We start from the raw sequence: 112,375 nt of genomic DNA, 5'->3' as shown, positions 1-112,375 counted from the left end.
AAGCCGGCGTGATCGGCCTGAAACTGCACGAGGACTGGGGCACCACGCCGTCGGCCATCAGCAACTGCCTGGACGTGGCCGACGCCACCGACACGCAGGTGGCCATCCACTCCGACACGCTGAACGAATCGGGCTTCGTCGAGAACACCATCGCCGCCGTGGGCGGGCGCGCCATCTGCGCCTTCCACACCGAAGGCGCGGGTGGCGGCCATGCGCCGGACATCCTGCGCGTGGTGGGCGAGGCCAACTTCCTGCCCTCGTCCACCAACCCGACGATGCCCTACACCGTCAACACGCTGGACGAGCACGTGGACATGCTCATGGTGTGCCACCACCTTGACGCGGCCATTGCCGAGGACCTGGCCTTTGCCGAAAGCCGCATCCGCAAGGAGACCATCGCGGCGGAGGACATCCTCCACGACCTGGGCGCCATCAGCATGATGAGCAGCGACAGCCAGGCCATGGGCCGGGTGGGCGAAGTGATCATCCGCACCTGGCAGACGGCCCACAAGATGAAGGCGCAGCGCGGCACCCTGCCCGAGGACAGCGATCGCAACGACAACTTCCGCGCCAAGCGCTATGTGGCCAAGTACACGATCAACCCCGCCATCGCGCACGGCATCAGCCACGAGGTGGGCAGCGTGGAAGTGGGCAAGTGGGCCGACCTGGTGGTGTGGAAGCCGGCATTCTTCGGCGTGAAGCCCTTTGCCGTGATCAAGGGCGGTTCGATCGCGCTGGCTGCCATGGGCGATGCGAACGCGTCGATCCCCACGCCGCAGCCGGTGCACTACCGCCCGATGTTCGGCGCCTTCGGTGGCTCGCTCACCCGCAGTTCGCTCACCTTCGTGTCGCAGGCAGGGCTGGACGCCGGCATCGGCGAACGCTACGGGCTGGCCAAGACGCTCTCGGCCGTGCGCAACATCCGCGGCGTGCGCAAGGCGAACATGGTTCACAACGGCCTGACGCCGAAGATGGAGATCGATCCGCAGACCTACGCCGTGCGTGCCGACGGACAGTTGCTGACCTGCGAGCCGGCGACGGTGCTGCCGATGGCGCAGCGGTATTTCCTTTTCTAGCCGCGCTCGCCCGCCACGAGGCCGCGGCCGGGTTGGGCGCGCGGCCTTCTGCTTCAATTCGCTCATGCTCACCGCCAACAAACTCATGCCCCAAGGCCGCGGCCTTGCCTCCGTGCTCGTCAAGCGCGCAGCCACCATCGAACTCGATTGGGACGTTCGGCAGAAAAGCCGCTTCGACGCCACCGATTCGCAAGGCCGCAGCATCGGCGTTTTCCTGCCGCGCGGCACCGCCGTTCGTGGCGGCGACGTGCTGGTGGCCGAGGATGGCTCGCTCATCCGGGTGATCGCGGCGCCGCAGCCGGTCCTGCGCATCACGCACTGCACGTCTCACGGCACACCCTTCGACCTCACACGCGCCGCCTATCACCTGGGCAACCGGCACGTGCCGATCGAACTCAAGCCCGACCACCTCAAGATCGAGCCCGACCATGTGCTGGCCGACATGCTGCGCGCCATGCACCTGATCGTGGTCGAGGCGGAAGAAGCCTTCGAACCCGAAGGCGGCGCCTACGGCTCGCACGGGCACTCGCACGAATCGCACGGGCATGGCCATGGCCATGACCACGGACACGATCACGATCACGACCACGGGCATGGCCACGACCACGATCACGGCCACTCGCACTGATGCCTGAAGCCATCGGCGCATCGAGCCTGCTGCAACTCATCTGGCTCGCATCTCCTGCGTTGCCCGTGGGCGGGTTCTCGTATTCCGAGGGTCTAGAAGCCGCAGTCGAGATGGCAGGCGTCGACAACGAGAACGCGGCCGGCGCCTGGCTTTCCGATCAGCTGCAATTGAGCCTGGCGCGCGGCGACCTGGCCGTGGTGGCGCAGGCCATCGCCGCCTGGCGCGCGGACGATCGCTATCGCATCGGCCGACTCAACGCCTGGATCCTGCAGACTCGCGAGAGCGCCGAGTTCCTGCTGCAGACCGTGCAGATGGGCCACTCCTTCGTCGAATGGCTCAAGCTGCATCACGCGGATGCCGCCGAGATCTTTCGCGACCAGCCCGCCAGCTATCCGGTGGCCTTTGCATTCGCGGCCCAGCGCTGCAATGCTTCGGTCCGCGACGGCTGCCTGGCCTTCGCGTTTGGGTGGGCGGAGAACATGGTGGGCGCAGCGGTGAAGGCGGTGCCGCTCGGGCAGAGCGCCGGCCAGCGCATGCTCGGCCGCCTGTCCGGCGAGATTCCCCATGCCGTCGAGCGGGCCATGGCGCTGACCGATGACGACCGGCAAGCCTTCGCACCCATGCTTGCCGTGCTGTCGGCCCGGCACGAAACCCAGTATTCACGGCTCTTCAGAAGCTGACCACCGATCCAACGACCTTCTTCCTTCGCACCCGTATGAGCACCGCACTGCACCACGTTCCCAACCGCACCAAGAGACTGCCACCCCTGCGCGTGGGCATTGGCGGGCCGGTCGGCTCGGGCAAGACCACCTTGCTGGAGATGCTGTGCAAGCGCATGCGCGATACGTACGACCTGATCGCCATCACCAACGACATCTACACCAAGGAAGATCAGCGCCTGCTCACGGTGGCGGGCGCCCTGCCGGCCGAGCGCATCATGGGCGTGGAAACGGGCGGCTGTCCGCACACCGCGATCCGCGAGGACGCTTCGATCAACCTCGAAGCGATCGACCGCATGCTGGCGAGCTTTCCGAATGCCGACGTGGTGTTCGTCGAAAGCGGCGGCGACAACCTCGCGGCCACCTTCAGCCCCGAACTGTCCGACCTCACCATCTACGTGATCGACGTCGCCGCCGGCGAGAAGATCCCGCGCAAGGGCGGCCCCGGCATCACCAAGAGCGATCTGTTCGTCATCAACAAGACCGACCTGGCGCCACACGTGGGCGCCGACCTGTCGGTCATGGAAAGCGACACGCGGCGCATGCGCAAGACGCGCCCGTTCGTGATGACCAACCTCAAGACGCAGTCCGGACTGGATGAGGTGATCGAGTTCATCGAAGCGCGCGGCATGCTCAAGGCCTGACGCGCCGGCGGCTCGGCTGCCGCCTTACGCCGCGTCCCGCACGGGCCGCACCACCCGGCTCATCGCATTGCGCAGCGCGCCGGTGTGCCGTTCGAACAGCCAGTAGAACAGCACGCCGGCCCCCAGCAGCAACAGCAGCCACAGGCTGAACTGAGTGAGCGACGCGGCATCGAGCTGCATGCTCCGCTTGCCGTAGAACACGGCGCCGATCAGCGCCACGAGCGGAAAGTGCACCAGGTAGAGCGAATAGGAAAACGCCGACAGGCCCTGGCTCGCACGCACCCACAGTGCATCGCCACGCGCTGGCGGCCGCAGTTGGGTCAGCCCGATGCACAGCAAACAGAAGCCCAGGCCGACGGCCAGGTCGGGCGGAAACCCCCAAAGCCCATGCAAGTGGCCGCTCTTGCTGTAGAGCAGCGTCGCGACGAACAGCGCCAGCCCCGACAGGATCAGCAGGGCCTTGAGCAGGATCGGCTTTACCTTGCCAGCCGTGGCGTACACCACCAGGCCCAGCAGCCAGATCGGGAAGGCCGCTGCCATCTGGGGCGGCAGCCAGGCCAGGATGAGCAGGGCCACTGCGCCTGCCGCCAGCCGGTGCCAGGGCCGGGACGCGCCACGGGGAACCACCACTCCCAAGGCCACGACGCACAGCGGAAAAAGCACGTAGTACCAGAACTCGTTGGCCAGGCTCCACAGCGGCCCGTTGGTGCCGAACACGGGGGTTTCGATCGTCTGCAGGAACAGCAGGTTGCCGCCCAGCGTGGCCATCGACGCCGAATACGTGCTGGCCGAGTAGGGGCCCGAGTTCCAGATGGGCCAGTATTCCCCGGTCAGCACCTCGGGCGCGACATGTCGGATGACCGCATCGACGATGGCCGTGAAAGCCAATGCCGGCACCAGGACCACCCACAGTCGCGACAAGCGCGCCAGGGCGTAGTCGCCGGGGCGGAATGCCTTGCTGTTGCGCAGGATCGAGCCGCCCACAAAGAACCCGCTCAGCACGAAGAAGACCATCACCGCTTGGTGGCCCAACCCGGTCAGGGCGTAGAACAGCGTGCTCCAGAACCCCGTGGCACTCGCCTGCGCGTAGTCGACGAACATGGCCGCGCGCAGATGGCTGGCGCACACCGCCACCGCACTGATCCCCCGAACCAGATCGAGCCAGACGAAATTGTGTTGCTGATGGCTGCTCATTGAACCTTGACAAAACCGACGCCGCTGCGGTCGATCGTTGAACGACAAGGCTCATTGTGACAGACGGTTACTACTAAAGCATTCCGCCAGAGGGTCTAGTACGCAGGTGCAAGGGCGCGGAAATGCGGCAGCGTGTCGCACTAGTTTTTCGGCAACATGTGGGGGTTGTAGACCACCTCCCAGAGGTGCCCGTCTGGGTCCATGAAGTAGCCGCCGTAACCACCGTAGAACGTGTCTGCCGGCGCCTTGACCAAGGTTGCGCCCGCCTTGGTCGCTTGCTGCAGCACGGAATCCACCTCGCTCCTTGACAGCACGTTGTGCCCGAGGGTGAATTCGAGGGGGCGGCCTCCCGCCTGCTGCGCGATGCCCGTATCGGCAGCCATGCTTGCACGTGGCCATACGGCGAGCTTGAGGCCATCTTGCAGGTCGAAGAATGCGACCGCGCCGTTCTCAAACTCCTGCCCCACTATGCCGGTGGTGGGCAGCCCGAGGCCGTCGCGATAGAAGGCGACCGCCCGTTCCAGATCCTCCACTCCGAGGGTGATGAGCGTGACTCTTGGTTCCATGGCGTCTACTCCGAAACGTGAGGTTGTGGATGCCAACCTTACTCGGGCGCTTTGCCAACCATGCGAGGAGCCCGCAGGAAGTCGAAGTCCACGCCTTGGTCGGCTTGGGTAACGTGCAGGACGATGATGCCGAACGCCGTGCCGCTCATGCGGCCATCCGAGACGCGCACGATGTCCTTGACCCCTGCGCGAGCAAGCTTGATAGATCGGCTTGTCGATAGGCCGCACAACGTCCTGCGCGAAGCCGGCGCCCGCTCGTTCGATTTCTTCGCCGAGCGTGCGCCCAGTGACAGTCAGGGCGTTCAGGCGCAGCAAGGGCTTGAGCTCACGCAGCAGCGTCGCCATGCCGCCTGCCTTGTGGAAGTCTTCCATGTAGTGTTGCCCCGATGGTTTGAGATCCACCAGAACAGGCGTGCCGCGCTTTACCGCCTCGATGAGCTGAGGCATGTTGCCGTGGCAGGGGTTGTAGCTGCTGCCCGTGTTGGTGATGCCGATGACCGGGCGATCCAGGGCGTCATCGGTATAGCCGGCGCCCTTGATGAACGCCTTGCGCAGAAACAGCGAGAACTCCTGGTCACCGTAGTTCGTGAGGCCTTTCCTCAGGCCCTGAGGTGCATGGGTCATGGCACGCACAGGCATTGTTCTCGCGCCCCCGAGCGGACATCTGAACGCAGACCAGGCCGTCTTCGCCACACCTGCGACCAAACCTCACAAAGGCAGGGCCGTCGTCCGCTTGATGCTCTCGAGCACGAAGCTGGTCTTGCAGTCCTGCACGCTGGGGTGCCTGAGCAAGGTGTCCATGACGAAGCGGGAGTAGTGGGCCATGTCGGCCACGCGCACGCAAAGCAGATAGTCCATCTCGCCGGTCAGCGAACTGCATTCGACCACTTCGGGCCAGCCCTGCACCGACGCGCGGAAAGCATCCATCGGGTTGCGCTTGTGGGTCTCGGCGTACTTTTCCAGCCGCACGTTGATGTAGGCGGTCAACGTCAGGCCGACGTGCTCCGGCTGCACCAACGCAACGTAGCCGGAAATGACGCCGCCCTCTTCCAGCCGCTTGACGCGCCGAAGCGTTGCCGACGGCGACAGCCCGACCTTGTCGGCGATCTGGTCGTAGGTGGCTCGACCGTCGGCCTGCAGCACTTCGAGGACGCGCAGGTCGATCTTGTCGAGTTGAACTGGTGCGCTCATGCAAACGATTTTGCATGAATCGTGCGCGGCACCCGCCCCGCTAAGTTATTTCATCCGTGTCATATAGTGTCAACTGTCAATTGGATGCCGTCACGACACGGCGCCAAAGCAAGCCGAGTTTGCCGGGGTGCTCCAGGCTGAAGACCTTCTTGGCCCTGTCCGGGATGTGCCAGACCGCCCGCGTCCCAGCGTGGAAAGTGGCGGAATGCCCTGGCCGCAGCGTGAACGACTTCCCCAGGTAGTCGACTCGGACCTCGCCCTCGAGCAAATGGACGGTTTCGTCGAGGCTGAATTGCCATTCGAAGGTGGTCGGCCCCTCGCATTGCCACAGACCCACGATGTGGCGCTCATTGGAAGAGCGAGCGATTTCGACCACCTTGAATCTCGGGTTGCCCGAGCGGATCCATTCCGGAGGAATTTCCAGGGCGGTCATGCCCTGGTGGATCGAGATCGCGGAAGGCGGCGCCGAATTGGCGACGAACAGCCAAACGTCCAAGCAGGCCACGCCGATGCCCACCGCCGCCGCCAGTGCGACGGCCTTCAGATATTTAGAACCTTTTTTCAAGGTTTCCTCCCTCGCCCAGTGAAATCCGCTGCGGGTTCGTGTCTCTCTAACGTGGTGCCCGCCCGCGCCGAAGACGCCACAGATCAAATTCTGTCATGAGCATGACGATTAACCGCTTGCCTGACCTTCTTTTTGCAGGAACTGTGCGTCTGGCAGACAAAAAACAACCGCGAATGCAGTAACGATGCGCGCTGAATTCGTAGGATCGACAGGTATCCAACCCCGATCACCCAACACCCCTTGATGGAGACCCGCATGGCCGATCTGTTTGACAACCCCATGGGCCTGCAAGGCTTCGAATTCGTCGAGTTCGCTGCCCCAGTGGCCAACACGCTGGAGCCGTTGTTCGAGAAGCTCGGCTTCACGCTGGTGGCCAAGCACCGCTCCAAGGACGTTGTGCTTTACCGTCAGGGCGACATCAACTTCATCGTCAACCGCGAGCCCAAGAGCCCGGCCTACTACTTCGCCGCCGAGCACGGCCCCGCGGCCTGCGGCCTGGCCTTCCGCGTGAAGGACTCGCACAAGGCCTATGCCCGCGCGCTCGAACTGGGCGCCCAGCCCATGGACATGTCGACCGGCCCCATGGAACTGCGCCTGCCGGCGATCAAGGGCATCGGCGGCGCCCCGCTTTACCTCATCGACCGTCATGAAGACGGCAAGTCCATCTACGACATCGACTTCGAATGGGTCGAAGGCGTCGACCGCCGCCCTGCGGGCCACGGCTTCAGCGTGGTGGACCACCTGACGCACAACGTGTACCGCGGTCGCATGGCGCACTGGGCGGCCTTCTACGAGCGGCTGTTCAACTTCAAGGAAATTCGCTACTTCGACATCCAGGGCGAATACACCGGCTTGACCTCCAAGGCCATGACCGCACCCGATGGCCTGATCCGCATCCCCCTCAACGAAGAAGCCAAGCAGGGCGGCGGCCAGATCGAGGAATTCCTGATGCAGTTCAGCGGCGAAGGCATCCAGCACATCGCCCTGCTCTGCGACGACCTGCCCAGCGCCATCGACAAGCTGCAGATGGCCGGCGTCCCGCTTTTGACAGCGCCCAACGACATCTACTACGAGAACCTCGACAAGCGCCTGCCCGGCCATGGCCAGCCGGTGAGCGAACTGCAGGCGCGCGGCATCCTGCTCGACGGCACCACCGAAGGCGGCCAGCCGCGTCTGCTGCTGCAGATTTTTTCCGAGCCGCTGCTGGGCCCCGTGTTCTTCGAGTTCATCGAGCGCAAGGGCAACTACCGCGAAGGCTTCGGCGAAGGCAACTTCAAGGCGCTGTTCGAATCGCTGGAGCGCGACCAGATCAATCGCGGCGTGCTGACGGCGGCCTGAGCCCCCTCCACACCGACAACCCAGGAGCAACGCCATGATCGAATCCGTCGAACGCGAAGCGAAGGAACTGCATGGCCTGGCCGCGGGCTCCGCGCCCGAGCGAGCCGACTGGACGATCGATCAGGGCTGGGACAACTACAGCCCGGCCGAGCACGCAGTGTGGAAGGTGCTGTTCGAGCGCCAGTCCAAGCTCTTGCCCGGCCGCGCGTGCGATGAGTTCGTCCAGGGCATGAAGAACCTGCCCATCGGCCCAGAGCAGATTCCGGACTTCCGCCGCCTTTCGGAGGTGCTCATGCAGCGCACCGGCTGGCAGGTGGTGGCCGTGCCGGGGCTGGTGCCCGACGAAGTGTTCTTCGAACACCTGGCCAATCGGCGCTTTCCTGCGGGACAGTTCATCCGCAAGCCCCACGAGCTCGACTACCTGGAAGAGCCCGATGTCTTTCATGACGTGTTCGGCCACGTGCCGATGCTCATGAACCCGGTGATCGCCGACTACATCCAGGCCTACGGGCGCGGCGGCCTGCGGGCGCAAAAGCTGGGTGTGCTCGACAAACTGGCGCGCGTCTACTGGTACACGGTGGAGTTCGGGCTGGTGCAGCAGGCCGACGGCGTTCGCATCTATGGCGCTGGCATCGCCTCGTCGTTGACCGAAAGCATCTTCTCGCTGGAAGACCCGTCGCCCAACCGCATCGCCTTCGACCTCGAGCGCGTCATGCGCACCCGCTATCGCATCGACGACTTTCAAGAAAGCTACTTCGTCATCGACGGGCTCGACCAGTTGCTGGAACTGGCGCACATCGATTTTGGGCCGTTCTACGACCGCATCGATGGCCAGGTCGAGCATGAGCCCGGCACCGTGCTGCCCACCGACCGCGTGATCTCGCGCGGCACCGGGCAGTACCATCGCGAGCGCCGCAACACCGCCAAGGCCAGCATCTGACATGAGCAACATCGACCACGACATGCAAGACGCCGTCGTCCTCATCACCGGCGCTGCCGGAAACCTGGGCCGCGCGGTGGCCGAAGTGTTTGGCGAGCACGGCGCTCGCCTCGCGCTGGTCGACCTACATGCCGACCGGCTTGGCGCCGCTTTCGGCGAATCGGACGAGCGGCACCTGTCGATCGCCGCCAACCTGCTCGATGCCGCGGACGCGCAAGCTGCGGCGCAGACCGCCATCGACCGCTTCGGCCGCATCGACGTGCTGTGCAACCTGGCGGGCGGCTTCGGCATGGGCACACCGGTGCACGGCACCGACGCCGCGACCTGGAACCATCTTTACGACCTCAACGTGCGCACCGTGCAACACATGGCTCAGGCCGTGGTGCCGCAGATGCTGCGGCAAGGCAGCGGCAAGGTCGTGAACATCGGGGCTTTCTCGGCGCAGCGCGGGCTGGCGAACATGGGCGCCTACATTGCGGCCAAGAGTGCGGTGATCCGCCTGACCGAGTCGATGGCCGCCGAATTGCGCACGCAGGGCATCAACGTCAACTGCGTCCTGCCCACCATCATCGACACGCCCGAGAACCGCGGCGACATGCCCGACGCCGATCCGGCGAACTGGGTGGCACCGCGCGACCTGGCGCGGGTGATCGCTTTCCTGGCCTCCGACGCCGCGCGCGCAGTGCACGGCGCGGCCTTGCCGGTGACTGGGCTGAGCTGATTCAGCGACGCTGGCCGCCGCGCGGCCCACTGGCCCCGCCCGATCCCGCATTGGGATCGACCCACCCATACTGCACGTAGCGCCGGATCACCATGCATCCGGGCGGTGAGTCGATCAGCGACACCGTAGACGCCGGGAAGCAGTGCAACGATGCTGATCGACAAGAGCGCTTTCATGGGCGTGCCACCACTTCTTCGATGGCCGAGGTGTAGAAGCGCACGTTGTCTTCGTTGGTCGGATCGAGCTGTGCCAGGAATGCCTGGGCACTTGCGCGATACCGGGCAAGCTGCGGGTCGTGCTCGTCGAATGCACGAAGCAATGCGGCGCCAGCTTCCTCGCAGTCGAAGCCTTCGTAGCGGTAACCGCAATCGCCCAGCAGATGCGAGTTGTGCACCAACGGAAACCCACCGTAAAGCGCCTCGTAGTACAGATAGTTCTGCGCGTTCTCCCACTGGTGCGCCACCACCGCATCCACCTGGGCCGGCAGCATCTCGTACACCGGAAAGCGCCCTTCGAAGGTGGCGAGCCCGTGGCGCACCAGGTCCAGGCTCTGCGCAAAGCCGACGAAGGCTGGCTTGTCCTTCATTTCCAGCGTGTTGAAGACCCACAGGTGCTCGATCATGCGCGCGCGTGCTCGATGCGCCACCTCGCAGGCCAGCATGGGCGTGAAGCTCGTCTTGACCATGCAGATGTTCGGCTCGAAGATCCCCACTCGCCACTTGGTGCGCCCGCTCTGATAGGCAAATTCGCCCACGCAGCCCGCCCGCTGACGGGCCTGCTCCAGAACCACAGGGCTCCACAGGTGCGGCACCAGCCGGACCGGCGCGCGGAAGGCCGCGTTGAAATAGGGCACGCACACCTGTTCGTATTCAGCCAGCGTCCAGATCTCGTCGTAGGGCGCTGCGGTGATCACCAGGCCGTGCGGCTTATTGAAGATCATGCGTTCGGCATCGATCGCGTAGTCGTTTCCCACGCGCATGGAGATCACACGCCCGCCGCGTTCGCGGAACTGCACCACCCATTCGCGCGCAAGCTGAGCGCTCATCTCGATCATCACATCCAGCCGTTCCAAGGCTGCGGGCATGTCGATCAGGGGCACCGGCGAATCGGCAAGAAACCTGCGCGCATCCTCCGGCCTGGCGTCGCTCCCGCCGGCCACCAGCACCACCTCTTCGACACACGGCGACTCCAGAAGCAGCAGCACCAGGAACAGGCAGTTCTGGAAGATGCCGTTCTCCCACAGGCTTTGATCGCCCTTGCGAACGTAGATGGACACACCGACCTTCAGCCTGCGGTTCGGGCCGAGCCTGGATGCGCCGCTCACGAGGCTGACTCCGCCTTGCGCGATGCGCTGCCCGTCGACCTGGCGTCGTTGGCGCAGAACGCTTCGTCGCCATCGACCAGCTCCAGCAGCAGACGGGCACAGGCATCGACGTTCGCTGGCGCCAAGGGATCGAGCCCGGCGATGAAGCGACGGGCATTGGCCCGGTAGTCGTCCAGTTGCGCGTCGTGCACCTGCAAGGCATGCAGCAGTTGGGCGCCGGCGGCGGCAATGTCGAAGTCAGGGTAGTAGTACCCCAGTTCGCGCAGCCAGGGGCTGTTGTGCACCAGGGGGTAGCCGCCATGCAAGGCGTCGAGGTAGCTGTAGTTCTGCGCGTTCTGCCACTGGTGCGCAACCACCGCGTCGGCGTGCTGCACCATGAAGCCGGCGAAATCGTGGCGGCCGTGGAACTTCGCCTTGTGCTGGCGAACCAGGTCGAGCGAGTTGGCCAGGTAGAGCAATGTCGGGTGCTCCTTCATGTGCAGTGCATTGAGCACCTGCATCGACTCGATGCCGTCCGGCCGCTGCCGATAGGCGACATCGCAAGCCAGCAGCGGCACCAGACAGTTCTTCACCACCGAAATGTTGGGCTCGAAGATGGCCACGCGCCACTTCCCTCTTGCTGGCTGGTAGCCGAAACGGAATCCGGCGCGCTCGGTCTCCTGCGCGCGTGCATCGAGAAACATCGGCGACCACAGGTACGGCGCGACCGACACGGGCACCCGGTGCAGTGTGCGCATCATGGGCGCAAAGACCTCGTCCTTGGGAAGCACCCAGACGCGGTCGCAACGTTGTGGCTTGAGGAACACGGCCTTGTCGGTGAACAGGATCGGCTCGGCCAGGGCGACATGCGGCTGGCCCACGCAAAGGAATGCCGACTTTCCCCCGCAGGCCCGGAAATGCGCCAGCCATTCGGCAGGCAGCGCGCCCGCAAGTTCGATCACGACGTCGATCGCGTCGATCGCCTCGCCCGGGCGGATCAGCCGAAGCTCCAGCGCCTGGAGATCGACTTGCGGCGGCATCGCGCCCTGGTCTCCGACATCGACCAGAAATACCGCTTCGACGAAAGGCACCTGCTGTAGCGCGCGGGCCAGGAAGACGACGTTCTGGCCCATGCCGTTTTCCCAGATGTTCTGACCCGCATGGGAGATGACCGAGATGCCGACACGCATCGCGTGAGTGTCACCCAGAAAAGCCGCGTTCGTGCCAGGCGGCCGGATAGCGGCCCCGTGTCAATTCCACTTCCAGCCAACGCCCGCGCTCAGGCCCATTGGCTCCCGGTGGTCGATACGCCGGCGCCCCAGCCCATGCCACCATCCTTGGACATCTGCTTGTAGACAAAGGCCATGGCGCCGTAGCCTGGGTATCCGCCCACGCCCACACCCACGCCCGCCACAAGGCGGTGTTCCTGGGACGGCATGCCACACCCGAGTTCCTGGCCGAACGAACGGACATCGTGCTCTCGCATCAGATCGAGAACCCGCTCAATTATTTCTACCTGGATGTGTGCTGGCAGGGATACCCGCTGGTGCACAACGCCAGCCTGTGCGCGGACCTGGGCTACTACTACGAAGCCAATCAGGTCGCCCAAGGGGCAAGCCATGTGCAGGAGATCCTGGATGCGTTCGATGCGCAAAGCACGGCTTACCGTGCGCGCCAGCGTCAGCTGATCGGACGCTATCTGCCCGACGCGTCGCAGCTGGTCGCGGTCTATGCCGGCCTGCTCGACGCGTTGTTCAGGCGCCCTGCCTGCTAGGGGCGGACGCCATCGGAGTCAGTCGCGGCACACGCCGCGATCGACCCCGGAGACTTTAGTAGCTGTTGCGACGGGGACCGCGGCCGAAGCTGTCGCCACGCGGCTCCATCGGACGCGCCACGTTGACGGTCAGTTCCCTGCCGTCGACCTGCTTGCCATTGAGGCCTTGGATGGCAGCTTGCGCTTCGGCGCTGGAGCCCATCTCGACAAAGCCGAAGCCCTTCGAGCGGCCGGAGTCGCGGTCCATCATGACCTTGGCCGACGAGACGTGGCCGAAGTTGGCGAACTGCTGCTGCAGCGTGTCGTCGCGCATGGAGTAGGAAAGGTTGCCGACGTAGAGTTTGTTTTCCATGAGATTCTTTCGAGAAGTTGGATGGGTGTTGATGAAGAGGGTAGTGGGCCGGCTTGTCTAACGCCTGGGCCGAAACGCCGGACGCGGTGCGCCAGGAGCACGAGGCTCGATATGGCGAAACGTGAGCCGGCCTTTGGTGAGGTCGTAGGGCGACAACTCGAGGGAAACTCGGTCGCCAGCCAGGACGCGGATTCGATGCTTTCGCATCTTTCCGCCGGAATAGCAGATCAGACTGTGGCCGTTGTCGAGGGTGACCCGAAAACGCGAGTCGGGCAACACCTCTTCAACGCGCCCTTGCATTTCAATCAGTTCTTCCTTGGCCACAAGTCTCCTCTGTTGGTGGGTCTGATCGGTCTCAGACCAATTGGTTGTTCAATACGAAATGACGGCCTTGCGCCAACGCATAGCGTGCGGCGCCAAGGGCACTGTCGAAATCCGGAATGAGGCGGAACACTCGGTCGTGCATGCCGCGGCGGATGGATACCGACGCGCAATAGCGGCCGGCTTCATTGACTTTCGTCATCGGGGTGACGAGGTACTTGCCCACCTCGTGGGCGTGTGAAAGATGCATATTTGGAATCAAGGCACGCGGCCGCTCGCAAGAGCGCTGCAGTGCAGGCATCCGATGGGATGCCGGGTCAACGATGTTGGGTGAGTGCCGACCGCGTCGCGATGGACTCTAGGTCGAAAATGGAGCTCGTCGAGAGGAGGAAGACATAGGGTCCGGAAGGAGTGATGCTCCGGACATGTCATGCGGCCAAAGGCTGGCGCAAGGTGTCTATCGATGATCGAGGCAACGAGCAAGCCGCGGTCAATTGCGTCGAGTATAGGGCAATTGTTCCGAAAGCGCTTGCGCGTATGCGATGCACGTACAAAATGGCGGGAGTGATACGCTGAATTCCTCACCGGCATTGAAAGGCTCAGATGAGCAAGGCGCTTCTTTCCATACTTCGACGAGATGCGCTTCGCGTCGAGCTTCCCCGCGTGGCGGACCTGCTGCATCGCCGACGCGCCGGCGAGATCGACGATGCCGTGATCGATGACCTCGTCGCACTGTCCTGGCTCGAGTGGCTCGGCGGAACGCTGCAGTTGACGGCCACCGGCTCCAACATCTGCCGCCAGCAGATTCCCAAGTAGCAGGGCAAGCCTGGCGCTCAAGCCACCGGTGGCTCTTGCGACCAGGCGGAGAACTCGAAGTAGTCGTCGTAGCTCGACGGTTCGACCGAGGAGTCCGTATTCACGTGCAGCGGCAGCTGTCGGTTGTGCATCAGGAATGCGCAGAATGCTTCCATGTCGTAGTCGGAGATGAGCGCAGGGATCATGTCACCCGCTCCGACGCCTTCACCGCCGACGACGACCCGAGTCCGGGTGTCATGGCAGATCAGGCTGTACCTTCGCGGGGACCCTTTCCGAGGAGCGCTTTGAGCCAGCTCGAAATAGCGTGAGTTCGATGCTTGTGCGACCCGCGGCGCCTCACTGTTGTTTTTTGCGCTCGACCCCACGTGGGGCGAGGTGAAGGTTTCGTTCGACATGGCCGTCCTCTGACTCGAGGCACAGACGCCGCGATGCGTCATCGTGCGCCCAATCGGCAAGATCACCTAGAAGTATTTCCGTTGCAGGCAAGCCGAAGACGGCCGCAACGCCCGTCGGCGAGTGGCGCTCCTGACCGCCCTTGCAGCGCTTGCATCCAAGCCGCGAGGCGCGTTTAATGGCTCTCCGACCACAAGCAACGCGACCGATGCGCCAACGTTCCTTGTACTCGCCGACGATGTGCCTGGGCTTGGCGGCTCTGGCCGGCGCTGCGCACGCCCAGGGCAGCAGCGTCTCCATCTACGGTGTGGCCGATGCCTACTTCACGGGCATCCAGGGCGGCACGGGCCGCATCACACAGCTTCAGTCGAGCGGCCTGTCGGCCTCGCGCCTCGGGTTCCGCGGGCGGGAGGATCTGGGCGATGGGCTGTATGCGAACTTCGTGCTCGAAACCGGCCTGAACATGGACGACGGCACCTACGGCCAAGGCGCGGTGTTCGGGCGGCAGTCGTTCGTCGGCGTCGGCTCCACATCTTTGGGGGCGATCACGCTGGGTCGCCAGTACACCGGCTTCTGGCACCTGACGGACGAGTTCAGCGAGTTCTCGAACTCTGGCAATGGACCGAGTTCCGCGGTGATCGGCGGTTTCGGCGGCTACGAGCCCGTCCGTGGCTCGTTGGACAGTGGCACCGGCAACGGCGGGCCGGCACGCATCAACAACGCCGTGAAGTACGAATCGCCGGTGTGGAGCGGCTTTCGCTTCGGCGTTCAAGGCGGCTTTGGCGAGGTGGTCGACGATGCCGGCGGCAACCGCGTGCTGGACACCTATGCCCGCTATGCCCAGGGGCCGGTGGACCTTGCCGCCGCGTATGTCGACGACCGGGGCGGCAGCATCACGCCAGACGCCGCCCGGCGCAGTTGGATCGTCGCCGCGGCCTACAGCTTCGGCAGTCTCAAGGTGCGCGGCGCGTACCTGTCTGTCGATGACCGCAGCAGCCTCAATCTGGACGGATCGGGCTGGTGGGTGGGCGCTGACTACAGCCTGGGCTCGAGCCTCGTGAAGATCCAATACGTGGTCAACAAGCCCAGCTACCTGAGCAACAGCAGCACCCAGGGCATCGGCATCGGGTATCAATATTCGCTGTCCAAGCGCACGACGCTCTACACCTCGGTCACGTACTTCAAGAACGATGACAACGCGGGGCTGGGGCGGGCTTCTTTCACCATTCCCAACGGGCTGACCAGCACGACCGACAACGACCTCACGCAGTGGGTCGGCGGCATGCGCTTTTCGTTCTAGGCGCGCCGCGTGGGGATCAGGCCGCCGCCCGGCATGCGGCGCGGATGATGCGCTCCGTCGGATTGGGCTCCATGCCCTTGAATTCCATCGGCGGGGGCTTGGCGCGGTAGTCGCGGCGCGTTTGCACTTCACCTTCCCACAAGGGACGACGATAGAAATCGACTTGAAGGTAGTGCGCCCGATTGGCGCGGCAGTCCACGCGGACCTGCGCCAGGTAGGAGCGATAGGGCTCGCCCTCCCAGTTCTGACGTTCGTTGGCGCGGTTCACACGCAGGTTCAGCGTCTTGGAATCGCCGTCGAGTTGGATAGCCGACAGATCGACCTGCACCGTCTCGGCTTGAGGTTTGAACGCGTCTCCCGCCACGGTGAACCAGGCAGGTGCCGGGGGCGCCTCCTTCGTCTGCGCGCCAACGGGCGCCACAGACGCGGCAATCACCGCCAAACCAAATGGCCACGCTAACGCTGCCCTGCATCTGCTGATGACCAAGATATTCTTCTCCGCACCTCTGGGAAGCATGGATTCTAGGCGTGTAGGACGCACGCCACCACGGGCTGATGGACCGCATGGCAAGAGCGATGCGAACGCGCCACGCCGCGAACGTTCCTAGAATCGTCTGCCCATATCCGCCCTCCGTGAGCCAGCCCCAATGAATGCCCCAGCACCTCATACCGACGACCATGGCGAGCCCCTGCCCGCCGCAGTCTTTGCTCGCCGAGCCGAAGACCTGTGGGATGCCAGCGTGCTGGCACGCGGCCCGTGGGACCCGCGTGCCCAGCACGGCGGAGCGCCCTGTGCCTTGTTCGTGCACATCGCGGAACAGGCCATGGCCGAACCGGGCTGGCAGCTGGGCCGGCTGACGGTCGAGCTGATCCGGCCGGTGCCATTGGGCGAACTGCGGACACGCTGCGCAACCGAGCCTGCGCGCAGCACCGCGCGGGTGGCCATCGATCTGCTGTCAGGCGACAAGTTGGTGGCGCGCGCGCAGGTGCTCATGCTTCGGCAAACGGAAGTGCCCTTGCCCGGCGACGTGCCGCTCTGGTCGCCCGATCGCCTGCTGCCCCCGCCTTCCGAATGCCATGAACCCCTGCTGATCGGCGGCCTGCCGCGCGGCGTATCGTTCTACGGGACGACGATGGACACGCTCAACGCGCAGGGCGATCCGTCGCGCCCCGGCCCGGGCTCGGCGTGGTTCCGAACCGCCATGCCGATGGTCGAGGGCCACCAGAATTCGCCGGCCATGCGCGCCGTGGCCGCAGCCGACTTCGGCAACGGGCTGAGCTGGGTGCTGCCGGCCGAGCGCTACCTGTTCACGAACGCCGACATCAGTGTCCACCTGTTCCGTCCGCCGATGGGCGAATGGGTCGGCCTGCAATCGCAGACGCAGATGGATGCGAGCGGTGCCGGCATCGCCATGTCGCGCCTGTTCGACGAGCGCGGCAGCATCGGGATCGCGGCGCAGACCCTGGTGTTGCGCGAGCGCTGATCGATCGCGCCGCGCGCCTGGCGATCAGGCGCGCTTGGCCACCAGCGTCAGGATGTCGTAGCTGGCTACCACTTCGTCGTCCTGATTCGTCACTTCGACGTCCCAGGCCACCACGCCCTGCCCCTGTCCGTTGGCATCCTTGCGGCGTCGATCGATCTTTCGCTTGCAGGTCAGCCGCGCGCGGATGGTGTCGCCGATGCCCACGGGCTTGACGAAGCGCAGCGTGTCCAGGCCGTAGTTGGCCAGCACCGGACCCGGCGCGGGCGAGACGAACAGGCCGGCCGCCGCCGAGAGCACGAAGTAGCCGTGCGCAATGCGCTTGCCGAACGGCGATGCCTTCGCAGCGATCTCGTCGAAGTGCATGTAGAAGTAGTCGCCCGACAAGCCGCCGAAGGCAACGATGTCGGCCTCGCTTACCGTACGGCGGTGCGTCAGCAGGGAGTCGCCGATGGCCAGGTCCTCGAAGTGCTTGCGGAAGGGATGCAGTTCTTCTTCCTGCCGCTTTGCGCCGCGCATGTATTCGCCGGTGATCGCCGTGATCATGCTGGGCGACCCCTGCACCGCCGTTCGCTGCAGGTAGTGCTTGACGGCGCGGATGCCGCCCAGCTCCTCGCCGCCGCCGGCGCGGCCGGGGCCGCCGTGCTTGAGCATCGGCAGCGGCGATCCGTGACCGGTCGATTCCGCCGCCGCCTCGCGATCGAGCACCAGCCAGCGACCGTGCAGCGCCGCCACCGCCGGCACGATGCGCGCGGCCGTGGCCGGGTCGCGCGTGACGAGCGTGCCCACCAGGCTGCCCTTGCCACGCGCTGCCAGTTGCAGCGCCTCGTCGATGCCGTCGTAGGGCATCAGCGTGCTCACCGGCCCGAAGGCTTCGACATCGTGCGCCGCGTCGTGTTCCAGCGGCTTGCGCGACAGCAGCAGCGTCGGCGCGAAGAAGGCGCCCTCGCCCACATCCTCGCCCACGGGGGCGAAGCCGTCGCGCTCGCCGAACACCAGTTCCGCACCTTGCATCAGTAGGGCCACGCGCTCGGCCACGTCCTGCTGCTGCGACTTGGAAGCCAGCGCGCCCATGCGAACGTCTTCCCGCGCGGGGTCGCCCACCACCGTCTTGGCAAGCCGCGCGCGAAGGCGCTCGGCCACGGCGTCCAGGTGCTGCCGCGGCACGATGGCGCGCCGGATCGCGGTGCACTTCTGGCCGGCCTTGACCGTCATTTCGCGCGCCACCTCCTTGACGAAGAGGTCGAACTCCTCGTCGTCGGGCGTCACGTCCGGGGCGAGGATGGCGCAGTTGAGCGAGTCGGCCTCGGCATTGAACGGGATCGAATGGCGCACGAGGTTGGGATGCACGCGCAGGCGCGCCGCCGTGTCGGCCGAACCGGTAAAGGTGACCACGTCGCTGCCTTCGAGCCGATCGAGCAGATCGCCCGTACCGCCGATCACCAGTTGCAGGCTGCCTTCGGGCAACAGGCCCGAGTCGACCATCAGCCGCACCATGGCCTCGGTCAGATAGCTGGTCGCGGTGGCCGGCTTGCCGATGCACGGCATGCCGGCCAGAAAGGACGGCGCGAACTTTTCAAGCAGCCCCCACACCGGAAAGTTGAAGGCGTTGATGTGCACCGCCACCCCACCGCGCGGCACGAGGATGTGGGTGCCGGCGAATGCGCCCTTCTTGCCCAGCGGCACCGCGGGCCCTTCATGCACGAGGTTGCCCGACGGCAGTTCGTTGCTGCCCATGCCTGCATATGCCACCAGCGTGCCGGCACCGCCTTCGATGTCGATCCAGCTGTCGGCGCGCGTGGCGCCGGTGTGCGCCGATATGGCGTAGAGCTGCTCCTTGTGCTCGTTCAGGTACTTGGCCAATGCCCTGAGCCGTGCGGCGCGCTCCTGAAAGTCCATTGCCAGCAGGGCCGGCAAACCCTTGCGCCGCGCGTGGGACAACGCCTCGGCAAAGTCCAGCGGCTCCGCATGCGTGCTGGCGACGGCGCGGCCGTTGACGGCGCTGTGCAGCGCCTGGGCGGCTTCTTGGCCCACCCATCGGCCGCCCACATAGCTCTGAAGAACGGAAGTCATGTTCAGTCTTTCTCTCGAAGATTCGAAAAGCGGGGATCTCAGACGGCAGTGGCCGCAGCCTTCGCATTGCCCATGCCCAGGTAGGTGTCGATGATCCGGCGGTCGTTGAGCAGTTCTCGGGCGGCGCCAGTCAGCGCCACGGCGCCCATCTCGAGCACGTAGGCACGATCAGCCACCTGCAGTGCGGCCCGCGCGTTCTGTTCGACCAGCAGCACCGACACGCCATGCCGACGCAGCGACGACACCACCTGCAGCACCTCGCGCACGATCAAGGGCGCAAGGCCGAGAGAAGGCTCGTCCAGCATCAGCAGGCGCGGCCGGGCCATGAGCGCGCGGCCTATGGCGAGCATCTGCCGTTCGCCGCCGGACAGCGTGGACGCCATCTGCGCGTGGCGTTCGCGCAAGCGGGGGAAGATGTCGAACACCTCCTCCATGCGCGCCTTCTGGTCGCGCTGGCCACGACGCCAGCGGACGAAGCCGCCCAGCAGCAGGTTGTCGTGCACCGACATCTCGCCGAACAGTTCGCGCCGCTCGGGCACCAGGCCGACGCCGCGCGCCACCATCGCCTCGACGCTGGGACGGACGATGTGCTCGCCCGACAGATGCACCTTCCCGCTCGAAGGCAGCAGGCCCATGGCTGCGCACAGCAACGTGGTCTTGCCCGCACCGTTGGGGCCGATGACGGTGACGATCTCGCCATCGCGCACCTCCAGATCCACCGAATGCAACGCCTGCACTTCGCGGTAGGCCACGCTGAAGTCGTTCAGTTGCAGCAAAGGGGCACTCATGCGCTCAGCTCCTCGGCGCCGCCCAGATAGGCATCGAGCACACGCGGGTTGGCCTGCACTTCGGCCGGCGTGCCTTCGGCGATCACGGTGCCGAACTCCAGCACGGTGATGCGGTCGGCCAGGTTCATCACGAATTCCATGTCGTGTTCCACCACCAGAATGCCCAGGCCTTCGGCCCGCAATTGCGACAGCAACTGGGCCAGGGCCCGCTTTTCCAGATGCCGCAGTCCGGCTGCCGGCTCATCCAGAAGCAGCAGGGCCGGCTGGCCGGCCAGGGCTCGCGCAATCTCGACGATGCGCTGCTGCCCCAGGGCGAGTGACGACGCCGGCGCATCGACATGCTCGGCCAGGCCCACGCGCTCGATCTGGCGCCGCGCCTCGGCCACGATCGCCGCTTCTTCGCCGCGGTCCAGCCGCAGCATGCTGGCCACCCAGCCCCGACGCGCACGCAGGTGCGCGCCCAGCGCCACGTTGTCGAGCACGCTGCGCTGGCCCAGCAGACGCACGTGCTGGAAGGTGCGGCCCAGCCCGAGGGCTGCGAACTCGCGAGCCGGATGCCTTTGCATCGGGCGATCCATCAGACGGACCTCGCCTTCGGTCGGATCGTCGACCCCGGAGATCATGTTGAAGAAGGTGCTCTTGCCCGCACCGTTGGGACCGATGAGCGCATGGATCTCGCCGGCCTTGACGTTCATGCTGACCGCATCGTTGGCCACCAGTCCGCCAAAGCGCTTGGTCACCCGATCGGCGGCGAGCAGCACCGAGCCCGATGCCGGCAGCTTGCGCTGCGCCAATGACTGCACGGTCTTGGGCTGCGGCCTGGCATCGGGCTTGAGCCAGCGACTGCCCAGGCGCTCCAGCGAAGGCCACAGGCCATCGGCAAAGCGCTGGAGCACCAGCAGCATCAGCAGGCCGAAGACGATCACCTCGAAGTTGCCGCTGCTGCCCAACAGGCTCGGCAGCACATCCTGCAGCTTCTCCTTGAGCAAGGTGATGAGCGCTGCGCCCAGCACCGCGCCCCACAGGTGCCCCGCGCCGCCGACCACCGCCATGAACAGATATTCGATGCCGATGTTCAGATTGAACGGCGTCGGGTTCACGAAGCGCTGCATGTGCGCATACAGCCAGCCCGACATCGCCGCCAGCAGTGCCGCCAGAACGAACAGCTTGATGCGCTGGCGCGCGGTGTCCACGCCCATCGACTCGGCCATCAGCCGGCCGCTCTTGAGCGCACGCACGGCCCGCCCTTCGCGCGAATCCAGCAGGTTGTGCAAAAGCCAGATCGCCAGCAGCAGGACCGCCCAGATCAGCACGCCCAGCGCGCGCGGCGAAGCGAGCGAATAGCCGCCGATCACCAGCGCAGGAACGCCGGTGATGCCGGTCTGCCCGCCCAGGAAGGCCATGTTGCCGAACAGGAAGTACAGGCTCAGCCCCCAGGCGATGGTGCACAACGGCAGGTAGTGGCCCGACAGCTTGACCGTGATGGCGCCCAGCCCCCAGGCCAGCGCAAAGGTGATGGCAAGGCCCAACGCAAGACCGAGCCAGGGCACGATCGCGCTGCCTGCCAGCGGCCCCATCCAGGCCGCCGCCGTGGGCGAGGTGCACAGCCATGCCGTCGCATACGCCCCCATCCCGACAAAGGCCGCCTGGCCGAACGACGTCATGCCGCCCACGCCGGTGAGCATGCACAGGCCCACGGCCACCAAGGCATACAGGCCGATGTAGCTGACGACGACCACGGTGAACTCGGGCAGGAAGCCCCACGCGAGCGCCAGCGCCAGCACCGCCGCCAGCGTGAGCATGCGGCGCGAGACGATGCCGTTGCCAGTAGATGCAGCGGTAGAACCCTTCAATGCGGCGCTCACTCTTCATCCTCCACGTGATGGCTGTTCAGCGAGCGCCACCACAAGACCGGAATGATCAGCGTGAACACCAGCACCTCCTTGTACGCACTGGCCCAGAAGGAAGAGAAAGCCTCCAGCTGACCCACGAGCAGGGCACCGAGCAGCGCAATCGGATAGCTGGCCAGCCCGCCGACGATGGCCGCGACGAAACCCTTGAGCCCGATCAGGAAGCCGGTGTCGTAATAGATGGTCGTGAGCGGCGCGATCAGCAGGCCCGACACTGCGCCGATCAGCGCCGCCAGCGCGAAGCTCACGTCGCCCGCGAGTTCGGTGGGCACGCCCATCAGGCGCGCGCCGACGCGATTCATCGCCGTGGCCCGCAAGGCCTTGCCGACCATCGAGCGGCCGAAGAACTGGAACATCAGAATGACCAGCACGAAGGCCACCACGATCACCACCAGCGATTGCCCGGTGATCTGCAATCCGCCAAGCTGGAAGCTGGCCTCGGAGAACGCCGTCGTGCGCGAGCCCTCGGCGCCGAAGAACAGCAGGCCGAGCCCCACCAGCACGCCATGCAACGCCACCGAGACGATGAGCAGCGTCAACACCGTGGCCTGCGCCATCGGACGGAACGCCAGGCGATACAGCAAGGGCCCGAGCGGCGTGATGAGCACCAGCGTGGCCAGCGCCTGCCCGGCCACGCCCGTGGGACGCCACAGCAGGATGAGCAGGCAGGCCAGCGCCGGAAGCGCCACGCACCACAGCAAGGCCGAGCGCCAGTCCACCGTGGCACCGCGCCGATGCCGCCATGCCTCGACCACCAGCGTCGCCGCCGCCATGGCCAACAGCATCCACAGCGTCGCCGGGACCTTGCCGGCCTGCATGAGTGCCATCGACAGCGCGCCGAAAGCGACGAACTCGCCTTGCGGAATGAAGATCACGCGCGTGACCGAGAACACCAGCACCAGGGCCAGCGCCATCAGCGCATAGATCGCGCCGTTTACAAGACCGTCCTGCGCCAGCAGGACAGCAATTTGTCCGTCCATTGAATTTCCAGACGAGAAACCGCAACCAACAAAAGCCAAAGCGGCCGATCCGGGGCCGGCGAATCCGGATGGCCTTGCGAGGCATGCGCGGAACCGGCCATGCCGTCCCGCTGCATGCGCACCTCACCTCAGGGCGTGTATTTCCAGGTGCCGTTCTCGATCTTCACCATCACGCGGGCACGCTGGTCCAACCCCAGGTGATCGGTGGGCGACATGGTGAAGATGCCGTGCGCGCCGGCCAGTTCGTTGGTCTTCTCGAGCGCGTCGCGCAGGGCAGCGCGGAACTCGGGCGTGCCGGGCTGCGCCTTCTTGAGCGCCTCGGGCACGGCATGGGCCATGAGCAGGCCTGCGTCCCATGCATGCGCGCCGAAGGTCGAGACGCTGCCCTTGCCGTAGGCTGCCTCGTAGGCGGCGACGTAGGCAAGCGCGGTCTTGCGCACCGGGTTGTTGGCCGGCAACTGGTCGGCCACGAGCACCGGGCCGGCCGGCAGGAAGGTGCCTTCCACGTCCTTGCCACCCACGCGCAGGAAGTCGGCATTGGCCACACCGTGCGTCTGGTACATCTTGCCGGCGTAGCCGCGTTCCTTGAGCGTCTTCTGCGGCAGCGCGGCGGGCGTGCCCGAGCCAGCCACCAGGATGGCATCGGGGCGCGCGGCCATGAGCTTGAGCGTCTGGCCGGTGACGGAGGTATCGGTGCGGCTGAAGCGTTCGTTGGCGACGATCTTCAGGCCCTTCAGGCCGGCCGCCTTGCTGAACTCCTGGAACCAGCCTTCGCCGTAGGCATCGGAAAAGCCGATGAAGCCCACGGTCTTGACCCCTGTTCTGCCCATGTGTTCGGCGATGGCCAGCGACATCATGATGTCGTTCTGCGGCGTCTTGAACACCCACTTGCGCTTGTCGTCCATCGGCTCGACGATGCGCGCCGAAGCGGCCATCGAGATCATCGGCACCTTGGCCTCGGCCGCCACGTCGATCATGGCGAGCGACGCCGGCGTGATGGTGGAGCCCAGGATCACGTCGACCTTGCTCTCGGCAATCAGCTTGCGCGCGTTGGAAACGGCCGCCGTGGTGTCGGAGGCGTCGTCGAGCACCACGTAGTTCACGGTCTGCCCGCCGATGGACTTGGGCATCAGAGAGATCGTGTTCTTTTCGGGAATGCCGAGCGAGGCCGCCGGGCCGGTGGCCGACAGCGTCACGCCCACGGTGATGTCGGCCTTGGCCAACAGCGACAGGCCCATCAGCGCCGCCAGCAGCAGGGGTTTGTTGATCAACTTCATCTTGTCTCCATGCTTAGAAAAAAACTGAACCGGTAGTGGACCGGGGTGAGGCGCTGCGCAACATCCGGATGTTCCCGCCTAGTGGAATCACTCAGCGCTCGTCGAAGGACAGCACCACGCGCTCGGTCAGCGGATGGGCCTGGCAGGTGAGGACGAAGCCAGCCGCCACTTCCTTCTTGTCGAGCGCGAAGTTGCGCTCCATGCGCACTTCGCCTTCGATGAGCTTTGCCCGGCATGTGCCGCACACGCCCGATGTGCATGAATACGGCACTTCCATGCCGGCTGCGGAGGCAGCGTCGAGGATGCTCGGCTGCTGCTTGGTGAATGCAATCTCGCGCCGCATGCCGTCGCGCACGATGGTGATGCGCGCCGTCTCGGCATCGCCCGGGCGCGCCTCGTGGATGACGGCGCCCACACCGGCCCCCGCCGTGGGCTGCACCGCCACGCCGAAGCGCTCGATGTGGATGCGGTCCTCCGGCACGCCGGCGGCCAGCAACGCGGCTTCGGCCTCGTCGTTCATCTGGAAGGGGCCGCAGATGAAGACATGGTCGATGCCGGCGGCGGGCACCACGCTGCCCAGGAACTCGGCGATCTTCTGCCGGTTCATCAGTCCGTGGTTGAGCGGTGCGTCGGTCGGCTCGTCGGAGAACACATGCTGCAGCACGAGCCGGGTCATGTAGCGGTTCTTCAGGTCCTCGATCTCTTCCTTGAACATCGTGGACTGCAGCAGACGGTTGCCATAGATGAGCGTGAAGCGGCTCTTCGGCTCGCGCGCCAGCACCGTCTTCATGATCGACAGGATGGGTGTGATGCCGCTGCCGCCGGCAATGCCGACGTAGTGCCGCGATGCGGCCGCATCCGTGGGCACGAAGAAGCGGCCCTGCGGCGCCATCACCTGGATGGTGTGGCCGGGCTTGAGGTGCTCGTTGATCCAGTTGGAGAACACACCTCCGCGCACCTTGCGCACGCCCACGCGCAGTTCGCCGTCGTCGACGCCGGCGCAGATGGAATAGGAGCGCCGCAGGTCCTGCCCGTCGATGTCGGTGCGCAGCGTGAGGTATTGGCCCTGCGTGAAGCCGAAGACCTCGCGCAGATCGGGCGGTACGTCGAAGGAAACGATCACGGCCTCTGCCGTGTCGGGCTCGACGGCGCGAACGCGCAAGGGGTGGAACATGACGCTCATATCGGTTTGAAATGCTCGAAGGGTTCGCGGCAGGACAGGCAGCGGTAGAGCGACTTGCAGGCCGTGCTGCCGAAGGCCGACAGGCGTTCCGTGTGCAAGCTCGCGCAGCGCGGGCAGGCGACGGCTTCGCTGCGGCGCCCGATCACGCGCACGGTGGCCTGCTGCGGCAGATCGGCATGCGCGGTGCCGGGCGGCGCGATGCCGTATTCGGACAGCTTGCGCCGGCCTTCGGCGCTGATCCATTCGGTGGTCCAGGCCGGCGCGCGGCGCAGCGTGACCTTGGCCGGGCCCAGGCCAGCGCCGTTGACAGCGGCCAGCACGTCATGCTCGATGACTTCGGTCGCCGGACAGCCGGAATACGTAGGCGTGAGCACCAGTTCCAGCTCGTCGCCATGCTCGATCACGTCGCGCACGATGCCCAGGTCGCACACCGACAGCGCCGGCACCTCGGGATCGAGCACGCCATGCAGCACCGCCCAGGCTTGCTTGACTCGGTCGGACTCGGTGGCGACGGCGGCAGCGCTCACCACACGCCTCCGGGATAGGCGCGCTGCAGGTACTGCATGTCGGCCAGGATGAAGCCCATGTGTTCGCTATGGCGGCCGCGCTTGCCATCGCTGCGGAAGGCGCTGTCGGCCGGGACTTCGAGCGTGGCCTCGCGCAGGATGTCCGTCATCTCGGCACGCCAGGGCGCTTCGAGTTCGGACCAGCGCGGGCCAATGCCCTGCGCGGCGGCGGCTTCGTCGACGGCATCGGTGTCGAACATTTCTGCCGAGAAGCGCCACAGATCGGACAGCGCCTCTTCCATGCGCCGGCGCGACTCCGCCGTGCCGTCGCCCAGCCGCACCACCCAGTCGGCGGAATGCTGCTGGTGGTAGCGGGCCTCCTTCAGCGCCTTGGCGGCGATGGCGCGCACTTCATCGTCCTGCGAATCGGCGGCCAGGCGCTGCCACAGGAGCTTGAGCCAGGTGGCGACCATGGTGTTGCGAAGCACGCTGGCGGCGAAATCGCCGCGCGGCAGCTCGACCAGGGTCAGATTGAAATAGTCGCGCTCGTTGCGCAGGAAGGCCAATTGGTCTTCGTCGTGCCCGGCGCCTTCCAGCGTGCCGGCGTGGGCGAGCAGCGCCCGCGCCTGGCCGATGAAATCGAGCGCGATATTGGCCATCGCGATGTCCTCTTCCAGGATGGGCGCGTGGCCGCACCATTCGCCCAGCCGTTGGCCGAGGATGAGGCAGGTGTCGCCAATCCGCAGCAGGTACTGCGTGGCCGGCGTGAGATTCAGTGCGATGGAAGCGGCAGTCATGTCAGGCATCGTGGGTCGTGACTACATGTGGTCGACTGCCTTGGGCAGCTGATAGAAGGTCGGATGGCGGTACACCTTGTCTTCGGCAGGGTCGAAGTACATGTCCTTGTCGCCGGGGTCGCTGGCGACGATCTGGTCGGACCGCACCACCCACACGCTGGAGCCTTCCTGGCGGCGGGTGTACACGTCGCGCGCCATCTGGATCGCCATCTTCGGATCGGGCGCGTGCAGGCTGCCGCAGTGCTTGTGGTCCAGCCCTGCCTTGCTGCGCACGAAGACTTCCCACAGGGGCCATTCGCTGGCCGTGTTCGATGGCTGGCTCATGCCGCCTCCTTCATCGTCTGATGTTTGCCGGCATGGGCCAGCGCGGCTTCGCGCACCCATGCGCCGTCTTCCCAGGCCTTGACGCGCGCACCCAGGCGCTCGCGGTTGCAAGGGCCGTCGCCGCCGATCACGCGCCAGAACTCGCTCCAGTCGATGGCGCCGAAGTCATGGGCCTGCCGCTCGTCGTTCCACTTGAGTTCGGGATCGGGCAAGGTCACGCCCAGCACCTTGGCCTGCTCGACGGCGGCGTCGACGAACTTCTGCCGAAGCTCGTCGTTCGAAACGCGCTTGATGCCCCAGCGCATCGACTGCGCGCTGTTGGGCGACTGGTCGTCCGGCGGGCCGAACATCATGATCGAGGGCCACCACCAGCGATCGACCGCGTCCTGCACCATCGCCTTCTGCTCGGGCGTGCCGTGCTGCATCATGGTCAGCAGCGACCCGTAGCCCTGGCGCTGGTGAAAGCTCTCTTCGCGGCAGATACGGATCATGGCCCGCGCATAGGGGGCGTAGGAGCAGCGGCAGATCGGCACCTGGTTCATGATGGCCGCGCCGTCCACCAGCCAGCCGATGGTGCCGATATCGGCCCAGGTGAGCGTGGGGTAGTTGAAGATGGAGCTGTACTTGGCCTTGCCCGTATGCAGCGCGTCGAGCATCTGGTCGCGCGAGCTGCCCAGCGTCTCGGCGGCGGCATAGAGGTACAGGCCGTGGCCGCCCTCGTCCTGCACCTTGGCCAGCAGGATGGCCTTGCGCTTGAGCGTGGGCGCGCGCGTGATCCAGTTGCCTTCGGGCAGCATGCCGACGATCTCCGAATGGGCATGCTGGCTGATCTGCCGCAGGAGTGTCTTGCGATAGTGCTCGGGCATCCAGTCCTTGGCCTCGATGAAGTCGCCGGCATCGATGCGCGCGTCGAAGCGCTCCTGCAGACGCATCTCGTCGGCCGAGCGCACGGGCTTCTGGCCATCCGCGGGCTCCTTGCCCATGGTGTCCATGGCTTGGGTGTACATGAATCGAACCTCCTGCTTGGCTATGCCTTCGGGCGCTTGTCGAGCACGCGCCGGGCCTTGCCGGTCTGCGTGCGTTCGATGGAATCGGGATCGAACACCCGCACGGTGGTGGAGATGCCCACCAGCGTCTTCACGCGGCCTTGCAGCCAGCTCGCGATCTCGGCGCGCTGCGCGTCGCCGATGCGCGTGCCCGGCTGCAGTTCGCAATGGACCTCGACCTGGTCGAGCAGACCGTCGCGGCTCACGTGCAGCTGATAGACGCCCGTCAGTGCCTCGTGCGCCAGCACGATCTCCTCGATCTGCGTGGGAAAGACGTTGACGCCGCGGATGATGAGCATGTCGTCGCTGCGCCCGACGATCTTGCCCATGCGGCGAAACGACCGGGACGTGGGCGGCAGCAGGCGCGTCAAGTCGCGCGTGCGATAGCGCACGACGGGCATCGCCTCCTTGCTCAGCGAGGTGAAGACCAGCTCGCCCTCCTCGCCGTCGGCCACCAGTTCGCCGGTGTCGGGGTTGATGATCTCGGGATAGAAGTGGTCTTCCCAGATGACCGGGCCGTCCTTGCTTTCGATGCACTCGCTGGCCACGCCTGGGCCCATCACTTCCGACAGGCCGTAGATGTCGACTGCGTCGAGGCCAGCCTTGTGCTCGATGTCGGCCCGCATCGCCTCGGTCCAGGGCTCGGCGCCGAAGATGCCGACCTTGATCGAGCTGGCCTGCGGGTCGATGCCCTGTCGCTGGAACTCCTCGATGATCACCTGCATGTAGCTGGGCGTGACCATGATGATGTCGGGCTTGAAGTCGCGGATCAGCTGCACCTGCTTTTCGGTCTGGCCGCCCGACATCGGCACCACCGTGCAGCCCAGCCGCTCGGCGCCGTAGTGCGCCCCCAGGCCGCCGGTGAACAGGCCGTAACCGTAGGCCACGTGGATCATGTCGCCCGGCCGCCCGCCGGCCGCGCGGATGGAGCGCGCGACCAGGCTGGCCCAGGTGTCGATGTCCGATTGCGTGTAGCCGACTACCGTGGGCTTGCCGGTGGTGCCGGATGAGGCGTGGATGCGCACCACGCGCTCGCGCGGCACCGCGAACATGCCGAAGGGGTAGTTGTCGCGAAGGTCCGATTTGACGGTGAACGGAAACTTGGACAGGTCCGACAGCTGCCGCAGGTCTTCGGGATGGACGCCCTTGGCGTCGAAGGCCTTGCGGTAGTGCGGCACGTTCTCGTAGGCGTTGTGCAGCGTGGCCTTGAGGCGCTGCAGCTGCAGGGCGCCGATTTCGTCGCGGCTGGCTTTCTCGATCGGCTCGAGCTCACCGGGTTGAGGGTTCTTGACGGGCATGTCGCGTGGCTCCGGATTCCAGGTCAAACAGTGATCAGTGGGCGCCGGGGTCGGCCAGCGCCTTCACGGCCGGTCGGCCCTTGGCCGTGTACGAGCGGCCGCGGAAGACCGCCACGCGCTCGCCTTTCTGGTTGCGCACCTCGCAGTCGTACACGCCGGTTCGCCCCGAGCGGGAGACCTCGTGCGCATGCGCGCTGAGCAGATCGCCCAGCCGGCCCGGCGCGACGAAGTCCACGCTGATGGACGAGGCGACGGTCAGCTCGCCGTAGGAGTTGCAGGCGTAGGCGAAGGCGGTGTCGGCCAGCGTGGTGACCAGGCCGCCGTGGCAGATGTCGTGGCCGTTGAGCATGTCCTGCCGCACGGTCATGGTGACGGTGGCATGGCCCGGCGCGATCTCGCTCACGCACATGCCCAGCGCCTGTGCGGCGCGATCGTTCTCGAACATGCCCAGGCGTACCTGCTCGGCCAACGCTTGCGGAGTGCTTGTGTTCATGCGGCGCGGCTCAGCGGTCGGTGAATCGGGGGGCGCGCTTGTTGCGGAACGCGTCCACGCCTTCGAGGTAGTCGTGCGCGCCGCCCAGTTCGGTCTGCAGGCGGGCCTCGTGGCGCAGGGCCTGTTCCAGGTCCATGCCTTGTGCGGCGGCCAGCGCCTCACGGGTCGCCACCAGGGCGCGAGTGGGCATGGCGGCCAGGCGGCCGGCCAGTGCGGTCACGGCTTCGGGCATCGCGGCATCGTCCACGCATTGCCAGATCAGGCCCATGGCGGCCGCATCGGCGGCCGGCAGCTTGTCGCCCAGCATCGCGAGCCCGGTGGCGCGCGCTTGGCCCACCAGGCGCGGCAGCAGCCATGTGCCGCCGGTGTCCGGCACCAGGCCGATCTTGGCGAAAGCCTGGATGAAGCTGGCAGAACGCGCCGCCAGCACGAAGTCGCAGCACAGCGCCAGGTTGGCCCCGGCGCCCGCGGCCACGCCATTGACCGCCGCGATGACCGGCATCGGCATGCTGCGGATGCGCTGCACCAGCGGCAGGTAGTAGGTGTTGATGAGCGCGCCCAGGTCCTTGCCGGGGGCGGCTTCGGGGTCGCTGAGGTCCTGGCCGGCGCAAAAGCCGCGGCCAGCGCCGGTGATCACCAGGCAGCGCACCTCGGCACTGCCAACCGCCATGTCCAGCGCCGACATCAGTTCGCGATGCATGGCCGTGGTGAAGCTGTTCATCGCGGCCGGGCGGTTCAGCGTCAGGGTGCGCGTGGCGCCTGTATCGCTTTGCAGGATCAAGGCTTCGTTGCTCATCGTGGACGGTCTCCTTCTTGTGCTCCGATGGCGGGTCACTACTATTGACCGACCGTTCGGTAGATTTTAGGATCGCTTTGGGCAGCCCGGCAAGGCCGCCGAGCACCGTGCAAACCCTAGGCGCCTCGCGCCGCCATATCAAGGAGATCAACCCGATGCCCTGCTATTCCATCGAAGGCGTGGTGCCGGTGATCGACCCCACCGCCCATGTGCATCCGACGGCCGTGCTCATCGGCGACGTGATCGTCGGACCCGGCTGCTACGTGGGGCCGTGCGCGGCGCTGCGGGGCGACTTCGGCCGCATCGTGCTCGAGGCCGGCTCGAACGTTCAGGACACCTGCGTGATCCACGGCTTTCCGGACGACGACACGGTGGTCGAGCAGAACGGCCACATCGGCCATGGCGCGGTGCTGCACGGCTGCACCGTGCGTCGCGATGCGCTGGTGGGCATGAACGCCGTCGTGATGGACCAGGCCGAGATCGGCGCAGCGGCCATCGTCGCGGCCTGCGCCTTCGTTCCGGCCGGCATGAAGGTGCCCGCCCGCAGCCTGGCCGCCGGCATGCCGGCCAAGGTGAGGCGCGAACTCACCGATGCCGAGGTCGCCTGGAAGCTCGAAGGCACCCAGGTCTACCAGGACCTGACCCGTCGCTGCCTGGCCAGCCTGCGCGAGGTGCAGCCGCTTTCGGCCATCGAGCAGGATCGGCCCCGCGTGAAGCAGGTGGACGTCAAGTCCCTGATCGAGACGCGCCGCGCCGACGCCGGCACCGGCGGCTGATCGCGCCGCGCTTCAGGCAAGATCGAACGGCTTTCACCACCACACAACAGAAAGGCCGGCAGGCATGGGACGCGGACGATCCGCCAGCTACGAAGACCAGCGCGAGATGATCCTGGCGCAGGCCGCCAACCTGTTTGCCAAGCGCGGCTATCCCGCCACATCGATGAACCAGGTGGCCGAGGCCTGTGGCCTGTCGAAGGCCACGCTCTATCACTACTACCGCGACAAGTACGCGCTGCTGGTCAGCATTGCCGACGACCACGTGTCGCGGCTGGCCGCGCTCGTCGACGAGGAAGAAACGCTGGCCCTGCAAGGCGAGGCGCGCCTGCGCCACCTGATCAAGCGCATCGTCGACGAGTACGCCGACGCCCAGAACGCGCACCGGGTGCTGACCGAGGATGTGAAGTTCCTCGAAGAAGCCGACCGCCAGCGCGTGCTCGACAAGGAGCGCCGCGTGGTCGAAGGCTTTGCGCAGGCGGTCGCAGCCGTGCGAACCGACAAGGCCGACCCCGGGATGGCCAAGCCGCTGACCATGCTGCTGTTCGGCATGATCAACTGGATGTTCACCTGGATGAAGCCCGGCCGCTCGCTCGACTATGCGGCGATGGGGCCCATCGTGGCGGACCTCTTTCTCGGCGGCGTGGACAAGGTCAAGGCGCCCTGAGGACGCCCTCAGCCCTGCGCCCTGCCCGGCGCCGCGCTCAGCCGCGGCTGGGGATCAAAAGGCCACGCTGCACGGCGGGCCGCTGCACGAACGCATCCAGCACGCGCTTGACCTCGGTGAACTCGTCGAACTGCACCAGTTCGCCCGCGCCGTAGAAGCCCACCAGGTTGCGCACCCAGGGGAAGGTGGCGATGTCGGCGATGCCGTAGTCGTCGCCCATCAGCCACTGGCGGCCCTTCAGATGCGCGTCGAGCACGCCGAGAAGGCGGCGCGATTCGTTCACGTAGCGGTCACGCGGGCGCTTGTCCTCGAAGTCCTTGCCGGCAAACTTGTGGAAGAAGCCCAGCTGCCCGAACATGGGCCCGATGCCGCCCATCTGGAACATGACCCACTGCACCGTCTGCCAGCGCACGGCCGGGTCCTGCGAGATGAACTGCCCCGTCTTTTCAGCCAGGTAGAGCAATATGGCACCCGACTCCCACAGCGGCAGCGGCTTTCCGCCAGGGCCGTCGGGATCGATGATGGCGGGGATCTTGTTGTTCGGGTTGAGCGACACGAACTCCGGCGAAGTCTGGTCGTCCTTTCCGAAGTCGACCAGGTGCGCCTCGTAGGGCAGCCCGGTCTCTTCCAGCATGATCGACGCCTTCACACCGTTGGGCGTGTTCAGCGAATACAGCTGCAGCCGCTCGGGGTGCGCGGCCGGCCATTTGCGCGTGATGGGGAAATCGCTCAGTTTCATGGGATTGGATGTCATCATGCCGACCATTCTGGCCAAGACGGCCCGAACCTGCAGGCAGGCCATCGAAAGACTCTGACATGTTCGTTGTGTGCGGCGAAGCCCTGATGGACATCTATCCGTCCAGCGAAGACACGCCCACCGGCCTGTTGCTGGACGCGCGCGTGGGCGGCTCGCCCTTCAACGTGGCGGTGGGCCTGGCCCGCCTGGCGCAGCCGGTGGCGTTCTTCGGCGCCATCTCCACCGACATTCCGGGCGAACGCCTGATGCGCGCCCTGCAAGGCGAAGGCGTGGCGTGCGACGCCGTCGCGCGGCCGGCCGCACCCACGACGCTGGGCTTCGTGGGCCTGGACGACCAGGGCTCGCCGGCCTACACCTTCCACGGCGAAGGCGCTGCAGATCGGCAACTGGGCATGGATGCGCTGGCCACGTTGCCGCCGCGCATGCGGGCGCTTCATGTGGGCTCGTACGCGACGGTGGTCGAGCCGATCGCCAGCACGCTGCGGGCGCTGGTGGCGCGCGAGCATGGCCGCACGCCGATCTGCTTCGACCCCAACATCCGCCCCGCCGTCGAACCCGACATCGACCGCTGGCGCGATCTCGTGCGCTGGATGTTGCCGCGCTGCGACCTGCTCAAGATCAGCGAGGAAGACCTGCAGCTGCTTCGCCCCGGCGTGAACCTCACGCATTTCGCGGGCGCCGCGCTCGCCGCTGGCGTGGGCCTGGTGGTCGTCACCCGTGGCAGTGAAGGCGCCTGCGCCTGGAGCCCGACGGGCGAAGCACAGGTCGAGGCCACGGCGGTCGAAGTGGTCGACTCAGTCGGCGCGGGCGATGCATTCCAGGCCGCCTTGCTCGCGTGGCTGTGCGAGCAGGACAAGCTCAGCCTGGAGACGCTGCGCTCGCTCGGCAGCGAAGACATGGAACGCGCGCTGCGCTTTGCGTCGGACGCGGCGGGCATCGCCTGCGGCCGGCGCGGCGCCGATCTCCCACGGCGCGCAGACCTGCCAGCGGACTGAGCCGCCCGCAGGTGGTGCGACGCCCCTGACTACTTCGCTGGCGTCGCCGTCAAAGCTTCGACGGGCGAAGCCTCGGCCGCCTGTGCAGCCGCCAGTGCGGCCGCTTCCGCAGCGCGCCGCGCGGCCCGTTCGGGCGCGAAGTAAAGCGCCGTCCATCCCGCATCGAGCTTGAAGGGCTGCTCGCTCGAATAGATGCGGAAGGACCCACCGGGCGCGATGCCGCCCAGCAGCAGCCAGTCCTTGCCCAGCTCGCCCATGCGTTCACTGAACTCGTTCCAGCCCCAGGTGTAGGTGAGATTGGAGGTCTGCATGGTCCAGCCTTCCTGCAGGCGCCAGTCCAGCATGTGGAAGCTCGCCTCTTCGTGGAAGGCGAAGTAGCCGCGCACCTGCAGCGGCACCCGGCGCGACGCCTTCTGGGTCAGGTAGTGCACCGCCAGCTGGAAGGTGCGATGGCTTCCCACCCGGCGGCTGTGGCCCTTGCACACGAGCGCGTTGTACGAGTCGTTGTCGGTCGCGCAAAGCAGATAGCTCAGATGCTGGATCTCCATCACGTCCTCGGCATGCTCCGAGAGAAACTCGCCGTAGAAGACGTCGATGCCGAGCATCCGCGCCTCCTTGAGCCGTTCGTAGTCGCGGTCGACCATGAGCACGTCGACCTTCAGGCGATGCAACGCCTGTGCGAAGGCGCAGGTCCAGGGCGATGCGCCGACGATCAGCACGCCCGATTCGCTGGTCGAAGCCAGCCCCAGCTTGCGCGCGATGCGCCCGAGGCTCAGGCCATGCGCCAGCACGGTGACGATCACGATCAGGAAGGTGGCCGGCAGCAGCTTGGCGGCGTCGGGGTGGCCGGCCTCCACCAGCGCCGGCCCGAAGATGCCTGCGGTGGCCACTGCCACGATACCCCGCGGCGCGATCCAGGCCAGCAGCTTCTTGTCTTCCGCGCGCATCGGCGCGCCGAGCGTCGCCAAGCCGATCGACAGCGGCCGCACCACCAGCAGCGTGACCACCACGAAGCCCACGATGCGCCAGTCGATCAGGAACAACTGTTCCGGACGCAACTGCCCGGGAATCACGATGAACAACACCGACAGCAGCACCACCGTCAGGTTCTCCTTGAAGTGCTGCAGCGACTCGCGCTCGACCAGTTCCATGTTGCCGATCACCAGACCCATCAGGGTGACGGTGAGCAGGCCGGCTTCGTGCTGCACCTGGTTGCTGGCCCAGTAGGCGGCCAGCACCAGCACCATCAGCACGGGCGCCTTCAGGTGTTCCGGCGCGCCGCCGCGCTTGTAGATCCAGCCGATCAGCCAGCCGCCCAGCCCGCCGAACAGAAGCGCGGCAAAGATCGCCAGGCCCAGGCCCTTGAGCGTGACGGCGATGCCGCCGCCGATGGTGAAGTACTGGAAGGCCAGCACCGCCAGCAGCACGCCGATGGGGTCGTTGACGATGCCCTCCCACTTGAGCAGCGCGGCGGTTTCCTTGTTGAGCTTGGCCTGGCGCAGCAGCGGCAGGATCACCGTCGGGCCGGTCACCACCAGGATGGCGCCCAGCACGATCGCCACCGGCCAGCTCAGGCCGCCCACATAGTGCGCCGCCAGGCTGCCGAAGAGCCAGGCCAGCGGCGGGCCCAGCAGCGTCAGGCGACCGACGCCCCGGCCGACCCGCTTGAACTCGCCCAGCTTCAGGTCCATGCCGCCTTCGAAAAGGATGATGGCCACGCCCAGGCCGATCAGCTCGCTCATCTCTTCGGGCGCGATGGAGAGATTGACCAGACCGCTGACCGGCCCGAGCAACAGCCCGACGGCGATCAGTACAACGATGGCGGGAAGGCGGATCTGCGCGGCCAGCCATTGGCTGGCGAGTCCGGCGCAGAGGATGACGAGGAGCAATGCGGCTGAATGCACGAATGAATTCTTGGGTTGTGTGTGACGGCGGCGATTGTCGCTTGCGCCCGCGACATTTTGATGGGGCGCACGCAGCCCCGTCCGCTGCGGCGAGAATCCGCCCAAGTCCAATTCCCGAAAGGCGGCCGCGCGTGCCCGAACCCCTGCTTTGCTCGTTCATTGGAAGTTGTCCCGCGCCGTCCTGCGGGACCCGGGTTGCTCCCGGCCAAGTCTCCCGATCCGGGCACCTCCCCAGCCGCTCGCGCATTGCCGTGCTGGCCCTGATGCTCATGCTCGCGCTTCTGGCAATGCTGATGCCCCTGGGCGCGGCCGCGCAGCAGGCGGCAGCAGACACCCAGGCCACTGCAGACGGCAGCGCCCGCGCGCCGGAACCGGCGCGCATCACCCTCCTCAACCGCCGCATCGCAACGCTGCGAGCCAACTTCCTGGGCGTTTCGCCGACCGACCGCGCCCGTCGCGCCGAGGAGGTGATGCGCGAGGAACTGAGCCGGGGCGGCCCCGGAACGGTGGGCACCATCGACGAGCCGCAAGGCACCGTCATCACCATCGACGGCGCCTTCGCATTCCTGCTGACCAAGGCCGATGCAGACGCCGTGGGTGGGCAGACACCGGCCGCTCAAGTGGCCGCCACCCGCTCGGCGCTTGAAAGAGCCATTGCCGAAACGCGCGAGGCGCGCGACAAGACGCGGCTGTTGTCGGGCGCCATTCATTCGCTCATCGCGACCGCGCTGTTCATCGCGCTGGCCTGGGGCGTGCTGTGGCTTCGCCACAGGCTCGTTCGCAAGATGACGCGCCTGCTGTCCGCGAAGGCGTCAGGGGTCAAGCTGGCGGGCCTGCCGATGTTCCACTTCTCGCGCGTCTACGAGTTCTCGCGCGCGCTGGTGCGGTTTCTCGCATGGCTCGCGTTGGCGCTGCTCAGCTACGAGTGGCTGGCCTATGTGTTCACCCGCTTTCCGGTCACACGGCCCTGGGGCGAGCACCTGGGCAGCTTCGTGGTCGGGGTGGCGCACCGCATCGGCGGCGGCATCGTCGATGCGCTGCCCGACTTGTGCGTGGCGCTGGTCATCTTCGCGCTGGCGCGCGGCGTGGTGCTGCTGGTCCGCCCGGTCTTCGAGCGCATCGAACAGGGGCGCCTGCAGGTCGGCTGGCTCGACGCCGACCTGGCCGGCCCGTCGCGCCGCCTCTTCGAGATCGTGGTGTGGCTGTTCGCCATCGCCATGGCCTACCCCTACCTGCCCGGGGCGCAGAGCGATGCCTTCAAGGGCATCTCGGTGCTGGTCGGCCTGATGGTCACGCTGGGCGGTTCCAGCCTGGTCGGCCAGGCGGCCAGCGGGCTGATCCTCATGTATTCGCGCACCGTGCGGGTGGGCGAATACGTGCGCATCCAGGACCAGGAAGGCACCGTGGTCCAGCTGGGCACCTTCACCACCACGATCCGCACCGGGCTGGGCGAGGAGATCACGCTGCCCAACGGCGTCATCATGGGCGCAGTCACCAAGAACTATTCGCGCGCGGTGCAGGGCAAGGGCTACATCCTCGACACCGTGATGACCATCGGCTACGACGCGCCATGGCGGCAGGTGCAGGCGATGATGATCGAAGGCGCACGCCGCACACCGGGCGTGCTGAGCGAGCCGGAGCCGCGCGTGTTCCAGACCGCCTTGTCCGACTTCTACGTCGAATACCGCCTGGTCTGCCAGGCCGTGCCCGAGCGTCCACGGCCGCGCGCCGATGTGCTGGCCGCGCTGCACGCCAACCTGCTGGACGTGTTCAACGAGCACGGCGTTCAGATCATGTCGCCGCACTATCGCGCCGATCCGCCCGACCCCAAGGTGGTCGCGCCGCAGAACTGGTGGATGGCCCCGGCCCAGCCGCCGCAGCAGGACGGCAAGGACAAGCCGGCGTGAGCCTGCACGAGCGCTTCGCCCTCGACATCCTGGCCAACCGGCACAACCGCGAGATCCTGGCGCGCTGGGAGCGCCTGGCCCTGCCCGACGGCTGGCTGGTGGCCGGCTGCCTGTTCCAGACGGTCTGGAACCTGCAGGCCGGCCGACCGCCCGAATCGGACATCAAGGACTACGACCTCTTCTACTTCGACGCCTCCGACCTGAGCGCAAGCGCGGAAGAGCGCGTGCAGGCCCATGTCGAAGAAGTGCTGGGCGACCTCGGCGTCGAGGTGGAGGCGACCAACCAGGCCCGCGTGCACCTCTGGTACGAAGAACACTTCGGCAGGCCCTACGAGCGGCCGCTGCGAAGCAGCCGCGAAGGCATCGAGCGCTTCCTCGTCCCGGCCACCTGCGTGGGTGTTCGCCCCGGCGACCTTTACGCGCCCTATGGTCTCGAGCTGCTGTACGACGGGATTCTGGCCATGAATCCGCTGGTGCCGCATCGGGAACTGTTCGATCGCAAGGCGGCCTCGTACCGGGCGCGCTGGCCTGCGCTGCGCATCGCTGGCGGGGACTGAACTAGCCTTCCCCGCCCACCAGCACCGCGCCCGGAAAGTGGGCGAACAGATCGGCCAGCGCCAGCGTCGCTGCCGCCGAATGGCGGCGCGTCGTGAGCACGTCCTGCCAGCCGTCGGCCCCGGCACCCGGATGCTGGTGCAGGTCGGCGGGCAGCACGACACGGGTGTCGCCCCAGGCCGCGCGGCTCGACCAGACGGGTTGCAGCGGTTTCGCTTCGCCGGCCCCGTCCGTCTGCGCCTGTGTCTGCTCCTGCGCCAGCACCAGTTGCAACCGAGGCATCACCACCACCAGCACCTGTCCCGCGTAGCGCCGCAGATAGGCGATGGCGTGCGCGGCGCGCTCGCCTTCGACCGCCAGCGCTTCGTAGCTGCCGTTCAGGAACACGTCCGGCAGCCGCCGGCGCAAGGCCAGTAGGCGCCAGATCGCCCACAGCTTGGCGCGGCCGTTCGAAGGGCGGGCCGCCATCGCAGCCACGGCGGCCGGCACATCCGCGCCCTCGGCCAATTCGCCCAACGCGCGCAACTCGCCCGAGCGCCGGTCGTAGTCGACGGGCCGGCGGTTGTCCGGATCGACCAGGCTGTGCTCGATCAGCTCGCAGCCCTGGTAGATATCGGGCACGCCGGGCGAAGTGAACTTGAGCAGCGACAGGCTCAATGCACCGACCGCCGCGAACGGGTCCAGCTCCGCGACGAAGCGCGACAGCTCGGCGCCGAAGCCCTGCGTGTCGTCCAGGGCTTCGCGCACGAAGCGCTCCAGTGCCGCCTCGTAGTCCGGATCGGGCTGCGTCCAGCTGGTGGCCGTCTTGGCCTCGCGCGCCGCCTTGAACATGTACTGAACCACGCGGTCGGCAACGGCCGGTCCGGCGGCCGCGCCATCGGCCGGCAGCACGCCCACCAGCGTCTGATAGAGCAGGTACTGGTGCGCGGCTTCGATCCCGCGCGCCAGGGGCGCATGCATCGACTTCCAGCGCAGCACGAGCCGGCGCCACGCATCGGGGCATTCCGAAAGCAGGTTGATGCGCAGGCGCACGTCTTCCGAACGCTTGTTGTCGTGCGTCGACGTGGCGAGCATGGTGTAGGGCCAGCGCCGCTGGCGGTCCAGGCTGGCGACATGAAAGTCCTCGACCGCCATGCCGATGTGGTCTGGCTCGCCGCCCACTTCGTTGACCGACGACAAGGGAAAGTAGCGATAGAAGGCCGTGTCCTCCACGCCCTTGGCGGCCACCGGCGCGCTGTATTGCTGGAAGCGCCGCGCGAAACGGACCACGGCGGGCAGCAGGCGCGGGGCGGCGCCTTCCACCAGGCGACCCAGCAGCGCCTCGCGCAGGAAGCGCCAGAGCGCTTCGTCGTTGTCCGCCATGCGGGCGCGAGCACCGTCCACGGCCGCATCGATCACGCGGATGTCCTGCTCGCTGGCCTCGGAGCCGTTGTAGCTGCGGTAGACCGGCATGGCCGCGGCCACCGCGGCAATGGCTTCGCGCAAGCGATTGCGCGTGTGGTCGCGCGTGCGCCAATCGGACTTGGCGATGTGCGCCAGCGCATTGGCCAGCGTGTCCAGGTCCGCGGCCAACGGCCCGGTCGCCACAGCCAGCCGAGACGCATACACCACCTCTTCGAAGGGCTGCGCGAGGCCGGTGAACTCGCGCCACAGCGCCTCAAGCTCGCTCGCCGCGCGGTGGTCGACCAGCACGCCGTTGGCCACGTTCGCGAAACGGTAGCCGGTGGTGCCGTGGATCGCCCAGGCCAGCGGCACGTCCTCGCCAGCGGCAGCGATCTTCTCGGCCACGACGTACAGCGCACTGGCCTGCTCGCCCCTGGCCGCATGCCTTTTCGCATGGCCGGCCTGCAACCGGTCGAAGTAGCCGGCCGGATCGAGCAGGCCGTCGGGATGGTCGATGCGCAGGCCATCGACGTCGCCCTGCGCCGCCAGGTCGAGCGGCAGTGCGTGCGTGGCCTCGAACACATCCTCGCGCTCGGTGCGCAGCGCCGCCAGCTCGTTCACGTCGAAAAAGCGCCGGTAGTTGATCTCGTCGGCGGCGCATCGCCAGTGCGCCAGCCGCCACGCCTGCGCTTCGAGCAAGGCGTGGAACTCGTCGCGGTTGGCCAGCGTGTTGAAGGCCGCCAAGGCTTCGTCCAAAGCGCCCGACACGGCGCCGCGATCGGCCGCGGCGGCCTGCAGGTGCGCCGGGACACTGGCCGGCGAGACGGGAAAGCGATGGTCGTAGTAACGCACCACCCAGCGTCCCGTGCCCTCGCCCGCCTCGTGGTCGAGTTGCAGTTCGCCGCGCTCCAGCACGCGGCCATAGGCGTCTCCCAGCACAGGCAGCAACACCTTGCCGGCCATGCCGGGCGTGTCGGACGCCCAATCGATGTCGAAGAACTCGGCATAGGCGGAGTTCATGCCGTGTTCCAGCACGTCGTTCCACCAGGCGTTGTCCGAACCGAGCACGCCCATGTGGTTGGGCACCACATCCACCAGCAGGCGCATGCCGTTGGCGCGCAGCACGTCGGCAAATCGGCGGTAGGCACCCATGCCGCCGAGTTCGGGGTTGATCTGGTCGTGCGCGACCACGTCGTAGCCATGCAGGCTACCGCTGCGCGCGCGCTGGATCGGCGAACAGTAGACGTGGCTCACGCCCAGCTGGGCCAGGTACGGAACGACGGCGCCCGCGGCGTCGAAGTCGAAATCCTTGTGCAGTTGCAGGCGATAGGTGGCGCGCGGAATGCGGGCGCGCGGCCGGGCCGATCGCTGCTGGTCCACCGCATCGGCCAGGGCGCGGGCCAAAGGCGAGGTGCCCAGGTACTGCACTTCGAGCGCGTACTTGCGCCGCCAGTTCGGATGCTCGTGCACCGTGCCGGGCAGGTTGGCCTGCTCGCCCTGGCCGAGCAGATCTTCGAGCTGCACCATCATCAGCGACGACGGCGCTCGGGCCAGGAAGGCATGGGCCGCCACCACCGTCTGGGGCGCGAGCGCGACCTCGGACGCCGCCACGGAGGTCGGCAGGCCCAGCGCCTGTGCCAACCGCTCGCGATCGCTGCCGCGTTCGCCCATCGCCTGGCGGATGGTCTCGGGATCGCCGGCCATGCCCAGTTGTTCGCGCAGGTCCAGGTCCGCACCGTTCCACCAGCCGGCGAAGCTGGGCAGGTCGTGCGTGCTGACGGCCACGACCGCGTCGCGCGGATACGCATCCGGCGGCAGGAACTGGCCGGCATCGTCGCGCTGGAAGTACAGCAGCCGATAAGACAGCACGCCGTGGCGCCGCATGGCATCGCGCATGGCATCGGGCACCGTGCCCAGGTCTTCGCCGACGACGAGGCAACGGTGGCGGCGGCTTTCCAGCGCGAGCACGGCGAACAGCTCCTGCCAGGGGTAGCGCACGTAGGCGCCGTCGGCCGCGCCGCCCATGCCGCCGGGAATCCAGAACAGGCGCATGAGCATCATCACGTGGTCGATGCGCAATGCCCCGGCGCTGCGCATGTTGGCGCGCAGGGCCTCGACGAAAGCGGCGAAGCCGGTTTCGCGCAGGCGGTCGGGCCGCAGCGGGGGCAGGCCCCAATCCTGGCCTTGCAGGTTCAGCAGGTCGGGCGGCGCACCGATGCTGGCCCCCAGCGCAAAGGCATCGCGATGGCGCCAGGCGTCGGAGCCGCCGCGGTCCACGGAAACGGCCAGGTCGAGGTACAGCCCGATCGGCATGCCCAGCGCGCGGCAATGCTCCCCGGCCACCTGCAGCTGGCGGGCGGCCTGCCACTGCAGCCACGTGTAGAACTGCACGTCGCGCGCATGCTCGCGGACAAAGGCCTGCACCGCCGCGCCGCGCATGTCCTGCCAATCCTTCGGCCAGGCCGGCCAGCCCCATATGGATGCGTCCTGCCGGTGCCAATGCGCCTGCACGGCCTCGAACAACGCATGCTCGTGAAGCGCCTGGCCACTCTCTTCGCAGAAGGCCTGGAAGGCTCGCACTTGCGCATCGTCTGCCGAGCGTTCGCAGAAGCGCTCGTGGAGCAACGACAGCACTTCATGCTTGGCCGAAGCCACGCCGGGATAGTCCACCAGCGGCGCGGCGCGCAAGGCCGACAGGCGCGCCTGGAACGCATCGGAGCGCACCAGCGCCTGGGCGTCTGCGCAATCCGCGAAGTCGGGCACGGCCTCCACATCGATGTAGAGCACGTTGAGGCGCCCGCGCGACGACGGGCTGTAAGGGCTGGCGTGCACCGGGTTGTGCGGGAACAGCGCATGCAGCGGGTTGAGCCCCAGCAGCGACGCGCCGGCATGCGCTGCCTGCTCGGCGAAAGCGCGCAGGTCGCCGAAGTCGCCGATGCCCCAGTTGCGCGGCGAGCGCAATCCATACAGTTGGAGCGAAACGCCCCACAGCCGCATGCCGCGCGCGAGCGCGTCGGGCTGATGGCAGGTGGCCGGCGCGCAGATCAGGTGGGTGCCGCGCCCATGGTGCTCGTCGCCCTCCAGCGCGATATGGTGATAGCCCAAGGGCAACGCGAACGGAACGCGCAATTGCGAGACGAATTCGTCGACCGTGCTTTCGCCAGTCTGCGTGCGCCCGTCTTCCAGCGTGAGCCGCCAGCGCAGTTGCCGTGCGCCATTGGCAAGCACCACCGGCACGAAGAACTCCGCCTGGCCTTCTGGCACGACTGCGACTGCGGGCAGGATGTCCGGCGTCGACGAAGGCGCGTCGGCCTGCACGCCGGCATCGCGCAGCAGCGCGCGCAGGGACTCGTCGGTCACCGCATGGTGCTGGCCCCAGATGTCGTCGTAGCCCAGGTCGATGCCATGGCGGGCGCAAAGGCGCCGCAGGTCTTCGATGGATGCGCCCGCCTCAGACATCGCTGCCATCCGCGTCGTCCAGGCTGGCGTAGACGCCGCCGCTTTCGAGCATCAGGTCGATGAGCCCCGAGGCGCCCATCTGATGCAGCGCGCGGCCTTTCGTCCGCGTGATGCGGCAAGCATCGGGACCGAAGTTGGCGCGCAGATGCAGGCGCACGGGATGCTCGCCGCCCAGTTCCCAATCGACCCACAGCACGCCGTCGTCGGCGCCATGCGCGATGGTGAGGCTGCCACGCGCCCGGTATGCGTCAAGTTGCTGGCGCACGGCGAGCAAGGCCCGCGTGTGGGCCAGGGCGCTGGCGTGGTCCGGTTGGTCGCGCTGGGACCAATCGAGCTTCGAGGCCATGAAGGTCTGCTCCGCGTTGGGGTCGGGAATGGCGGCGCGGGCGGCTTCGTCGGCAAAGGCATTGAAATGCGCAAACTCGGCACGCCGGCCTTCGCGCACTGCATCGCCCAATGGGCCACCGGCGTAGTCGCAGAAGAAATAGAAGGGCGTGCGTGCCGCCCATTCCTCGCCCATGAAGAGCATGGGGGTGTGCGGCGACAGCAGCACGCAGGCACGTGCCGCCTGCACCAGGCGCGCATCGGCCAATGCGTCGATGCGTTCGCCCATCGCGCGGTTGCCCACCTGATCGTGCGTCTGCAGGTACGAGACGAATGCATCCAGCGCAAGCCCACTGCAGGGTTCGCCGCGCGCCGCACCGCCGCGAAAGGCCGACGGCTCGCCCGCATAGACGAACCCGCGCGACAGCGCCAGTGCGAAGCGCTTCAAGGGCTCGTCCGCGAAGTCGACGTAATAGCCGTCTGCTTCGCCGGTCAGCAGAACGTGGGCGGCATGGTGCAGGTCGTCGTTCCACTGCGCCGTCGCGATGCTGGTGAGGCCGCCCTCGCCGCGCACGAGCCGGTGCGCCTCGTTGGCGTCGTTCTCCAGCACCACGTGCACGTGGCGCTCGTGGCCCGCGCTCTGCCGCACGGCGGCGCAGACCGCCTCGACGATCGGTATCGGCGAATCGTCGCGGATGGCGTGTACCGCATCCATGCGCAGGCCGTCGAAGCGGAACTCCTCGATCCAGTACAGCGCGTTGTGGATGAAGAACTCGCGCACGTTGTGCGAAGCGGGGCCGTCGAAGTTGATCGCCGAACCCCATGGCGTCTGGTGCGCCGGGTTGAAGAACTGCGGGCAGTACGCATGCAGGTAGTTGCCGTCCGGGCCGAAGTGGTTGTAGACCACGTCCGCCAGCACCATCAGGCCCAGGCCGTGCGCCGCGTCCACAAAGCGCTTGAGGTCGTCCGGTGCGCCGTAGCTGGGATGCGGCGCAAAGTGCAGGACGCCGTCATAGCCCCAGCCACGCTGACCGGTGAAGCTGGCCATCGGCATCAGGGCGATCACGGTGATGCCCATGTCGGCCAGCGCCTGCAGGCGCGCCTGCGCCGAGGCCAGCGTGCCTTCGGGGGTGAAGCAGCCCACGTGCAGTTCGTAGATCACCGCCTCGTGCCACGGCCGGCCGCGCCAGTCCTGGCATTGCCATGCATAGGACTTCGGATCGACCACCCGGCTCGGCCCGTGAACGCCCTGCGGGTTGCTGCGCGAAGCGGGGTCGGGCACATGCAGGCCATCGGGCAGGCGAAAGCGGTAGTCGTCGCCGGGGGCGGCCTGGTCGTCCTGCAGGAAGTGCCAGCCATCGGCCTGCGGCTGCATGACGATGCCCAGCCATGCACCCTGCTCGCCGCGACGGCGCTCCAGGACCACTTCGCGCGCCGCGGGCGCCCAAAGCCGAAACCGCACGCCGCCGCCGTCCTGCACGTCGGCGCCGAAAGGCATGGGGTGCATGCTGCTGGGGTGGTTCATGGCGCGCCATTCCCGGTGCGGCTGCGAAACAGCGCGAGCGATCGGCCTTCGAGCACATGCGATGGCTCCGTCACCGGCGTCTCGGGCCCGTCCTGCGCGGTATCGACCACGCGGGTCCAGCCGGCCTTCCGCTGCGGCAGCGTGAAGGAAACGGGCTCGTGGTAGGCATTGACCAGCAGCAGGAAGTCGTCGTCGCTCTGGTGTTCGCCGCGCCCGCCCACATCGATCAGGCCCGTGCCGGAAAACAGCATGCCCAGGCAGCGCACGTGCTCGCCTTCCCAGTCGGCGGGAATCATCTCCGGGCCGTCGGGGCGCAGCCACACCACATCCTTCGCGCCGTCGCCGGTCTCCAAAGTGCCACGGAAGAAGCTGCGCCGGCGGAAGGACGGATGGCGCCGCCTCAGCGCGATCAGCCGCGCGACAAAGTCGTGCAGGGCCTGCGCCGGCTCGTCCAGGTTCCAGTCGATCCACGACAGCTCGTTGTCCTGGCAATAGACATTGTTGTTGCCCTGCTGCGAGTTGCCCAGCTCGTCGCCGGCCAGCAGCATGGGCACGCCTTGGGACAGCAGGAGCGTGGCCAGAAAGTTGCGCTTCTGCCGCTCGCGCAGCGCCAGCACGGTCGGATCGCCGGTGGGGCCTTCGGTGCCGCAGTTCCACGACAGGTTGTTGCTGTTGCCGTCGCGGTTGTCCTCGCCGTTGGCCTCGTTGTGCTTGTCGTTGTAGGAGACCAGGTCCGCCAACGTGAAGCCGTCGTGCGCCGTGACGAAGTTGATGCTGGCGTTCGGCTTCTTGCCGGACCAGCCGTAGATGTCCTGCGAGCCCGCAAGGCGGTTGGCCAGTTCGCCGACGATGCCGGCGTCGCCCTTCCACCAGCCGCGCACGCCGTCGCGGTAGCGGTCGTTCCATTCGGCCCAGCCCGCGGGAAAGTTGCCCACCTGGTAGCCGCCATGCCCCAGGTCCCATGGCTCGGCGATGAGCTTGACGCCGCTGAGCACGGGGTCCTGCTGGATGGCGGCGAAGAAGGTGCCCAGGTTCTCCACCTTGCCCGCCTCGCGCGCCAGGGCCGAGGCCAGGTCGAACCGGAAGCCGTCGACATGCATTTCCTGAACCCAGTAGCGCAGCGAATCCATCACCATCTGCAGCGCCCGCGGATGCTCCAGGTTGACGGTGTTGCCGCAACCGGTGAAGTCGTCGTAGTAGCGCGGCTGCCCGCCGTTGAGGATGTAGTAGGAGGCGTTGTCCACGCCCCGCATGGAAAGCGTCGGCCCGAGATGGTTGCCCTCGCAGGTGTGGTTGTAGACCACGTCGAGGATCACCTCGATGCCTGCGGAGTGCAGACTCTTGACCATGGTCTTGAACTCCTTGACCTTGCCCGATGCGCTGTAGCGCGGCTCGGGCGAAAAGTAGTTCAGCGTGTTGTAGCCCCAGTAGTTCTGCAGCCCCTGCTCGGCGAGGTGACGGTCGTTGAGGAAGGCATGCACCGGCAGCAGCTCGACAGTGGTGACGCCCAGCCCTTGCAGGTAGTCGATGACGGCCTTGGTGCCCAAACCGGCGTAGGTGCCTCGCAATGCCTCGGGCACGCCGGGATGGCGCATGGTGAAGCCGCGCACGTGCAGTTCGTAGATCACCATGTCCTGCCAGGGCACGTTGGGGCGGATGTCCTCGCCCCAGGTGAAGGCTGTCTCGAGCACCCGGCTCTTGGGCATGAAGGCGGCGCTGTCCCGACGATCGAAGGAAAGGTCCTGCCGCTTGCTGCCCACCGAGTAGCCGTACAGCGCGTCGCTCCAGCGCAACTCGCCCACCGTGTCCTTGGCATAGGGATCGAGCAGCAGCTTGTTGTGATTGAAGCGGCTGCCCTCTTCCGGCTTGTAGCGGCCATGCACACGGTATCCGTAGGCCAGCCCCGGGCGCGCCTGCGGCACGTAGCAGTGCCACACGTCGTTGGTGCGCTCGCGCAGGGCGATGCGCTGGCGTTCATGCCGGCCTTTCTCGTCGAACAGGCAAAGCTCGACGCCTTCGGCATGCTTGGAGAACAGTGCGAAGTTGACGCCCTGCCCGTCCCAGGTGGCGCCCAGCGGATACGGATGACCCGGCCAGACGGTGTCCAGCAGCGGCGGTGTGCGGCGCGTCATGCGCGCACCTTCGGCCATCGCACCGCGGTGCGAATCTTCCTGGTGCGCAAGGTCATGGATGCACCCGATCCTGCGGATCGTTGGAACGATGCGGCCAGGCACTCGATGGCCCCGGACGCACGCCCGGCGGGCGCGCCATGCCGGTGGCGCCAGCCGAGGGCGGAACCTCGCTCGGCATGCTTGCAGGCTCGACGCCCTGACCCGGCGTCAAGCCCGGCGGACGTGCTGGCGCCGAGCCACGCCGCACTGCGCCACTGGTGGGCCACCAATGCTCGATGCGCTCGGCCGCCCAGTCCTTGCCGGCCAGTCCGAAGGCCAGTGCCAGTGCGAACACCACGCCACCCAGAACGATCAGGAAGCTCTGCCGCACGATGGCGCCGCCCACCCCCAACTGGTCGAGCGCGATCAGCACCACGAACAGCAGGATCGCGCCCTGGGCCACCTTGCCCAGCAGCAGGCCGTCCTGCATGCCCGCATTTCGGCCGTAGGTGGTGACCGCATCGCCCACGAAGCGGGCGAAGTAGGCGCCGAAGGCCAGGATCAGCAGGGCCACGAACACGTTCGGGACGAACCACATCACGCGGCTGAGCAGGTCGGTGACGTAGCTCAGGTCGAGCGTGTTGAAGGCCACGATGAGCGAGGCCAGGATGATGAGCCAATAGGCCAGCACTCCGAACAGCGCGCTGGTGTCCGCGACCATGCCGCCCTGGCGCAGGAAGCTGTCGATACCGGCGCGCGAGGTGAGCACGTGGAAGTTGATGGCGCGCAGCGCACGGATGGTGGCAAAGCGCACCGCCTTGGCGATCAGCCAGCCCGCCACCACGATCAGTGCGGCCACCAGCACGCGAGGAATGAAGGCGCCGACCTGGAACATGAATGCTCGCAGTGGTTCCAGGTGGATCGACAGTTGGTCCATGATGGCTCTACTCTCTTTGATCAGCGCGAAGCACGGTCGGCCAGCGTCAGGATGCCCTGCAGCGGCACGGTCACCCAGTCGGGTCGATTGTTGATTTCATAGCGCAGTTCGTACAGCGCTTTTTCCATCTCGAAAAGCGACAGGAGCCGCGGATCGACCGCACCCAATTGGGGCGAGAGCGCACCGGTGTAGCCGTCCAGGAAGGCGTCGATCACCTGGCCGTGCCACTGCGCGGCGGCGGCGCCCAAGCGCACCAGTTCGTCGGCATTCTGGGCCGCGCGGCGCAAGGCGCTCCAGCGCGCATAGTCGAACGAGCGCAGCATGCCCGCCACGTCGCGCAGCGGCGAATGCTTGGCGCGCCGCTCTTCCAGGGGCCTGGCGGGTTCGCCCTCGAAGTCGATGATGTAGAAGTCGTTGCGCGACACCAGCACCTGGCCGAGGTGATAGTCCCCGTGGTAGCGCGACCGGTAGCTCACCGGCGCATCGAAATGCATGGCGTCGAGCATGGCCTCGATGCCAGTGGCGCGGCCGAGCAGGCGCTGCACGTCTTCGGCCGAGGCACCGGGCAACTCGCCCACGTTGGCACGCAGCAGCGCCAGGGTCGACTGCAGGTCTTCGCGCACTGCGCGGCCGAGCGCCTGCAGGTCTTCCACTTCCATCGTTTCCGGCTCGAAGGCGGGGTCGCCGCTACGGATCGCCAACGCGTTGTGCATCTGCGCCGTGCGCTGGCCAAGGATGCGGATGAGCGCCAGAAAGGCACCGTGCACCTCGGGCAGCGGCGGGTTGTCGTCCTGCCGCATTTCGCCCAGGAAGCGCTCCAGGTAATCGAGCGTGTAGCTCCAGCCGTCGCCCTGGTTGGGGACATAGGCTTGCAGCAGGCCCAGTGTGCCGAGGCTGCCGTCCGCGCCTTCGTACTCGATGGCGCCGAGCACCGGCACGCTTTGCGTGAAGCCGGCCACCTCGGTCAGGAAGCGGCCCATCTCCAACTCTGGATTGATGCCCGGGCGGATCTGCCGGTAGACCTTCAGGAACAGCGTCTCGTTGAGCATCACCACCGTGTTGCTCGACAGCGCCGTCGGCGGCGCCACTGGCAGCGTCGCCAACTCTTCCGCGGAGATCCTGCTGCCGTGCGTGCTGGCACGGAAGTGGATGTTGCCCGCGGACGTCGGAACGCTGTGGCCCCACAGGATGGCGGCCACGACGGCGCGGCAGAAGGCTTCGTCGAACAGGGCATCGCCCATCAGCCCCACGTTGGCCTGCTGCCGGATCTTGGCGATGGCGGCACGCTCCAGGCTGCGGGTGACCTCCTCGTCGCCCTCTTCCCACGCAATGGCCAGCGGCATGAAGTAGGTGGCGGGCTCTGCCGGGCCTTCGAGATCGAGCAGCGGCAGCATCCACTGCCGGCCGTCGGCCTCGAAGATGGCACTGTCGCGCAGCGCCGCGCGCACGATGGGAGAGCCCTTGGTCGCATACCAGCGCTGCACCTGGATGTGCGGCGGCAGCGTGTCGACCTCGAACTGCTGGCGCAGGCGGTCGGCAAAGCCGATGCGCCAGGGCATGACCTGATCGCGGAACAGACTGGTCCAGCCGTCGAAGAGCACCAGCACCGGCCGGTCGCGCAGGCCCACGCTTTCCTGGTGCCACGTCGGCAAGGGCGCCTCGTCGGCGAGGCGGAACCAGTAGAAGCCGCGCGAGGGCAACGTGAGCAGGTAAGGCAGTTCGCCGATCGGCGGGAAAGAGGTGCGGCCCAGCATCTCGACCGGCACACGCCCCTGCCAGGGCGACAGGTCGAGTTCCACCGGCTGCGCGGCGCGCGAGAGGTTGAACACCGACAGGATGACGTCGCCGTCGTGCTCGCTGATATACGCCAGGATCTTGCGATTGCCCGGCTTGAGGAAATGGCGCCGCCCGCGCCCGAAAGCGCGGCTGGTCTTGCGCGTGGCGAGCATGCGGCGCGTCCAGTGCAGCAGCGAGCTCTTGTCGCGCAGCTGGGCCTCGACGTTGATCGCCTCGTAGCCGTACATGGCGTCCATGATGGGCTGCAGGTACAGCCGCTGCGGGTCGGCACGCGAAAAGCCGGCGTTGCGGTCGGGGCTCCACTGCATCGGCGTGCGCACGCCGTTGCGGTCGCCCACGAACACGTTGTCGCCCATGCCCAGCTCGTCGCCGTAGTAGATGATGGGCGAGCCGGGCATCGACAGCAGCATGCCGTTCATCAGGCGGATGGCGTCCTTGTCGTTCTCCATCAAGGGCGCCAGCCGACGCCGGATGCCCAGGTTGATGCGCGCCTGCAGGTCCGCCGCATAGGTCGTGTACATGTAGTCGCGTTCGCGGTTGGTCACCATCTCCAGCGTCAACTCGTCGTGGTTGCGCAGGAAGATGGCCCACTGGCAGTCATCGGGAATGTCGGGCGTCTGCTGCAGGATCTCGACGATCGGGTCGCGGTCCTCCTGCGCGATGGCCATGTACATGCGCGGCATGAGCGGGAAGTGGTAGGCCATGTGGCATTCGTCGCCATTGCCGAAGTACTCGCGCACGTCTTCGGGCCACATGTTGGCCTCGGCCAGCAGGAACTTGTCCGTGTAGTTCGCGTCGATGGCGGCGCGCAGCTTCTTGATGACGTCGTGCGTCTCGGGCAGGTTCTCGTTCGTGGTGCCGTCGCGCTCCACGAGGTAGGGAATGGCGTCCAGGCGGAAGCCGTCCACGCCCATGTCCAGCCAGAAGCGCATGACGCGGAACACCGCCTCAAGCACCGCGGGGTTGTCGAAGTTCAGATCCGGCTGGTGGCTGAAGAAGCGGTGCCAGAAGAACTGCTTGGCCACCGGGTCCCAGGTCCAGTTGGACTTCTCGGTGTCGGTGAAGATGATCCGCGTGCCCGAGTAGAGCGTGTCGGTGTCGCTCCACACATAGAAGTCGCGCTCCGGCGATCCCGGCGGCGCCTGCCGCGCCGCCTGAAACCACGGATGCTGGTCCGAGGTGTGGTTGATCACCAGCTCGGTGATGACGCGCAGGTCGCGCTTGTGCGCCTCTTCCAGCATCTCGCGAAAGTCGTCGAGCGTGCCGTACTGCGGGTTGATCGCCTCGTAGGCCGAGATGTCGTAGCCGTCGTCCCTCAGCGGCGACGGATAGAAGGGCATCAGCCAGATGGTGTTGACACCCAGGTCGCGCACGTAGTCGAGCTTCTGGGTCACGCCCTTGAAGTCGCCCACGCCATCGCCGTTGGAGTCGTAGAAGGCCTTGACGTTGAGTTGGTAGATGACCGCGTCGCGATACCAGGTCGGATCGCCGGCGGTGTCGATCTCGGTGGTCTCGAGGGCAAGTCGGGGCAGCGGCGCGCTCATGTCTGGCCTTAGAGGTAGTAGTCGAAGTCGCGCTCGTCGCGCACCCGGCGGCGCAGCGCCATCACGTGCGCCGGCAGGTTCGGATCGAGCCGAACGTAGTGATGGCTGCCGCGCCAGATGAAGCGCTGGTCGGTCAGCAGGTCATGCATCTGGAAGGGCTCCTGGGGCTCGATGTCGAGCAGGTGCGGATCGAGCGCCACCCAGCCCCACTGGGCGTTGTGCGGATCGAGGTTGACCACCGTGACGATCGTGTCGCGCCCGTCGGCCGACTGCTTCATGTAAGCGATGAGCTGGTCGTTCTCGACGTCGAGGAAGCGCAGGCTGCGGTTGGCCTGCAGGGCAGGATGCTCGCGCCGGATTTCGTTGATGCGGGTGATGAGCGGACGCAGGCCGGCGTCGGGGCTCCAGTCCCAGTTCCTCAATTGGTACTTCTCGGAATCGAGGTATTCCTCGCTGCTGGGGCCGCGCGGCAGATGTTCGAGCAGTTCATAGGCAGGCCCGTAGATGCCATAAGTGGCGGCCAAGGTCGCAGCCAGCACCAGGCGGCTCTTGAACACGGCCGCATGGCCGCCCTGCAGCGCCTCGTGCAGGATGTCCGGCGTGTTGGGCCAGACGTTGGGGCGAAAGTAGTCGACGCCGGGCGCCTCGGTCAGCTCGGTGAAGTAGCGCGTCAACTCCTGCTTGGTGTTGCGCCAGGTGAAGTAGGTGTATGACTGCGTGTAGCCCAGCTTGGCCAGCCGGTGCATCACCTTGGGGCGGGTGAAAGCCTCGGCCAGGAAGATCACGTCCGGGTGTTCGCGCTTGACCTCGCCCACCACCCATTCCCAGAACGCGAAGGACTTGGTGTGCGGGTTGTCGACGCGGAACACATGCACGCCCTCGGCGATCCAGTGGTCGAGCACGCTCTTGAGTTCGGTCCAGAGGCCCTGCCAGTCGTCGCTCTCGAAGTTGAACGGATAGATGTCCTGATACTTCTTCGGCGGGTTCTCGGCGTATTGCACGGTGCCGTCGGGTCGCCAGCGAAACCACTCGGGATGATCGCGCACGTAGGGATGATCGGGCGCGCACTGGAAGGCAATGTCCATCGCCAGCTCCAACCCATTGGCGGCGGCGCTGGCCACCAGGGCGCGAAAGTCTTCGGCGGTGCCAAGCTCCGGCAGGATGCTCTTGTGCCCGCCCTCCTCGGCGCCGATGGCCCACGGGCTGCCCACGTCACCAGGCTGGGCGCCGAGCGCGTTGTTCCGTCCCTTGCGCTGCACACGGCCGATGGGATGGATGGGCGGCAGGTAGACGATGTCGAAGCCCATCGAGGCAATGAGCGGCAGGCGCGCCGCCACATCGCGCAGCGTTCCGTGCCGGCCCGGCGTGTCGCCGGCGGAGCGCGGAAACAGCTCGTACCACGCCGAGAAGCGCGCACGCTTGCGTTCGACGGTCAGCGGCAGGTCCGCCGAGAAGCTCACTTCCAGGCTGCGGTCCGGATGACGGCGCGCAGCGTCCGACCTTTGTTCGTCCAGCGCCAAGGCCTTGAGCACGTCGGCATCGATCTCGGGATCGGCCGCGCCCTCTTCCAGAGCCTGGGCCCAGGCGGAGAGCATTCGCGCATCCGCACCGTCTCCGGCACGCTTCGCGGCGGCTTCGATCTCGTGCGCGCCCACGCGCGCAGCGATCCGGATGTCCTCGGGGTCGACCCGGCGCTCCAGTTCGTGATGCCACGATTCGAAGGCATCGACCCACGCGACCACGGTATAGGCATAGCGGCCCGGCGCCGGTGCGACGAAGCTGGCCAGCCACTCGTCGTTGTAGCGCAGCTTCATGGGGATTTCCTGGCGCGTGCTGCTGCCCTCCTTCCACCACTGGAGCATGACGCGCGGCACGTCGTGGCCGTCGGTGAAGACGTGTGCCTCGATCTCGATGGGCTCGCCGGCAATGCGCTTGACCGCAAAGCGTCCGCCATCGACGACCGGCAGCACCGCGTCGACCACGGCGCGGGCGCGACCTGGCGTGCCGTCTACCGGCTGGGGACCACGTTTTCTGGTGGCCGAAACGTCGGTGGGTGCGGCTGGGGCGGGCGATCCGCTGATCGCGTCCCGCAAGAAGGTCAGGCCCTTATTCATCGGTGTCTCTCTTCAGGTAGAGCACCGCCAGCGGCGGCAGGGTGAGGCACAGCGCATGCGGCTTGCCATGCGACGGCATGGGTGCGGACCGCACCGCGCCCAGGTTGCCCCAACCAGCGCCGCCGAAACTTTGCGCATCGCTGTTGAGGATCTCGCGCCAGGTCCCGCCCTTCGGCACGCCCAGGAAATGGTTGCGCCGAGGCTGGGGCGTCATGTTGCACACGACCAGCACCGACTCGCCATCGGCCGACTTGCGCAGGAAAGAGACCACGCCCGTCTCGCGATCGTTCGGGTCCACCCATTCGAAGCCCGCGGCATCGAAGTCCAGTTGATGCAGCGCCGGCTCGGCACGAAGAAGCCGATTGAGCTCGCCCACCAGGTGCTGCATGCCTCGGTGCGGCAACTGCTCGGTCACCCACCATTCCAGTTCGCCCTCGTGCGTCCACTCGCGGCGCTGCGCGAATTCGCCGCCCATGAACAGCAGCTTCTTGCCCGGATGCGCCCACATGTAGGCGAGCAGCACGCGCAAGTTGGCAAACTGCTGCCACTCGTCGCCGGGCATCTTGCCGATGAGCGAGCCCTTGCCGTAGACCACTTCGTCGTGCGACAGCGGCAGGACGAAGTTCTCGGAGAACGCATAGACGATCGAAAAGGTGATGCGATCGTGGTGGTAGCGGCGATAGATCGGGTCGTCCCGGAAGTACGACAGGCTGTCGTGCATCCAGCCCATGTTCCATTTCATGCCGAAGCCCAGCCCGCCCATCTCGATGGGCCGCGACACGCGCGGCCAGGCGGTCGATTCTTCCGCCACCGTGAAGGCGTCCGGAAAATGGCGATAGACGGCGCGGTTCAGCTCCTGCAGGAACTCGATCGCCTCCAGGTTCTCGCGACCGCCTTCGCGGTTGGGAATCCATTCGCCCGCGCCACGTGCGTAGTCGAGGTAGAGCATCGAGGCCACCGCATCCACGCGCAGCCCGTCGATGTGGTAGTGCTCCAGCCAGAACAGCGCGGACGAGATGAGAAAGCTGCGGACCTCGTGACGTCCATAGTTGAAGATGGCGGAGTTCCATTCGGGATGGAAGCCCTGGCGCGGATCGGCGTGCTCGTAAAGGTGCGTGCCGTCGAAGCTCGCCAGTCCGTGCGCGTCGGTCGGGAAGTGCGACGGCACCCAGTCGAGCAGCACGCCGATGCCGCGCTGATGCAGGTGGTCCACGAAATACATGAAATCCTGCGGCGTGCCGTAGCGTGCGGTGGGCGCGAAGTAACCGGTGGTCTGGTAGCCCCACGAACCGTAGAACGGGTGCTCGGTGACCGGCATCAGCTCCACATGCGTGAAGCCCATCCCCACGACGTATTCGGCCAATTCATGCGCGAGTTCGCGCCAGCCGAGCGGCTGCCCATCCTTGCGGCGCCACGAGCCGGCGTGCACTTCGTAGATGGACATCGGCGCATCGAGCGCGTTGGCCTTCGCCCGGCCGTCCATCCACGTCTGATCGTTCCATGTGTGCCCCTGCAGCGACCATGCGCGGGATGCCGTGGCGGGCGCGTTTTCGCTGAAGAAAGCGACCGGGTCGGCTTTCTCGAACACGTCGCCCTGGCGGGTGCGAATGCGGTACTTGTAAGCCTGCCCTTGTTGCACGTGCGGAGAATGGACTTGCCAGATGCCGGTGCCGTCACTGGCCTGGACCATCTCGTCGGTCTCGGCGTTCCAGTCGTTCCAGTCGCCGATGACGCTCACCGAGGTGGCATTGGGCGCCCACACGGCAAAGTCTGCCCCCGTGGAGTCGCCATCACGAAGCTGGCAACCCAGGCTGGCAAACAGGCGTGCATGTGTACCCTGACGAAACAGGTAGGCGTCGGTCTCGCCAAATTTCGGTCCAGGATGGGGCTTGAGGAGGTATGGCGTGGACACCCCTCCGTTCTATTCCTGATGTGCGGTGCTTGAAACCTCTCTATGCGCCGTCTGCGTGTCGGACACGCGTCGGCGCGCGTAGGAACAGGACTACACCATCCAGACATTGGCGCGGCATGATCGACTTTTGTGTATGGGCAAAACAGGAGGCTTGACGGCATGAAGGCAGATCAACGCGATGCGCTCATCGGGACACTGAAGCTGCGTTTCGAGCAGAACATGCAACGGCACGAGGGCGCCGACTGGGCGGATGTGGAAGCTCGACTGCGCGCCGCGCCCGACAAGCTCGAGGCGATCCACCAGATGGAGAAGACCGGCGGTGAGCCCGATGTGATCGGCAATGCGGCCAAGGGCAAGGCCCTCGTCTTCTGCGATTGCGCCGCCGAAAGCCCGATGGAGCGCAGGAGCCTGTGCTACGACGACCAAGCCTTGCAGTCACGCAAGCAGAACAAGCCTGCGGGCAGCGCGATGCAGATGGCCAGCGACATGGGCGTCGCGCTGCTGACCGAGGCGCAATACCGCCAGCTCCAGCAGTTCGGCGAATTCGACCTCAAGACCTCCAGCTGGGTGGCCACGCCGCCCGAAGTGCGCAAGCTCGGCGGCGCCCTGTTCTGCGACCGCCGCTACGGTCAAGTGTTCGTGTATCACAACGGAGCCGAGTCCTACTACGCGGCGCGAGGGTTCCGGGGGTGCGTTTCGGTTTGAGCCGCTGCGTGGATCAGCGAAGCACGGCGGTGGCGTCCATCGTCAGCCAGCCCTCATGGTCGGATGCCCAGAGGCGAATGCTCTTGCCGTCGGCCTGCGGCTCGCCGTTGACGTGGAAGGCGTTCAGGTCGAAGGTGGGGCGAACGGCCTTGAACCGAAAGCTCGCCACCTCCGCATCAGGCAACTGGCGGCGCAATAGGTCCATCAGGAGCGTGGCGATCAGCGGTCCGTGCACGACCAGGCCCGGATAGCCCTCGACCTGCGTCACGTACTGGCGGTCGTAGTGGATGCGGTGGCCGTTGAAGGTGAGCGCGGAGTAGCGGAACAGCAGCACGTCGTCGGGCACGATCTGGCGGCGCCAGCTCGCGTCGGCCGGCGCGGCCTGCGGAGGCGGCGCGACGTCGTTCGGGCCTTGCGCCTCCCGGTAGACGATGTCGTGGAACTCGACCAGCGCCGGCTCGGCGGCATCGTTGCAGCGCACTTCATGGCGCACCTTGACGAACACGAGCTTGCCGGTCCGGCCCTCCTTGATCGTGACGTCGTCGATGGTCGAGGTCCGCGCCACGCGGTCGCCGACGCGGATCGGGGAACGGAATTCGAACTGGCTGCCAGCCCACATGCGGCGCGGCAGCGGCACCGGCGGCAGGAAGCCGCCGCGCTTGGCATGGCCGTCCGCGCCAATCTCGCTTTGCCGATGCAGCGGCAGGAAATAGAGCCAATGCCAAAGCGGCGGAAGCACGCTGCCTTCGGCAATCGGCGCCGCCGGATGGTCCAGCGTCGCGGTCAGCGCGGCGACGGGGGTGGGATAGATGGTGTCTTCGACGCGCTCGCTGCGTCCGACCCACGATTGCAACTGCTCTTGCTGTACGTCCATTTCGTCTCCTTGACGGGCTGCAACCATCGGCAGTCCTATGAATGCGTTCTCTGGAACAAACCGCTTGCAAGGCGGGGCGGTCACACCGACAGCGAAACCTCCCGCATCACCAGCCGCGCGCATTCCACGAACCAGGCGGCCGGCGCCTCCAGGCGACTGTCCTTGCGCAGCACCACGCCGAAGGGCACGGTGGGCAGCGGCTCGACGATCGGCAGTTCGCGCGAGATGGCGGCGATCCAGGGCACGGCCAGCATCGCGCGCGGAACCGGGGCAATGGCCCGGCCGTTGGTCGACAGCACCAGCGCCGCCAGCGACGAAGGACATTCGATGACGCGGCTGGGCGGCGACACCTGGTGCTGCGACAGCCATTGGCGCACAGCCTCGCTGATGCCGCCGCGCGAGCCGTCGAGCAACCACGGCGCGGCTTCGGCCGCGTCGGCGAGCCGGTAGGGGCCGTCCTCGAAGCCGCCCGGCCGGCCGGCCAGTGCCACTTCGAGCCGGCCGTTGCTTTCGAAGGTGAGGTCGGAGCCGAGCTCTTCGGTCAGCAACGCCGCGATGGCCACGTCGATGGTGCCGTCGCGCAGCATGGGCAGGGTCTGCGAGATGAACGAATCGCGAATGCTCAGCGCCGCATCCGGATAGCGCGTCCGAAAGCGGGCCACCGTCTCGGGCAGGCACAGCACCGAAAAGGCCGGCGTGACCGCCACGTTCACGCCCGGCGTGCCCTGCCCCAGCATGTGGCGGACCGAGGCGCGGGCCTCGTCGATCTCGGCCAGGATGAGCTTGGCGTGGCGCAGCAATTCGAGCCCCACGGGGGTCAGGCGCACGCCCTGCGGACTTCGCTGCAGCAGCGCGGCCTGCAGGTCGAGTTCGAGCTCTCTGAGCGACTTGGTCAACGCCGTCTGCGACAGCGACAACGAGCGCGCAGCGCCGCGGATGCTGCCGTGGCCGGCCACCGCGACGAGCGCGCGCAATTGATGGTGCTTCATGGCTGGGTTGGCGGTTCGGGGGTGAAAACCAAAGGTGAGCGCGCTGAAATCTTATCGCTACCACCAAACGGCTGCGCTGCCTAACATCCGGCCCCATCGCCGACGCATGGGTGCGATCGGACGCCGACACAGCCAATGGAGACACCATGAACCAGCCCCTCGGAGCGACGCCAGGCGCGTTGCACGCCACCAACCCCGCCCAGGCTGCCGCCGCGCAGGCGGAGGACCAGCTCTACGCCAAGGTCACACGCCGCATCGTCGGCTTCCTGTTCATCGGATTCATCTTTGCCTTTCTGGACCGCATCAACGTGGGCTTCGGCAAGCTGGGCATGCAGGCGGACCTGGGCTTCAGCGAAGCCGTGTTCGGGCTGGGCGCGGGCATCTTCTTCCTGAGCTACTTCCTGCTCGAGGTGCCCAGCAACATGATGCTGGCGCGCTTCGGCGCCCGGCGCTGGATCGCCCGCATCATGATCACGTGGGGCCTGCTGTCGATCGCGACGCTGTTCGTCAAGACGCCCACCCAGTTCTACGTGCTTCGCTTCCTGCTCGGCGCGGCAGAAGCCGGCTTCTTCCCCGGCGTGATGCTGTACCTGACCCAGTGGTATCCGGCGCAGCGCCGCAGCCGGGTCATCACCATGTTCATGTCGGCGATCCCGGTTGCCAGCATCCTGGGCGGCATCGTCTCGGGCTGGATCCTGCGCCACTTCGCCAGCAGCGACGTGATGGCCGCCTGGCAATGGCTCTACCTGGTGGAAGGCATTCCGCCGGTCATCCTCGGCGTGATCGCGCTGTGGTACCTGAATGACTCGATCGACGACGCGCGCTGGTTGCGCCTGCCGGAAAAGCAGTTGCTCAAGTCGCGCCTCGAAAGCGACCACAAGCACGCCATCGCACACCGCATCGGCGATGCCCTGCGCTCGCCGCTCGTCTGGCTGCTGGCCTTCATCAACTTCGCGTTCCTGGCGGGCATCACGCTGGCCTTCTGGATGCCCTCGCTGCTCAAGGGCGCCGGCTTGAAGGACACGGTGCAGATCGGCTGGTTCGTGGCCGCGCCCTATGCCTTGGCCGTCGTGGGCATGCTGCTGCTGGGCCGCAGTTCGGACAAGCTGCGCGAGCGCCGCTGGCACACCGTGCTGCCGGGCCTGGTGAGCGCCCTGGGCATCGCCAGCATGCCCTTCGCCCTGCACGATCCGACCCTGCTGCTGCTGGCCAGCCTGGCCGCACTCGGCGGCAACGTGGTGGCCAACGCCCTTTACTGGAACCTGCCCACCGCCCTGCTGACCGGCGCCGCCGCCACGGTGGGACTGGCTTTCGTCAATGCGCTGGGCCAGGTGGCGGGCTTCCTGAGCCCCACCGTGTTCGGTCAACTCTACGCATCGACCGGCAATGCGCACGCCGGCCTGTTCCTGCTCGCCGGCTGCATCGCCGTCGGCAGCCTGGCGGTGCTGATCATTCCGCGCCGCCTCGTCAATCGCTGAAATAGCGCCGACCAAGGAATCGACGATGAATCAAACCGAATACCTCAAGTACGACGGACTGGCCCTGGCCGCACTGGTGCGCAATAAGGACATGCGCGCCAGCGAACTGCTGGACATGGCCATCGCCCAGATGCAGCGCGTTCAGCCGAGCATCAACGCCGTGTGCTGGGAAGCGCTGGACGACGCCCGCACCCGCGCCGCGGCAATGGACGCCGCGCCGCCGCAAGGCGCATTCGCGGGCGTGCCCATGCTGCTCAAGGACATCGCCGTCAGCGTCAAGGGCATGGTGCTGGCCAACGGATCGCGCTTGTTCAAGGACTGCGTGGGTACCTACGACAGCGAACTGGCCGTGCGCCTTCGCAACGCGGGTTTCAACTTCTTCGGCCGCACCACGTCGCCGGAGTTCGGCGCCAACTGCACGACCGAGGCGCTGGTCTACGGCGGCCCCACGCGCAATCCGTGGAATCTGGCGCTGTCTTCCGGTGGATCGTCCGGCGGCGCCGCTGCCGCGGTGGCGGCGGGCATCATCCCGCTGGCGCATGGCTCCGACGGCGGCGGCTCGATCCGCATTCCTGCATCGAGCTGCGGGCTGTTCGGCCTCAAGCCCACGCGCATGCGCAACCCGATGGGCCCGGTGGCCGGAGAAGGCTGGGGCGGACTGGGCGTGGAACACATGCTGACGCGCTCGGTGCGCGACAGCGCCGCCGCGCTCGACGCCACACATGGCGCCGACCCTGGCGCACCCTACGCGGCGCCGCGCTTCGACGGCAGCTACCTACGCGCGATCGAGACGCCCCCGAAGCGCCTGCGCATCGCGCTCGTCACGCAATCGCCATCCGGAGAACCGGTGCACGAGGACTGCGTGGCGGCCACCGAAAGCGCGGCACGTCTTTGCGAATCGCTGGGCCATCACGTCACGCGAACGACGCTGCCCGACTGCAACTTCGAAGCCTTCGGCGAAGCGATGCGCCTGATCGTCGCCGCCGGCACCGCGCAGGCCGTGCAGGCTGGCAGCGCGATGCGAGGCCGCCGCGCCACGCTCGACGACCTGGAGATCTCCATCTTCACCGCCGTCGACCTCGCCCTGCGCAGCTCGGCCGTGGACTATGCCAATGCCGTCGGCCTGATGCACCGCGTGGGCCGGCAGATGGGCGTGTTCATGCAGGACTACGACGTGATCCTCACGCCCACTCTGACCGCGCCGCCCGCACCGCTGGGGCGCTACGCCGCCGACCGCGACTACGTCACCCACCGATCGGACACGCTGCGCTTTACCGCCTTCCTGCCCTACTTCAACGCCAGCGGCCAGCCCGCGATGTCGGTGCCGCTGCATTGGAACGCGCAAGGCTTGCCCATCGGCGTGCAGTTCGTGGGCGGCTTGGGGCAGGAGGATGTGCTGCTGCAACTGGCGGCGCAACTGGAAACGGCAGCGCCCTGGTTTGACCGGTTGAGTCCGCTGGCTGACGCACCGCTTTCTCAGAACTGACCAAGCAGGGTCGTGCGGACTGCGAGGAAGGGGAAGAACGCCGGTGAGCAGTTCTGGGGCTGTTCGACGTACCCGGCTTGCCGTGGGGTTCGGGCAAGGTGAAGCAGTCGGGGGTTTGGTGGGTATCTGGCGGAGAGTGTGAGATTCGAACTCACGGACGCTTTCACGTCGGCAGTTTTCAAGACTGCTGGTTTAAACCACTCACCCAACTCTCCGGATTCGCGCAGCCGTTGCAGCAGCGCAGCCCGCCATTTTAAGCTGACCGGCAAGCGGTCACGGGCTTGGAAAAACGACCGAGCGCCACATGTCGCTCATCGGCACGTCGATCGAACGTCCGCCCGCGGTGAAAGGGCCTTGGAACCACTTGCGATAGAGCGTCTCGAGTTCGCCTGACGAAGCCATGCCGCGGATGGTTTCGTCTGCCACCTGCTTCAGGCCTGGGCGGCCCTTGCGCATCATGGCGGCCAGCGGTTCCACGTCACTGCCGGGAACCAGCACGCTATGGAAGTCAGGCACAGCCATCGTCCTGATTCCCCGGTGAACGCAGAGCTCTTCCAGGCCATCGTCGCCAAGACGCACGCGGCCAAGTCAAAGCCCCAGCTGACGTTCGTCATCTGCAACGACACGCTAGCGCTGGTCCCCTACCAGCAGGCGGCATTGGTCGATCTTTCCGGCAGCGCGCGTGCTCGCCTGGCGGCCCACTCCGGTTTGGCCGAGATCGACCCCGACTCCCCCTATGCGCTGTGGCTCGCGCAAGTCGCGCTGCACGTGCGCAATCAGATGGCCGACTTGCCCGCCGGCGGGCGCGTGATCGCGATGACGGCCGATTCGTTGCCCGAATCGCTGGCGGCGGCATGGAGCGACTGGCTGCCGGCCCATGTCCTCGCGCTGGGCCTGTCGGGTCCCGATGAACACCCGGGCGCGATCCTGCTGCTGGCTCGCCCCGAGCCCTGGCCCGCGGAGGTAGCTCCCGGCTCGCCCGAACATCTGCTGCTGCAGGTGGCCGGCGTCTATGGGCATGCATGGTGGGCTCTGGGGCGTCGTGCTTCATGGGTGTCGCGGATCGCTTCGCTGCCGATGGGCAAGCTGGCGCGGCGTGCGCTGGACGTCGAGGAATTCGGCGCCTTTCTTCAGCAGCACCGCCTGGTCCGTCAGACCGTGGCGCCTGCCGTCGCACCTTGGCGAGGCTGGCGTTGGCTGCTCGACAACTACCTGTTCATCCGGATCCCCCTGGTCCGGCCCGAGCCATTTCTGCGGCGCCTGCTCCCCTGGGTCGGCTGGCTGTTCTCCAGTGGCTTCCTCGCGCTCACGGCGCTGGCCGGCATCGCTGGAATCCTGCTTGCAGCGCGGCAATGGGATCAGGTACGGGCCAATCTCGCGGGCGCCCTCAGTTGGGAAGGCGTGACCGCATTCGCCTCGGCGCTCATCGTCTCCAAGCTGCTTCACGAACTTGGGCATGCATTGCAATCGACGAGGCACGGCGTGCGGGTGGGCCACATGGGCGTGGCGTTTCTGGTGCTCTGGCCCATGCCCTACACCGACACCGGAGAAAGCTGGAAGCTCGCAGACCCACGTCATCGATTCCGGATCGCCTCGGCCGGCATTGCCAGCGAGCTCGTTCTGGCGGCATGGTGCACGCTGCTGTGGGCGCTGACGCCCGACGGCAATCTGCGCAGCGCGTTCTTCTTTCTTGCCAGCACCGCCTGGATGCTGACGCTGGCGGTCAATGCCAGCCCGTTCATGCGCTTCGACGGCTATTTCATGCTGTCGGACCTGTTGGACTACCCGGGTATGCACGAACGGGCAGGCCGTTGGGCGCGGCGGTTCATCCGCAGCAGCCTGCTCGGTTTGCAGGAACCCGAGCCGGAGGCGCAGACCCCGGGCTTTCGCCGCTTCCTCATTGCATTCGCGCTGGCAACCTGGGCCTACCGGCTCGTGCTGTTCTTCGGAATTGCGTTGCTGGTCTATCACGCCACCTTCAAGGCACTGGGCATCTTCCTGTTCTTCGTGGAGATCGGCGTATTCATCGTCCGGCCGGTGGCCAGGGAAGCGAGCCACTGGTGGTCGCGTCGCCACGAGATCCCGCGCCGCCGCGTGTTGGTGCTGGCAGGCGTTCTGCTGGTGCTGGTCGCCGCGATGGCGGTCCCCTGGTCATCGACCATCAAGGGAAGCGGTGTGCTGCGCGCGGCCGTGGAGCAACCGCTGTATGCGCCCTACCCGGCCCAGTTGCGCGAGCTCCGCTTTGCCAATGGCCAAGCCGCAAAGCGGGGCGACGTGATTGCCATCCTGGACGATCCCGGTCAGGAGAACGAACGCGACAAGGCTCGCGCGCTGGCCCGTGCCTACGAACGCGTCGCGCGTGGCGCGATGGCCCAGACCGACGACGGCGCCGCGCGCCAGATCGTGGCCGAACAGTTGGCGAACCGATGGAACGCCGAGCAATCCGCGCGGGTCGTCGAACTTCAGCGCCTGCACTTGACAGCACAGCAAGACGGCGTCCTGCGCGACCTCGACCCCTCGCTCGCTCAAGGCAGCTGGGTCAACACCACCACGCCGATCGGCTGGCTGGTCGACAAGGACCGCTGGCGGGCCGAAGTCCTCGTCAGCGAGCAGGACGCGCAACGGCTGAGCGCCGGCAGCGAGGCACGTCTGTTCGTTCAAGGGCGTGGCAGCGCACGGTTGCAAGGCCGCATCCTCACGGTGGACAGCAAGCCCGTCCAGAAGCTGCCTCACATGCTGCTTGCACAGAATCACGGCGGCCCCATTGCGCTGAACGCCAGTACGCCGGCAACCGCTCTGCGGCCCAACGAATCGCTGTACCGCGTGCTCATCGAGGGCGAGGGCACGCTGGACATGCCGCAAGCCGTGCGCCTGGTGCATGCGCAGTTCGAAGGATCGAGCACCAGCCTGCTCAAGCAATGGTTCGCTGCGGCGATCTCGGCCATCATCCAGCAGGCCGATTTCTAGGCGGCGCGGCACCGTCCGCGCCGGACGGCTTTCCGCGGGCCTAAAGTTTCTCGATGCAGTGCCGATAAGACAGTACGGCTGGACGCGCCAAGGTGGCGGCGTCGAAGATTGCCAGTTGTCTCATGAAGCACGCTTGTTGCCGGCAACTCATGCTGGGCGCCCTGTTCGCAACGCTCGCTGCCGCACCGGCGGCGGCTGACCTGTATGCCTCCAGCCAGACGGCTTCGAGAGCTTGGTCAGCGCCTTCCGATCCGCAGGCGGAGCGTCTGGCCATCGAACGTGACGAAGCCAGCCGCCTCTCCTGGTTGCGCGCATCGCCGATCGGCTCGCGCGACTTCTGTTCGAGCTACGAGATCCTGGGCGTGGCCAGCAACGCCAGCGCCGACCTGGTCTGCATGCGCGGAACCACCACCGCCCGGGAGCTGCAGGCCAATGGCTGGGAGCTGACCGACGCGCAAGAGACCTTCCATTTCCGGCCGCCCGGCACGACCGTAAAGGTGATGCAGGCCACGTCGATCAAGCGAAAGTGCGTCGCCGAAGACGGCACGCTTCGCGGCCCGCTCCGTGGTCGCTTCGGCTGCGCACCGGAGCATCGGGACGGCGACTGGAAACCGGCGCTCTTGTGGCTGCCCGAAGGCAGCACCACGCAGTAGCGCCGCAGCCCGCGCCTCAGCCTTCGGGCAGGAACATCTCCTGCAGATCGCTCAAGAAGTCGAACCCCTGTTCGGTCGGCCAGGCGCGCCACAGGTCGCGCGCCAGCAGTCCCTTCTTCTCCGCCTTGTCCAACGCCCGCTGGATGGCGGTGATGGCCAGCCCCGTGCGCTCGCCGAACTCGGCGAAGGAAAAGCCTTCCCTCAGGCGCAGCGCGTTGAGCATGTATTCGAAGGGAAGATCGGCCAGGGCCACATCCTCGCTCTGCGCCACGGCATTGCCGGCCAGGGCTTTTTCCATGTACATGCGCGGATCGCGAAAGCGCACCTGCCGCACGATGCGGTGCGCAAAGCTCAGCTTGCCGTGCGCGCCGGCCCCCAGCCCCAGGTAGTCGCCGAACTGCCAATAGTTGAGGTTGTGCCAGCAGCGGTGGTCGGCACGCGCATAGGCCGAGACTTCGTACCGCGACAGTCCCGCCCGGCCCGTGGCGTCGGTGATCTGGTCGAGCATGGCGTAGGCCTCGTCCTCGGGCGGCAGGTTCTGCGGCGGGTACTTGGCGAAGTAAGTGTTGGGCTCCAGCGTCAGGTGATAGACCGACAGATGCGGTGGCGCCAGCGCCAGCGCCTGGTCCAGGTCAGCCTGGAGTTGGACGCGCGTCTGGCCGGGCAAGGCGTACATCAGGTCGATGTTGAAGGTGTCGAACGCGCTGGCAGCCTCTTCCACCGCGGCGATGGCCTGCGCCCGGTCGTGAACGCGGCCCAGCGCCTTCAGGTACTCGTCGTTGAAGCTCTGCACACCCACCGACAGCCGGGTGACACCCGCCCCGCGAAACGCCCTGAAGCGCTCGCGCTCGAACGTGCCCGGGTTGGCTTCGAGCGTGATCTCGCAGTCGGGCACGAGCTTCAGCCGGGCGCGCAATTCGCCGATCAGGCGGTCGATGCCCTCGGGCGAGAACAGGCTGGGCGTTCCGCCGCCGATGAAGATGCTGTGCACGCTTCGTCCCCACACCAGGGGCAGTGCGGCATCGAGGTCGGCCATGACGGCATCGAGGTAGCGCCGCTCCGGGATCGCATCACCCTCGTCGGTCTGGCCGGCGCGTGCCTTCCACTCGTGCGAGTTGAAGTCGCAGTAGGGGCACTTGCGCAGGCACCACGGCAAGTGAACGTAGATGGAGAGCGGCGGCAGCGCGGGCAGTTGCAACGGGCCGGGCCGCATGTGGTGCAGCACGTCGTTGGCCTGCGGCGCGCCGTTGTTCAGCTGCGCGTCGGTCGCGATCGGAATGGTCACGGCAACACGCTCGGCGCCAAGAGCGATGCCCAGCGCTCGCGCATCAGCTCGAGCATGGCGCGCGCCGCCTTGCCACGGTGGCTGTTGGCGTTCTTCACTTCGGGCGGCAGTTGCGCAAAGGTCTTGCCGAACTGCGGCAGGAACATCACCGGGTCGAAGCCGAAGCCCTTGTCGCCGATGGGCTCAGGCGCGATCTCGCCGGCCACGCGGCCGCTGGCGATCAACGGTTCGGGATCGTCATGCCGGCGCACCGCCACCAGCGTGCTGACGAGAGCGGCGCGGCGATCAGCCTGGCCCTGCATCTGCTCGAGCAAGGCGCGCACGTTGTTGGCATCGCCTTTGGCGTAGCCGAACTGCGTGGCATAGAACGCCGTGTCGACGCCGGGCAGGCCGCCGAAGGCTTCAACGCACAAGCCCGCGTCGTCGGCCATGGCCGGCAGGCCGGTGGCGGCGCTGGCGTGGCGCGCCTTGGCCAATGCGTTTTCGACGAAGGTGCGGTGCGGTTCCTCGGCCTCGCCAACGCCCAGGTCCGACTGGCGAACCAGCGCAACGCCCAGCGGTGCAAAGAGCTGCTGCAGTTCGGCCAGCTTGCCGGCGTTGTTGGAGGCCAGGACGAGCTTCATGCTGCCGCCTTTACTTCACCAGCGGCGCCTTGAGCGCCTGCGTCTGCAGCGCCACCAGTTCGCCGATGCCCTTTTCGGCCAGGGCCAGCAACTGGTTCATCTCGTCGCGAGAGAACGCCGCGCCCTCGGCCGTGCCCTGCACCTCGATGTAGTGGCCGGCGCCAGTCATCACCACGTTCATGTCGGTGTCGCAGGCCGAGTCTTCGGTGTATTCCAGGTCGAGCAAGGGGGTGCCCTCCACGATGCCGACCGACACCGCCGCCACATGCTCGCGAATCGGCGTTGCCGTGAGGAGGCCGTCCGACAGCAGCCGGGACACCGCGTCCTGCGCTGCCACGAAGGCGCCGGTGATGGCCGCGGTGCGGGTGCCGCCGTCGGCCTGCAGCACGTCGCAGTCGAGGTGGATGGTGCGCTCGCCGAGCAGCTTGAGGTCGAACACGGCGCGCATGGAGCGTCCGATCAGGCGCTGGATTTCCTGCGTGCGGCCGCTTTGCTTGCCGCGTGCGGCTTCGCGGTCGCTGCGGGTGTGGGTGGACCTGGGCAGCATGCCGTATTCGGCCGTCACCCAGCCCTCGCCGCTGCCGCGCTTGTGCGGCGGCACGCGCTCTTCGACCGAGGCGGTGCACAGCACGCGGGTGTTGCCGAACTCGATGAGCACGGAGCCCTCGGCGTGGATGGTGAAGCCGCGGGTGATGCGCACCTCGCGAAGCTGGTCGGCACTGCGGCCGCCGTTACGAATGAATTGGCTCATGGTTTGAAAAAGCGTATGCGATAGGAAAAGCCAGCAAGTGGCTCGGGGTGACGATCACCCCTTCTTGGCGGCAGACCGGCGAATGGCCTCGTTGATTTCGGCGATGGAGCGCTCGATGGCGTCCTCGTCCATGTCCGCGACCTCGCTGTCGGCGGGCATGCCAGCCTGGATGGTGGAAGCGAACACGCCTTCGTTGATGCTGTCGGTGGAAATGCCGCGGTCGTTGCCGTCGTCGGGCGTTTCCCACTCCAGCGCGATCATGGTCACGTTGTCGCCGTGGGCGCCGCCGCGACGAAGCGCCATTTCCACCAGTTCGGGCGCAGCGTCCGCCACCGGCCTGGTGGCGAGGATGTTGATGAGCTGCATCTCGTCCATCACGCTCCAGAGGCCGTCGGAGCACAGCATGATGCGGTCGCCCTGCTGGAGCGTCAGCGGGTCGGACATGTCGAAGAGCGGCGTCGACGGAGAGCCCAGGCAGGTCAGCAGCAGGTTGCGGTTGGCCGACTCGAAGCCAGGCACTGCGCGCGGGCGCTCGGCATGGGAATGGTCGCGCGTGCGGGTGAGCATCTCGCCATGGCGCACGACGTACAGGCGCGAATCGCCGCAGTGGACCCACTGGGCCGTCGTGCCTTGGAGCACCGCTGCCACCACCGTCGTTCGCGGCGTATCCAGCATGCCCTTGTTGCCGGCATAGCGCATGATCTGCTGGTGCGCCTGCATGATGGCATTGGTCAGGAAGGCCTTGACGTCCTTGAGCACCGGCCGCGCCTCGCGCTGGTAGAGCGCGGCGATGGTCTGCAGGGCCAGTTGCGCGGCCACTTCGCCCTCGGGGTGCCCGCCCATGCCGTCGGCCAGCACGAACAGCCCCGACTCCCGCGTGTAGCAATAGCCCATGCGGTCTTCATTCTTGAGACGCCCGCCCTTGCGGCTGACCTGGAAGACAGAGAACTTCATGGAGTTTGGACGGCGGACGGTTGGGCGGGAGACAGCAGGAGCTCCATGCGATCCGCCAGGGACAAGCGGGATGCCGGTGCTTTTGCCTTCATGCGGGGCGGGTGGTGGGCGCGGCCGCCTTTGGCAGCGGCTTCTTGTCGGAAGAGCGGATGTTGTCGATCGACAGGCGCACCTTCTCGCTCATGGTGAGCTTGGTGTAGCGCCGCTCGCCTTCGCGGCTGAGCTCCTTTTGCAGCGCGAACACCGATTGCGGCCGCGATAGCGGATCGAGCGACATGCACCACTCGACCACCTCGATCAGGTTGTCCGAATACACCCCGCGCAGCCGGGCGAGCGACAGCGACAGGCGGTCTTTCTCGATGCGCTGGGGCGCGTCGCTGGGCGGGTAGCCCTGCATGCAGGCATAGATGCACGCGCCGATGGCGTAGATGTCGGTCCACGGGCCCATCGACGAATCGCGCCGGTACATCTCGGGCGCGGCAAAGCCGGGCGTGTACATGGGACGGATGAAGTTGCCTTCCTTGCTCAGCACCTCGCGTGCGGCGCCGAAGTCGATCATCACGGCCTTGTCGTCGTCGGTGACGAAGATGTTGGCCGGCTTGATGTCCAGGTGCAGCATCTTGTGCTGGTGCACGATGCGTAGGCCGCGCAGGATCTCGTCGAAGAGCGAACGGATGGTCGATTCGCGGAAGATCTTCTGCTTCTTCAAATCGCGCGCGGTCACGATGAAGTCCTGCAGGGTGGCGCCCTCCAGGTAGTTCATCACCATGTAGACCGTCTCGTTTTCCCGAAAGAAGTTGAGCACGCTCACCACCGACGGATGCGCAATCTGCGCCAGCGAACGGCCTTCCTCGAAGAAGCTCTTGAGTCCCAGGCGATAGAGCGACAGCTTTTCGGGCGGCACCACCGGCAGCAGCTCGCCCGCGCCACGGGTCGCCAGCGACGAGGGCAGGTATTCCTTGATGGCCACCTGCTGGCCCGAGCTGTCAACCGCAAGGTAGACCACGCCGAAGCCGCCCGCCGACAGGCGGCGCACGACGCGGTACCCGCCGATCATCGTGTCCGGCAGAAGCGGCGATGGTTTGACCTTTGACATAATCCGGGAGTTTCGCCCGAAGGCGACAGTGCGGCAAGCGAACAGCGTGCCGACGCCCTTCGTGCATGCATAGGAACAACAGAGAGGCGCTATGGCAGTTTACAGCATGACCGGCTACGCAAGTGGCCAAGCCGGCGGCAGCGCCAGCCCCACCGACAATGAATCCCGCCCCGTGTCCACAGGACGCCTGGGCCTCGAAATCCGCTCGGTCAACAGCCGCTTCCTGGACCTGACCTTCAAGTTTCCCGAAGAGCTGCGCCCCCACGAGGCAGCCGTCCGCGAACTGCTGGGCGACAAGCTCAAGCGCGGCAAGGTCGAGGTGCGCGGCACCGTCGAGAGCAGCGCACCGGGCGGCCTGGCCGATCCTTCCAGCCGCCTCCTGCAGCGGCTCAACGCCTTGCAGGACAACGTCCGCGCCTGGCTGCCCGGCGCGCGTGAACTGAGCGTGGCCGACGTCCTGCGCCTGGCCAGCACCGAAAGCGCTTCCGGCAACGACTGGGGCCCCGTTCTCCTCAAGCTGGCCGGACAGGTGGCCGACGACATGGTGGCCGCCCGCGCCCGCGAAGGTGCCCGGCTGGCCGGGATGCTGGCCGAGCGCGTCAAGGCCTTGCGCGGTCTGGCCGAACAGGCGGCGCCGCTGGTGCCGCAATTGGTGGAGCAGCAGCGCAACCGCTTCCTCGATCGTTGGCAGGAAGCCATGGGCCTGGCCGGCGGCGCCACCTTGCCCGAGGCGGCCCAGGATCGCGCCCTCTCCGAAGCCACTGCCTTTGCCATCCGCATCGATGTGGCCGAAGAACTCAACCGCCTGGTCGCGCATCTGGACGAGATCGAGCGCCTCATCCAAAAGGGCGGCGAGATCGGCAAGCGGCTCGACTTCCTCATCCAGGAGCTTCACCGGGAGGCCAACACGCTGGGCTCGAAATCGGCGACGCTCGAGCTGTCCCGCATCGGCGTCGACATGAAGGTGCTGATCGAGCAGATGCGCGAGCAGGTTCAGAACATCGAGTAAAACCAGACATGGACTATCCCGGCAACATCTTCGTGGTGGCGGCGCCCAGCGGCGCGGGCAAGTCGAGCCTGGTCAAGGCCCTGATGGAGCTCGACTCGGCCGTTCATCCTTCGGTCTCGCACACCACCCGCCCGCCGCGCGGGCAGGAAAAGCATGGCCGCGAATACTTCTTCGTCTCGGCCAACGAATTCGATGCCATGGTCGAAGGCGACGGGTTCGTCGAGTGGGCGCATGTCCACGGCCAGCGCTACGGCACGTCCAAGAAGGCGATCGAGGACCGCGTCGCACAGGGCTCCGATATCGTGCTGGAGATCGACTTCCAGGGCGCGCTGCAGATCCGCAAGACATTCGCCAACGCGGTGCTCATCTTCATCCTGCCCCCCAGCTGGGAAGAACTGCGCTCGCGTTTGGAAAGGCGCGGCGAGGACAGCGACGAAGTCATTGCCCTTCGGCTCAAGAATGCCGCCCATGAGATGGCACGGGCCGGAGAATTCGACTACGTTATAATCAATGAGTTATTTGAACGCGCGCTCTTCGATCTCAAGGCGATCGTCCATGCGCAGCGGCTGCGGTATGCCGCTCAAAGGCGCCTGCGGGCCGACACGTTCGCCGCGCTGAACATCCCGTAAACACTCCACTCGAAAGTCCCCCCGATGGCCCGCATCACTGTCGAAGACTGCCTGCAGAACATCCCCAACCGCTTCCAGCTCGTGCTGGCCGCTACCTACCGCGCCCGCATGCTGAGCCAGGGCCATGCGCCCAAGATCGAGAGCAAGAACAAGCCCGCCGTGACCGCCCTGCGCGAGATCGCCGACGGCAAGGTGGGCCTCGAAATGCTCAAGAAGGTCCCGGGCTGATCTGCCTGGCAAGCAAAGCGCCGGTTGACATGGCGCAACAACAAAAGGCACCTTCTCGGGTGCCTTTTTTCGTATGTTGGCGCGTACTTGGGGGCCTCAGGCTAAAGTCGGGGGAATGAGTGCGGTCGTCCAACCCAAGTCAAAGCATTCCGGCGGGGCCAAGTCCCCTTCGCCGGCGGCGCTGAACGCGGCGGCCGCCAGCTTCGCGGCGCTGACCGCCAACCTGGAATACCTCAGCTCGGACGACATCGAGCTGGTGCGCCGCGCCTACCGCTTTGCAGACGAGGCCCACCTGGGCCAGTTGCGCAACAGCGGCGAGCCCTACATCACCCATCCGATTGCAGTGGCAGCCCAATGCGCCGAGTGGAAGCTCGACGCCCAGGCGCTGATGGCCGCTCTGTTGCACGACGCGATCGAAGACTGCGGCGTGACCAAGGCCGAGTTGATCGACCGCTTCGGCGCCCCGGTGGCAGAACTGGTCGACGGCCTGACCAAGCTGGACAAGCTTCAGTTCAATACGCGCGAAGAAAGCCAGGCCGAGTCGTTTCGCAAGATGCTGCTGGCCATGGCGCGCGATGTGCGCGTCATTCTGATCAAGCTGGCCGACCGCAGCCACAACATGCGCACGCTGGATGACGTGCCGCGCGAGAAATGGGCCCGCATCTCCAAGGAAACGCTGGAGATCTACGCCCCGATCGCCCACCGCCTCGGCCTGAACCAGACGTACCGGGAGTTGCAGGAACTGTCGTTCCAGCATTTGAAGCCCTGGCGCTACAAAGTGCTTTCCAAGGCGGTGGCAAAGGCCAGAGGCCGGCGTCGCGACCTGATCCACAAAGTCCAGCGCGAGGTCGAGGCCGCCTTCGAATCGGCGGGCATCGACGTGCGGATCGCCGGTCGCGAGAAGACGCTCTATTCGATCTTCCGCAAGATGCAGGACAAGAACCTGAGCTTCGCCCAGGTGACCGACATCTACGGCTTTCGCCTCATCCTGCCGACGGTCATCAACTGCTACACCGGGCTGGGCATCCTGCACCAGATGTACAAGCCCCTGCCGGGCAAGTTCAAGGACCACATCGCCATCCCCAAGTCCAACGGCTACCAGTCGCTGCACACCACGCTGGTGGGTCCGTCGAGCGTCAGCGTGGAATTCCAGTTGCGCACCGAAGCGATGCATGTCGTGGCCGAATCGGGCGTCGCGGCGCACTGGCTCTACAAGAGCGCCGAGGCCACCACGCCGGGCAGCGAGCGCCTGGGCACCAAGTGGCTGCAGTCATTGCTCGACATCCAGGACGAAACGCGCGACGCGGCCGAGTTCTGGGACCACGTCAAGGTCGATCTGTTCCCGGATGCGGTCTACGTCTTCACGCCGAAGAGCCAGATCCTGGCCTTGCCGCGCGGCGCCACGGTGATCGACTTCGCCTATGCCATCCACTCCAACGTGGGCGACCAGACGTCGGGCGCGCGGATCAATGGCGATCAGGTGCCGCTTCGCACCGAACTCAAGAATGGCGACGTGGTGGAGGTGATCACCTCGCCCAATGCCGCTCCCAATCCGGCCTGGCTCGGCTTCGTTCGCACCGGCCGGGCGCGCTCCAAGATTCGCCACTACCTCAAGACCCTGGCGCAGGCCGAGTCCGAGAAGCTGGGCGAACGGCTGCTCGCGCAGGCGCTGCGCGCCGAAGGCCTACGCAATCCGCCGGCCGACGACGAGGCGCATCAGGCCATGTGGGAAAAGCTGCTGCGCTTTACCGGCAATCGCACCTATCCCGAACTGCTCACCGACATCGGCCTGGGACGTCGCATCGCCACCATCGTGGCCAAGCGATTGATGGCGCTTCTGGCCGAGACGGGCGAAAAGCCCGATGCGCTCATGCTCAGCCGCGAGCGCTTTACCGCGCACGAGACCGTGTCGCAAGGCGCCGTCACGCTCGATGGCAGCGAGAACTCTTCGGTCCGATTCGCCTTGTGTTGTCGCCCTGTTCCAGGCGACGAGATCGTGGGTTATCTCGGCCACGGCGAAGGGCTGGTGGTCCACACGGCCGATTGCGGCGTTGGCCAGCGGCTGCGGCATCGAGACAGCGAACGCTTCTTTGCCGTCGAATGGGCGGATGAACCGGTGCGGACCTTCGAAACCGGCGTTCTGGTTACCGCGCGCAACGACAAGGGTGTGCTGGCGCGCGTGGCCGCGACGCTGTCGGCCGGCGAAGCCGACATCACGCACGTGGAAATGTCTGAAGAAGCGCCTCAGGACTCCACCGACCTGCGCTTCGTCATTGCCGTGCGCGACCGCACCCATCTCGACGCCGTCTTGAGAGCCATGCGCCGCACGCCGTCCGTGCTGAGCGCCAAGCGCATCGTGCCCGCGCCCTGAGCGCGCGCCTGCTTCAGCCTGTTTGCTCGCCCGGCTTCGGGTAGCGCACTTCCAGCACTTCGATTTCCTGGACGCCTGCGGGCGTCATCAGCTTGACCGTGTCGCCTTCTCTGGCCTTGAGCAAGGCTCGGGCGATCGGCGATATCCAGCTCACCTGCCCTCGATGGCTTTCTGCCTCGTCAATGCCGAGGATGGTCACGGTGCGCTCTTCCCCCTTCGCATCGGCGTAGGTCACGGTCGCGCCGAAGAAGACCTGGTCGCTGCCGTGGTGAACCGATGGATCGGTCACCTCCGCAATTTCGAGGCGCTTGGTCAGAAAGCGAATGCGCCGGTCGATCTCGCGAAGGCGCTTCTTGCCGTAGAGGTAGTCGCCGTTCTCTGAGCGATCGCCATTCTTGGCGGCCCAATGCACCGCCTCGACCACCTTGGGCCGCTCGTCGTCCATCAAGCCCAGCAGTTCCGAGCGCAAGCGCGCATAGCCGGAAGGGGTCATGTAGTTGCGCGTGCCCGCGGGAATGGCGGGCGCAGCGGCGGCTTCGTCGTCGTCGTCGTCCGCCGCGTCGGTCTCTCGGGTAAATGCCTTGCTCATCGGGCTGCGTTGCTGGGATCAGCACCAAATCATAGGCACACGAGCCCTTTGCGGGCGATCGAGACGATACGAAAAGCAGAACGATCCAGTGCAATTTGATATTGGACTCGAATTGGCGACGCTGAGACCATCTGCAGAGCAAAGGAGACTCGACATGACCGCCACGTCCGAGAACGCACACCCGGTCCCTGACCGCCACGGCCAGAACCTCTACAGCACCGATGCCGAGCTGCAATCGCTGTTGGCCCTGTATCTGCCAGCCGACCTGCTGCGCCATCTGCAGCCGCACCTCCACCGCCTCGGCGAACTGGCCGGCGGATACCTCGACGAGCTGGCTCACACCGCCGACATCAACCCGCCCGAGCTGGAGCACCGCACTCGAACCGGCATCGATGCGCAGCGCATCGTCAAGCACCCCGCCTATGTCGAAATGGAACGACTGGCCTACAGCGAGTTCGGCCTGGCCGCCATGTCGCATCGCGAAGAGACGCTGGGCTGGAAGGGGTGCATGCCGCCGATCGTCAAATACGCATTGACCTATCTCTTCGTGCAAGCCGAGTTCGGCTTGTGCTGCCCGGTCTCCATGACCGACTCGCTCACGCGAACACTCAAGAAGTTCGGCAGTCCGGAACTGGTGGCTCGTTTTCTGCCGCGCATGCTGTCGGTGGACTTCGACGAGCTGTCGCAAGGCGCAATGTTCATGACGGAGCAGGCCGCCGGCTCCGACATCGCCAACACCCAGACCACCGCATGGCGCGACGAGCAAGGCCAATGGCGCCTGACTGGCGACAAGTGGTTCTGTTCCAACCCCGATGCCGACTTCGCGATGGTCCTGGCTCGCCCGGACGACGCTCCGGCCGGCCTCAAGGGCGTGTCGCTTTTCCTGCTGCCGCGCCGGCTCGACGACGGGAGCGCCAACCACTACCGCATCATCCGTCTCAAGGACAAGCTGGGCACCCGGTCGATGGCCAGCGGCGAAATCCGGCTCGAGGGCGCGGTGGCGGATCTGGTGGGCGAACTCGGCCGGGGCTTCGTGCAGATGGCCGACATGGTCAACAACTCGCGCCTGTCGAACGGCGTCCGGGCCGCCGGCCTGATGCGGCGTGCCGTGGCCGAAGCCGAGTTCATCGCCCGCGAGCGGCGCGCCTTCGGCAAGCGGCTGGTGGACATGCCGCTCATGCAGCGCCAGCTCGACAAGCTGCGCCTGCCAGCCGAGCAGGCACGCACGATGGTGTTCCAGACGGCAGCCGCCCTGGCCCGCTCCGACGCGGGCGAGACCGATGCCTACCCGCTGCTGCGCATCCTCACGCCGCTCATCAAGTTCCGCGCGTGTCGGGACGCCCGCAAGGTCACCGGCGACGCCATGGAGGTTCGCGGAGGCTGCGGCTACATCGAGGAATGGAGTGACCCGCGTTTGGTGCGCGACGCTCACCTGGGCTCGATCTGGGAAGGCACCAGCAACATCGTGGCGCTGGACGTGATCCGCGCCATCCGCCGCGAGAACTCGCTGCCCGCGCTGCACAAGCATTTCGGCGCGCTTCTGGATGAAGCCCAGGTGCGCCCTGTGTTCTCCGGCGCATTGCGCGATGCATTGAACCGCGCCGTGGCATTCGCCGAGCGCACCGCCCAGGACACGAGCGCCGAAGGCGATGCGCTCGCGAGGCAGGCCGCCTCGGCCCTCTACCACTGCTGCAGCGCCATTGCGATGGCGTGGGAAGCCGGCCGCACCGGTTCCGCCGAGCGCCTTCGCTTTGCACAAGGCGTGCTGCTGCACCGAGTGCTGCCGCAAGACCCGCTGGGAGAACGCAGCGTGCCCGCGGACTGGAACTGATCCAACCACACACAACAGGAGACGACCCCAATGAAGTTCATCACCAAACTCGCGCTCGGCTGCGCCATCGCTTTGCCGTTGATGTCGGCCGCTCTGGCCGACGCCTTCCCGGACAAACCCATCTCGCTGGTGGTGCCGTTCCCACCCGGCGGACCCACCGACGCCATGGCCCGAACTCTGGCGGCGGAACTGAAGGACCGTCTGGGTCAACCGGTGATCGTCGAAAACAAGGGCGGCGCCGGCGGCAACATCGGCGCCGAATACGTTGCCCGCGCCACGCCCGATGGGCAGACGTTGCTGTTCGGCACGTCCGGCCCCCTGGCGATCAACGCGAGCCTGTATCGCAAGATCAACTACGACCCGACGACCAGCTTCGCGCCGGTGATCCAGGTTGGCCATCTGCCCAACATCCTGGTGGTGCATCCCTCGCTGCAGGCCAAGAACGTGAAGGAGCTGGTGGCGTATGCCAAGGCCAATCCTGGCAAGCTGAGCTACGCCTCCTCCGGCAACGGCGCTTCCTCGCACCTGGCCGGCGTGATGTTCAACAGCGCCGCCGGCGTCGACATCCTGCACGTACCTTACAAGGGCACCGGCCCCGCCCTCAACGATCTGCTGGGCGGCCAGGTGAGCATGAGCTTCACCGACGTCCTGACCGCCATGCCCTATGTCAAGGCAGGCAAGCTGCGCGCGCTGGGCGTGACCACCGCCAAGCGCTCGCAGGCGCTGCCCGACGTACCCACCGTCGCGGAACAGGGCTATCCCGGCTTCGACGTGAGCGTCTTCTTCGGCATCGTGGCACCGGCCGGAACGCCGGCCGACCGCATCGCCAAGATCAACCACGCCTTCGCCGAAACACTGGCCTCGCCCAAGGTGAAGGAACTGTTCGCCAATCAGGGTCTGGAGCCCGCGCCCTCCACGACGCCTGAACAACTTGGCAAGTTCATCGCGCAGCAGAAGGCCATGTGGGCGGGCGTGGTGAAGCAATCGGGCGCGGCCCTGGATTGAGGCGAATCATGATGCCGGACAACCCCATCGGCGCGCTGAGCGGCGTACGCGTGCTCGATCTTTCACGCGTGCTGGGCGGCCCCTATTGCGGCCAGATCCTGGGCGATCATGGCGCCGATGTGCTCAAGATCGAACCGCCGCAAGGCGACGACACCCGAGCCTGGGGCCCGCCTTTTGCCAAGGACGGCGTGGCTTCCTACTACATGGGCCTGAACCGCAACAAGCGGGTGCAGCATCTCGATCTTTCGAGCGAGGCCGGCCGCGACGCGCTGATGGCACTGCTGCCGCAGGCCGACGTCCTGATCGAGAACTTCAAGACCGGCACGATGGAGCGCTGGGGCATTGGCTACGACACGTTGTCGAAGCGCTTTCCGAGCCTAGTGTGGTGCCGTGTCTCCGGCTTTGGCGCCGACGGGCCACTCGGCGCCCTGCCCGGCTACGACGCCGCGGTGCAAGCCATGACCGGCATCATGAGCATCAATGGCGAAGCCGAAGGCGGCGCACTGCGCGTCGGTCTTCCGGTGGTGGACATGGTCACAGGCCTAAACGCGACCTTGGGCGTGCTGCTGGCACTTCAGGAACGTGCGCGCAGCGGCAAGGGCCAATTGGTGGAAGCGGCGTTGTACGACAGCGGCCTGTCGCTGCTGCACCCGCATGCGGCGAATTGGTTCGTCGACGGCAAGACGCCGCGCCGCACCGGCAACGCGCATCCCAACATCTACCCCTACGACGCGCTGCGCACAGGCACCGATCCGATCTTCCTGGCCGTGGGCAACGACCGTCAGTTTGCCGTCTTCTGCCGTTGCATCGGCGTGCCTGAGATGGCGCAGGACGCGCGCTTTGCAGATGCGCGCTCGCGCTCGGTGAACCGCGCCACACTCAAGGAGGCGCTCGAAGCGGTCCTCCAAGCCTTCGATGGCCGGACGCTTGTCGACACGCTGATGGCCGAAGGCGTGCCCGCCGCGCCGGTCCTGCCGGTGGACGCCGCCCTGCAGCATCCGCACACGCTCCACCGCGAGATGGTGGTCGAAATGGAAGGCGGCTACCGCGGCATCGCGTCGCCCATCAAGCTCAGCCGCACGCCGGCAAGCTACCGACATGCGCCGCTGACGCCAGGCGATCGGTTCGAACACAAGGATTGAAGGGAGCCGCCGGGCCGGGCCGGCGGATCATCGGGCGATCCAGCCGAGGCCACAGTTGCAGCAGTAACGACGGTACCCAGAAACGAGGAAGGGGCAGCATGCTTTCACATGCTGCCCCTTTTCGATTGGCGCGGCTGGCAGGATTCGAACCCACGACCCCTTGGTTCGTAGCCAAGTACTCTATCCAACTGAGCTACAGCCGCCGAGACATCGAGTATAGCACGGAAATTTCAGCGTTCTCAACGCAGCCAAACTTCACGCACTTTTTTTGGCGACGGGCATTTTTCACAGTCGAGGCGAGCAGACACCGAATCTCATCCACGATGAGTACCAAGGGGTCCAAAACGTTACTTAGTTCCTCGGTCGGCGCTGCTTCCCTCATTACATTCGCCTCCACATCAGAAACTTCTTAGGGCGTCTGTCCAGAAAGAGCACACCATGCCGCGACTCATCATCTTGACGAAGGGTGGCCGTATCCGCCAAGTCAGCGTGAGCGGACGCCTGACCACCATTGGCCGCAATGAAGGCAACTCGCTGATCATCGACAGCGAATTGATCAGCCGCCAGCACGCCGTGATCGATTGGGATGGTGACCACTATGCACTGATGGACGCCGGCAGTCGCAACGGGACTTTCGTCAACGGCCTGAGGGTCGATCGGCAAAAGCTGCGCAACGGCGACATGATCACCATGGGCGACTGCGAGATCCGCTTCCTGTTCGACACCCGCGAGCTGAGCGAAGCCGATGCCCTGCGACTGGTGACCATTCCCGGAACGTTGCAGGCCCTGGATGCCGCCAAGCAACCACCGAGCTCGCCGGCCGCCAAGCGCTTTGCCTTCGCCTGATCCGGGCGCGGCGCGCAAGCAACAAGCCGCGCCCTGACGAGACACGAAGCGCGCCGTCCTACTCTGACGCGCGCTTCGACGAACCAAACTGACCCGTCGAGATCATTCGGCGGGCCCTCGGTGTTACAGAACGCTTCCCCACGGGGCGACGGGCACGGAACCTGCACGTCGAAGACGGTCTTGATCTTTGACCTGTCGCGCTCCTTTCACCGACCGAGGGCCCCGCATGAGCCGAACCCTGATCGCCCAGACGACTGGCAACCGTCAACAACATCTTCAGCGCATGTCTGGCAATGCCAGCATGACCTTCGACGCCGAGGAAGAAGCACCCCGGCTCTCCGAGTACTGGGACATTCTGGTCGACCACAAGTGGTTGATCGCCGGCGTGATCGTGCTTGCCGGCTTCATCGGCCTGGCCTACGCCATCTTCGCGCCGCCGGTCTACCGCTCCGGGCTCCTGCTGCAGGTCGAAGATGCCCTGCCCGACAGCAAGAACGCGCTGAACGAAGCCTCCGGCCTTTTCGAGGTCAAGACGCCTGCGACCGGTGAAATCCAGGTGCTGGCCTCGCGCATGGTGCTCGGCGGGGCGGTGGACCAGACGAATCTGCAAGTCAGTGCCGCGCCGCGCTACATCCCGGCGGTGGGCCGCTGGCTGTCGCGGCATGCAACCGGTTTGTCTGACCCCGGCCTGTTCGGTCTTGGCGGATACGTCTCGGGCAAGGAACGCATCCAGGTGGCGCATGCGAGCGTGCCGCCGTCCTTGGAAGACACCAAGCCCTTTGTCGTGACGGCCCAGGGCGACGGCCGCTACACCGTCACGCACGAACTGCTTGACGCGGTGCTCGAAGGGCGTGTCGGGCAGAGGCTGCGGGCTTCGCAACCCGACGGCGACATCGAGATCGAACTGAGCCGGCTCGACGGCAAGCCTGGGGCGCAGTTCACCTTGTCCGTGGCTTCGCGTCTGCGCACCGTCGAACAACTGCAGCAACAGTTGCAACTGGGCGAACAGGGACGGCAGTCCAACGTCATCGGGGTCAGCCTCGAAGACACCGACCCGCAACGGCTGGCCCGCGTGCTCAACGCCATCGGCGACCAGTACGTCAACCAGAACATGGCGCGGCGCTCGGAGGAAGCGGAGAAGACGCTGGCCTTCCTCGATGCGCAACTTCCCATCTTCCTGCGCCGGCTCCAGGCCTCGGAAGACGCATATGCACGCTTTCGCAACAAGAACGGCACGGTCAACTTCGACGAAGAGGCCAAGGTCTGGCTGAAGCGGACTTCCGACCTGCAAGGCAACCTGCTCGAACTGGAGCAGCGCAAGCGGGAGTCCGAGATGACGTTCACCGATCGCAGCCAGCGCATGCAGATCCTGAACAAGCAGATCGGCGCGTTGAAGAAGGACCTCGATTCGCTCAACACCCGCATCGCCGGCATGCCGAATCTCCAGCGAGACGCCCTGCGCCTGGAGCGCGATGTGCGCGTCAACAGCGCCCTGTACCAGTCCATGCAGAACAACGCGCTGCAGATGCGGCTGGTCAAGGAAGGCAAGATCGGCAACGTGCGCCTGCTCGACCGAGCCGTGGTGCCCAAGTTCCCGGTCAAGCCCCAGAAGTCGCTGATCCTGGCCTTCGCGCTCCTGCTCGGTGGTCTGCTCGGTCCCGGTCTGGCCGTGCTGCGCGCCCGCACCAAGTCGGGCGTGCGCAACCCGACGGAGATCGAAGACCTCACCGGGCTGGATGTGTACGCGGTGGTGCCCCACAGCCCGGAACAACTGCAGCTCGATCGGCGCGGCGACCGTGAAGGCGGTACTGCCCTGCTGGCGGATTCGCACCCGCACAGCCGGCCGATCGAGGCCTTGCGCGCACTGCGCGTGGGCCTCAAACCCGCAATGGCCGAGGCGCGGAACAATCGCATCCTGATCACCGGCGCGACGCCCGGCATCGGCAAGAGCTTCATCGCCAGCAACTTCGCCACGCTGATGGCACAGCGCGGCAAGCACGTCCTGCTGATCAATGCCGACCTTCGCAAGGGCGGCGCGCTCGACGGCGTCTTCGGCCTTTCTCGTGAAGGCGGACTTTCCGAAGTGCTGGCCGGCACGCTGAGTGCCGAACGGGCCATTCATGCGGGCGTTCGTCCCAACCTGGATGTGTTGACCACCGGCCGCCTGCCCGATCTTCCCGCCGATGTGCTGGAGTCCGATGCCTTCGTCCAGACGCTGGAGATGCTGTCGCCACGCTACGACCTGGTGGTGATCGACTCCGCGCCGGTGCTGGTGGCCGCCGACGCTGCGGCGGTGGCGCCGGAATGCGGCGTGGTGCTGCTCGTCGCTCGGGCCGAGCAGAGCGAACTGGGCGAGCTCAGCGAAAGCATCCGGCGGCTGACCCAGGCTGGTGCGCAGATCAGCGGCGTGCTGTTCAACGACATGAACGTCCACCACCGCTACAAGGGCAGTCAGAGCTACCGCGTGGGCAGCTACCGGCACGACGAGCAGGATCTGGCGCGCGCAGGTTGAGCCCCGGCGCCCGCCGGGCTACTTTTTCTGCAGGCGACCGCCTTCCAGGCAGATGCCCATGTAGCCTTCTGCCCGCCCCGCTGCCACGTTCAGGTAGTAGAAGACGCGGCGCAGGTTGCCCTTGAGCAGCGACACGCAGGCACCACCGATCGGCCGCACCAGGTACTTGGCAAGGTACGGAAATCCGTAGCTGTGCTTCTTGATGACGTAGCCCATCCCGCGCGCATAGCGCCGGCCCTTCTGGCGCATCGCCCGATCGGGATGCTGCGTGTTGAGCTCCGGATGGTGTGCATAGATCTCGGGGTCGTAGTACACGCCGAACCCCGCCTGGATGGCCCGGATGGTGATCTCGGGGCCTTCGCAGGATTGCCACGGCGTGGATGCGCCGACGCCGATGTCCTCGTCGTAACCCTCCAGCCTTTGCAGCACCTGGCGCTTGAAGAACACCACCCATTCGATCTGCGTGGTGAATACGTTGCGCAGGTCCACATGCTGCGCGCTGGTCTCGAAGCGACCATTGATGGAGCGTCCATCCAGGGCGGCGGCCCGCCCGCAAAGGACGTCGCAGCCGGTCTCCTCGAAGCGCGCCAGGACCTTGCTGACGAGGGTCGGGGGGTACAGGCAATCGTCATCCGGAAAGCAGACGATGTCCCCACTGGCTTGACCGAGCCCCAGGTTGCGCCCGCGGCTGAGACCCTTGATGTCCGGCCTTCGGAGGTAATGCAGCGCAAAGCTCGGGGCCACGTTGGCGCAGGCGTCGTGCAGACGCGTGTCGTCGTTCTGGTCAACGATGATCAGTTCGAAGTCGCGATGTTCCAGCCGCTCCAGCCCGGCGATGAACTGGAGCACCTCGTCCACCCTGCCCAGCGTGGACATCACCAGCGAAACCTTGGTTGCACCCATCCTTGGCACCCGTATCAGAAGCGGAGGATGCGCTCGGGGTCCACACGCCCGCGCACCCAGTCCCACAACGCGATGAAGTTGCCCTCCAGCCGCCCGCGTCGATCGACCCACGGTTCCGGCCGCAGGCTCTTGACCAGATTGGCCATGATGTTGCGCAGGTTGCCGTTCACCGCCTGCCAGGCCGACATGCGGCCTTTGCGCATGATGTAGACCCGATTGGCCACCTGCGAATAGCCCAGCTGTTTGCCAGGGCTGCGACCCGATCGCTTGGTGCCCAGATGCACGCCCCGCAGGGCCGTCCATTTGACGATCAGTCCGTGCGGTGCCAGTTGCCGCGAGAAGTCCACATCCTCCAGCCATGCGTAGAGCGGCAGGTGCTCGTCGAAGCGATAGCCGTGCGCACGAACGGGCGCCATCCTGATGGCCATGTTGCAGCCGTAGGCGTTGAACGTGGGCGTCAGCGCGGCCGGCATGTCGCGTGCGGCGGCGCGCGAGAGCACCTGGACGCCTTCCTCATGCGTGAGCCCAGGACCGAGGATGCCGTCGGCCAACACATCGCCGGTGGCGATCATGACGCCGGCCTGCGTGGTGAACAGATCCTCCGCCTGCTGCAGGAAGTCATCGGCGGGCAGGAAATCATCGTCGAAGAAGACGACCAGGTCCGCATCGGTGGCGTCGATCAATGCATTGCGCTGCGCCGGCAATCCGATGGGGCCGGACACGACACGCGTCGGCCATGGAAAGTCTTCGAGGCAAGCCGCGTCGAGGTCTGCAGGCCTGGCGGGACAGACCAGCAGTTCTTGCGCAGGCCGGCTCTGACGGGCCATCCAGCGGATGGTGTCCGCCAGCACCTCGCGGCGGCCAGCAGTGGCGATGGCAACGGCAATCTTCAGGCTCATGTCGGATCCACCAGTGGGTTGGTCATGAAAGTCGATGTCGGTGGCTTCATGCCACCCAGGTCATGCGAAGGCGTCGACCGGCCAGCAATCGCTTGAGCTTGCCGCGCGCCCACGGGTCGTAGGTACGGGCGAGGTACAGCGACACCGCGCAGATGCCAAGGACGAACGACGGAATCCAGAGCGCAGGGCTGATGTCCAGCTTTCGCGCGAGGAAGGAGATGCTGAACAGCGGCCCGAAGTGCAGCACGTACACCGGGAACGACATGTCCCCCAGCGCGCGCGCCGCCGCCTCGCAGCAGGCCGGAGGATCGAAGCGCATGCCGACCCACACGATGGCCGGAGAGGCCACCAGGATGACGCCAAGATCGAAGAGCGGTCGATACGGCTGCGGCACGTCCGCCGCCAGCAGCGCACACAGCGCCGCCGCCGCGACCAGCGTCCACCACGACTTGCGGGGCGGACTCGCATCGATGGTCTGCGCCATCAGCACACCCAGCAGGAAACCAAACAGGCTGCGCAGCAAGCCGACGTGGAACTCGGACCAGATCCAGCCGCCTTGCGCTGAGCCCGCATCCATCACCGCCAGCGACAGCGCCGCATAGAGAAAGACGACCGCCGCGATCAGAACCCGTCTGGACGCCCGCAGGAGCACCGCCGCCCAGAAAACATTGACCAGCAGCTCGAAGAACAGCGACCACGAAGGAATGTTGATGGGCGCCAAGAACGTCGTCGCCGGCGTGGGCAGCATCAGCAGATTGAACGCCGCGCTGATGCCCAGCTCCGACCAGCTCAGGCTGTTGGGGTGACCGGCGACGATCTGCCCCGTCAGGCGCGTCAGCCCGATCAGCAGCCCCAGCAGGTACAGCGGATACAGCCGGATGACGCGCTCCGCGAAAAAGTCGAATGTCGGCAACCCGTTGTGCAGCCGCTGCCGGTAGGCCCTCGCGATGACCACACCGCTCATGACAAAGAAGAAGTCCACCGCCAGATAGCCGCTCTGCGCGAAGGCGCCGATGAACTCCAGGTGCCAGGCGATCACCGCAATGGCCGCCAGGCCGCGCATGCCATCCAGCGAGAGAAGGCGTGATGTGGATGCGTGCGTCATCGGGCGACGTTCGTTCAAGTCCGCGATGCGAACGCATCTCGCGCCACAGCGGTGCCCTCGCGCGCCTGAGTTTCGCGGTCGGACGGCTCGTACTCCCGGATGACTTGCGGCACCCCCGAAACGGTCGCCAGCAGGCCTTCCACCGCTCGCGCCCAGGTGAAGCGCGCCGCCTGCCCCCGGCCGCGTGCGCGCATTTCGTCGCGCAAGGCCGGGTCGATGCAGCAGCGAAGGATCTGCTCGGCCCATTGGTCCGGCGATCGTGCGTCTGCCCAGAGCACGGCGTCACCGCACACTTCGGGTAAAGCGCCGCACGGCGCCGCGATGGTCGGGCATCCCAGCAGCATCGCCTCCAGCGGAGGCAGGCCGAAGCCCTCGGTGGTGGACGGAAACGCGAGCGCCGTCGCCGCCTTCAGCAGCCCGGCCAGTTGTTCATCGCTGACGAAGCCCAGGAAGCGCACATTGGGCGGCACCACGTGGCCCTGTCGCTCGAAGTCTTCTCGCTTGGCCGGGCCGAACAACGCCAGCGTGACGTTGGCAAGCGCCTGCGATTCAAAGGCTTGGAGCAACATCGCGATGTTCTTGTGCGGCTGGAGATTGGCCAGTGCCAGGACGAACTGGTCGCCATTGAGGCCCAGCGAATGCACCGCATCCGCATCCGGCACGAGGCGCTTGACGTGATCGCAACCGTTGTGGATGACGCGGATCCGCTCCGCCTCGGCCACGCCGAATTGCACGAGCTGCGCCTTCGAGTAGCCCGACACGGTCAGCAGCGACCTGTTGCGCCTGCCCAGCAGAGGCAGAACCAGCCGGTACCAGGATCGAAACGCCAACGAGTAGGACGCAGGCGAGCTGTAGACCTGTGCGTCGTGCACCATGGTGAATGCGTCGCGGCGAGCCACCGGCCCGATGTTGCACAGGCTGATGAGCGTCGCGCCCCGCGAGCGCCAGGGCAGCACCGTCTGTTCCCAAAGAACACCGTAGAAGCGGTCGAAGCGCGAGCCGAGCCGGCGCGCATCCTGGCGACGCTCGACCTGGATGCGCGAGAGCGGAAGGCCCGGATCCTGGTCTCTCGGCAGCATCAGCCGGCAATCGACGCGTGCCGCCAGTGCCGGGTCGTCGGCCAGCATTCGGTCCAAAGCCACCAGCATCTCCCGGGCGACCCGGTAGACGCCCGAGCGGCTCGTGGACGGCTGCAGGAACTTGCCGTTGATGACGAGCCTGATCGCGGCATCTGGATGCCGCGCGGTCGGTTCAATGGGGTTGTTCGACATGCGCCTCCTTCGGATGGCGTGGATGCGGCCGGCTGCGGCCGGAAGTCCGCGCACGGCGGGATAGCGGCTTCTGTACACGCGTTCGGACCACGCCCACGAGGTGTTGCTCCAACCCGCCCGGCCGTCCGGCCAGTTGCCAGGCCACCAGCGTCGCCAGCATGTAGATGAACAGATAGAGCAGCCCCAGCGGTACGGCACGCAACAGCAGATCAATCAGGCCGGGCGCGCCCATCACCCATGGCTTGGTCCACCACAGGAAGCCCGCCGCCGGCACCATGGCGAGCACGGGGCGCAGCAGCGTCATCAACTGCGCCGCGAGGCTGGTGGCGATGAGATGTCGAACGACGAACAGCCCGACCACCATGCCCACCGCCGACGCCACCGCGCTTGCGGCCACGGCCCCCAGAATGCCGTAGTGCACCGCGCCGATCCACACCAGCGGCAGCCTGACCAGGAATTCCACTGTCGTCCGGAATGCGAGCCAGCGCGTGCGATCAAGGGTCATGGCCAAGGGTGCGAGCAGCAGGCCTGGCAGGCCGATCACGGTGATCGCGCTGATCCACAGCAGCCACTGGGCCGCGCCGCTCCAGGCGGGCCCGAGCGCCACGCGCACCAGCGGCTCGGGCCACAGCAGCGGCAGACCCATGACGGGCAACATCACCACCGCGATGGCGTGCGACAGCTTGAGATAGCGCGACTGCCGTGCATCGCCCGCCGAGGCCAGCGTCGGCATCACGGGGCGCACCAGCGGCTGAATCAGCACCTGACTGGGCACCTCCGCCAACTGCCGCCCCATGGTGTACTGGCCGAAGGCGCCAGCGTCGGTCACACGCGGCAGGACCAGCCGATCGATCTGCCAGTTGAGCGCGGAGAACCACTGCGAAACGAAGTTCCAGCCGATCAGGCTCGAGAACTGCGGCCAATGCGTCAGGCGCAGGCGCGGCCGGATCGGCGCAATGACGTACGACAGCACGGTCGATACGAGCGGCGCACAAACCGTGGCCGCGGCAATGGCCCAGAAGCTGCGCGTGGCGGCCGCAATGCTCACCGCGACCACGAAGGCGACGACTTTGCCGGAGAGCTCCAGCAGCGCATCGGGCCTGAAGTTCAAGGCCCGCGCGTACTCGACCATGCGGGGGTTGACCAGACCGCGCATCGCCGGCGCCAGAGCCAGAACGACCATCAGCAGCGCCACCCGTGGTTCGTTGTTGAAGGCCGCCAGCGGCCATGCAACTGCGATCAGCAGCAAGCCCACCACCACGCCCCGCAGCAGGCTGAGTGTGAAGGCGGTGTGGAGCATGTCCGGCTCCAGTTCGGGCAGGCGGATGAGCGCGGCCGCCGTGGGCAGGTCGAACAAGGCTTCGATGATGAACACCGCGGCCATGGCCATGGCCACCAGGCCGAACTCCGCAGGCCCTAGAAAGCGTGCCAGGCACAGCAACATGGCCAGGTCGATCAGCTTGGCCAACAGGCGCGTGCCCACCGTCCAGGCGCCTGCCCCGACCGCGCGGCTTGCTACGCTGGGGCCCTCATGGCTGTGCACGCAGGCTCCGCAGCGCCCGCGGGCGCATGGGTTGAACATAGGCCTGCGGCTGCAGCGATGCCGAAGGGGTCAGGGCCGCACGGGTGCGCGCACGCCTGCAGGTGATCGCCGTCGCGAAGCCGAAGAGAAATGCATTGAACAGCCCGAAGTCCGGCGTGGTGCCGATCATCAGCCCGGTGAAGAAGGCCGGCAGATAGGTCCATCGAATGCCGGAAAGCAATGCGACGCCCTTGGCGTCGCCGCGCGCCGGGTTGCGAAATGCGAGGCACTGGAGCACGAACAGGAAATACAGCGCCGCGCCCAGAACACCGGCATTGCTGGCCAGCGCCACGGCGAAATTGGATGCGCGCGTCCCGCCCAGCCCCACGCCGAGTCCGTGCGTGGCGAACAGGGCGTTCAGCGACACGTGCGTCCACATGCTGCGCTCTTCGAACGAACTGCTGCTGGACTTCTGCAGCACCATCAGGTCGAACATCTCCCTCATCGGTGCCAGCAGGCCAGGCTTGGCCAGCACGATCATCAGCAAGACGCACAGCGTGACCACCGCCAGAGCGAACTCGCCGGCCAGGCCACGGCGCAAATAGGTCTGAGAGACTGGAGCCGCCAAGCGGAAGCACCAGTCGGCCGCTGCCGCGGCGCCGAACAGCCCCAGTCCGAGGTATGCCGCCGACGAGGTGGACAGCCAGATCAACAGCAGCAGCACGCCCATCAGCGCAGGCACCAGGCGGCGGCGCACGAAGCCCGCGGGCATCGCCCGGCGGAAGAAGTACAACGCAGCCAGGAATGTCAGCGCCAGCGCGCCATAGGACGAGGCCTCCGGCGTCAGGCCCACCACTCGCTTGGCGCTCAGGACCTCCACGTCGGTCAGCAACTCATAGCTGGCCGTGCGAAACAACTCCAGGGCGAGCCCGATGGGCACGTATTGCGAGGCGAGGTCCAACGCGCCGGTCAAGGCGGTCAATGCCGCCCCCAGCAGCAGCGCCGCCAGGGCATGGCGCCGCATCTCGTCGGCCTGAAGCAGGCGCGCGAAGGCGAACACGGCCAGCACCGAGATGCTCACGTAGATGAGCTGCGAAAAGTTCTGCGTGGTCGGCACCAGCAGCGTGGTGTCCGACAGGGCGCCCGCACGCACAGGCACCACTTCCACCATGCCGGCGAAGAAGCGCGGCATGAACAGCGTGACCACCCCGGCGACGACCCAGAACGCGAACAGCAGCAAGAGCCCGGACCGCCGAAGCGCCATGTCCAGGGCCTGACCCAGGGCCCGCATCGAACCCAGTTCGCGGGCGATCAGCATGAGCGCCACGATCGGCGTCGGCGTCAGGGTCAGCCCACCGGTGACTTGCGTGGGGATCACGGCAAAGGACCCGAACGGCATCGACGCGAAGAACAGGTACAGCAAGGCCTGCTTGCGCTGCAAGAGGCACCACAGCGCGATGCTCCAGAAGATGGCGATGGGGATGGCTTCCATGCGCGCCCTGCGTTTTCAGTCCACCATCTGTGGCGACGCATTGACCAAGAGGCCGATGAGTTCGGCCATGCGGGCCTTGAAGACGCCGGTGTCGAAGCCGCGCGCATGCGCTTGCAGGACTTCGGGCATCACGGGCTCCCACTCGGCTTCGAAGCGCTCGATCGCCTCCATCAGGCCGCCTACGGATTGATCGTCGAAGAACAGCCCTGTGCGGCCTTCGACGATGGTCTCCAGCGCCCCACCCTGGGCAAATGCGATCACGGGCCGGCCGCTCGCCATGACTTCGAGTGGAACGATGCCGAAGTCCTCAATGCCCGGATACAGAAGCGCCTTGCAATGCGAGAAGTGATGGACCATCGTCGCGTCATCGACGGGCCCGAGGAACTCGACCGTCGGGCCGGCCAGGCGGCGCAGCGCCGGCGTGGCGCCGGAGCCGATCACCACCAGTCGGCGCCCGAGGCGCGTGCATGCTTCCACCGCCAGATCCACCTTCTTGTAGGGCGTGATCTGGCCTGCGCACAGGTAGTAGTCGTCCACCTGAGCCGCCGCCCTGAAGCGCGGAAGGTCCACCGGCGGATGCACCACATGCGCGCTGCGCCGGTAGTAGCGCTCGATGCGTCGGGCCACATAGGCCGAGTTGGCGATGAAGTGGTCGACGCGAGCCGAGGTGGTCACATCCCACTGGCGCAGCGACGGCGCGGTGAGCGACATGACGGCGCGCGCCAGCGGCCCGACCGACGCGCGGTATTGTGGATACAGATCCCAGATGTAGCGCATCGGCGAATTGCAGTAGCAGATGTGCGTGGCTCCGGGGCCGGGAATGATGCCCTTGGCCGGCCCCGCCTCGACCGAGATGATCAGCTCGTAGCCGGTCAGGTCGAATGACTCCAGCGCATAGGGCATCAGCGGCAGCATCTTCTGGTAGTGCCGAACGCCGCCGATCTTCTGCAGGAACGACGTGGTGATGCGATGGCGCCGGATCTTCTCGGAAATGGCGTCGACGTCGCACACCAGCGTGAAGATGTCCGCGTCCGGGTACAGGTCGCACAACGCTTCGAGCACCTTCTCGCCGCCGCGCATGCCAACCAGCCAATAGTGAACCAGTGCGACCTTCATGAAAGGGCCTTCTCCTTGTGGCGAGCCGCAGCGGGCTCAATAGGCGTTCTTGTTGACGAAGCCCTTGAGCAGGGTCAACGCGATGATCTGCAGGTCGAACTTGAGCGACCAGTTTTCGATGTAGTAGATGTCGCACTCGATGCGCCGGTTGAGGTCGGTCGAACCGCGCCAACCGTTCACCTGTGCCCAACCGGTAATGCCCGCCTTGACCATGTGCTTCTTCATGTAGTCGGGAATCTGGTTCTTGAACTGCTCGACGAAGACGGGGCGCTCAGGGCGTGGCCCGACGATCGACATGTCGCCCACCAGAACGTTGAAGAACTGCGGCAGTTCGTCCAGGCTGGTCTTGCGCAGGAAGGCGCCAACCCTGGTGGCGCGCGACTCTCCGGCCTTGGCCCACACGGCGCCAGATCGCTGCTCGGCATCCACCGGCATCGAGCGGAACTTGTACATCCAGAACCTGCGGTTGTTCCAACTCACGCGCTCTTGCCGGTAGAAGACCGGCCCCGGCGAGCTGAGCTTGACCGCGGCGGCGATGGCGAGCATCAGCGGCGAGATGAGCAACAGGATCAGCAGCGCCAGCGCCCGGTCTTCCACCGCCTTGACCACGCGCGCCGCGCCTTGCAGCGGCGTCTGTTGCAACGTGATGACCGGCAGGCCGACCACTTCTTCCACCGAGTGATTGAGCAGATGCAGGCCGAACAGGTCGGGTACGAGCTTGACGTCGGCGGTCGAGTGCTTGAGTTGGCTCAGCGCATACGAGATCTTGGCCTGATCGCGCATCGGCAGCGCCAGCCAGACGAGGTCGATGCCGCGCGACTCGACATAGGCGGCCAGGCCATCGAGGCGGCCGATCATCGGGGCGCCAGTCAGTTCGCAGCGATCCGCATGCGTGGCGAACCAGCCATGTACTTCGATGCCGCACAGATCGTCGCCACGAATCGCATCGACGAGGCGTTGTGCCTCCGGATTGGCGCCCACCACCACGGAGTTGCGGATGTCGACGCGTCGCGCACTCAGCCAACGCGCCCGGACCGCCATGCGCAGGAGAAGCGCCCCGGACATGCTGAGCACCAGCCAGCAAGCCCACCAGATGCGGGAGACATCCTGCCCGTCGCGCACCGCAAGCGCATAGACCGCCATCACGCAGAACAGAAGCGGCCACAGGGCAGCGACCTTGAGCGCCTCGTTGGCCGTCGTGCGGCCGCGCCACCTGCGGTAAAGAGAACCGCCGTTGAAGATGATGACGGCGAACAGAACGCCTCGGCAGATCGCATGGACGTAGTCGTCGCCCATGTCCAGATGCCCGAATCGCAAGGCAAAGGCGAGCATGCCGCTCACCACGAAGAGAACAAGATCCCCGCCCCTCAGGATGAGGTCCAGCAACGGGTTGAGCTTGCCCAGCGCCGGCAGCGAAGCCTCGCGGAAGCCAGTTGCAGAAGTAGACAGCATCAGAACTCCCGAAGGTCTAGATCAAACAAACATGTAACCGACATTCGTCGGGCCGTTGTCTCCTCGTGTTGTGCTCGCTTCCTGAACGTGCAAATTCGATGCCACCGCATCGATGCACTTCAATGGGTCGGCGCGTTGAAGCGCACGAAACAACATGCCGAGCACCGCTGGTGTCCGGGGTCATTCAAGGCGCAAGGTTCGATTTTGATAGCGAAGACGGCCCGCGTGCGCGCGGTTCTTCGGTGTAGGAGGCGGTGAGCCTTGTCCTACGCGCCTTCAACGAGGCCATCGCGCGATGCTTCAGGCCTGTGCATGCGGCGCACCAAGGTGCTTCAAGCAAACCGAGTGCGCGTGATCGGTTTTCGTGCGGCGCGCAAGACGGCACTGCGCGCAACGCCGCGCTGGCGTTACGCGCAGTGAGCAAATGAAACGGAAGCAGCCGTGTCCGGCGGACGACGGCTGCGAGAGGCCATGCTCAGGCTTGGGCGTGCCCCATGACAGCCTTGACTTCGAGGTACTCGCGGAAACCGTGCTCACCCCATTCGCGACCGTTGCCCGATTGCTTGTAGCCGCCGAATGGCGCGCCAAAGTCGGGACCGGCACCGTTGAGGTGGACCATGCCCGTGCGCAGGCGTGCTGCCACTTTCTGGGCGCGCTCAAGGCTTGCCGACTGCACATAGCCCGACAGGCCATAGGCGGACGCGTTGGCCATCCGGATCGCGTCTTCTTCGGTGTCATACGGCAGGATCACGAGAACCGGACCGAAGATTTCCTCGCGCGCGATGGTCATGTCGTTGCGCACATCGGCGAACACGGTGGGTCGCACGAAATAACCCTTGGCGATGCCTTCGGGGCGACCGGGGCCGCCAGCCACCAGCGTTGCGCCCTCTTCCATACCCGCGCGGATCAGCGACTGGATGCGGTCGAACTGAAGCTGGCTGACCACCGGGCCGATGTGCATGCCATCGGCAAGTGCGTCGGCCGTCGGCGTTGCCTCGGCGGCAGCCTTGGCGGCGGCAATCGCTCGGTCCTGCAAGGCGCGCGGCACGAACATTCGCGTAGGCGCGTTGCAGCTCTGGCCGGAATTGACGAAGCACGTCTGCACGCCCTGCGCCACGGCAGCCTCCAGGTCTGCATCGTCGAGCACGATGTTGGCGGACTTGCCACCCAGTTCCTGCGTCACGCGCTTGACCGTATCGGCCGACGCCTTGGCCACCGCGATGCCCGCGCGCGTGGAACCGGTGAAGGTCATCATGTCGATGTCGGGATGCGCGGCCATGGCCTGGCCCACCGAGGGACCGTCGCCGTTGACGAGGTTGAAGACGCCCGGCGGCACGCCGGCCTCGTGGAGCACCTCGGCCACCAGAATGGCATTGATCGGCGCCACCTCCGACGGCTTGAGCACCATCGTGCATCCGGCGGCCAGTGCGGGCGCCACCTTGCACATGATCTGGTTGATCGGCCAGTTCCAGGGCGTGATCATCCCCACCACGCCCACTGCCTCATGCCGGAGCACCGTGGTGCCTTGCGTCTGCTCGAATTCGAAGTTCTTGAGCACCTGGAGCGTCTGCGACAGATGCGCCACGCCCACGGCCGCCTGGGCCGCCTTGGACAGCCACAGCGGCGCGCCCATCTCCTGCGAGATGGCCTGCACGATGTCGCCGAAGCGCTGCTGGTAGACGCCGAGAATCTTCTCCAGCAGATCGGCCCGCTCCTGAACGCTGGTCTGCGAGAAGGTCTCGAACGCACGACGGGCCGCCGCCACGGCCTTGTCGACGTCCGCAGCACTGCCCATGCTGATGCGGGCGAAGGGCTCCTCGTTGGAAGGGTTGATCACGTCGAGCGTGCGCGGCTCGACCGGGTCGACCCATTGGCCGTCGATGTAGAAGCGAGTGTGTTGTTGCATGTTCAGTGTCTCCGCCAGTTCAGGAATGTTGGGCCGCAGGCGTCTGCGTGTTGAAGGTGACGCGCTGGTTCACGCGGTGATGCGGCCAATAGTCGGCGACGGCGTAGTGCTGGGTGCTGCGGTTGTCCCAGATCGCGATGCCACCGGGCTCCCATTGGTGATGCACCATGAACTCGGGCCGCTGCAACCAGCCGAGCAGGAACTGCAGCACGCCGCGCGCTTCGTGCCGGTCGATGCCGACGATGGCGCGCGTGAAGTCGGCGTTCACGAAGATGCACTTGCGGCCCGAATCCGGATTGACGCGCACCACCGGATGCAGCACCGGCTTGGCCGCCTTGATCGCGGCGATCAGCGCTTCCTCGCCCTTCTGGCCCAGGTATTCGCGAAAGCCCGAGTGCTCCCAGGTGTGCATGGCCTGCAGGCCTTCCAGGTACTGCTGCATGCCGGGCGACAGCCAGTCGTAGGCCTTGCTGGTGCTGCTCCAACAGGTGTTGCCTCCCGCGGGCGGGGTGACGGTGATCTGGATGGCCGTTCCCAACGGCGGGTTGAGCTTCCAGCTGATGTCGGTGTGCCAGTTGTCGATCGCCGGCGGGCGCTCGCGGTCCGAGACGATCATCTCCATCTCGGGCACCTCTGCATTGCGGTCGAAGTAGGAGCCGGTCGACAGCGGCCCGAAGACCTGCCCCAGCGCAACGTGCTGCTGCGGCGTGATCGTCTGGGGCTTGAAGAAGATGACCTCGAAATCGAACAGCGCCTGGCGAAGCTCAGCTTTCACGGGCTCGGAAAGCGGCTTCGTCAGGTCGACCCCTTCGATCCACGCCGCGAAGTTGGGCATGCGAGGAACGGGGCGGATGTGCTTGTAGCGGCTGTCGATGTCGATCAGCGTCATCGGGGTGGTGTTGGCCATGATGAGATCTTTCGAGAAAGTGGAACGAGACGTTGGGAGCGGGCGCGCTACTGCCAGTGCAGCAGGCGCTTTTCAAGCCAGGACATGAAGCGCACGATGCTCACGCCCAGCAGCGCAAGCACCAGCAGCAGCGCCATCACGCCGTTGATGTCGAAGGTGGAGCCCAGGTAAGCCAGCGTCTGCCCGAGGCCTTTCTCGCTGGCGATGATCTCGGTGCCCACCACGCCCAGCAGCGCGTAGATCAGCCCGAGCCGGAGCCCGGAGAAGATGACCGGCACCGCACCGGGCAAGGTGACCTCGAGGAAGGTGGTCCATGCGCCGGCGCCGAGCGTGCGGCAAAGCGTCACGTGGTCTTGGCTCACGCCGCGGATCCCGGCCACCGTGGCCGACAGGACGATGAAGAAGGTCAGCGAACATCCCACGGCCACCTTGCTGCCCAGCCCGATGCCGAACCACAGGATGAACAAGGGTGCCAGCGCAATGCGCGGCATGACGTTCAGCGCATTGAAGTACGGGTCGGCGAATCGCTCCGCGTTCGGCCAGCGCACGAATGCAAGGCCGACCGCGAAAGCCGCTGCGCTTCCCAGCAGGAACGACGAGGCGACGCCGGCCAGCGTCCAACCCAGGTCGACCCAGAACTTCGACGTGGCCAGCGCATGCCACAGGTATGCAATGACGCCGCTGGGCTGGCCGAAGAAGGTCGGGTCGAGCCAACGGCGTGTGGCCGCGTACTCGGCCATCCCAAGCAGGACGGCGAGAAAGACAAGGTGCAACGCACCCCACTGAAGCCTACCCTTCATGATGAACCCATCCCGACTCGAGGTGCGACCACAGCGCGCTGTAGAGTTCATGAAAACGCGGTGACTTCTGCAACTCGCGAATCGAACGCGGGCGCGGCAGGTCGATCGGAACATCGGCAATGATCCGCCCGGGCCGGGACGACATGACGACGACACGGTCGGACACCGCGACGGCCTCAGCCAGGTCGTGCGTGACGAACAGCACCGAGCAGCTGTGCTGCTGGCAAAGGCGCAGCAGCAGATCTTGAAGCTGCAGCTTGGTCTGTGCATCGAGCGCGCCGAAGGGCTCGTCCATCAACAGCAGCGATGCATCCAGCGCAAAGGTGCGCGCCAGCGCGGTGCGCTGCCGCATGCCATGCGACAAGGCCTTGGGTAGTGCGCTCTCGTGCTGTGCCAAACCCACCTCGCCCAGCATGCGCCGGGCGCGCTCCAGCGCCTGCTGGCGTGGCGTTCCACGGACCCGCAGACCGAAGGCCGCGTTCTCCAGCGCCGAACACCAGGGCAGCAGGCTGTCTCGTGCCAGCATGTAGCCGATCTCCGGATGGCCGGTGCGGGGTGCGCTGCCCATGACGCCGATGTCGCCCGCGCCGGTGTGCGGCACCAGGCCCGCGCACAGGTTGAGCAAGGTCGTCTTGCCGCAGCCGCTCGGCCCGACGAGCGAGACGAACTCGCCGCGCTCCAGGCGCAGCGACACGTCCGCCAGCACGGGGCTGCGGCCGTCGAAGCTCAGGTGCAGGTTGTCGACCGACACGGCGCGGCTCGCGGCCGCGGCGTGATATGCACTCGCAGAGTTCATTGGGCCGCGAGCAGCTTGGACGTGTCGACCACCTTGCTGATCTGGCCGGTCGATTGCATGTACTGCGCGGCGTTCTGGAACGCCTTGGCATCAGCCTGGTAGTGGAACGAAGGCATCGAGTTGCGAAGCGCCAGCTCGAGGATCTTGTCGCCACCGGGCGCAGTGATCTTGAACGTGTCCTGCGCGACCTTGAGCGCCGCGTCGAAGTTGGCCGGCTTCTGCACGAAGTCCGCGGCCTCGCGCATCGCCTTGTCGTAGCCCGCGATGGTCTTCGCGTTCTTGGCAAGGAAGTCGCCTCGCACCACCTGCAGCATGGCCGCACCGGTGACGCTCAACACATCAGCCGGGCCCTGGCCCTTGCGTGGGTCAACCACCATCCGGCAAGCCTTGCTGACTTCGCAGAAGCCGTCCATCGGCGTGAACAGCATCAGCGCGTCGACCTGCTTCTGGCTAATGGCGGGAAACGCCGTGTTCGGTGCGCCGACGGCCACGATGGTCACGTCGTCCGCGCTCATGCCAGCGCCCTTGAGCAGGCTCACCAGCTGGAACTCGGCTGCGCTGCCACGCGCGGTCACGCCGATCTTCTTGCCTTTGAAGTCTTGCATGACGGCCGGGTAGCCCTTGGCTTCCGACGGCGTTTCCATGCCTGCCCCGGCCATCAGGAAGAAGATGGGCGCGACGGCGCCACTGCCGATGGCGCGGATGTCGGCGCCCTTGTTGGCCGCCTGAACCACCACTTCCGGGGGCGTGAAAGCGACGTCGAGGTCACCCGACAGCAGCGTCTGCATACCCAGCGGTGCCTGCGGAATCGTCTTCAGCTCGCACTTCAAGCCGTGCTTCTCGCAAAGCCCGTTGGCATTGGCGATCCGGACGAGGAAGTTGCCGATACCGGGATAGTCCTGGATGCGCAACGTGACGGGTTCCGCGTGCGCGCTGAGGGAAAGCGCCGCTGAGGCGGCCGCCGCCAGGGCGATCAGATGATTTCGAAGCATGTGTCTCCTTCGTGAGGGTGTTCGCGGCACACATCTTTGGTGTGCAACGCGATTACAGAACTGGAACCCACCGCAAATTGCGCCGCGGGTGACAATTCAGGTGTCAACCCGAAGATCGGTATCCCTATGTCGTCCGCGTCGAATGATCGCTATCGCGTAGACCTGCTGGCCAACCTGCCCGCGGCGTCGAGCCGGCGTCTGATGGCGCTCGGCATCCGGCGCTCCTTCCGGGACGGCCAACTCATCCAGAAGCGAGGCGACTCCGCCCAGCACGCGCTGGTGCTTCTGTCCGGGCGGCTGCGGTCGGTGGGCTACACCGGCGGTGGCGTCGAACAGCTCAGCAGGTGGATGGAGAGCGGCGAGGTCAGCGGGTTCAGCTCCGTGCTGGGCGACGCCCCAGTCCCGGTCGACCTGATCGCCGAGGGGAAAGTGGAACTGCTGATCCTGCCTCGTCAGCCGCTGCTCGAATTCCTGGCCGAAGATGCCCTGGTATCCCTTGCCGTTGCAAGAGCGCTCAGCCTGAGGGTCAACGAACTGTTCGACATGATCTTCATCCGCGCGGAAGAAAGCTTAGGCGCGCGGGTCTGGGCGACCTTGCAACGCCTTGCCGCCGAGAACGGCCAACGCGGCGCCGGCGGGGTGATGCTGCGCATTTCCCAAGGCGACCTGGCCCGCGCCGTCGGAGCGTCGCGCCAGAAGGTGAATCTTCAGTTGCGCCAACTCCAGACTGAAGGGCGCGTGCGCCTAGGCTATCGCTGGATCGAGGTAGTCGATGGGGGGTGATGCTCCGGGCTGAAGACAGCCGCGCAGCATGAAAAGGCAATTCGGTGGTAGGCCGTGCTGGGCTTGAACCAGCGACCAACGGATTATGAGTCCGCTGCTCTAACCAACTGAGCTAACGGCCCGAGTGGCGCCGATTCTACTTTCGATGGCTGAGCGCATTGCTCACCAGGCGCGACGTGATGTCGACGATCTGGATCATGCGTTCGTAGGGCATGCGCGTGGGGCCGATCACGCCCAGCGTGCCGACCACCTGGCCGTCCACCTCGTAGGGTGCGCTCACGACGGACAGCTCATCGTAGGGAACGACCTGGCTTTCGCCGCCGATGTAGATGCGCACGCCCTCGGCACGGCTCGAGACATCCAGAAGGCGCATGAGTTGCGCCTTCTGCTCGAACAGGTCGAATGCACGCCGCAGCTGCCCGAGGTCACCGGAAAAGTCGCTGACCGAAAGCAGGTTGCGTTCGCCAGAAACGATGACCTCGTCTTCTTCGCTCAACACCTCCGAACCGACCTGAACAGCCGCCTTCATCAGCGCCGCGATCTCGCCGCGAAGCGTCTCGACCTCGGACTGCAGCCGCTCTCGCATCTGCTCGATCGACAGGCCCGAATAGTGGGCATTGAGGAAGTTGGACGCCTCCACCAGTTCAGACTGGCTGAAGTCGACCTCCGGGAAGATCACCCGGTTTTGCACATCGCCGTCGGGCGAGACGAGAATCACCAAGAGCCTGCGTTCTGACAGCCTCAGGAACTCGATGTGCCGAAAAGAGGTCGATCGACGTGGTGCCATCACCACACCGACAAACTGGGACAGACTGGACAGCAAGTTCGCCGCGTTGGCGATGACCTTCTGCGGCTGATCGGGCGCCAGCGTGGGCCCCAGGCCGGAAGCCATGGCGTCACGCTGTATCGTCAACATCGTGTCAACGAACAGGCGGTAGCCTCGGGCAGTGGGAATGCGGCCGGCGGAGGTGTGGGGGCTGACGATCAGGCCCATTTCCTCCAGGTCGGACATCACGTTGCGGATCGTGGCCGGCGACAGTTCGAGACCGGGAATCCGGGACAAGGTGCGCGAGCCGACCGGCTGGCCGTCCGCGATGTAACGCTCGACCAGCGACTTGAGTAGAAGGCGTGCGCGATCATCCAGCATCGTTCGATCATTTTAGTGATGTAATTTCTTGTATGACCCGGCGTTTTCGGCATGTTGCGCTCATCGGCAAGTACCAATCCATTGGTGCGGGCTCGCGCTCGTCCGGCAGTGCGCCGCCCGACGAGGTACTGGACGGCATCGGCCGCTTCCTGCGGGAACAGGGTTGCGAAGTCTCCATCCAGAAATGCGCGTTCGAAGGCTCCAACACCGCCAGCTATCGCCAGTTGAGCCTCGAAGAGATCGGACAGCAGTGCGACCTGGGCCTGGTGGTGGGCGGCGACGGCACCATGCTCGGGATCGCCAGGCAACTCGCCACCTACGGCGTGCCGCTCATCGGCATCAACCGCGGCCGACTGGGTTTCATCACGGACATTCCCCTCGATGGTTATCGCGGCGTTCTCGAGCCCATGCTGGCCGGCGAGTTCGAGGAGGAACGACGCAGCCTCATGCTCGGTCAGGTGATGCGAGGCGACGATCTCGTCTTCAAGGCCCTGGCCATGAACGACGTGGTGGTCAACCGCGGCGCCACGTCGGGCATGGTGGAGTTGCGAGTGTCGGTCGGAGGCCATTTCGTTGCCAACCAGCGGGCCGACGGCCTGATCATTGCGTCGTCCACGGGATCGACCGCCTACTCCATGTCGGCGGGCGGTCCCATCATGCATCCCGCCGTCGACGGCTGGGTGATGGTGCCGATTGCGCCGCACACCTTGTCGAACCGGCCGCTGGTGCTGCCGGACGACGAGGTGATTTCCATCGAGCTGGTGGCCGGCCGCGATGCCAGCGCCAATTTCGACATGCAGTCGCTCGCCTCGCTCGCGCATGGCGACCGCATCATCGTGCAGCGCTCGGACCTCGACGTACGCTTCCTGCATCCGAAGGGATGGAGCTACTTCGACACGTTGCGCAAGAAGCTGCATTGGAACGAGGGAGGTTCCTGATTTGGCCCTGCGAAGGATGACGCTGCGCGATTTCGTGATCGTGCGCGCGCTGGACATCGACCTGTCCGAAGGCTTTACCGTACTGACGGGTGAGACGGGCGCAGGCAAGTCGATCCTGATCGACGCGCTCCAGCTCGCGCTGGGCAGCCGTGCCGATCCGGGCGCCGTGCGGGAAGGCGCTCAACGCCTCGACGTCAGCGCCGAGTTCGATCCCGACCCCGCCCTCGCCTCCTGGCTCGAAGAAGGCGGATTCGAGAGTGCCGACGCCGATGCCGATGCGCTGCTGCTGCGCCGCACCGTCGACACCCAGGGGCGCAGCCGAGGCTGGATCAACGGCAGTCCGGCGACGGCCGCGCAACTGCGCGAGTTGGGTGAGCGCCTCGTGGACATCCACGGGCAGCACGCCTGGCAAAGCCTGACACGGCCCGACTCGGTCCGCCAGCTGCTCGACGCCTACGCCGGCGCGCGCCAGGACAAGCTCGATGCGCCCTGGCTGGCTTGGCGCCAAGCCACCGCCGCTCTCGAATCGGCACGCGAACAGCAGGACACGCTCTCACGCGAGCGCGAGCGCTTGCAATGGCAGATCGGTGAACTGGACAAGCTCGCACCCGCGGAGAACGAATGGGAAGAGCTGGCAACCAGCCACAGCCGGATCTCGAACGCGCAGTCTCTGATCGACGCCGCAGAGGGCGCGCGCATGGCGCTGGAAGATGACGAACAAGGCGCGCTGGCGGCGCTCAACCGCGCACTCGGGCTGCTGCAGGCCAGCGAACACATCGAGCCCGAATTCAAGGCGCTGGCCGAAGTGCTCTCGTCCAGCGTGGCGCAGGCGGCGGACGCAGTGCACAGCCTCAGCAGCTATTTACGGCATGCCGAAGTGGACCCCGATCGCCTGGCCGAACTGGACGCCCGCATGGGCCAATGGATGTCGCTGGCGCGGCGCTATCGTCGCCCCCCCGACGAACTGCCTGCGCTCCTGGCCGGCTGGAAAGACGAGTTGAAGGCGCTCGACGCAGCGGCCGACCTGGCTGCACTGGAGCAGACGGAGCAAGCAGCGCGGGCGGCCTACATGAAAGAGGCCCGAGCCCTTTCCAAGATCCGGCAGACCGGCGCGCCCAAGCTGTCAGCCGCCATCACCGAGGCCATGCAGGGCCTGGGCATGAAGGGCGGGCGTTTCGAGGTCAGCCTCGCGCCGCTGGCGCAGCCCGGTCGCTCAGGACTCGAAGAAGTCGGATTCCTGGTCGCCGGGCATGCAGGAAGTACACCGAGGGCCATTGGCAAGGTGGCTTCGGGCGGAGAGTTGTCGCGCATCGCGCTGGCCATTGCGGTCACGACCAGCCGGCTCGGCGAGGCCCGCACGCTGATCTTCGACGAAGTCGATTCAGGCGTGGGGGGTGCCGTTGCCGAGACGGTGGGGCGCCTGATGCAGCAACTCGGCCGTGACCGGCAGGTGCTGGCCGTCACCCACCTGCCGCAGGTGGCCGCCTGCGCCGATCATCATCTCCAGGTTTCCAAGCGCGAGGCCGGGTCGGCCTCTAAATCGGGCGGGGAACCTCGAACCGAAAGCAGCGTCATTGTTTTGAAGGGCGACGCTCGCGACCAGGAAGTCGCCCGGATGCTGGGCGGAGAGCGCGTGTCGGCCACGACGCTGGCCCACGCGCGCGAAATGCTCGGCAAGAAGCCGGCCGAACCCGCGCGCGCCGCCTGACCTCCTCGTCCTGACTGCAAACCACCGACCCTATCGCCAGATGAGCCCGGAAATTCTTCTCATCACCGGCATGTCCGGTTCCGGCAAGTCCGTCGCACTGCATGCGCTTGAAGACGCCGGCTATTACTGCGTCGACAACTTGCCGCCCGAACTGTTGTCAGCCTTCCTGGCGCTGGAGCGTCCAGCGCAGCCGGTGGCCATCGCGATGGACGTGCGCAGCGGCCAGTCATTCCCGCTCATTCCGCAGCAACTTCAGACGATGCGCAAGCAAGGCGTGGTTCTGCGTTCGCTGTTCCTCGATGCGACCACCGATGCGCTGGTGCGCCGCTTTTCGGAAACACGGCGCAAACACCCGTTGTCGCACAGCGAGGCCGAGGTCGAAGGCCCTGAGCGATTTCGCTCGCTGGTGCAGGCCATCGAACTCGAACGCGAGTTGCTGGCCGACCTGCGCGACGGCGCGGACATCATCGACACCAGCCTGATCCGCCCCGCCCAACTGCAGAGCTACATCAAGGACCTCGTGGCGGCGCCGCACAGCACGCTCACGCTGGTCTTCGAATCGTTCGCCTTCAAGCGCGGCGTGCCGCTCGACGCGGACTACGTCTTCGATGTGCGGATGCTGCCCAACCCGCACTACGTCCCCAACCTTCGCCCGCTGACGGGCCGTGACGAGCCGGTGATCGACTGGCTGCGCGAGCATGACGAAGTGCTGAAGATGTTCGAGGACATCGAAGGATTCCTCGCCCGATGGCTCGACGCCATGGCGCGCGACCATCGCAGCTACGTAACCGTGGCGATCGGATGCACGGGCGGACAGCACCGTTCGGTGTTCCTGGTCGAGCAGCTTGCCAGGACCTTCGGCGCACGCTGGGCCACCATCAAGAGGCACCGCGAGATCAGCGCCTGATTTCACGCGGGCGTGGCGCAACGGGTCGTTCGAGCGCCTGTCCGTCGAAGGTACGCACCTAGAATGCTTGTCGCAGCGCGGCGCCATGCCGTGACTGCAAGGGAGTTGGTCTGCGATGCGATGAAGGTCGCAAGCTGGCCATGCACAACATCTAATGAAAGTTCTCGAATGAACAAGCTTTTCGCTGTCCTTCCCCTCGTTGCCGCACTCGCGGCCTGCAACGGCGGGGATTCCACACCACCCGCGGCGGCGCCAGCGCCTGCTGCCGAAGCTCCTGCCACTGCACCTGCGCCAGCGGCCGCAACGGCGGCGGCTGCTCAGAACACCACGCCCGCAGCCGCGCCGGCCGCCACCGCTCAGACTGAGGTCGACCTGCCGCAGGAATGTCAGGACTATCTGGCAAAGGTGTCTGCATGCGTGTCCAAGCAATCCGGCCCCGCCGCCGATGCGATGAAGACCGCCATGGAACAGGCCAAGTCCTCGTGGGCCGCGATGGGCGCCAAGGAACAGATTGGCGCCGCATGCAAGGCCGCTTCGGACGCGTTCGCCGCCCAAGCGTCGGCCATGCAGTGCTGATTCAGCGTTCGCATCCCTGACGTTCAGACGCCAGGGTTGAGAATCGGGCGGCGTTCGTCCTCAGAGCGCCGCCCCGCACTAGTCGCCCGCGGCGCTCAAGGCATTCTGGTCGCGAACTCCGTCAGCAAACGCCTGACCGGCGTCGGCAACCCCAGACCGACCCACATCTTTTCATCGGCCCACGTGCCGCCAATCGAAAGACACGCAGCACGGTCGCCCGGTACGTCGCACAAGACCGGATGAAGGTGCAAGTCCTTGTGTGTGAGCACATGCCGGAACGCAGGCACGTCGTGCATTTCTCCACCAGTGCCGGACTCGGCCATTGCAGCTACTAGCGCCTCTCTCGAATCGAAGGCCGGCAACGCATGCAAGCCTGCCCAGATGCCCTTCGACGGACGCTTTTCCAGCCAGACCCTGCCGTTTCCATCCCGCGCCAACAGCAACCACAACGATTGCGAAGTCCGCTTGAGCTTGCGCGTCTTGACGGGCAGGCGGGCCTGCCAACCGCGCTCGCGCGCCACGCAATCGAGCCGTACGGGACACGCTTCGCACAGCGGTCCGCGTGGCGTGCAAACGGTGGCTCCCAGATCCATCAAGCCCTGGGTGTAGCTGGCGATGTCGGCAGGCCGATCTGCGGGCGGCAACAGGCCGGTGGCGAGGTTCCACAGGGCCTTTTCGTGGGTGCTCGAGGCCAGGTCCTCGTCGAAGCCAAGCCAGCGTGCCAGCACGCGCTTGACGTTGCCGTCGAGGATGGCCACCCGCTCACCGAAGCAGAACGCCGCAATGGCCGCAGCCGTCGAGCGGCCGATGCCCGGCAGCGTTGCCAACTCGACCGCCGTGCGAGGAAAGGCACCATCGAATCGCGCCATGACTTCTCTCGCGCACCGATGCATGTTGCGGGCGCGGCTGTAGTAGCCCAGTCCGCTCCACAAGCCCAGCACCTCGTCTTCATCGGCACGCGCCAACTCGGCCACAGAGGGAAAGCGGGCCAGGAATCGATCGAAGTAGCCGAGCACCGTCGAGACCTGCGTCTGCTGCAGCATGATCTCCGAGAGCCAGACGCGATAGGGGTCGCGCGTGTTCTGCCAGGGCAGCGTGCTGCGCCCGTGGCTGGCCTGCCAGCGCACGACGCGCGATGAAAAATCGCTCACCGAGCCGTCCGCGTCGCGACCCGAATCTTCCGGACGAAGGGGCACCGTGCGTTCAAGCCACCCGCAATGCGGGGCGCGTCCCGTCGGTCATGGCCGCGTCCTGGCTCGTCAACAGCGTCGTCAGTTCATTGAGGCGCTCGCCGAGTTGCTTGAGCGCAGCTTCCTGCGTCGAGATTTCTTCGAGGCGCTCCTCCAGCCCACCCGCCGCGTTCTGGATGCGTTCGACGGCCTCGATGCGCTTGCCGAAATTGCGGCGCCGCTCCTTGAGCTGGGCGTCCAGTTGTGCGCCAGCGCCCTTGCTCCAGCGTTCCACCTCGGTCATGGCCGCTTCGTTGACCACGCGCAGCCGGCTGGCCAACGCCCGCACCAGCTTGTCGCAAAAATCGGGCTGGGCAAGCTTGAGCATGTTGCCCACGCCCAGGTACTTGAGGTGGCTTTCCTCGATCTGGCTCAACTGCTTGACGAACCCGCTCAGGTCCGGCTCGGCGGGCGCGAGCAGAGAAAAGCCATGCTCCGCGTTGAGTTGGCGAAAGGTCGCGTTCAACATGGCCTGGATCTCGGCCGTCGTCGCCTGCACCTCGCGCAGATTCCCGCGCAGCGTGTCGAAGGTCTCGCCGTAGATCTTGCGCAGGTTGAGCTTGATGCCGGGGCGCTTGAGCGAGGCCGCCAGGCGCCCCATGTCCGCCTTCAGCGCCGTGCTGCCAAGGACGGCGTACACCTCGCGCAAAAGCTTGCTTTGCACCGAACGCAGCGCCAGGATGCGCGAATTGCTGTTCTCGAATTCCGACTGCTCACCCTCGATGCGAGTGCGCATGTGTCGGATGACGCTCACGTTCTTGCCACGCAGGCCTTGCAGTTCGAGTGCCTGCTCGGACAAATCGCGCGCGCGAACCGTCAGGATCCGCTGCGCCTCGTTGCGCAGCGCGGTGATGCCGTTGTGCACAGCCTGCCGCAGCACTTCCTCGCGGCGACCGAGCAGGCCCTCGCCCAGCACGGACTCCAGTGCAGGCAGGCGGCTGGCCTGGAGCAGCGGCCCGTCTCGCCGGATCTTGGCCTGCAAGCCCTTTTGCGCCGAGACAGGCAGCACCTGCGAAATGGAAACATCCAGCACCTTGGCCGACGCAGCGCATTGGCGCTCGATCTGGCGTTCCACTTCGGCTGGGCTGTTGAGGATGTCCCACAGCGTGTCGATCTTGTTGAGCACCACGATGCGGGTGTCGTTGCCGTCGCCCTCCGAGATCAGGTGCTCGCGCCACATCGACAGGTCGGAGCGCGTGACGCCGGTATCCGCACCCAGGATGAAGACTACTGCATGGGCCTGTGGAATGAGGCTGACGGTCAACTCGGGCTCGGCGCCGATCGCATTGAGACCAGGCGTATCGAGGATGACCAGCCCCTGCTCCAGCAGCGGATGCGGCATGTTGAGCACGGCATGACGCCAACGTGGAATTTCGACCCGGCCTTGCGCATCGGGCGTCGGGTTGTCCTCGGGAGCTGCGTCGTTCCAGAAGCCCAGCGCCCGAGCACGTTCTAGCGGCACCCAATCGACCTCGGCGACCTTCTGCATGGTCTGCGCCAGAGACTCGGCATTGCGCACGTCGATGGGGAACTGGGTCCAGCGGTCCGGGCTCTCGCGCCAGTAGCTCAGCGCATGCGGTTCGAGCCGTGTCTCGATCGGGAGCAGCCTCAGGCTGGGCTTGACGGTTGCGTCATAGCCCAGCTCGGTCGGGCACATGGTGGTGCGGCCCGCGCTGGCCGGCATGATTCGCCGGCCATAGCTGGCGAAGAAGATCGCGTTGATCAGCTCCGACTTTCCGCGCGAGAACTCGGCGACGAAGGCCACCATGATCTTGCTGGTTCGCATCTGCGATTCCAGCTCGCGCAGACGATCCTCGACCGCCACGTCCAGCAGCTCGTTTTCCTGCAGCCAGCCCGTCAACCACTTGAGTCGATGGGCAAAGTTGCGCCGCCAGGTGCCGTGCTGGTCGAACTGCTGATTGAAGGATGTAGCCAAGGTGGGTCTGACCGATATGTAAATGGCGACTTACAAAATATAGCACTCGGTGTCTGGAGGCGATACCGCAAACCGTCGACAAGGCGGGACTTGCGTTGCTATCGCGCCCTCTTTTCCCTGCTGAGCCAGAAAAGAGACCGCCGGCGATCGGCGCTCTAGGTCTTCTGGCACTTCGGGCAGTAGAAGGTCGATCGCTGTCCTTGACGCATCTGTCGAATCGCAGTGCCGCAGACACGGCAGGGCTGGCCAGCGCGACCGTACACCATCGCTTCGAGTTGAAAGTATCCGCTCGCTCCGTCGACATTGGAAAAGTCACGCAGGGTGCTGCCGCCCCGCTCCACGGCGCGCGCGAGGATGTCGCGCACCGCGTCACGCAGGCGCGCCGCCCGTGGTCGGCTCAACCGCGTCGACGTCAACGTCGGGCGGATGCCGGCCGAAAACAAGGCCTCCGATGCATAGATGTTGCCGACGCCCACCACCACGTCGCCCGCCAGCAGCACCTGCTTGATCGGCGCCCTTCGGCGGCGCAGCCCGGCATGAAAGGCATCCAGCAGGAAATCGTCACCCAGCGGCTCCACGCCCAGACCGCCCAGCAACTTGACCGCCTGCGGGGCGCCTTCGGCATCGGCGTACACGACAGCGCCGAATCGCCGCGGATCGTTCAGGCGCAGGATGCCCTGGCTGGTCACAAGGTCGAAATGGTCGTGCGCGCCGGGCTCCGGCAGGGTGGGGGCGAAGCGAAGGCTGCCCGACATGCCCAGGTGGATCAGCAAGATGCCGGTCGGATCGAGGTCGACGAGCAGGTATTTACCGCGCCTGCGAACGGCCCGAACCCAGCGCCCTTCCAACGCGTCCACCGCGATGCCCAGCGGCCAGCGCAGCGGCTTGCCCAGGCGCACCGCATGCACCTGCGCCCCTGCAATGCGGTCGGAAAAACCCCTGCGCGTGACTTCGACTTCTGGTAACTCGGGCATTGGATGGCAGACAGTTGGGTGCCGATCGCGCGCGCGATTCAGGCGTTTGGCAATACCGCCAACATCGTCGGTAAATAGGCTTGGATTATTATGGTTCGATGACTCTTTCGCCCCGCCGATTCCGCCTTGCGGCGGTCGCGTTGCTCTCGCTGAGCGCGTGTGCCCAGTACGCGCCGCCACCCTCCTCCTCCACCCCGCCCGCGACACCTCCGGCGGCTGCAACGGCTGCCGCCCGCACCGCGAGCGCCGCCGAAAGCGCTGCCGGCAAGCCATCGCCGGTCAAGGACGTCGCCCAGCCTTCGGCCATGACGGCGCAGACTTTCTATGAAGTACTGGTAGGCGAGCTTTCGCTGCGCTCCGGCGATCCGGGCGCGGGCTTCAACATGCTGCTCAGTGCGGCCCGCCGCACGCGTGACCCGAGCCTTTTTCAGCGTGCCGCCGAAGTGGCGTTGCAAGCGCGCTCCGGCGAAGCCGCGCTTGAAGCGGCGCGCATCTGGAAAACAACCCTGCCCGAGTCGCACGATGCCCGACGGCTTGAACTGCAGATCCTGATCGCCCTGGGGCGGCTGAGCGAAACGCCCGATCTGCTGAAGGCCGAGTTGGCCTCCACACCTTTGCCCGAGCGGCCGGCGCTGATGAACATCACGGCCAGCACATTCGCTCGTGCGAGCGACAAGAAATTGGCGGCCGCCATGCTGGAGCAAGGTTTGGCCGACCAGGTCAAAGATCCTGCGACATCCGGTGCCGCCTGGGCCGCGATCGGCCGGGTCCGACTGGCTGCGGGCGACGAAGCCGGCGCGCTCGACGCTGCGCGCAAGGGCTATCAGGCCGATCCAAAGGCAGAAGGGCCGGCGATGCTGGCCCTCGAACTGAGCAGCGAGGGCGATCAGCCGCAAGCCGACGCCCTCCTCCAGCAGTACTTGAGCAGCAAGGATGCCAGCACCAACGTGCGTGGCGCCTATGCCCGCACGCTGGCCCAGGGCGGCCGGTACGACGAAGCCAGCCAGCAGTTGCAGAGCCTGACTCAGGAGCGTCCCGATCAGGCCGAGGCCTGGTTGCTGCTCGGCACGCTCCAGGCGCAAGCCCGGAAGGACCAGGCGTCCGAGGCCTCCGTCAAGCGCTATCTGTCCTTGTCCGAGAAGATGCCCGAGGCGGCCCCCAGGGCCCGTGGCGAAGCCCAAGCCTATTTCGTGCTCGCTCAATTGGCGGAACGCCGCAAGGACTACGCGGCCGCTGCATCGTGGCTCGACAAGGTCGACAGTCCGGATGACGAAACCGCCACGCAACTGCGACGGGCGGCTCTGCTGGCACGCCAGGGCAAGATCGACCAGGCCCGCGCGCTCATCCGGCAATTGCCGGACGACACGGCCGACCAGCGCCGCCAGAAACTACAAGCCGAAGTGCAGTTGCTGCGCGACGCCAAGCGTTACCAGGAAGCCTATGACCTGTTGGCCAAGGCCAGCGCCGCATCGCCGACCGACGGCGACCTGATCTACGACCAGGCCATGATGGCCGAGAAGCTCAATCGCCTCGACGACATGGAGCGCCTGCTGCGCCAACTGATGGTGATCGCGCCCGACAACCAGAATGCCTACAACGCCCTCGGCTACTCGTTGGCCGATCGCGGGGTTCGCCTGGAAGAAGCGCGCACGCTGATCCGCAAGGCAGTCTTGCTGGCCCCGGAAGACCCATTCATTGCCGACAGCCTGGGCTGGGTCGAATTCCGACTTGGCAACCACGCCGAGGCAACGCGCATCCTCGAGGCCGCCTACAAGAAGCGTCCCGATCCCGAGATCGCCGCTCACCTGGGCGAAGTGCTCTGGACCACCGGACAGCGCGATCGCGCCGTGCAGGTGTGGAAGGAAGGCCTGGCGGCCGACAGCGATAACGACACCCTGCAGCAGACTCTCAAGCGGCTGCGCATCAAGCCGTGACGAGCGCCCATCGGCGAAGGCTCGCTCTTGGGGCCCTGGGCGCCCTTGTCGTGCCGGCTGGCGCATTGCTCTCGGGCTGCGCAACACCGGTTTCGTCGGCACGCGCGGGAGCCGGCGGGCATTGGAGCGGCCGCATGGCACTGCGCGTCGACGGGGATTCGCCACAGAATTTTTCCGCGCTGTTCGATCTGCGCGGCACGGCGGACACCGGCGAGTTGCGCCTGACCAGCCCGATCGGCAGCACGTTGGGCCTGGCACGCTGGTCACCCGCCGAAGCCGTCCTCGACAACGGCAGCCGCACTTATCGATTCGATACTGCCGGCGAACTCATACGCGCCGCCACCGGCGCCGACATTCCACTGGATGCCCTGTTCAGCTGGCTGGCCGGCCAGGACAAGTCCGTGCCCGGATGGCGCGCGGACCTGAGCCAGGTCGACGCGGGGCGCATCAACGCCTGGCGCGATTCGCCGCTGCCTCGCGCGGAACTGCGCGTGATCTTCGACACTCCTTGAGCTTCCCGCGCCCATGAAGGCCTTGTACGACTTGCCCGCGCCGGCCAAGCTCAACCTCTTTCTGCACGTGACCGGGCGACGCGCGGACGGCTATCACCTGCTGCAGTCTGTCTTCATGCTGATTGACTGGTGCGACACGCTTCACATCGAAAGGCGCAGCGACGGCATCTTGTCGCGCGAGGACCTCGAAGCACCCCTGCCTGCTGACGACTTGGTGCTGCGCGCCGCGCGTGCGCTGCAGCCTCTGGCGCCGACCGATGCCGGGGCGCACATCGCGATCGCCAAGCGCATCCCGGCTCAGGCCGGAATGGGCGGAGGCTCTTCCGACGCGGCCACCTGCCTGCTGGCGCTCAACCGGCTGTGGGACTTGAACTTGCCCCTGTCCCGCCTGGAAGCCATTGGCCTGACGCTCGGAGCCGACGTGCCCTTCTTCCTGCACGGCCAAAACGCATGGGTGGAAGGAATCGGTGAGAAAATCACGCCCGTTCAATTGCCGCAGACCCAGGTCGTGGTGGTTCGCCCCAATCAAGGCATCGACACAAGATCAATTTTTGTTGCGGACGACCTTGAGAGGAACACAACACGTGCTACAATCTCTGGCTTTGCTGCATGTTGCAAACAAGACGAACATGAACTGTTCGATTTTGGGAGAAACGACTTGCAGCCGGTTGCCCAAAGGCTCTGCCCCGAGGTTTCCCAAGCCATCGATTGGCTGGGCGCCAAAGGTCTCAAGGCCCGGATGACTGGTTCAGGCAGCGCAGTCTTTGCACCCTTGGTGCCAAGCGCGCGGGCAGCAAATCTGCAGGAAGCAGACCTGTCCGATGCGCCGAAAGGCTGGGCAGTCCGCCAGTGCAGGAACATGTCGGTTCATCCCCTGGCCGGGTGGGCAGACAGCGACAATTCATAGGTCGGCGATTTCGCTCTTCGAGCGGTATCGACGTCCCGTGTAGGGGAGTCGCCAAGTTGGTTAAGGCACCGGATTTTGATTCCGGCATTCGAGGGTTCGAGTCCTTCCTCCCCTGCCAGATAAACTAGTCTCGACGCAAGTGCGGCCCCCTGGGGCCACCAGGCCCCATCTTCGCAACGCCGGAACTCGCAATGCAGGCTTCGCATCCTGATTTCATGGTTTTTACCGGCAACGCCAATCCAGGCCTTGCCTCTGACATTGCCCAGAATCTGGGCACCACGGTAGGCGCCGCGCGTGTTGGTCGCTTCTCCGACGGCGAAGTGACCGTCGAGATCAACCAGAACGTGCGAGCGCGCGACGTGTTCGTGGTGCAGTCCACCTGCGCCCCGACCAACGAAAACCTGATGGAACTGCTTATCATGGTCGACGCGCTCAAGCGCGCTTCGGCCGAACGAATCAGCGCTGTCATTCCCTATTTCGGCTATGCCCGCCAAGACCGCCGTCCGCGCAGTTCGCGCGTGCCGATCTCGGCCAAGGTCGTGGCCAACCTGTTGCAGACGGTGGGCGTGAGCCGGGTCCTGACCATGGACCTGCACGCCGATCAGATCCAGGGCTTCTTCGACATTCCGGTCGACAACATCTATGCGTCGCCGGTGCTGCTGGGCGACCTGCGCGCCAAGAACTACGAAGACCTGATCGTCGTTTCGCCCGATGTGGGCGGCGTGGTGCGTGCCCGGGCCCTGGCCAAGCAGCTCAACACCGACCTGGCCATCATCGACAAGCGTCGCCCCAAGGCGAACGTGAGCGAAGTGATGAACGTCATCGGCGAGATCGACGGCCGCAACTGCGTGATCATGGACGACATGATCGACACCGCAGGCACGCTGGTGAAAGCCGCCGAGGTGCTCAAGGAGCGCGGCGCCAAGAAGGTCTATGCGTATTGCACGCACCCCATCTTCTCCGGCCCGGCCATCGAGCGCATCACCCAGTCGGCCCTCGACGAAGTGGTGGTGACGAACACCATTCCGCTGTCCGAAGGCGCCACCGCCTGCGGCAAGATCCGCCAGCTGTCCGTGGCGCCGCTGATCGCCGAGACGATCCAGCGCATCGCCAAGGGTGAGTCGGTCATGAGCCTTTTCTCGGAGCAGGACAACCTCTTCTAAGCAAGAGAGCCAGCTCCAAACCGCGGGCTTGCCGTCGTGCAGGCCCTTTTTGTAGTCGACGTCGCACTGGTCGCGGTCGGCGTCTTTAGGAGTCAGTCATGAAATTCGTCGCTTTTGAGCGCGCCAAGCAGGGTACGGGTGCGAGCCGCCGTCTGCGCACCTCGGGCAAGACGCCCGGCATCGTCTACGGTGGCGAAGGCCAGCCGCAACTGATCGAGATCGATCACAACGCCCTCTGGCACGCCCTGAAGAAGGAAGCGTTCCACTCCTCCATCCTCGAGATGGAAGTGGCCGGCGCCGTCAGCAAGGTTCTGCTGCGTGACGTGCAATACCACCCCTTCAAGCAGATGGTCCAGCACGTGGACTTCCAGCGTGTCGACGCACGCACCCGCATCACGGCCAAGGTGCCGGTGCACTTCAAGGGCGAGGAAGAGTCCGAGGCCGTCAAGCTGCACCACAACCTGGTCAACCACGTGATGACCGAAATCGAACTGAACGTGCTGCCGGCTGACCTGCCCGAGTTCATCGAGGTCGACCTGTCCACGCTGACGAACGGTGCCACCATCCACGTGAACGACCTGAAGCTGCCCAAGGGCGCGAAGTACGTGAGCCACGGCAAGGTCAACCCTGTGGTTGTCTCCGCCGTCGCACCGCGCATCGAGGAAGAAGCCGCTCCGGCCGAAGCCGCCCCCGCTGCCGCTGCCGACGCGAAGCCGGCCAAGGGCAAGAAGTAATTCTCTTCACTGCGCCTGCCTGCAAACGGCCCGCCTCGGCGGGCCGTTTTCATTGGAGCGGGCGAGATAATCCGCAACCATGATCAAGCTGTTCGTCGGACTGGGCAATCCGGGCCCGGAATACGAAGCCACGCGCCACAACGCGGGCTTCTGGTGGATTGACGCGCTGGCGCGCGACTGCAAGACGTCGCTGGTACCGGATCGCAGCTACCACGGCCTGGTGGCGCGTACTCAGATCGGCGGCGAAACCGTCTGGCTGCTGGAGCCCCAGACATTCATGAACCTG

101 protein-coding genes and 4 tRNA genes (2 of these 105 only partly in view) are annotated in these 112,375 nt (G+C 66.2%); 42 read left to right on the top strand and 63 right to left on the bottom strand.

Going from position 1 to position 112,375, the window contains the following annotated elements; translation table 11 throughout:
* The 4 genes from ureC to ureG form a co-directional block, all read left to right on the top strand.
* Positions 1 to 1,076, top strand: partial view of an urease subunit alpha gene (ureC, locus tag QTH91_RS02850; protein WP_286658520.1) — the 3' portion only. It extends 643 nt beyond the left edge of the window; 1,076 of the gene's 1,719 nt are visible here — the last part of the coding sequence; its start codon lies off the left edge, out of view; the stop codon is at positions 1,074 to 1,076.
* A gap of 64 nt (positions 1,077 to 1,140) precedes the next feature.
* Positions 1,141 to 1,704, top strand: coding sequence for an urease accessory protein UreE (ureE, locus tag QTH91_RS02845; RefSeq protein WP_286658519.1), 564 nt, complete (start codon positions 1,141 to 1,143; stop codon positions 1,702 to 1,704).
* Entirely contained in the window at positions 1,704 to 2,384 is a 681-nt protein-coding gene (locus QTH91_RS02840) for an urease accessory protein UreF (RefSeq protein ID WP_286658518.1), read from the top strand. Before ureE ends, QTH91_RS02840 begins: the two co-directional genes overlap by 1 nt.
* Before the next feature lie 35 nt (positions 2,385 to 2,419).
* Complete coding sequence (ureG, locus tag QTH91_RS02835) at positions 2,420 to 3,067, top strand: urease accessory protein UreG (RefSeq protein WP_286658517.1); 648 nt, start codon at positions 2,420 to 2,422, stop codon at positions 3,065 to 3,067.
* A 24-nt stretch (positions 3,068 to 3,091) separates the two neighbouring features.
* Here ureG and QTH91_RS02830 read toward each other — a convergent pair whose 3' ends face one another.
* From QTH91_RS02830 to QTH91_RS02810, 4 genes are all read right to left on the bottom strand, one after another.
* Entirely contained in the window at positions 3,092 to 4,261 is a 1,170-nt protein-coding gene (locus tag QTH91_RS02830) for an acyltransferase family protein (RefSeq protein WP_286658516.1), read from the bottom strand.
* A gap of 140 nt (positions 4,262 to 4,401) precedes the next feature.
* On the bottom strand, positions 4,402 to 5,451 hold the full coding sequence (locus QTH91_RS23140; protein ID WP_438273540.1) for a VOC family protein: 1,050 nt from the start codon (positions 5,449 to 5,451) through the stop codon (positions 4,402 to 4,404).
* A gap of 84 nt (positions 5,452 to 5,535) precedes the next feature.
* Positions 5,536 to 6,018, bottom strand: a complete 483-nt coding sequence (locus tag QTH91_RS02815) for an Lrp/AsnC family transcriptional regulator (protein WP_286658514.1) — start codon at positions 6,016 to 6,018, stop codon at positions 5,536 to 5,538.
* Positions 6,019 to 6,094: 76 nt separating this feature from the next.
* A complete protein-coding gene (locus QTH91_RS02810; RefSeq protein ID WP_286658513.1) occupies positions 6,095 to 6,583 on the bottom strand; it encodes a cupin domain-containing protein in 489 nt (162 codons plus the stop codon).
* 255 nt (positions 6,584 to 6,838) lie between these two features.
* Here QTH91_RS02810 and hppD point away from each other — a divergent pair, with 255 nt between their 5' ends.
* From hppD to QTH91_RS02795, 3 genes are read left to right on the top strand one after another with little or no spacing between them, the layout of a single operon-like run.
* The gene (hppD, locus tag QTH91_RS02805; protein WP_286658512.1) at positions 6,839 to 7,921 is read left to right on the top strand and encodes a 4-hydroxyphenylpyruvate dioxygenase; all 1,083 of its coding nucleotides are present in this window, start codon (positions 6,839 to 6,841) and stop codon (positions 7,919 to 7,921) included.
* Positions 7,922 to 7,955: 34 nt separating this feature from the next.
* A complete protein-coding gene (phhA, locus tag QTH91_RS02800; protein WP_286658511.1) occupies positions 7,956 to 8,861 on the top strand; it encodes a phenylalanine 4-monooxygenase in 906 nt (301 codons plus the stop codon).
* A gap of 1 nt (position 8,862) precedes the next feature.
* Positions 8,863 to 9,582: an SDR family NAD(P)-dependent oxidoreductase gene (locus tag QTH91_RS02795; protein ID WP_286658510.1), complete on the top strand. Its 720-nt coding sequence runs from the start codon at positions 8,863 to 8,865 to the stop codon at positions 9,580 to 9,582.
* Positions 9,583 to 9,754: 172 nt separating this feature from the next.
* Here the strand turns inward: QTH91_RS02795 and QTH91_RS02790 are convergent, their stop codons facing one another.
* The 3 genes from QTH91_RS02790 to QTH91_RS02780 all read right to left on the bottom strand — a co-directional run bounded on the left by QTH91_RS02790 (position 9,755) and on the right by QTH91_RS02780 (position 12,323).
* Positions 9,755 to 10,906: a DUF2827 domain-containing protein gene (locus tag QTH91_RS02790; protein ID WP_286658509.1), complete on the bottom strand. Its 1,152-nt coding sequence runs from the start codon at positions 10,904 to 10,906 to the stop codon at positions 9,755 to 9,757.
* A complete protein-coding gene (locus tag QTH91_RS02785; protein ID WP_286658508.1) occupies positions 10,903 to 12,075 on the bottom strand; it encodes a DUF2827 domain-containing protein in 1,173 nt (390 codons plus the stop codon). Before QTH91_RS02785 ends, QTH91_RS02790 begins: the two co-directional genes overlap by 4 nt.
* Before the next feature lie 89 nt (positions 12,076 to 12,164).
* The gene (locus QTH91_RS02780) at positions 12,165 to 12,323 is read right to left on the bottom strand and encodes a hypothetical protein (RefSeq protein ID WP_286659668.1); all 159 of its coding nucleotides are present in this window, start codon (positions 12,321 to 12,323) and stop codon (positions 12,165 to 12,167) included.
* Between QTH91_RS02780 and QTH91_RS02775 the strand changes: the two genes are divergently transcribed.
* On the top strand, positions 12,306 to 12,659 hold the full coding sequence (locus tag QTH91_RS02775; protein WP_390368533.1) for a DUF2827 family protein: 354 nt from the start codon (positions 12,306 to 12,308) through the stop codon (positions 12,657 to 12,659). The two genes, QTH91_RS02780 and QTH91_RS02775, sit on opposite strands and share 18 nt — an antisense overlap.
* A 55-nt stretch (positions 12,660 to 12,714) precedes the next feature.
* Here QTH91_RS02775 and rbp read toward each other — a convergent pair whose 3' ends face one another.
* Genes rbp through QTH91_RS02760 form a run of 3 tightly spaced genes read right to left on the bottom strand, consistent with a single transcriptional unit; the run spans position 12,715 to position 13,582 of the window.
* Positions 12,715 to 13,011 (bottom strand): RNA-binding regulator, encoded by a 297-nt coding sequence (gene rbp / locus QTH91_RS02770; RefSeq protein ID WP_286658507.1) that lies wholly within the window; start codon positions 13,009 to 13,011, stop codon positions 12,715 to 12,717.
* Positions 13,012 to 13,068: 57 nt separating this feature from the next.
* Positions 13,069 to 13,335 (bottom strand): translation initiation factor IF-1, encoded by a 267-nt coding sequence (gene infA / locus QTH91_RS02765; protein WP_286658506.1) that lies wholly within the window; start codon positions 13,333 to 13,335, stop codon positions 13,069 to 13,071.
* 31 nt (positions 13,336 to 13,366) lie between these two features.
* A complete protein-coding gene (locus QTH91_RS02760; protein WP_286658505.1) occupies positions 13,367 to 13,582 on the bottom strand; it encodes a hypothetical protein in 216 nt (71 codons plus the stop codon).
* A gap of 353 nt (positions 13,583 to 13,935) precedes the next feature.
* Here QTH91_RS02760 and QTH91_RS02755 point away from each other — a divergent pair, with 353 nt between their 5' ends.
* Positions 13,936 to 14,148 carry a hypothetical protein gene (locus QTH91_RS02755; protein ID WP_286658504.1) on the top strand — a complete coding sequence of 71 codons (213 nt, stop codon included), beginning with the start codon at positions 13,936 to 13,938 and terminating at the stop codon, positions 14,146 to 14,148.
* A gap of 17 nt (positions 14,149 to 14,165) precedes the next feature.
* Here the strand turns inward: QTH91_RS02755 and QTH91_RS02750 are convergent, their stop codons facing one another.
* Positions 14,166 to 14,333, bottom strand: coding sequence for a hypothetical protein (locus QTH91_RS02750; protein ID WP_286658503.1), 168 nt, complete (start codon positions 14,331 to 14,333; stop codon positions 14,166 to 14,168).
* A 416-nt stretch (positions 14,334 to 14,749) separates the two neighbouring features.
* On the opposite strand from QTH91_RS02750, the gene QTH91_RS02745 reads away from it, so the two are divergent.
* Positions 14,750 to 15,841 (top strand): porin, encoded by a 1,092-nt coding sequence (locus tag QTH91_RS02745; protein WP_286658502.1) that lies wholly within the window; start codon positions 14,750 to 14,752, stop codon positions 15,839 to 15,841.
* 16 nt (positions 15,842 to 15,857) lie between these two features.
* Here the strand turns inward: QTH91_RS02745 and QTH91_RS02740 are convergent, their stop codons facing one another.
* A complete protein-coding gene (locus tag QTH91_RS02740) occupies positions 15,858 to 16,277 on the bottom strand; it encodes a surface-adhesin E family protein (protein ID WP_286658501.1) in 420 nt (139 codons plus the stop codon).
* A gap of 211 nt (positions 16,278 to 16,488) precedes the next feature.
* On the opposite strand from QTH91_RS02740, the gene QTH91_RS02735 reads away from it, so the two are divergent.
* Complete coding sequence (locus tag QTH91_RS02735) at positions 16,489 to 17,325, top strand: thioesterase family protein (protein WP_286658500.1); 837 nt, start codon at positions 16,489 to 16,491, stop codon at positions 17,323 to 17,325.
* 24 nt (positions 17,326 to 17,349) lie between these two features.
* Here QTH91_RS02735 and paaZ read toward each other — a convergent pair whose 3' ends face one another.
* From paaZ to QTH91_RS02670, 13 genes are all read right to left on the bottom strand, one after another.
* Complete coding sequence (gene paaZ, locus QTH91_RS02730; RefSeq protein ID WP_286658499.1) at positions 17,350 to 19,395, bottom strand: phenylacetic acid degradation bifunctional protein PaaZ; 2,046 nt, start codon at positions 19,393 to 19,395, stop codon at positions 17,350 to 17,352.
* A gap of 38 nt (positions 19,396 to 19,433) precedes the next feature.
* The gene (locus tag QTH91_RS02725; RefSeq protein WP_286658498.1) at positions 19,434 to 20,183 is read right to left on the bottom strand and encodes an ABC transporter ATP-binding protein; all 750 of its coding nucleotides are present in this window, start codon (positions 20,181 to 20,183) and stop codon (positions 19,434 to 19,436) included.
* On the bottom strand, positions 20,180 to 21,985 hold the full coding sequence (locus tag QTH91_RS02720; protein ID WP_286659589.1) for a branched-chain amino acid ABC transporter ATP-binding protein/permease: 1,806 nt from the start codon (positions 21,983 to 21,985) through the stop codon (positions 20,180 to 20,182). The genes QTH91_RS02725 and QTH91_RS02720 overlap by 4 nt, the downstream gene beginning before the upstream one ends.
* 59 nt (positions 21,986 to 22,044) lie before the next feature.
* Positions 22,045 to 23,073 carry a branched-chain amino acid ABC transporter permease gene (locus QTH91_RS02715; protein ID WP_286658497.1) on the bottom strand — a complete coding sequence of 343 codons (1,029 nt, stop codon included), beginning with the start codon at positions 23,071 to 23,073 and terminating at the stop codon, positions 22,045 to 22,047.
* A gap of 128 nt (positions 23,074 to 23,201) precedes the next feature.
* Entirely contained in the window at positions 23,202 to 24,350 is a 1,149-nt protein-coding gene (locus QTH91_RS02710; protein WP_286658496.1) for an ABC transporter substrate-binding protein, read from the bottom strand.
* A gap of 91 nt (positions 24,351 to 24,441) precedes the next feature.
* Positions 24,442 to 25,533 (bottom strand): 1,2-phenylacetyl-CoA epoxidase subunit PaaE, encoded by a 1,092-nt coding sequence (paaE, locus tag QTH91_RS02705; protein ID WP_286658495.1) that lies wholly within the window; start codon positions 25,531 to 25,533, stop codon positions 24,442 to 24,444.
* Positions 25,530 to 26,060, bottom strand: a complete 531-nt coding sequence (gene paaD, locus QTH91_RS02700; RefSeq protein WP_286658494.1) for a 1,2-phenylacetyl-CoA epoxidase subunit PaaD — start codon at positions 26,058 to 26,060, stop codon at positions 25,530 to 25,532. The genes paaE and paaD overlap by 4 nt, the downstream gene beginning before the upstream one ends.
* Entirely contained in the window at positions 26,057 to 26,836 is a 780-nt protein-coding gene (paaC, locus tag QTH91_RS02695; protein ID WP_286658493.1) for a 1,2-phenylacetyl-CoA epoxidase subunit PaaC, read from the bottom strand. Before paaC ends, paaD begins: the two co-directional genes overlap by 4 nt.
* Positions 26,837 to 26,857: 21 nt before the next feature.
* Positions 26,858 to 27,160 carry a 1,2-phenylacetyl-CoA epoxidase subunit PaaB gene (gene paaB, locus QTH91_RS02690; RefSeq protein WP_286658492.1) on the bottom strand — a complete coding sequence of 101 codons (303 nt, stop codon included), beginning with the start codon at positions 27,158 to 27,160 and terminating at the stop codon, positions 26,858 to 26,860.
* A complete protein-coding gene (paaA, locus tag QTH91_RS02685; RefSeq protein WP_286658491.1) occupies positions 27,157 to 28,167 on the bottom strand; it encodes a 1,2-phenylacetyl-CoA epoxidase subunit PaaA in 1,011 nt (336 codons plus the stop codon). The genes paaB and paaA overlap by 4 nt, the downstream gene beginning before the upstream one ends.
* 20 nt (positions 28,168 to 28,187) lie before the next feature.
* Positions 28,188 to 29,504 (bottom strand): phenylacetate--CoA ligase PaaK, encoded by a 1,317-nt coding sequence (paaK, locus tag QTH91_RS02680; protein ID WP_286658490.1) that lies wholly within the window; start codon positions 29,502 to 29,504, stop codon positions 28,188 to 28,190.
* A 34-nt stretch (positions 29,505 to 29,538) separates the two neighbouring features.
* Positions 29,539 to 29,997 carry a hydroxyphenylacetyl-CoA thioesterase PaaI gene (gene paaI / locus QTH91_RS02675; RefSeq protein ID WP_286658489.1) on the bottom strand — a complete coding sequence of 153 codons (459 nt, stop codon included), beginning with the start codon at positions 29,995 to 29,997 and terminating at the stop codon, positions 29,539 to 29,541.
* 10 nt (positions 29,998 to 30,007) lie between these two features.
* On the bottom strand, positions 30,008 to 30,793 hold the full coding sequence (locus QTH91_RS02670; protein WP_286658488.1) for an enoyl-CoA hydratase-related protein: 786 nt from the start codon (positions 30,791 to 30,793) through the stop codon (positions 30,008 to 30,010).
* Between the two features lie 155 nt (positions 30,794 to 30,948).
* On the opposite strand from QTH91_RS02670, the gene QTH91_RS02665 reads away from it, so the two are divergent.
* Together QTH91_RS02665 and QTH91_RS02660 are read left to right on the top strand one after the other, a co-directional pair.
* Positions 30,949 to 31,569, top strand: coding sequence for a phenylacetic acid degradation protein PaaY (locus QTH91_RS02665; protein WP_286658487.1), 621 nt, complete (start codon positions 30,949 to 30,951; stop codon positions 31,567 to 31,569).
* A 64-nt stretch (positions 31,570 to 31,633) separates the two neighbouring features.
* Positions 31,634 to 32,233 carry a TetR/AcrR family transcriptional regulator gene (locus QTH91_RS02660; RefSeq protein WP_286658486.1) on the top strand — a complete coding sequence of 200 codons (600 nt, stop codon included), beginning with the start codon at positions 31,634 to 31,636 and terminating at the stop codon, positions 32,231 to 32,233.
* Positions 32,234 to 32,270: 37 nt separating this feature from the next.
* On the opposite strand, the gene QTH91_RS02655 is transcribed toward QTH91_RS02660, so the two are convergent.
* The gene (locus QTH91_RS02655) at positions 32,271 to 32,972 is read right to left on the bottom strand and encodes a glutathione S-transferase N-terminal domain-containing protein (RefSeq protein WP_286658485.1); all 702 of its coding nucleotides are present in this window, start codon (positions 32,970 to 32,972) and stop codon (positions 32,271 to 32,273) included.
* A gap of 77 nt (positions 32,973 to 33,049) precedes the next feature.
* On the opposite strand from QTH91_RS02655, the gene QTH91_RS02650 reads away from it, so the two are divergent.
* On the top strand, positions 33,050 to 33,985 hold the full coding sequence (locus tag QTH91_RS02650; RefSeq protein WP_286658484.1) for a carbohydrate kinase family protein: 936 nt from the start codon (positions 33,050 to 33,052) through the stop codon (positions 33,983 to 33,985).
* A 29-nt stretch (positions 33,986 to 34,014) separates the two neighbouring features.
* Here QTH91_RS02650 and QTH91_RS02645 read toward each other — a convergent pair whose 3' ends face one another.
* Positions 34,015 to 35,889, bottom strand: coding sequence for a cation:proton antiporter (locus tag QTH91_RS02645; RefSeq protein ID WP_286658483.1), 1,875 nt, complete (start codon positions 35,887 to 35,889; stop codon positions 34,015 to 34,017).
* Between the two features lie 251 nt (positions 35,890 to 36,140).
* On the opposite strand from QTH91_RS02645, the gene QTH91_RS02640 reads away from it, so the two are divergent.
* Both QTH91_RS02640 and QTH91_RS02635 read left to right on the top strand, forming a co-directional pair.
* Positions 36,141 to 37,796 (top strand): mechanosensitive ion channel family protein, encoded by a 1,656-nt coding sequence (locus tag QTH91_RS02640; RefSeq protein WP_286658482.1) that lies wholly within the window; start codon positions 36,141 to 36,143, stop codon positions 37,794 to 37,796.
* Positions 37,793 to 38,353: a nucleotidyltransferase family protein gene (locus QTH91_RS02635; protein WP_286658481.1), complete on the top strand. Its 561-nt coding sequence runs from the start codon at positions 37,793 to 37,795 to the stop codon at positions 38,351 to 38,353. The genes QTH91_RS02640 and QTH91_RS02635 overlap by 4 nt, the downstream gene beginning before the upstream one ends.
* A 1-nt stretch (position 38,354) precedes the next feature.
* Here the strand turns inward: QTH91_RS02635 and treY are convergent, their stop codons facing one another.
* The 7 genes from treY to glgB are packed head-to-tail and all read right to left on the bottom strand — an operon-like array spanning position 38,355 to position 55,457.
* Positions 38,355 to 43,202: a malto-oligosyltrehalose synthase gene (treY, locus tag QTH91_RS02630; RefSeq protein WP_286658480.1), complete on the bottom strand. Its 4,848-nt coding sequence runs from the start codon at positions 43,200 to 43,202 to the stop codon at positions 38,355 to 38,357.
* Entirely contained in the window at positions 43,186 to 45,042 is a 1,857-nt protein-coding gene (treZ, locus tag QTH91_RS02625) for a malto-oligosyltrehalose trehalohydrolase (RefSeq protein ID WP_286658479.1), read from the bottom strand. Before treZ ends, treY begins: the two co-directional genes overlap by 17 nt.
* A complete protein-coding gene (gene glgX, locus QTH91_RS02620; RefSeq protein ID WP_286658478.1) occupies positions 45,039 to 47,174 on the bottom strand; it encodes a glycogen debranching protein GlgX in 2,136 nt (711 codons plus the stop codon). The genes treZ and glgX overlap by 4 nt, the downstream gene beginning before the upstream one ends.
* Before the next feature lie 52 nt (positions 47,175 to 47,226).
* Entirely contained in the window at positions 47,227 to 48,090 is an 864-nt protein-coding gene (locus QTH91_RS02615) for a mechanosensitive ion channel family protein (protein ID WP_286658477.1), read from the bottom strand.
* 20 nt (positions 48,091 to 48,110) lie between these two features.
* Complete coding sequence (gene treS, locus QTH91_RS02610) at positions 48,111 to 51,431, bottom strand: maltose alpha-D-glucosyltransferase (RefSeq protein WP_286658476.1); 3,321 nt, start codon at positions 51,429 to 51,431, stop codon at positions 48,111 to 48,113.
* Positions 51,432 to 51,439: 8 nt separating this feature from the next.
* Entirely contained in the window at positions 51,440 to 53,545 is a 2,106-nt protein-coding gene (locus tag QTH91_RS02605; protein WP_286658475.1) for an alpha-1,4-glucan--maltose-1-phosphate maltosyltransferase, read from the bottom strand.
* The gene (gene glgB, locus QTH91_RS02600) at positions 53,538 to 55,457 is read right to left on the bottom strand and encodes a 1,4-alpha-glucan branching protein GlgB (protein ID WP_286658474.1); all 1,920 of its coding nucleotides are present in this window, start codon (positions 55,455 to 55,457) and stop codon (positions 53,538 to 53,540) included. The genes QTH91_RS02605 and glgB overlap by 8 nt, the downstream gene beginning before the upstream one ends.
* A 159-nt stretch (positions 55,458 to 55,616) precedes the next feature.
* Between glgB and QTH91_RS02595 the strand changes: the two genes are divergently transcribed.
* Complete coding sequence (locus QTH91_RS02595) at positions 55,617 to 56,162, top strand: DUF4256 domain-containing protein (protein WP_286658473.1); 546 nt, start codon at positions 55,617 to 55,619, stop codon at positions 56,160 to 56,162.
* A 13-nt stretch (positions 56,163 to 56,175) separates the two neighbouring features.
* On the opposite strand, the gene QTH91_RS02590 is transcribed toward QTH91_RS02595, so the two are convergent.
* Together QTH91_RS02590 and QTH91_RS02585 are read right to left on the bottom strand one after the other, a co-directional pair.
* Positions 56,176 to 57,036, bottom strand: a complete 861-nt coding sequence (locus QTH91_RS02590) for an HTD2 family dehydratase (protein ID WP_286658472.1) — start codon at positions 57,034 to 57,036, stop codon at positions 56,176 to 56,178.
* A gap of 80 nt (positions 57,037 to 57,116) precedes the next feature.
* Positions 57,117 to 58,025 (bottom strand): LysR family transcriptional regulator, encoded by a 909-nt coding sequence (locus tag QTH91_RS02585; RefSeq protein ID WP_286658471.1) that lies wholly within the window; start codon positions 58,023 to 58,025, stop codon positions 57,117 to 57,119.
* Between the two features lie 146 nt (positions 58,026 to 58,171).
* Between QTH91_RS02585 and QTH91_RS02580 the strand changes: the two genes are divergently transcribed.
* Both QTH91_RS02580 and QTH91_RS02575 read left to right on the top strand, forming a co-directional pair.
* Positions 58,172 to 59,503, top strand: coding sequence for an MFS transporter (locus QTH91_RS02580; RefSeq protein WP_286658470.1), 1,332 nt, complete (start codon positions 58,172 to 58,174; stop codon positions 59,501 to 59,503).
* A gap of 25 nt (positions 59,504 to 59,528) precedes the next feature.
* A complete protein-coding gene (locus tag QTH91_RS02575; RefSeq protein WP_286658469.1) occupies positions 59,529 to 60,989 on the top strand; it encodes an amidase in 1,461 nt (486 codons plus the stop codon).
* A 127-nt stretch (positions 60,990 to 61,116) separates the two neighbouring features.
* Here the strand turns inward: QTH91_RS02575 and QTH91_RS02570 are convergent.
* Together QTH91_RS02570 and QTH91_RS02565 are read right to left on the bottom strand one after the other, a co-directional pair.
* Positions 61,117 to 61,204, bottom strand: a tRNA-Ser gene (locus tag QTH91_RS02570).
* A gap of 58 nt (positions 61,205 to 61,262) precedes the next feature.
* Positions 61,263 to 61,511 carry a transporter substrate-binding domain-containing protein gene (locus tag QTH91_RS02565; protein ID WP_286658468.1) on the bottom strand — a complete coding sequence of 83 codons (249 nt, stop codon included), beginning with the start codon at positions 61,509 to 61,511 and terminating at the stop codon, positions 61,263 to 61,265.
* A gap of 15 nt (positions 61,512 to 61,526) precedes the next feature.
* On the opposite strand from QTH91_RS02565, the gene QTH91_RS23045 reads away from it, so the two are divergent.
* Both QTH91_RS23045 and QTH91_RS02555 read left to right on the top strand, forming a co-directional pair.
* Positions 61,527 to 63,956 carry a site-2 protease family protein gene (locus QTH91_RS23045; RefSeq protein WP_286658467.1) on the top strand — a complete coding sequence of 810 codons (2,430 nt, stop codon included), beginning with the start codon at positions 61,527 to 61,529 and terminating at the stop codon, positions 63,954 to 63,956.
* Between the two features lie 122 nt (positions 63,957 to 64,078).
* Positions 64,079 to 64,609 (top strand): hypothetical protein, encoded by a 531-nt coding sequence (locus tag QTH91_RS02555; RefSeq protein WP_286658466.1) that lies wholly within the window; start codon positions 64,079 to 64,081, stop codon positions 64,607 to 64,609.
* A gap of 16 nt (positions 64,610 to 64,625) precedes the next feature.
* On the opposite strand, the gene hemW is transcribed toward QTH91_RS02555, so the two are convergent.
* From hemW to QTH91_RS02530, 5 genes are all read right to left on the bottom strand, one after another.
* Entirely contained in the window at positions 64,626 to 65,822 is a 1,197-nt protein-coding gene (hemW, locus tag QTH91_RS02550; RefSeq protein WP_286659588.1) for a radical SAM family heme chaperone HemW, read from the bottom strand.
* Positions 65,823 to 65,890: 68 nt separating this feature from the next.
* Positions 65,891 to 66,517 (bottom strand): RdgB/HAM1 family non-canonical purine NTP pyrophosphatase, encoded by a 627-nt coding sequence (gene rdgB, locus QTH91_RS02545; RefSeq protein WP_286658465.1) that lies wholly within the window; start codon positions 66,515 to 66,517, stop codon positions 65,891 to 65,893.
* 10 nt (positions 66,518 to 66,527) lie between these two features.
* Positions 66,528 to 67,268 (bottom strand): ribonuclease PH, encoded by a 741-nt coding sequence (gene rph, locus QTH91_RS02540; protein WP_286658464.1) that lies wholly within the window; start codon positions 67,266 to 67,268, stop codon positions 66,528 to 66,530.
* A 54-nt stretch (positions 67,269 to 67,322) separates the two neighbouring features.
* Positions 67,323 to 68,222 carry a PP2C family protein-serine/threonine phosphatase gene (locus tag QTH91_RS02535; protein WP_286658463.1) on the bottom strand — a complete coding sequence of 300 codons (900 nt, stop codon included), beginning with the start codon at positions 68,220 to 68,222 and terminating at the stop codon, positions 67,323 to 67,325.
* Between the two features lie 88 nt (positions 68,223 to 68,310).
* Positions 68,311 to 69,318 (bottom strand): serine/threonine protein kinase, encoded by a 1,008-nt coding sequence (locus tag QTH91_RS02530; protein WP_286658462.1) that lies wholly within the window; start codon positions 69,316 to 69,318, stop codon positions 68,311 to 68,313.
* Between the two features lie 91 nt (positions 69,319 to 69,409).
* On the opposite strand from QTH91_RS02530, the gene QTH91_RS02525 reads away from it, so the two are divergent.
* From QTH91_RS02525 to QTH91_RS02510, 4 genes are all read left to right on the top strand, one after another.
* Positions 69,410 to 70,327 (top strand): YicC/YloC family endoribonuclease, encoded by a 918-nt coding sequence (locus tag QTH91_RS02525; RefSeq protein ID WP_286658461.1) that lies wholly within the window; start codon positions 69,410 to 69,412, stop codon positions 70,325 to 70,327.
* A gap of 8 nt (positions 70,328 to 70,335) precedes the next feature.
* The gene (gmk, locus tag QTH91_RS02520; protein ID WP_286658460.1) at positions 70,336 to 70,956 is read left to right on the top strand and encodes a guanylate kinase; all 621 of its coding nucleotides are present in this window, start codon (positions 70,336 to 70,338) and stop codon (positions 70,954 to 70,956) included.
* Between the two features lie 24 nt (positions 70,957 to 70,980).
* A complete protein-coding gene (gene rpoZ, locus QTH91_RS02515) occupies positions 70,981 to 71,184 on the top strand; it encodes a DNA-directed RNA polymerase subunit omega (RefSeq protein WP_286658459.1) in 204 nt (67 codons plus the stop codon).
* Between the two features lie 115 nt (positions 71,185 to 71,299).
* Entirely contained in the window at positions 71,300 to 73,555 is a 2,256-nt protein-coding gene (locus QTH91_RS02510; RefSeq protein ID WP_286658458.1) for a RelA/SpoT family protein, read from the top strand.
* Between the two features lie 13 nt (positions 73,556 to 73,568).
* On the opposite strand, the gene greB is transcribed toward QTH91_RS02510, so the two are convergent.
* Positions 73,569 to 74,144, bottom strand: coding sequence for a transcription elongation factor GreB (gene greB, locus QTH91_RS02505; protein WP_286658457.1), 576 nt, complete (start codon positions 74,142 to 74,144; stop codon positions 73,569 to 73,571).
* A 154-nt stretch (positions 74,145 to 74,298) separates the two neighbouring features.
* Here greB and QTH91_RS02500 point away from each other — a divergent pair, with 154 nt between their 5' ends.
* The 3 genes from QTH91_RS02500 to QTH91_RS02490 are packed head-to-tail and all read left to right on the top strand — an operon-like array spanning position 74,299 to position 78,122.
* Positions 74,299 to 75,975: an acyl-CoA dehydrogenase family protein gene (locus tag QTH91_RS02500; RefSeq protein WP_286658456.1), complete on the top strand. Its 1,677-nt coding sequence runs from the start codon at positions 74,299 to 74,301 to the stop codon at positions 75,973 to 75,975.
* A gap of 30 nt (positions 75,976 to 76,005) precedes the next feature.
* A complete protein-coding gene (locus QTH91_RS02495) occupies positions 76,006 to 76,980 on the top strand; it encodes a Bug family tripartite tricarboxylate transporter substrate binding protein (protein ID WP_286658455.1) in 975 nt (324 codons plus the stop codon).
* 11 nt (positions 76,981 to 76,991) lie between these two features.
* The gene (locus tag QTH91_RS02490) at positions 76,992 to 78,122 is read left to right on the top strand and encodes a CaiB/BaiF CoA transferase family protein (RefSeq protein ID WP_286659587.1); all 1,131 of its coding nucleotides are present in this window, start codon (positions 76,992 to 76,994) and stop codon (positions 78,120 to 78,122) included.
* A gap of 126 nt (positions 78,123 to 78,248) precedes the next feature.
* Here the strand turns inward: QTH91_RS02490 and QTH91_RS02485 are convergent.
* Positions 78,249 to 78,325 (bottom strand) — tRNA-Arg (locus QTH91_RS02485).
* A 235-nt stretch (positions 78,326 to 78,560) separates the two neighbouring features.
* Between QTH91_RS02485 and QTH91_RS02480 the strand changes: the two genes are divergently transcribed.
* Both QTH91_RS02480 and QTH91_RS02475 read left to right on the top strand, forming a co-directional pair.
* On the top strand, positions 78,561 to 78,968 hold the full coding sequence (locus QTH91_RS02480; RefSeq protein WP_286658454.1) for an FHA domain-containing protein: 408 nt from the start codon (positions 78,561 to 78,563) through the stop codon (positions 78,966 to 78,968).
* A 226-nt stretch (positions 78,969 to 79,194) separates the two neighbouring features.
* Positions 79,195 to 81,480 carry a polysaccharide biosynthesis tyrosine autokinase gene (locus QTH91_RS02475; RefSeq protein WP_286658453.1) on the top strand — a complete coding sequence of 762 codons (2,286 nt, stop codon included), beginning with the start codon at positions 79,195 to 79,197 and terminating at the stop codon, positions 81,478 to 81,480.
* An 18-nt stretch (positions 81,481 to 81,498) separates the two neighbouring features.
* Here the strand turns inward: QTH91_RS02475 and QTH91_RS02470 are convergent, their stop codons facing one another.
* The 13 genes from QTH91_RS02470 to QTH91_RS02410 form a co-directional block, all read right to left on the bottom strand.
* A complete protein-coding gene (locus QTH91_RS02470) occupies positions 81,499 to 82,383 on the bottom strand; it encodes a glycosyltransferase family 2 protein (protein ID WP_286658452.1) in 885 nt (294 codons plus the stop codon).
* Between the two features lie 14 nt (positions 82,384 to 82,397).
* Positions 82,398 to 83,282, bottom strand: a complete 885-nt coding sequence (locus tag QTH91_RS02465; protein ID WP_286658451.1) for a glycosyltransferase family 2 protein — start codon at positions 83,280 to 83,282, stop codon at positions 82,398 to 82,400.
* 46 nt (positions 83,283 to 83,328) lie between these two features.
* Positions 83,329 to 84,387, bottom strand: a complete 1,059-nt coding sequence (locus QTH91_RS02460) for an acyltransferase family protein (RefSeq protein ID WP_286658450.1) — start codon at positions 84,385 to 84,387, stop codon at positions 83,329 to 83,331.
* 14 nt (positions 84,388 to 84,401) lie between these two features.
* Positions 84,402 to 85,658, bottom strand: coding sequence for a glycosyltransferase family 4 protein (locus QTH91_RS02455; RefSeq protein ID WP_286658449.1), 1,257 nt, complete (start codon positions 85,656 to 85,658; stop codon positions 84,402 to 84,404).
* Positions 85,639 to 87,201, bottom strand: a complete 1,563-nt coding sequence (locus tag QTH91_RS02450; protein ID WP_286658448.1) for an oligosaccharide flippase family protein — start codon at positions 87,199 to 87,201, stop codon at positions 85,639 to 85,641. Before QTH91_RS02450 ends, QTH91_RS02455 begins: the two co-directional genes overlap by 20 nt.
* Positions 87,188 to 88,672: a hypothetical protein gene (locus QTH91_RS02445; RefSeq protein WP_286658447.1), complete on the bottom strand. Its 1,485-nt coding sequence runs from the start codon at positions 88,670 to 88,672 to the stop codon at positions 87,188 to 87,190. Before QTH91_RS02445 ends, QTH91_RS02450 begins: the two co-directional genes overlap by 14 nt.
* A 15-nt stretch (positions 88,673 to 88,687) precedes the next feature.
* Entirely contained in the window at positions 88,688 to 89,788 is a 1,101-nt protein-coding gene (locus QTH91_RS02440; RefSeq protein WP_286658446.1) for a glycosyltransferase, read from the bottom strand.
* A 36-nt stretch (positions 89,789 to 89,824) separates the two neighbouring features.
* A complete protein-coding gene (locus QTH91_RS02435; protein ID WP_286658445.1) occupies positions 89,825 to 91,240 on the bottom strand; it encodes an undecaprenyl-phosphate glucose phosphotransferase in 1,416 nt (471 codons plus the stop codon).
* 475 nt (positions 91,241 to 91,715) lie between these two features.
* Positions 91,716 to 93,146 (bottom strand): aldehyde dehydrogenase family protein, encoded by a 1,431-nt coding sequence (locus QTH91_RS02430; protein ID WP_286658444.1) that lies wholly within the window; start codon positions 93,144 to 93,146, stop codon positions 91,716 to 91,718.
* A 19-nt stretch (positions 93,147 to 93,165) separates the two neighbouring features.
* Positions 93,166 to 94,053: a TauD/TfdA dioxygenase family protein gene (locus QTH91_RS02425; protein WP_286658443.1), complete on the bottom strand. Its 888-nt coding sequence runs from the start codon at positions 94,051 to 94,053 to the stop codon at positions 93,166 to 93,168.
* 47 nt (positions 94,054 to 94,100) lie between these two features.
* On the bottom strand, positions 94,101 to 94,853 hold the full coding sequence (locus QTH91_RS02420) for an ABC transporter permease (protein WP_286658442.1): 753 nt from the start codon (positions 94,851 to 94,853) through the stop codon (positions 94,101 to 94,103).
* Positions 94,843 to 95,649, bottom strand: coding sequence for an ABC transporter ATP-binding protein (locus QTH91_RS02415; RefSeq protein ID WP_286658441.1), 807 nt, complete (start codon positions 95,647 to 95,649; stop codon positions 94,843 to 94,845). The genes QTH91_RS02420 and QTH91_RS02415 overlap by 11 nt, the downstream gene beginning before the upstream one ends.
* Positions 95,646 to 96,641: an ABC transporter substrate-binding protein gene (locus QTH91_RS02410; protein ID WP_286658440.1), complete on the bottom strand. Its 996-nt coding sequence runs from the start codon at positions 96,639 to 96,641 to the stop codon at positions 95,646 to 95,648. Before QTH91_RS02410 ends, QTH91_RS02415 begins: the two co-directional genes overlap by 4 nt.
* A gap of 126 nt (positions 96,642 to 96,767) precedes the next feature.
* Between QTH91_RS02410 and QTH91_RS02405 the strand changes: the two genes are divergently transcribed.
* The gene (locus tag QTH91_RS02405) at positions 96,768 to 97,424 is read left to right on the top strand and encodes a Crp/Fnr family transcriptional regulator (RefSeq protein ID WP_286658439.1); all 657 of its coding nucleotides are present in this window, start codon (positions 96,768 to 96,770) and stop codon (positions 97,422 to 97,424) included.
* A gap of 45 nt (positions 97,425 to 97,469) precedes the next feature.
* Here the strand turns inward: QTH91_RS02405 and QTH91_RS02400 are convergent.
* Together QTH91_RS02400 and hrcA are read right to left on the bottom strand one after the other, a co-directional pair.
* Positions 97,470 to 97,546: transfer RNA gene (locus QTH91_RS02400), tRNA-Ile, on the bottom strand.
* A gap of 14 nt (positions 97,547 to 97,560) precedes the next feature.
* On the bottom strand, positions 97,561 to 98,571 hold the full coding sequence (gene hrcA / locus QTH91_RS02395; RefSeq protein WP_286658438.1) for a heat-inducible transcriptional repressor HrcA: 1,011 nt from the start codon (positions 98,569 to 98,571) through the stop codon (positions 97,561 to 97,563).
* A 32-nt stretch (positions 98,572 to 98,603) separates the two neighbouring features.
* Between hrcA and QTH91_RS02390 the strand changes: the two genes are divergently transcribed.
* The 4 genes from QTH91_RS02390 to QTH91_RS02375 all read left to right on the top strand — a co-directional run bounded on the left by QTH91_RS02390 (position 98,604) and on the right by QTH91_RS02375 (position 102,700).
* Positions 98,604 to 99,509, top strand: coding sequence for an NAD kinase (locus tag QTH91_RS02390; RefSeq protein WP_286658437.1), 906 nt, complete (start codon positions 98,604 to 98,606; stop codon positions 99,507 to 99,509).
* 1 nt (position 99,510) lies between these two features.
* Positions 99,511 to 101,217 (top strand): DNA repair protein RecN, encoded by a 1,707-nt coding sequence (recN, locus tag QTH91_RS02385; protein ID WP_286658436.1) that lies wholly within the window; start codon positions 99,511 to 99,513, stop codon positions 101,215 to 101,217.
* Between the two features lie 40 nt (positions 101,218 to 101,257).
* Complete coding sequence (gene rapZ, locus QTH91_RS02380; protein ID WP_286658435.1) at positions 101,258 to 102,124, top strand: RNase adapter RapZ; 867 nt, start codon at positions 101,258 to 101,260, stop codon at positions 102,122 to 102,124.
* A gap of 168 nt (positions 102,125 to 102,292) precedes the next feature.
* Positions 102,293 to 102,700 (top strand): DUF5339 family protein, encoded by a 408-nt coding sequence (locus QTH91_RS02375; protein ID WP_286658434.1) that lies wholly within the window; start codon positions 102,293 to 102,295, stop codon positions 102,698 to 102,700.
* A gap of 95 nt (positions 102,701 to 102,795) precedes the next feature.
* On the opposite strand, the gene mutY is transcribed toward QTH91_RS02375, so the two are convergent.
* The 3 genes from mutY to mutM all read right to left on the bottom strand — a co-directional run bounded on the left by mutY (position 102,796) and on the right by mutM (position 106,839).
* A complete protein-coding gene (gene mutY / locus QTH91_RS02370) occupies positions 102,796 to 103,851 on the bottom strand; it encodes an A/G-specific adenine glycosylase (protein WP_286658433.1) in 1,056 nt (351 codons plus the stop codon).
* 52 nt (positions 103,852 to 103,903) lie between these two features.
* A complete protein-coding gene (locus tag QTH91_RS02365; protein WP_286658432.1) occupies positions 103,904 to 105,865 on the bottom strand; it encodes a dynamin family protein in 1,962 nt (653 codons plus the stop codon).
* Between the two features lie 155 nt (positions 105,866 to 106,020).
* Positions 106,021 to 106,839, bottom strand: coding sequence for a bifunctional DNA-formamidopyrimidine glycosylase/DNA-(apurinic or apyrimidinic site) lyase (gene mutM, locus QTH91_RS02360; protein ID WP_286658431.1), 819 nt, complete (start codon positions 106,837 to 106,839; stop codon positions 106,021 to 106,023).
* A gap of 98 nt (positions 106,840 to 106,937) precedes the next feature.
* On the opposite strand from mutM, the gene QTH91_RS02355 reads away from it, so the two are divergent.
* From QTH91_RS02355 to pth, 7 genes are all read left to right on the top strand, one after another.
* Complete coding sequence (locus QTH91_RS02355; protein WP_286658430.1) at positions 106,938 to 108,773, top strand: tetratricopeptide repeat protein; 1,836 nt, start codon at positions 106,938 to 106,940, stop codon at positions 108,771 to 108,773.
* A 134-nt stretch (positions 108,774 to 108,907) separates the two neighbouring features.
* The gene (locus tag QTH91_RS02350) at positions 108,908 to 109,285 is read left to right on the top strand and encodes a lipoprotein insertase outer membrane protein LolB (protein WP_286658429.1); all 378 of its coding nucleotides are present in this window, start codon (positions 108,908 to 108,910) and stop codon (positions 109,283 to 109,285) included.
* Between the two features lie 13 nt (positions 109,286 to 109,298).
* Complete coding sequence (gene ispE / locus QTH91_RS02345) at positions 109,299 to 110,192, top strand: 4-(cytidine 5'-diphospho)-2-C-methyl-D-erythritol kinase (RefSeq protein WP_286658428.1); 894 nt, start codon at positions 109,299 to 109,301, stop codon at positions 110,190 to 110,192.
* Between the two features lie 41 nt (positions 110,193 to 110,233).
* Positions 110,234 to 110,310, top strand: a tRNA-Gln gene (locus tag QTH91_RS02340).
* A 73-nt stretch (positions 110,311 to 110,383) separates the two neighbouring features.
* Positions 110,384 to 111,355: a ribose-phosphate pyrophosphokinase gene (locus QTH91_RS02335; RefSeq protein WP_286658427.1), complete on the top strand. Its 972-nt coding sequence runs from the start codon at positions 110,384 to 110,386 to the stop codon at positions 111,353 to 111,355.
* A gap of 98 nt (positions 111,356 to 111,453) precedes the next feature.
* A complete protein-coding gene (locus tag QTH91_RS02330) occupies positions 111,454 to 112,089 on the top strand; it encodes a 50S ribosomal protein L25/general stress protein Ctc (RefSeq protein WP_286658426.1) in 636 nt (211 codons plus the stop codon).
* A gap of 79 nt (positions 112,090 to 112,168) precedes the next feature.
* Positions 112,169 to 112,375: the beginning of an aminoacyl-tRNA hydrolase gene (gene pth / locus QTH91_RS02325; RefSeq protein ID WP_286658425.1), read on the top strand. 426 nt of this gene lie beyond the right edge of the window; only the first 207 of its 633 coding nucleotides appear in the window; the start codon lies at positions 112,169 to 112,171; its stop codon lies off the right edge, out of view.

The organism is Variovorax dokdonensis, from assembly GCF_030316895.1.
GTDB lineage: Bacteria > Pseudomonadota > Gammaproteobacteria > Burkholderiales > Burkholderiaceae_C > Variovorax > Variovorax dokdonensis.
The sequence above is the reverse complement of the archived record's forward strand: the minus strand, read 5'-3'. Positions and strand labels throughout refer to the sequence as shown.

Excerpts from the sequence above, each read along its gene's own strand:
- ureE (WP_286658519.1), top strand. The coding sequence starts at position 1,141 with ATGCTCACCGCCAACAAACTCATGCCCCAAGGCCGCGGCCTTGCCTCC.
- QTH91_RS02840 (WP_286658518.1), top strand. The coding sequence starts at position 1,704 with ATGCCTGAAGCCATCGGCGCATCGAGCCTGCTGCAACTCATCTGGCTC.
- ureG (WP_286658517.1), top strand. The coding sequence starts at position 2,420 with ATGAGCACCGCACTGCACCACGTTCCCAACCGCACCAAGAGACTGCCA.
- QTH91_RS02830 (WP_286658516.1), bottom strand. The coding sequence starts at position 4,261 with ATGAGCAGCCATCAGCAACACAATTTCGTCTGGCTCGATCTGGTTCGG.
- QTH91_RS23140 (WP_438273540.1), bottom strand. The coding sequence starts at position 5,451 with ATGACCCATGCACCTCAGGGCCTGAGGAAAGGCCTCACGAACTACGGT.
- QTH91_RS02815 (WP_286658514.1), bottom strand. The coding sequence starts at position 6,018 with ATGAGCGCACCAGTTCAACTCGACAAGATCGACCTGCGCGTCCTCGAA.
- hppD (WP_286658512.1), top strand. The coding sequence starts at position 6,839 with ATGGCCGATCTGTTTGACAACCCCATGGGCCTGCAAGGCTTCGAATTC.
- phhA (WP_286658511.1), top strand. The coding sequence starts at position 7,956 with ATGATCGAATCCGTCGAACGCGAAGCGAAGGAACTGCATGGCCTGGCC.
- QTH91_RS02795 (WP_286658510.1), top strand. The coding sequence starts at position 8,863 with ATGAGCAACATCGACCACGACATGCAAGACGCCGTCGTCCTCATCACC.
- QTH91_RS02785 (WP_286658508.1), bottom strand. The coding sequence starts at position 12,075 with ATGCGTGTCGGCATCTCGGTCATCTCCCATGCGGGTCAGAACATCTGG.
- QTH91_RS02780 (WP_286659668.1), bottom strand. The coding sequence starts at position 12,323 with ATGCCGTCCCAGGAACACCGCCTTGTGGCGGGCGTGGGTGTGGGCGTG.
- rbp (WP_286658507.1), bottom strand. The coding sequence starts at position 13,011 with ATGGAAAACAAACTCTACGTCGGCAACCTTTCCTACTCCATGCGCGAC.
- QTH91_RS02760 (WP_286658505.1), bottom strand. The coding sequence starts at position 13,582 with ATGCATCTTTCACACGCCCACGAGGTGGGCAAGTACCTCGTCACCCCG.
- QTH91_RS02755 (WP_286658504.1), top strand. The coding sequence starts at position 13,936 with ATGAGCAAGGCGCTTCTTTCCATACTTCGACGAGATGCGCTTCGCGTC.
- QTH91_RS02750 (WP_286658503.1), bottom strand. The coding sequence starts at position 14,333 with ATGATCCCTGCGCTCATCTCCGACTACGACATGGAAGCATTCTGCGCA.
- QTH91_RS02745 (WP_286658502.1), top strand. The coding sequence starts at position 14,750 with ATGCGCCAACGTTCCTTGTACTCGCCGACGATGTGCCTGGGCTTGGCG.
- QTH91_RS02735 (WP_286658500.1), top strand. The coding sequence starts at position 16,489 with ATGAATGCCCCAGCACCTCATACCGACGACCATGGCGAGCCCCTGCCC.
- paaZ (WP_286658499.1), bottom strand. The coding sequence starts at position 19,395 with ATGACTTCCGTTCTTCAGAGCTATGTGGGCGGCCGATGGGTGGGCCAA.
- QTH91_RS02725 (WP_286658498.1), bottom strand. The coding sequence starts at position 20,183 with ATGAGTGCCCCTTTGCTGCAACTGAACGACTTCAGCGTGGCCTACCGC.
- QTH91_RS02720 (WP_286659589.1), bottom strand. The coding sequence starts at position 21,985 with ATGCTCACGCTGGCGGCGGTGCTGGCGCTGGCGCTCGCGTGGGGCTTC.
- QTH91_RS02715 (WP_286658497.1), bottom strand. The coding sequence starts at position 23,073 with ATGGACGGACAAATTGCTGTCCTGCTGGCGCAGGACGGTCTTGTAAAC.
- QTH91_RS02710 (WP_286658496.1), bottom strand. The coding sequence starts at position 24,350 with ATGAAGTTGATCAACAAACCCCTGCTGCTGGCGGCGCTGATGGGCCTG.
- paaE (WP_286658495.1), bottom strand. The coding sequence starts at position 25,533 with ATGAGCGTCATGTTCCACCCCTTGCGCGTTCGCGCCGTCGAGCCCGAC.
- paaC (WP_286658493.1), bottom strand. The coding sequence starts at position 26,836 with ATGACTGCCGCTTCCATCGCACTGAATCTCACGCCGGCCACGCAGTAC.
- paaB (WP_286658492.1), bottom strand. The coding sequence starts at position 27,160 with ATGAGCCAGCCATCGAACACGGCCAGCGAATGGCCCCTGTGGGAAGTC.
- paaA (WP_286658491.1), bottom strand. The coding sequence starts at position 28,167 with ATGTACACCCAAGCCATGGACACCATGGGCAAGGAGCCCGCGGATGGC.
- paaK (WP_286658490.1), bottom strand. The coding sequence starts at position 29,504 with ATGCCCGTCAAGAACCCTCAACCCGGTGAGCTCGAGCCGATCGAGAAA.
- paaI (WP_286658489.1), bottom strand. The coding sequence starts at position 29,997 with ATGAACACAAGCACTCCGCAAGCGTTGGCCGAGCAGGTACGCCTGGGC.
- QTH91_RS02670 (WP_286658488.1), bottom strand. The coding sequence starts at position 30,793 with ATGAGCAACGAAGCCTTGATCCTGCAAAGCGATACAGGCGCCACGCGC.
- QTH91_RS02665 (WP_286658487.1), top strand. The coding sequence starts at position 30,949 with ATGCCCTGCTATTCCATCGAAGGCGTGGTGCCGGTGATCGACCCCACC.
- QTH91_RS02660 (WP_286658486.1), top strand. The coding sequence starts at position 31,634 with ATGGGACGCGGACGATCCGCCAGCTACGAAGACCAGCGCGAGATGATC.
- QTH91_RS02655 (WP_286658485.1), bottom strand. The coding sequence starts at position 32,972 with ATGAAACTGAGCGATTTCCCCATCACGCGCAAATGGCCGGCCGCGCAC.
- QTH91_RS02650 (WP_286658484.1), top strand. The coding sequence starts at position 33,050 with ATGTTCGTTGTGTGCGGCGAAGCCCTGATGGACATCTATCCGTCCAGC.
- treY (WP_286658480.1), bottom strand. The coding sequence starts at position 43,202 with ATGGCAGCGATGTCTGAGGCGGGCGCATCCATCGAAGACCTGCGGCGC.
- treZ (WP_286658479.1), bottom strand. The coding sequence starts at position 45,042 with ATGAACCACCCCAGCAGCATGCACCCCATGCCTTTCGGCGCCGACGTG.
- glgX (WP_286658478.1), bottom strand. The coding sequence starts at position 47,174 with ATGACGCGCCGCACACCGCCGCTGCTGGACACCGTCTGGCCGGGTCAT.
- QTH91_RS02615 (WP_286658477.1), bottom strand. The coding sequence starts at position 48,090 with ATGGACCAACTGTCGATCCACCTGGAACCACTGCGAGCATTCATGTTC.
- treS (WP_286658476.1), bottom strand. The coding sequence starts at position 51,431 with ATGAGCGCGCCGCTGCCCCGACTTGCCCTCGAGACCACCGAGATCGAC.
- QTH91_RS02605 (WP_286658475.1), bottom strand. The coding sequence starts at position 53,545 with ATGAATAAGGGCCTGACCTTCTTGCGGGACGCGATCAGCGGATCGCCC.
- QTH91_RS02595 (WP_286658473.1), top strand. The coding sequence starts at position 55,617 with ATGAAGGCAGATCAACGCGATGCGCTCATCGGGACACTGAAGCTGCGT.
- QTH91_RS02590 (WP_286658472.1), bottom strand. The coding sequence starts at position 57,036 with ATGGACGTACAGCAAGAGCAGTTGCAATCGTGGGTCGGACGCAGCGAG.
- QTH91_RS02585 (WP_286658471.1), bottom strand. The coding sequence starts at position 58,025 with ATGAAGCACCATCAATTGCGCGCGCTCGTCGCGGTGGCCGGCCACGGC.
- QTH91_RS02580 (WP_286658470.1), top strand. The coding sequence starts at position 58,172 with ATGAACCAGCCCCTCGGAGCGACGCCAGGCGCGTTGCACGCCACCAAC.
- QTH91_RS02575 (WP_286658469.1), top strand. The coding sequence starts at position 59,529 with ATGAATCAAACCGAATACCTCAAGTACGACGGACTGGCCCTGGCCGCA.
- QTH91_RS02565 (WP_286658468.1), bottom strand. The coding sequence starts at position 61,511 with ATGGCTGTGCCTGACTTCCATAGCGTGCTGGTTCCCGGCAGTGACGTG.
- QTH91_RS02555 (WP_286658466.1), top strand. The coding sequence starts at position 64,079 with ATGAAGCACGCTTGTTGCCGGCAACTCATGCTGGGCGCCCTGTTCGCA.
- hemW (WP_286659588.1), bottom strand. The coding sequence starts at position 65,822 with ATGCGGCCCGGCCCGTTGCAACTGCCCGCGCTGCCGCCGCTCTCCATC.
- rdgB (WP_286658465.1), bottom strand. The coding sequence starts at position 66,517 with ATGAAGCTCGTCCTGGCCTCCAACAACGCCGGCAAGCTGGCCGAACTG.
- rph (WP_286658464.1), bottom strand. The coding sequence starts at position 67,268 with ATGAGCCAATTCATTCGTAACGGCGGCCGCAGTGCCGACCAGCTTCGC.
- QTH91_RS02535 (WP_286658463.1), bottom strand. The coding sequence starts at position 68,222 with ATGAAGTTCTCTGTCTTCCAGGTCAGCCGCAAGGGCGGGCGTCTCAAG.
- QTH91_RS02530 (WP_286658462.1), bottom strand. The coding sequence starts at position 69,318 with ATGTCAAAGGTCAAACCATCGCCGCTTCTGCCGGACACGATGATCGGC.
- QTH91_RS02525 (WP_286658461.1), top strand. The coding sequence starts at position 69,410 with ATGGCAGTTTACAGCATGACCGGCTACGCAAGTGGCCAAGCCGGCGGC.
- gmk (WP_286658460.1), top strand. The coding sequence starts at position 70,336 with ATGGACTATCCCGGCAACATCTTCGTGGTGGCGGCGCCCAGCGGCGCG.
- rpoZ (WP_286658459.1), top strand. The coding sequence starts at position 70,981 with ATGGCCCGCATCACTGTCGAAGACTGCCTGCAGAACATCCCCAACCGC.
- QTH91_RS02510 (WP_286658458.1), top strand. The coding sequence starts at position 71,300 with ATGAGTGCGGTCGTCCAACCCAAGTCAAAGCATTCCGGCGGGGCCAAG.
- greB (WP_286658457.1), bottom strand. The coding sequence starts at position 74,144 with ATGAGCAAGGCATTTACCCGAGAGACCGACGCGGCGGACGACGACGAC.
- QTH91_RS02500 (WP_286658456.1), top strand. The coding sequence starts at position 74,299 with ATGACCGCCACGTCCGAGAACGCACACCCGGTCCCTGACCGCCACGGC.
- QTH91_RS02495 (WP_286658455.1), top strand. The coding sequence starts at position 76,006 with ATGAAGTTCATCACCAAACTCGCGCTCGGCTGCGCCATCGCTTTGCCG.
- QTH91_RS02490 (WP_286659587.1), top strand. The coding sequence starts at position 76,992 with ATGCCGGACAACCCCATCGGCGCGCTGAGCGGCGTACGCGTGCTCGAT.
- QTH91_RS02480 (WP_286658454.1), top strand. The coding sequence starts at position 78,561 with ATGCCGCGACTCATCATCTTGACGAAGGGTGGCCGTATCCGCCAAGTC.
- QTH91_RS02475 (WP_286658453.1), top strand. The coding sequence starts at position 79,195 with ATGAGCCGAACCCTGATCGCCCAGACGACTGGCAACCGTCAACAACAT.
- QTH91_RS02470 (WP_286658452.1), bottom strand. The coding sequence starts at position 82,383 with ATGGGTGCAACCAAGGTTTCGCTGGTGATGTCCACGCTGGGCAGGGTG.
- QTH91_RS02465 (WP_286658451.1), bottom strand. The coding sequence starts at position 83,282 with ATGAGCCTGAAGATTGCCGTTGCCATCGCCACTGCTGGCCGCCGCGAG.
- QTH91_RS02460 (WP_286658450.1), bottom strand. The coding sequence starts at position 84,387 with ATGACGCACGCATCCACATCACGCCTTCTCTCGCTGGATGGCATGCGC.
- QTH91_RS02455 (WP_286658449.1), bottom strand. The coding sequence starts at position 85,658 with ATGTCGAACAACCCCATTGAACCGACCGCGCGGCATCCAGATGCCGCG.
- QTH91_RS02445 (WP_286658447.1), bottom strand. The coding sequence starts at position 88,672 with ATGGAAGCCATCCCCATCGCCATCTTCTGGAGCATCGCGCTGTGGTGC.
- QTH91_RS02440 (WP_286658446.1), bottom strand. The coding sequence starts at position 89,788 with ATGAAGGTCGCACTGGTTCACTATTGGCTGGTTGGCATGCGCGGCGGC.
- QTH91_RS02435 (WP_286658445.1), bottom strand. The coding sequence starts at position 91,240 with ATGCTGTCTACTTCTGCAACTGGCTTCCGCGAGGCTTCGCTGCCGGCG.
- QTH91_RS02430 (WP_286658444.1), bottom strand. The coding sequence starts at position 93,146 with ATGCAACAACACACTCGCTTCTACATCGACGGCCAATGGGTCGACCCG.
- QTH91_RS02425 (WP_286658443.1), bottom strand. The coding sequence starts at position 94,053 with ATGGCCAACACCACCCCGATGACGCTGATCGACATCGACAGCCGCTAC.
- QTH91_RS02420 (WP_286658442.1), bottom strand. The coding sequence starts at position 94,853 with ATGAAGGGTAGGCTTCAGTGGGGTGCGTTGCACCTTGTCTTTCTCGCC.
- QTH91_RS02415 (WP_286658441.1), bottom strand. The coding sequence starts at position 95,649 with ATGAACTCTGCGAGTGCATATCACGCCGCGGCCGCGAGCCGCGCCGTG.
- QTH91_RS02410 (WP_286658440.1), bottom strand. The coding sequence starts at position 96,641 with ATGCTTCGAAATCATCTGATCGCCCTGGCGGCGGCCGCCTCAGCGGCG.
- QTH91_RS02405 (WP_286658439.1), top strand. The coding sequence starts at position 96,768 with ATGTCGTCCGCGTCGAATGATCGCTATCGCGTAGACCTGCTGGCCAAC.
- hrcA (WP_286658438.1), bottom strand. The coding sequence starts at position 98,571 with ATGCTGGATGATCGCGCACGCCTTCTACTCAAGTCGCTGGTCGAGCGT.
- QTH91_RS02390 (WP_286658437.1), top strand. The coding sequence starts at position 98,604 with ATGACCCGGCGTTTTCGGCATGTTGCGCTCATCGGCAAGTACCAATCC.
- rapZ (WP_286658435.1), top strand. The coding sequence starts at position 101,258 with ATGAGCCCGGAAATTCTTCTCATCACCGGCATGTCCGGTTCCGGCAAG.
- QTH91_RS02375 (WP_286658434.1), top strand. The coding sequence starts at position 102,293 with ATGAACAAGCTTTTCGCTGTCCTTCCCCTCGTTGCCGCACTCGCGGCC.
- mutM (WP_286658431.1), bottom strand. The coding sequence starts at position 106,839 with ATGCCCGAGTTACCAGAAGTCGAAGTCACGCGCAGGGGTTTTTCCGAC.
- QTH91_RS02355 (WP_286658430.1), top strand. The coding sequence starts at position 106,938 with ATGACTCTTTCGCCCCGCCGATTCCGCCTTGCGGCGGTCGCGTTGCTC.
- QTH91_RS02350 (WP_286658429.1), top strand. The coding sequence starts at position 108,908 with ATGGCACTGCGCGTCGACGGGGATTCGCCACAGAATTTTTCCGCGCTG.
- ispE (WP_286658428.1), top strand. The coding sequence starts at position 109,299 with ATGAAGGCCTTGTACGACTTGCCCGCGCCGGCCAAGCTCAACCTCTTT.
- QTH91_RS02335 (WP_286658427.1), top strand. The coding sequence starts at position 110,384 with ATGCAGGCTTCGCATCCTGATTTCATGGTTTTTACCGGCAACGCCAAT.
- QTH91_RS02330 (WP_286658426.1), top strand. The coding sequence starts at position 111,454 with ATGAAATTCGTCGCTTTTGAGCGCGCCAAGCAGGGTACGGGTGCGAGC.